The sequence below is a fragment of the Xanthobacter sp. YC-JY1 genome, from assembly GCF_021730305.1.
Lineage (GTDB): Bacteria > Pseudomonadota > Alphaproteobacteria > Rhizobiales > Xanthobacteraceae > Xanthobacter > Xanthobacter flavus.
The window spans coordinates 5,261,684-5,376,506 of the sequence record NZ_CP032674.1; the positions used below are offsets into that span (position 1 = coordinate 5,261,684).

The window sequence follows — 114,823 nt, forward strand, 5'->3', positions numbered from 1 at the left end:
CTCCGCCGCCGGGGCGCCGAGGGTAACGGCCACATAGGTCTTCCCCACCGCCCCGCTGGCGAAGAGTTTCCCAAGCTGTGCCAGTGCCTTGCCGTGGCGGCCGAGCACGAGGCAACCGGACGTGTCCTTGTCCAGCCGGTGCGCCAGCTCCGGCGCGCGGGGCAGGCCGAAGCGCAAAGCGTCGAGATGATCGGCCAGCGTCTCCCCGCCCTTCGGCCCGGCATGGACGGGCAGGCCACAGGGCTTGTCGATGATGAGCATCAGCCCGTCGCGGTGGAGGAGGGGGAGATCCCGCCCGGTTTCAGGGGCGGGGTTCGATGCCGTGGGCGCGGAGGGCGTCATGATGGAGGTCGGCGGAGCCTTGCGAGAAGCAGCAAAAGACCACGCGGGTCACGCTGCCGGGGCCTCCAAGATGGGCGAGGACGGCGCCGACCGCCAGTGGGGCGGCCCGCTCGGGCGGAAATCCATAGATGCCCGTGGAGATGGCGGGAAAGGCAATGGAGGTGAGGCCGGCTTGGTCGGCCAGCCGCAGGCTTTCCCGGTAGCACGAGACGAGCAGGGCATCCTCGTCTGCGCCGCCGCCGCGCCAGACGGGGCCAACGGTGTGGATGACATGGCGGGCCGAGAGCCGGAAGCCGGGGGTGAGGCGCGCCTCGCCGGTGGGACAGCCGCCCAGCGTGCGGCAATGGGCGACGAGCTCCGGCCCGGCGGCCCGATGGATGGCGCCGTCCACGCCGCCGCCCCCGAGCAGGGAGGCGTTGGCGGCGTTCACGATGGTGTCAGTGGCGAGGCCAGGGGTCAAGGAGGGGTGTTCGGGTCATGGCTGGCAATCCTGCGGCAGTCTCACAATCCACATAATCGGCGGCGTAGCCATAAGTGTCAGAAAACAAGAAGGAGATCCGCCCCATGCCCATGGCCCATCCCCGCAAGACGGAACGCCGCCTTCTCACGGATTCGGAAATGGAGCTGGTGGAGAAGTCTCGCCAGTCCGTGGTGACCGCGCTCGGCGACGGCGAGGTGAATGACCTCGTGGCCCAGCTGCGCGAGCGCCGGGACCGCGCCCTCACCATCGCCAACAACCAGCGGCGGGCCCTGCGCGGCAAGGGTGGACGCGGCGAGGTGACGTTCGAGAAGGCCGATTCCGGCAACCGCCAGAAGGCCTCCGTGCTCACCGATGCGCTCACCCGCGCGCGCCGCGAGCAGACCCGCCGCCGCATCCAGGAGGCCCGGGCCGAGCTGGTGGAGAATGCGCACAAGGCATTGGAGCTGAAGCGCGATTCGAAGCGCGCCAAGCGCCCGGCGAACCTGCCGCGCCCGAATACCGGAATGACGGTCAAGGAGCGCACGCGCCTGCAGCGCATCGGCTCCGCATCCGGCGAGGCCGGCCGCGTCACCAAGTTCGTGGCGGTGGCGCAGGCCAAGAAGGATTCGCGCGGCTGAGGATGACTTCGGCAGGCCCGCTCCGGCGGGCCTGTCTCAATCCGCCAGTTCCAGCCTGAGATCCAGCGTCGAGCGGCGGCCGAGGTCGTCGAAATGCTCGGACAGGAAGCTCTCCGCCGCCGCCCGGCCGAGGTCGCGCAGGTGCTGGAGGAAGGACCATTCCGCATTGAGCTTGGAGGTGGCGTCGAGCGCCGCCAGCTGGTGCTCGCCGCCGATGCGGTGCAGCCGCACTCTCCGGAAGGGCGAGCCGCCCAAGGTCCAGCGGCTGATGAGCCCCTGCTCGATCAGCTTGGCCGCATTGTCGATGGCGCGTAGCTGGGCGAGCAGCGAGGCGTTGAAGGTGATCTCGTTGATGCGGTTCTGGATTTCGCTGGCGGTGCGGGGCGTCGTGTCGCGCACCACGGGATTGATCTGGACCAGCAGGATGTCGTCGGCGTCCGCCATCTCGTAAAGCGGGAAGAGCGGCGGGTTGCCCATGTAGCCGCCGTCCCAATAGGGCACGCCTTCGATCTCCACCGCCTGGAACAGGAAGGGCAGGCAGGCAGAGGCCATCACCGCGTCCGCGGTCATCTCCTCATGCCCGAAGATGCGGGCGCGGCCGGTATGGACGTTGGTGGCGGAGATGAACACCTTCACCTGCGCCTGGCGGATGGCCTCGAAGTCCACATGGGCCTCGAGAATCTCGCGCAGCGGGTTGATGTTCAGCGGATTGAAGTCGTAGGGCGACAGGAACCGCGAGGCCACCTCGAAGGCGAGATAGACCGGGTTCTTGGCGAGCGACCAGTTGCCCATGAGCCGGTCGAAGGCCGAGCGCTGGATGGGCGACATGCGCCCGTCCCGGGACACGTCCTTCCAGAACTGCGCGAGGGCGTGGCGCGCCTCCTCCGGGTCGCCCTTGGCGAGGCCGGCGGCGAGCACCACCGCGTTCATGGCGCCTGCGCTGGTTCCGGTGATGCCGGCGATGGCGATGCGCTCGTCCTGCAGCAGACGATCCAGCACACCCCAGGTGAAGGCGCCGTGGGCGCCTCCCCCCTGGAGCGCGAGGCTGATCGGCTTCACGCCGTCGCGTCGCGTCATGGCCGGAGCCCCGGCGTCACTCCGCCACCCAGCCGCCGTCGATCTGCTGCATGGAGCCGGTGATCGAGCGGGCGTTGTCGGAGGCGAGGAACACGGCCAGCGCCGCCACTTCCTCCACCGTCACGAACTCCTTGGTGGGCTGGGCGGCGAGAAGCACGTTCTTCTTCACCTCTTCCTCGGTCATGCCGCGCGCCTTGGCGGTGTCCGGGATCTGCTTCTCCACGAGGGGGGTCCAGACGTAGCCGGGGCAGATGGCGTTCACGGTGATGCCGAAGGTCGCGGTCTCGAGTGCGGCGGTCTTGGTGAGGCCGGCGATGCCGTGCTTGGCCGAGACGTAGGCCGACTTGAAGGGCGAGGCGACCAGCGCGTGGGCCGAGGCGGTGTTGATGATGCGGCCCCATTTGCGCGCCTTCATGCCGGGGATGGCCGCGCGCATGGCGAAGAAGGCCGCCGACAGGTTGATGGCGATGATGGTATTCCAGGTGTCGATCGGGAATTCCTCGATCGGCGCCACGTGCTGGATGCCGGCATTGTTCACGAGGATGTCGCAGGCGCCGAGCTCGGTCTCGGCGAGCTTCACCATGTCCGCGATCTCGTCCGCCTTCAGCATGTTGGCCGGCGAATAGAGCGCCTTCACGCCGAACTCGCTCTCGATGGCGGACCGCTCCTTCTCGATGGCGGCGGCGTCGCCGAGGCCGTTGATGACGACGTTCACACCTTCCTTGGCGAAGGCCCGGGCATAGGCGAGCCCGATTCCGCTGGTGGACCCGGTGACGACGGCGACCTTCCCCTTGAGCATGGCTATTCCCCGAAAAGGCGGCACGGCCCCTGCGGAGCCGGCGGCACGGTGTAGCGGAACGGTGTGACGCTGGCGTCACGCGCAGGCGTCCCCGAGGGCGCCTGCCGGCGGCAGATTGCAACGCCGTCCGGTGCGGTGCAATGCGGCTGCCCGGTCTTCCCCTTCCCTTCGCGCGCCGGACCCGTGGCGAAACCGGGTGACATCCACTAGATTTGCAGGGTGACCCGCACCGACGCCCATACCAAGGACCACGACCACGGCCAATGCGTGGCAGGCGCCATGTCGCGCGTGGAGGAATGCTGCGCGCGCAAGGGCCTGCGCATGACGCCGTTGCGCCGCAACGTCATGAAGGCGCTGGCGGAGAGCCACGTTCCGCTCGGTGCCTACGAGATCGTGCAGAAGCTCTCCGAAGCGGGTGATCCGGCTCCGCCCATGTCCGTTTACCGCGTGCTCGATTTCCTGGTGGCGGAAGGGCTCGCCCACCGCATCGAAAGCCGCAACGCCTACCTCGTCTGCGCCCACACCCACGATGATACCGACGTGGTGGTCTTCCTCATCTGCGAGCGCTGCGGCCTGACGCGGGAGGTGGGCTCCCATGCCATCGGTCGCGATCTCGCCTGGGCGGCGCGGGCCGCAGGGTTTGAGCCGCGCCAGCGGGTGCTGGAAGTGGCAGGCACCTGCGCCCATTGCCGCGAGGCGGCATCCGCTGCCCCTGCGCCCGTGACCAAGGGCGCGGCCAAGGAAACCGCTGGCGGTTGATTCTTTCCCGCCCCCGGCCTACTCGAAACCCGGCCGCATCGACGTCTGTAATGCGGTCCACGCCTGCCCCGGCGCCGTACACCTGCGGATCGCCCGTCGTTCGAGGACCAGACCCATGACCAGCGCCGAAACCCTCACCAGCGCCGCGCCCGTGGTTCCCGTCGAGCTGCTCGAGGCCGGGCCTGTCCGACGGCACGCCACGGTGGGCGTTCCGGTCGGCCGGGTGATGGTCGGCGGCGGTGCGCCGGTGGTGGTCCAGTCCATGACCAACACCGATACGGCCGACATCGCCGGCACCGTGCGTCAGGTCGCGGCGCTCGCCCGCGCCGGTTCCGAGATCGTGCGTATCACGGTGGACCGCGACGAGGCGGCGGCCGCCGTGCCGCACATCTACGAGAAGCTGCTGGCGCAGGGCATCGACGTGCCCCTCGTGGGCGATTTCCACTACATCGGCCACAAGCTCCTGGCCGATCATCCCGCCTGCGCGGAAGCTCTGGCCAAATACCGCATCAATCCCGGCAATGTGGGCTTCGGCGACAAGAAGGACCGGCAGTTCGCCGCCATCGTCGAAACCGCCATCAGGCATGACAAGCCGGTGCGCATCGGCGCCAACTGGGGTTCGCTCGACGGCGAGTTGCTGACCCGTCTGATGGACGAGAATGCCCGCCTGCCCCGGCCCGCCGAGGCGCGGGCGGTGACGCGCGAGGCGCTGGTGCGTTCGGCGCTGCTCTCGGCGGCGCTGGCGGAAGAGATCGGCCTCGGCCGCAACCGCATCATCCTCTCCGCCAAGGTGTCGGCGGTGCAGGACCTGATCGCGGTATATTCCGAGCTGGCGCGCCGCTCGGACTATGCGCTGCACCTTGGCCTCACCGAGGCGGGCATGGGATCGAAGGGCATCGTCGCCTCCACGGCGGCCATGGGCGTGGTGCTCCAGCAGGGCATCGGCGACACCATCCGCGTGTCGCTGACCCCCGAGCCCAATGGCGACCGCACCCGCGAGGTGCAGGTGGCGCAGGAAATCCTGCAAACCATGGGCCTGCGCACCTTCGTGCCGCTTGTGGCCGCCTGCCCCGGCTGCGGCCGCACCACCTCCACGGTCTTCCAGGAGCTGGCCCAGTCGGTGCAGGACATGATCCGCACCCGGATGCCGGTGTGGAAGGCGCAATATCCGGGCGTCGAGACGCTGAATGTGGCGGTCATGGGCTGCATCGTGAACGGGCCGGGCGAATCCAAGCACGCCGATATCGGCATCTCGCTGCCCGGCACCGGCGAGACGCCCTCCGCCCCCGTCTTCATCGACGGCAAGAAGGTCGCGACCCTGCGCGGCGCCAACATCCAGGAGGAGTTCCGCCAGATGGTGGAGGCCTATGTGGCGAAGCGCTTCGGCATCGGCGGCGGGGCCGACGTGGTCGAGAGCGGCACCCCGGCAGACGCGGCGGAGTGACCCTGCTCCGCTACCGCGGCGTTACAAAAATTTCATGCGGGGAGCCCTTCCCCGGCCATGCTCGTCTGCTCATATCCCTGCCATCCACTCACCGGAGGCGGAAATGACCCCCGAGGAACGTGCCCTGATCGACGGCCTGTTCGATCGCATGCGCAGTGTTGCCAGCCAGCCGCGCGATGCGGAGGCCGAGGCGCTGATCGCGCGCCGCGTCGCCGAGGCACCCCACGCCACCTATGCCCTCGCCCAGAGCGTTCTGGTGCAGGAGCATGCCCTGCAGCAGGCCTATGGCCGCGTGCAGGATCTGGAGGCCCAGCTCGCCGATGCCGAGGCCCGCGCGGCCGAAGCGCAGCAGCGTTCGTCCGGCTCGTCCGGCGGCTTCCTGGGCGGCCTGTTCGGTGGCGGGCGCTCCTCCGTTCCATCCGCTGGCGCGCGGGAGGGTGGCCAGTATTCGGGCCAGCCTTCTTCGGGCCAGCCTTCCTCCGGCCAGCCCTGGGGCCAGTCTGCGACCCAGCAGCAGCCGGGCCAGCCCATGGGCCTGCCGGCCGGCTACGGCCAGCAGGGTTACGCTCAGCAGGGCGGATATCCGCAACAGGGCTACCCCCAGCAGGGTGGTTACGGCCAACAGGGCGGACCGTGGGCCCAGCAGGCCGCGCCCCAGCCGCAGCGTAGCGGCGGCGGCTTCCTGCAGGGTGCGCTCGCCACAGCGGCGGGTGTCGCCGGCGGCGCGCTGCTCTATGACGGCATCAAGAACATGATGACCGGCGGCGGTGGCGCGGTGGCCCACGCGGCGGCGGCCGATCTCGGCAAGCCCGAAACCCCCGGCACCGGCAATCTCGGCCAGGACGCCCAGGCGGCTTTGGGCGGGCAGAACGCCGGCACCGACAATTTCTGGAACGGCTCGAGCCAGCAAGAAGCGGGCTATGAGGAGGCCGGCCCCGAAGACACCGGCTATGACGATGCCGGTGACGAAGCCGGGTGGGACGACGGCGGCGGCGACGACAGCAGCTGGACCTGACATCCCCACAGGATTGATGTGTGAACGAACGGCGGCGCTCTGCGCCGCCGGTTTCGTTTGCCGGCAGGCTTTCCCCCAAGCTTGCCCATGGACTTGCCGCTTGGGATGGGGCTATCCGGTTTGATGTGCGGGGCGCGGCCTTCCGGCTCGCCGCCGCACCACGAAAATGGGTGGAACCACAAGGACCCCGGCATGACGCCCTTCGGACGCCGGGTGCGCGACCTGCGCGCCCAACGCGGCGTGACCCTCACCGAGATGGCGCGGGCCATCGGCGTGACGCCCACCTATCTGTCCGCCCTGGAGACGGGCAAGCGCGGCAAGCCCACCTGGGCGCTCACCCAGCGCATCATCGCCTATTTCAACGTGATCTGGGACGAGGCGGAAGATCTCCAGCGCCTCGCCGAGCTGTCGCAGCCGCGGGTGGTGGTGGATACCGCCGATCTGTCGCCGCAGGCCACCGAGCTGGCCAATCTTCTCGCCCGCGAGATCGGCCACCTGCCGCAGGAGGCGGTGGCCGAGCTGCTGGGGCGCCTCAAGATTCTCCGGCGCCGGGGCTGAGCGGGCGGCGGCCCGCCCTCACGGCTTGAGGCAGACCGCCACCACCTGCTTCACCGGATGAAGGCATTCCACCTCGGTCTTGTCGCCGCGCGCCGAGAAGACGGCGATGTGCTGCATGCCGCGGTCCACGTTCACGCAATAGCCGCCGATCACGCTCTCGCCGGTCTCGCAGGAGGCGAGGCAGCCGGCCTCGGGACACGACGAAGCGCGCAGCGTGATGTTGGCCGCGCCCGCGGCACCGGCGGCACCGGCCGGGCCGACCGGACCTTGCGCGCCCTGCGGACCGGCCGGACCTGCGGGGCCAGCCGGACCAGGCGCCCCCGCCGGGCCAGCGGGACCGGCAACGCCGGCGGGCCCCTGCGCGCCCGCAGCTCCAGCGGGGCCGGCCGGGCCCGGCTTGCCCTCGAAGCAGGCGGCGAGGCTGAGGGCCAGCGCGAGACCCACCACGGCTTTCACCATTCTCATATGTGTACCCCCCATGGACCTTCTGATTGGGTGTTCCATGGTGGCGTCTTACCTTGCGGTACGCAAGGGATGAGAGCGTCGGCGGGACGGGCAAAAATTGATCCGGCTCAGGGGTTTGCGAGACGCCGCCGGGGCGCGGCGGTCAGCCCCGCGCCTTCACCAGCGCCCGCGTCGTCTCCTGAAGGCGCAGTGCCAGGTCGCGCAGCACGGAGCGGGCGAGGGAAGGCGTCTTGTCCAGCAGCGCGAGGAACAGGTCCGAGTCCATGCGCAGCACGCTCATGGGCGCGCCGGCACGCACCGTGGCACTGCGCGCCTCGCCCGTGAGCACGCCCATCTCGCCCACCACCGTATCCTTGGTGAGGCGGGTGATCTCATGGGTGGTGCCGCCGGCCGTCACCTCGATGACGGCGGTGCCGTCGAGGATGACATAGGCGGCGTCGGGCGCCTCGCCCTGATGGAACAGCACGTCCCCCGGCGCCACGTCGAGCCGCGTCGCGGAGAAGGCGAGCAGCCTCAGCTGGCTCGGCTCCAGATCGCGGAACATGGGGATGCGGGAGAGGACGCGGGCCTCGTCTTCAATGCTCATGACCTGATCCTTGTGGCCCCCTCATATCCCGTTGGCGGACAGCTCGGCCGCCCCCTCGATGCGCTCCACCTGCCCGTGGGCGAGCACAATGACCTGCGCGAACAGTTCGAGCGGCTCGGCGGAATCGAGCACCACCAGCGTCGTGCGCCCTTCGCGGCGGGCGAGCACCGTCTCGATCAGCCGGCTCTGCTCGGACGGCGCCAGCGGGGCCAGGGCGTCGTCGATGATGAGCAGATCGGGCTCCGCCACGAGGCAGCGGGCGAGGGTCAGCTTGCCCCGCTCGGCGGCCGAGAGGGGCAGGCCGCCCTCGCCCAGCGCCACGTCGAGGCTCAGGCGCTCCACCTGGGCGATGAAGCCGTCCCGTTTCAGGCATTCGCGCACCAGATCGTCCACCGTGGCGGCGGCGCCGGCGCGGTCGGCAGCGATGCGGCCGAACAGCAGGTTGTCGCGCACGGTCAGCGCCCGGCAGTAGCTGTCCGGCTGGTAGCGGGCGAGGGGTGTGCCGGACACCTCCTTCAGGTGGGCGAGCTGCGCGCGGGTGCCGAGCGCCCGCTGCTGCCAATCTTCATCGATAAGGCCGAAGCGGTGGCGCGGCTCGCAGTAGCGTCCGGCGACGCGCAGCAGCAGGGCACGCTCGTCCGGCGCCAACCCGACGCCGGTGCCGGCATGGGCGAGGAGGGTGCGCGCGGCGGTCATCTCCTCCCCGCGCAGCAGGCCCTTGGTGTCGATGTCCGCGATGGCGTCCTGCCCGCCGGCGAGCTCGGCGAGGGTGCGCAGGGCGCTGAGGCCGAGGGCGGTGAGATCGTCGGCGACGCCGAGCCGTTCCAGCTCGGGCATCAGGCCGGGGTCGGAGAGGAGCGAGGCGGCACCGCGTGTGTCGTTCAGCGGCGCGGCGAACAGGATGTTTTCCGCCAGCGTCATGAAGCGGTTGAAGGCGGCGAAGCGGAACGGCTCGATCAGCACCCGCCCCGTTTCCTGCTGGCGGCGGGAGATGGCATCGGTGACGGCGGCGCGGGCGGTCACGATGCGCTCCGCCAGCGCCGGGCTGGCCTCGGGATCGAGACGGCGTTCGAGGCCGAGCCGCACCACGAGATCGCCGAGCCCGGCAAGGCCCAAGGCGCCGAGGATCGCCCGGTCGAGCTGGGCCGCGTCGTCGAGGCCGGCGGGCTCGGGCTCGGTGGCGCCGGGGGCGGGCCGGCCGGGGCGGCGCTCCAGCGCACACAGCATGTTGTCGCGCAGGGACGCGTTGAGCACGATGGGATCGCCGCCGGCATAGGCGACGTGCCGGCCGATGACGGATTCGGGCACGCTTGAAAGGTCGTGCCCGCCGATGCGCACCGATCCGCTGTAAAGCGAGATGGCACGGCCGCAGACCCGCGCCACCGCATGCTTGCCGCCGGCATCCGGCCCCTTGAGCGCTACCGCCGTGCCGGGCGGCACCTCAAGACTCACGCCATCGAGGAGCAGGCTGCCGGCGGGGTCCACCACGCCGAGGTCGGCGATCTTCAACCCGCCGTCGAAGGGGAGGCCCTCCCAGCCCGTGTCGTCCTGCGAGCCCTTGGGCCAGACTTCCTGCGTTTCTAGGTAATAGCGGGCGAAGTCGTAGCGCACCTGGGCGACGACGCGCTTTTCGTCCCACTCGATCAGCTCTTTCAGCGGTTCGGGGATCTGGCCGTAGGCCGCGACCACGGCCACCAGCTGGCCGATATTGATGGCCCCGGTCAGTGCCAGCCAGCCGCCGACGAAATAGAACACCAGCGTCGGCACGTCCGACATCAGGAGGTTCAACACCCGGTCGGTGAAGTTCTGCCGCTTGAGGTCGAGGCTCGCCTCGGACACCACGGCCAGCCGCCCGTCCACCGCCGCGCGTTCCCAGGGGCTGGTGGCGAAGCCATGGACCAGCGGCAGCCGGTCGATGCCCGCCATCACCCTTTTGCCCAGAGCCACCGCCTCGCGCTGGTAGATTTGCAGCTTGGTGGCGTTGTCGCGCCGCTGGATGCCGAGCAGCACGTAGTTGAGGGCGAGGATGCCGATGGCGCAGCCGCCCAGGGTCGCGTTCTGGGTGAAGATGAGCAAAGTCGCCGAGCCGATGAGGCCGGCGGACTTCAGCGGCTGGGCGAAGGCCATGCCGGCGAAGGGGGAGATGGGTCCGACCTCGAACCGCAGCATGTTGCCCACTTCCATCGCCTTGCTCTTCATCGGCGCCTCGGGGCGCAGGCGCTGGATGATGTCGAACAGCTGGCGGCGCAGCCCGACGAGGATGCGCTCGCCGAGCCGGGCCTTCGCCATCTCGATCAGGCGGGTGATGTGCTGCTGGATCAGTTGCAGCGCAAACAGCAGCGCCGCGAGCCCGGCGAGAAGACCGAAGGCCGAGACCTCGAAGCCGGTGAGATCGAGGATCACCCCACCGCCGAGGAAGTCCGGCCAGGTGAGGTCGAAGTCGAACAGCTTGGGCACCGTCCCGCCGATGGAGTCGGTGACGCCGTTGACGATGAGCCGTGGCAGTTCCAGCGACGCATAGTTGAACGGCAGCAGCAGGAGGACGAGGGCGAACAGCTTGATGTGGGACAGCGGCTCGGCGCGCCAGAGATAGGTGAGCACGTCGCGCGGGAGCGTCTCCCGCGTCGCCGGGATCGTTCCACCCTTGGGGGAATCCGCGCCGCTCATCGCGACTTTTCTGCAGGCCCCATAGCGTGTTGGCAAGGGGCAAGGCTGTCGGGCCGGGCTCTTCAGGCGGAGGCGGCGTGGGTGTCCGTGGGGTTCGCCGCACCCCGGCACCTCTCCGCATAGAGGCCGTAGAAGCGGGCCAGCCGCGCCGGCGCGCTCGCCGCCAGCGCTTCGGCGAGGGCCGCCGCCTCTCCGAAGCTTCCGGCACCGTAGGCGGCCATCAGCGCGCCGTGCCGCTCTTCCAGTCGGGAGAAGGCGTCGGACCGCGAGAAATCCGGGTCGCCGGCAAGGAGATAGAGCTGGCTCGCCTTGGATTTGCCCTTGAGCATGAGGAGGTCGGCCTCGAGGAAGGCGAGGTCGCCCGCCGCCTCGCGCGTTGCCTCGGAGACGAGGATGTCCACCCGCATGGACTTGGTGGCACCCTCGATGCGGGAGGCGAGGTTCACGTCGTCGCCAAGGCAGGAATATTCGAGACGCTGCGCCGAGCCGAGATTGCCGACGCAGCAGGGCCCGGTGGCGAGGCCGACGCCACAGCGCACGGGGTGCCACGGCCGCCCCTCCGCCTCCGCCGCGCGGCGCCACTCCTCGTTCAGCGCTTCCAGCCGGGCGGACATGGCGAGAGCGCAGAGCGCGGCGTTGCGGGCGTGGGCGGCGTCGTCCACCGGCGCATTCCAGAAGGCCATGATGGCGTCGCCGATATATTTGTCGATGGTGCCGCCATGGGCGAGCACCACCTCCGTCATGGGCGTGAGATAGGCGTTCATGAAGCGGGTGAGGGCCTGCGCGTCCATGGTCTCGGACAAGGAGGTGAAGTCGCGCAGGTCGCAGAACAGGATGGTGATCTCGCGCGTCTCGCCGCCCAGCACGAGGCGTTCCGGGTTTTCTGCCAGACGCTCCACCACCTTGGGCGAGACGAAGCGGCCGAACACCGAGCGCACCCATTTCTTCTGCCGCTGCTCGTCGCGATAGAGGGCGAGCACGCCCATGCCGTAGACGGCGAGCACCGCCGCCCCCGGCCCCATGGGGTCGAGCAGCAGGTCGAAGCGGGTGAAGGCCAGCCAGGCGCCTGCGCCAAGCGCCGCCACGACGGCGAGGCCAAGCATTCCGGCAATGGGCGCGGACACGCGGGGCAATGCGAGCGCCAGCACGAGCCCGAGCAGGCCGGTGAGCACGATCTCGGCCCCGCGCGCCCAGTCCGGCCGCACGAGGCGGGCACCGGCGACGATGTGCTCGATGAGCTGCGCCTGGATCTCCACGCCGGGCACCGCCGCATCGAGCGGCGTCGCGCGCGTGTCCATCAGCCCCGGCGCGCTGGAGCCGACGAGGATGATGCGCCCCTCCACCTCGGCGGGCGGAACCTTGCCGTCCAGCACGTCGGCGGCGGAGAGAAAGCGTCGGGGGTCAGTGGCGGTGAAGCGCACCCGCACCTCGCCCGCGGCATCGGTCGCCACATCCAGAGCGCCGATCTTCACCGCCGTGATGCCGGACTTGGTGCCGAAGGCCTGATCGCCGCTGGCGTTGGAGGCCCGCACCACATAGGTGGACGCGCCCTGCGCCACGCGCAGCGCTTCCGCCGACAGGCTCGGCACCAGCTTGCCGTCGAGGCCGAGGAGGATGGGGACCCGCCGCACCACCTGATCGCGGTCAGGCAGCCAGTTCAGCGCGCCGATGCCGCGGGCGGCGGCGCCCAGCTCCGGCAAGGGCGCGACCGCGCCGGAGAAGCGCGGCACGAAGGCGCGCGGATCGTCGCCCGCGCTGGCCATGCCCCATTTCTCCGCATAGGCGCCGCCTCTGCCGTGGGTGAGGATGGCGCCGAGGACCGAGGGGCTGGCGGCCAGCGTGGTGGCGAGCTGATGGTCGGAGCTGTCCCGGCCGGCAAGGGCGGCCTCGGCCGGGGCACGGGCCTCGGCGGGCAACAGCTTCACCACGGCGGCAGGATCGAGCCGGTCTGGCTCGGAAAATACCATGTCGAAGGCGATGGCTGCTGCGCCGAGGTCGGCCAGCTTTTGCGTCAGTTCGGCGATGGTGGTGCGGGGCCAGGGCCACTGGCCCACGCGGGCGAGGGAGGCGTCGTCCACGTCCACCACCCGCACCGGCAGATCAGGGTCGTAGGGGCGAGGGGCGGCGCGCTGGTAGAGGTCGAACAGGCCGTTGCGCAGGTCCTGCAAGGGCGCGGGATCGGCCCCCATCACCAGAAGGCCGGCAGCAAGGGGGCCGCCGACGGCGAGCCAATAGAGGCGGGACCACATGCGGCAGGCGATTTCCGTTGCGACGACGGGAGCCTAGCGCGGCAAAAGGCGAGCGGGAAGGCGGGGTGAAAGGCGGGGCCATCCGCGTCCCGGGAGGCTGGCTTGCAGGAGGCCTGCGCCGGGAGGCGGCGCAGCGCGCCTTCCGTCCGCAGCCTGACCGGGACGGACGCTCAGCTCGCCAGCCGCCGCTCGGCGATATAGGCGCGCAGAGCTTCTTCCGTCATGGGACGGCCGAGATAGAAGCCCTGCACCTCGTCGCAGGAATCGGCCTTGAGGACGGCGAGCTGGCTTTCCGTCTCCACGCCTTCTGCCACCACCTGCATCCCGAGCGCCCGGCCGAGGCCGAGAATGGCCTGGACGATGGCGAGCGCCCCCTTGCTCTGGTCGAGGTCGCCGACGAAGCGGCGGTCGATCTTGAGCGCGTCGAACGGGAAGGTGCGCAGATAGCCGAGCGAGGAATAGCCGGTGCCGAAATCGTCCATGGACAGGCGGACGCCGAGCTTCTTCAGCCCTTCGAGGATGTCGAGGGCCTTGTCGGTGTTCTCGATCAGTACGCTCTCGGTGATCTCCAGCTCCAGCCGGTGGGCCGGCAGGCTGGTGGCCCGGAGCGCGGATTCCACCGTGCCGACGAGTTCGCCGTTGCGGAACTGGACCACCGAGACGTTCACCGAGACATTCAGCTCGGGCAGGCGGGAAATGGTGTCGCAGGCCTTGCGCAGCACCCATTCGCCGAGCGGGATCACCAGCCCGCTCTTCTCGGCGATGGGCACGAACTCGTCAGGCGCGAGGCGGCCGAGCTGGGGGTGGTCCCAGCGGATCAACGCCTCGACGCCGAGCAGTTCCAGCGTGCGCGCGTCGCAGCGCGGCTGGAACAGCAGCACGAATTCATCGGATACGATGGCGCGTCTCAGGTCGCCTTCCAGCGTCCGGCGCCCGGCCATCTCGTCGTTCATGTCGGCCGCGAAATAGCAGCAGGCGCCCGGCCCCTCCTCTTTCGCGCGGTTGAGGGCGAGTTCGGCGCAATGAATCAGGCTGTCGGGCTCGTGGGCATCCAGAGGCGCGAGCGCGATGCCCATGTCGGCCTGCGGATAGGCGACGGCGCCGGAGGGCAGCGCCACCGGCACGCTCAGCGCCGCCTGCAACCGGCGGTGGAGCCCGTCCACGGCCTTCGAATCGGCGAGGCCGGTGGCGACCAGAATGAACTCGTCGGCGCCGACGCGGGCGACGAGATCGTTGTCGCGCACACAGCGGCGCAACCGCCGCGCGGTCTCGGCGAGGATCAGGTCGCCGGAGGCGAGCCCGTACATCTCGTTGAGCTGGCGGAAATTATCGATGTCGAGCGCAAACACCGCAAGCGTGCGCCGGCCTTCCTGCGGCGAGCTGAGCGCGCCGGCGAGGAACTCCATCATCAGTAGGCGGTTCGGCAGGCTGGTTACGGGATCATGCAGCGCAAGATATTCCGATTGCCAGGGGCCTCGCGCTACTTCATTGGCATCGCTCACGATTCACTCTTGCCGCTCATGGCGACGGCGTTCCCGTTCCCTGCCACCACGAGGGTGGCCGGGCGGCCTCCGGCGCATCTTTTCCTCCCCCGAACCCCTCCAGCGCTCTGTGTCGCCGGTTGTCCGAGCTCGGAAACCGTCGGCATCGTGGGGCCTCCCCCGAGCGGTGGCAATAGGGATATCGCCGTAAGGTTCACAGTCGTCAAGCTTCCTCTGGTATTTGAACACCTGCGGCCGATGGCACGTCAAGGTTGAGCACGACCCGCATCACCGAGGGATCGTCGCTGCCCGGCGTCGCCTTGAAGCCGAGATCCTCGGCGAGGCGCAGCATGGGGCCGTTCTCGCGCATGACGTCTCCAAATACCTGCCGCAGTCCCCGCTTCCTGGCGTGGGCGAGAATCTCGCTCATCAGCTGGAAGCCGAGGCCTTTGCCCTTGAAATCCGACCGAACCATGATCGCGTATTCGGCGGCGTCGTTGTCGGGGTCCGCGATGATGCGCACCACGCCGCAAATGTCGCCATTGTCCTCCTGCGCCACGAAGGCCATCTCGCGGTCGTAGTCGATCTGCGACAGGCGGGCCGCCATCAGGTGCGGGAAGTCCTTCACCGAGCCGAGGAAGCGCATCCGCACATCCTGCGGGTCGGAGCGGTGCACCACATCCACGAGGCCGGGCTCGTCCTCCGGCCGGATCGGCCGCAGCGCCACGGTCGAGCCGTCGGTCAGCTCCAGCGTCTTCGACAGGTCGGACGGGAAGGGCTTGATGGCGAAGCGGTCGGTGCCTTCCACCCGCGTCGGATGCACCACGATGCGGGCATCGAGGGCGAGGACGCCGTGCTCGTCGGCGAGCAGGGGGTTGATGTCCAGCTCGGCGATCTGCGGCAGGTCGGCGAGCAGCTCCGCCACCTTCACCAGCGTGCCGGCCACCGCATTCATGTCGGCGGGCGGATGGTCGCGATAGCCGGCCAGCAGCTTCGCCACCCGCGTGCGCTCGATCATCTCGCGGGCCAGCACCCCATTGAGCGGCGGCAGCGCCACCGCCCGGTCGCCGATGACCTCCACCGCCGTGCCGCCCTGTCCGAACAGCACCACCGGGCCGAAGGTCTTGTCGTAGCCGATGCCGGCGATCAGCTCCTGGGCATTGGGGCGGCGGATCATAGCCTGCACCGTGAAGCCCTCGACGCGGGCGCCGGGGCGCTTCTCCGCGACGGAGGCGATGATGGCCCGGCAGGCATCCTCGACGGCCGCGGAGGTGCGCAAATCGAGCCGCACGCCGCCCACGTCCGACTTGTGGGTGAGATCGTGGGACAGCACCTTCACCACCACCGGGAAGCCGATGTCCTGCGCGAGGCGCCCGGCCTCCTCGGGGCTGGTGGCGATGCGGGTATCCACCACCGGGATGTCATAGGCGGCGAGCACCGCCTTCGCCTCCACCTCGGTCAAGGCCGAGCGGCCGGCGGCGAGAACCCCTTCCACCAGCCGCCGGGCGGCGGGGCGGTCGGGCTCGTCGAAGGAGCGCGCGGGCGGGGTCTCCATCAGGAGCGTCTGGTTGCGCTGGTAGGCGACCAGATGGCCGAAGGCGCGGACCGCCTCGTCCGGCGTGTCGTAGGTGGGAATGCGGCGTCCGGCGAAACGGCGGCGGGCACTGGCGGCGGCGCTCTCGCCCAGCCAGCAGGTGAGCACGGGGGCGCGCGGGCGCGTCTCCAGCACGGCCATCACCCCGTCGGCGGCGGCGCTGCTGTCGGAGAGGGCGTTGGGCGCGTGCAGCACCAGCACGGCGTCGGAGCCCTTGTCCGCCAGAAGCGCCTTCAAGGCGGCGCCGTAGCGCGCGCCGTCCGCATCCGCCTGGATATCCACGGGATTGGAGCGCGACCAAGTGCGGGGCAGGGCCTTGTCGAGGGCTTCCACCGTCGCCGGCAGGAGGGTGCCGAGCCGGCCGGCGCTGCCCTCCAGCGCGTCCACCGCCACCACGCCGGCGCCGCCGCCATTGGTGAGGATGGCGAGCCGCTCGCCGGCGAGGCGGATGCCGGCGGAGAGCGTCGTCACCGCCTCGAACAGTTCACGCATCTCGTGGACGCGCAGCATGCCGGCGCGCCGCAGCGCGGCGTCGAACACGAGATCGCTGCCGGCGAGGACGCCGGTGTGGGACAAGGCGGCCTGAGCCCCCGCCACGCTGCGCCCGGCCTTGATGACGATGACCGGCTTGGCGCGCGCCGCGATCCGCCCGGCCGACATGAACTTGCGGGCGTCGGCGATGCTCTCGACATAGAGCAGGATGGCGCGGGTGGTGTTGTCGAGGGCGAGATAGTCGAGCAGGTCGCCGAAATCCACGTCGGCCTTCTCGCCCAGCGCCGCCACGTGGGAAAAGCCGAAGCCGCGGGCATGGGCCCAGTCGAGCACCGCCGCGGTCATGGTGTCGGACTGGCTGACGAAGGCCACGTCGCCCTTGGCCGGCATCAGATGGGCGATGCTGGCATTGACGTGGGCGCGGGTGGAGATGAAGCCGAGGCCGTTGGGTCCGATGATGCGCAGGAGGTGCGGTCGCGCCGCATCCAGCAGAGCCTGACGCTGCTCCGCGCCCTCGAACTGCTCGCCCGGGCCATAACCGGCCGGCAGCACCACGGCGGCGCGGCAGCCCTTCTCGCCGAGTTGGGAGATGACGCGCGGCACCTCGTCGGGCGGCGCGGCGACGACGGCGAGGTCCACCGGGATCGGCAGGTCCGCCACCGAGGCGTAGTTGAGCGAGGAGCGGATGGCCCGCTCCTTCGGGTTGACGGAGAGGATGGGCCCCTCGAACCCCGCCTCGAACAGGTTGCGCGCGGCCAGCGCGCCGACCGTGCCGGTGCGGTTGCTGGCGCCCACCAGGGCAATGGCACGGGGATGGAAGAGGGCGTCGAGATTGCGCGTGGTCATGGCGGCCTCGATGCTTCGGATCCCGGCCTCAGGTGCGGCGCGGCGGTCCGTCGGTAACGCTAGGGAAAATGGGGCAAGTGGGAAAGAACGAATCGTTTCAGCAGGGGAAGGAGCGCGCAAAGCTATCGCGCACCGCCTCGGCCAGCTGGTTGCCGAGGAGCGGCTTCTCGATGATCGCGACCCCCTGGTCGGTGGCGCGCCGACGCACATGCAGGGCCGGGTTGCTGGTGATGAGGAAGGCCGGCAGATGCACGTGGCGCCGGTCGAGTTCCCGGAGCAGGTCGAGGCCGTTGATCCCCGGCAGATTGTAGTCCACAATCATACAACCATCGCAGGATAGGTCGGCCGCGAGGATATCCTCGGAACGTGCATAGGTCTGCACGTTGAAGCCATCCACCTCCAGGGCGAATTTCAGTGAGCTGCAGACCGCCGGGTCATCGTCGACGATATGGACGACGAACGCGGGCGGCTCTTCCAACGCCATCATCCCAACGGTTCTCCCACGACCCGTTCGCGGGTCCGCGTGGTCGGTGCGTCATAACCTACTTTGGGAGGGGGCTCCGGGGCCTTGCGTTAGATCAAGCGCGCCAAGGAGCGGGGTCGATACCGAAAGGGCGGTACCTTGGTCAGGTCGGACGCGGCGCGATGCCGGCGAGCAGCGCCATGCGCACCAGTTCCGACAGGCTCTGCGCCTTCATCTTGGTCATCACATTGGCCCGGTAGACCTCCACCGTGCGGGGGCTGATGCCGAGCTCATAGGCGATGGTCTTGTTGGCCTGTCCGGCCACCAGACACTCGAGCACCTGCCGCTCGCGCTGGGACAGGCCGCCGATGCGGTCCACCACCTGCTCGCGCATGGCATCGTGCTGGCTGGTCTTCTGGCGGCGGTCGAGCGCGGACTTCACGGTGTCGAGGATCGCCACGTCGTCGAACGGCTTTTCCAGGAAATCGGCGGCGCCGAGCTTCATGGCCTCCACCGCCAGCGGCACGTCGCCGTGGCCGGTCATGACGATGACCGGGACGCTGGAGCCCTTGTCCTTCAGATGCTGGAGCAGATCGATGCCGGTCATGCCTGGCATCCGAACGTCGGTGATGATGCAGCTCGTGGCCGGGTCGGCGGCGGGCAGCCCCGCCTCCACGAACAGGCGGGCGGATGCGTGCTCGTGCACCACGTGGCCGGCGGTCGAGAGCAGGAAGGCGAGGGATTCGCGCACCGCATCGTCGTCGTCGATGACGTGGATCACCGCTGTCTCCTGCTCAATCATGCACCGCCTCCGCATCGCCCACGGCGCGGAGGGTGAAACGGAATACGGCGCCGCCGCCGGGATTGGGCTCGGCCCAGATGCGGCCCCCATGTGCCTCGATGATGGTGCGCGAGATGGAAAGCCCCACGCCCATGCCGTGCCGCTTGGTCGTGACGAAGGGCGTGAACAGCTGCGCGCCCATCTCCGCTGAGATGCCGTGCCCGGTATCCGAGACGCTGATCATCACCATGTCGTCCTCTACCGCCTCCGTCCGGACCAGAAGCTGGCGACGCGGTGTCTCCATCATTGCCTCCAGGGCGTTGCGCATCAAGTTCAGCAGGACCTGCTGGACCTGAACCTTGTCGGCCAGAACGAGGTCGCATTTGGGATCATAGAGGAAGCGCACCTGGATGCCGTGCTCCTTCGCCCCCACCAAAGCAAGGGCGCTCGCCTCCTCCACCAGCTTGGCGAGGCTCTCCACCCGCCGCTCGCTCTCGCCGCGGGAGACGAAATCCCTGAGGCGGCGGATGATCTGGCCCGCGCGCAGGGCCTGCTCGCCCGCCTTTTCCAGCGCCCCCTGCAACAGCTCCACCCGCACCGCGCCGCCGTCGAGAAGACGGCGCGAGCCCTTGATGTAGTTGGCGATTGCGGACAAGGGCTGATTGAGTTCGTGGGCCAGCGTCGAGGCCATCTCGCCCATGGCGGTGAGGCGGGAGATGTGGACCAGCTCGGCCTGCAGTTCCTGAAGGCGCGCCTCGGTCTGCTGCCGTTCGGTGAGGTCGCGGATGAAGCCGGTGAAGAACCGCTCCGAGGTGGAGCGCATCTCGCCCACCGCCAGCTCCATGGGAAAAGTGCTGCCGTCCTTGCGCTCGCCCACCACCACGCGGCCGATGCCGATGATCCGCCGCTCGCCTGTGGCAAGATAGCGCGCGATGTAGCCGTCATGCCCCTCGCGATGGGGCGAGGGCATGAGCACCGAGACATTCTGCCCCACCGCCTCGGCCGCGGTGTAGCCGAACAGGCGCTCCGCCGCGGTGGAGAAGGAGCGCATGAGGCCACGCTCGTCGATCACCACCATCGCATCCGGGACGGTGTCGAGAATGGAAGAGAGGTGCGCCTCGCGGGCCAGCAAATCGCGATCGCGCGCCGCCGCGTCGAGGCGGGTGCGGCGCAGGCGCTCGCCGAGCACCGCGATGCCGAGCCCCACGGCGAGGAACAGCGCCGGCGCTGCCAGATCGAGCCGTGCATCGATGCTGGAAAGGCCGCGCAGCGCGACGCCACCGGCAAAGGCGACGGCGACCGCCGCACCGCCGGCCACGAGGCCGCGTCCGGACACCAGAATGATGACCGCGAGCTGCAGCAGCAGCGCTTCGCCGCTCAGCGGCTGAAGCCCGGCGAGACGGCAAAGCAGAAGGGCGACGAGCGCCGCGGCAGCGCCGCGCGCGGCATCGCCGAGCATCTGCTTGTTCCCGTGCGCCACAGGCCCCTCCGCCGCCGCCAATGCCATACCGCCCGCCACTTTATGCGACGTCCCGCCGCTACGTAATAGTACCTAAGGGGACCGACTTAAGTGTTCGATCCGAATTTTTCCCGTGCCTTCCGCCGGTTATCCCTTTCTCAACTCCGATGGAAGGGTCAACCGATGCCGAGCCCCGCAGCAGCGATCGCCCACAAGACCTACGCCCAGCCCCGGGCTTACGACAGCAAGTCTTTCGCCGAGCCCCTGTCTTCTGCACGGCCCGCCCATCGCTGGACCGAGGAGGCTGACACGCGAACCCCCACTGAAGTGGTCGCGCGCCTCGGAGTGGTTGCGAGCTACGCCCGCAACGCCGAAATCTTCGGCGAGGATCAGCCGGCCGAAAATCTCTACATCGTTCTGTCCGGTGCCGTGCGCATCTGCAAGCTGCTCGGCGACGGCCGGCGCCAGATCGAGACCTTCTGCCTCCCCGGCGACGTGTTCGGCTGGGAGATGACCGGACGTCATCGCTTCTCCGCCGAGGCGGTGAGCGAATGCAAGATCGTGCGGGTGAAGCGCTCGATCCTGTTCTCCCGCGCCTCCGACGACGCGGAACTCGCCCATGCCTTGTGGGCGCTGACCGCGGCCGAGCTTGGCCGCGCCCAGGACCACCTCCTCGTCCTCGGCCGCAAGACCGCTCAGGAGCGGGTCGCCACCTTCCTCCTCGACATGGCCGAGCGCGCTGGCGCGGGCCAGGGTCCGAACGGGGTCGAGGTGACGCTGCCCATGTCGCGGCAGGACATCGCGGACTTTCTCGGCCTCACCATCGAGACCGTGTCGCGCACCCTGACCCATCTCGAAGAGATTTCCGCCATCGCCCTGCCGTCCTCGCGCCGCGTGGTGCTTCGTGACGGTGCGACGCTGAAGCGCCTGAATTCCTGACTCTTCCCCCGGCACGCTGCGCTCTCTCCGATTAGCAGCGTTCCCCCTTAGGCCCGCTCCGGCCCCTGGCCTCGGCGGGCCTTTTCTTTTGTGCCCGTGCGTTTCGGTGTGTTGGCCTTTGGTGTCCCGGCCGAGCTGTCCCGGCCGGGGAGCTCAGCCTAGACGGCGGCCGCGTGCCGCTTCTTTTCCGGCGCAGCCGCCCGGCTGGCCACGAGGCGCGCGTCGAACACGGCGCACACCACCCGGGTGAACGGGCGCGCCGCCTCCGGCACTTCCACCACGGCGCCGCGCCGCATCGCCAACCCGTCGGCGATCAGGGGCTCCAGCGCTTCGATCTCGTCCGCGAACGTCTCCGGCGGGAAGCCGAAGCTCTGGCAGGCGGCATCGAGATTGACCGCGAGATCGCACATGAGGCGCTCGATGACATGGCGCCGCAGCCGGTCCTCGTCGCTCACCGCGATGCCGCGGGCGATGGGGAGCGCGCCGGCCTCCACCGCCTTGTGCCACTGAGGCGTGGCGGCGAGATTCTGCACATAGCCCTGGGGCAGCGCCCCGATGGCCGAGGCGCCGAAGCCGATCAGCACTGGCGCGTCGTCGGTGGTGTAGCCCTGGAAATTGCGCTTGAGCGAGCCGTCCGCCGCGCGCTGGGCCATGGGGTCGCCGGCCTTGGCGAAATGGTCCAGCCCAACCGCCCGATAACCGTGGCCCGCGAGGATACCGGCCACCAGTTCCGCCTGGGCGAGCCGCTCGGCGGGGCCGGGCAAGGCGTGCTCGGGGATGAGCGCCTGATGCTTCTTCATCCACGGCACATGGGCATAGCCAAACACGGCGATGCGGTCGGCATCGAGCGCCAGCGCCGCTTCCACCGTGCGCCGCACGGAGGCCTGATCCTGATGCGGCAGGCCGTACATGAGATCGAGGTTCAGCGCGTCGATGCCCGCCGCCCGGAGCGCGTCGGCGACCGCCTGCGTCTCCTCCAGCGACTGGTGGCGGCCGATGGCCTCCTGCACCTGCGGGTCGAAATCCTGCACGCCGAGGCTGGCGCGGTTGAAGCCCTCGCGGGCCAGCACCGCCACCTTGTCGGCATCCATCACCCGCGGATCGATCTCGATGGCGATCTCGGCATCGTCGGCGAAGGCGAAGACATCGCGCAGCGCCAGCATGATCGCGGCGAAGTCCTCATCCGCCAGCATGGTGGGCGTGCCGCCGCCGAAATGCAGATGGCTCAGCTTCATCCGCCCCGGCAGATGGCGGGCGACGAGGCCTATCTCGTCCACGAGTCGGTCGGCATAGGCCTTCACCGGGGTGCGGCTGCGCGCCACGGCGGTCTGGCAGCCGCAATAGAGGCAAAGCTCGGCGCAGAACGGAACGTGGATGTAGACCGAGACCGTGCCGTCCGGCCGCAGCTCCTTGAGCCAGCGGGCGTAGGTCGTGGCATCGACCTCGGGGGAGAAGTGCGGCGCGGTGGGGTAGCTGGTGTAGCGCGGCACTGGCTGCCCGTAGCGGGCGAGAAGGGTGTTCGTATCGGGGCGGGTGATATCGGGGCAGGTCATGCCGGCGACCATGCCGCCGGCCGCCGGCCTGCGCCTTGATGTGGCGCAAGCCCTTGTTCCCTCACGCGCTTGTTCCGCCGTCCCCGCTCAGTAGGAGAGGAAGGCGCCGGCGAAGATGCCCTGGGCCCGGTCGTCGCCCGCAAGCTTCCAGCGATACTGGAGCGTGAAGTCGAGGTAGGAGCGCGGAGCGGTGTATTCGTCCTCGTTGAACCAGTAGCGGGCGGTGATGCCCGGACCGATGCCCATGGCGAACGGCGTCGCATAGGCGGTGTCGTAGCCGCCGCCGATGGCGATGTAGGGCCACAGCACCAGATGGTCGGAGATGGCGTCCATCCGGAAGGCCTGGCCGTAGCGGCCTTCGAAGGTGGCGACCGTCTCCGGCAGGCTCACGAAGTAATTATAGTCGGCATAGATCTGCCAGGCCCGCCAATTGTCCACGTCCACCCGAAGATCCGTACCCTCCGCCTTGGAATAGGCGGCGCGCAGCAGAAGATCGTTGCGGGAGAACTGGCCGACGGGGAAGAGGTAGGAGATTTCGAACACCAGGTTCTCGGTCGAGAACGGCTTCCAGCGTGCGCCGACAGAGCCCTGGATGGTGTCGAAGCCTGTGGCCCCGCCATTGTCCGCATAGACCGTGCCGAAGCCGCGCACGAACAGCTCGAAGATCGAGCCGTCGCGATAGCCGATTCCGGGCGGGCGCCAGTAGATTTCGCCGCCCGTGCCCACCGTGTGGTTGGCGCCGTTCGATGTCTGCGGGACGAGGTAGGACCCGGGCGCCACGCCCACCGGGCCGTAGCTCACCGAGGCATAGGCGCCCCAGGTGCGCGTCAGCTCGGCCACCTCGCGCCTGAGGCCGAAGAGATATTGCGGGTCGAGCTGAAGCTTGCCTTCGCGCGCCTCGTCGATGGCCGACTTGAAGTAATCGACCGCCTCCGCATTGTGATAGGTGCGGCGGGCATTGTAGGCGGCGTTGATGAGGTTGGTGCCGCGCAGCCGCCAGCGGCTGTTCGCCTCAGAGAAATACTCGTAGGCGAGTTCGTCGTCGCCCGCCTGGCTCGCCAGAACCGCGAGGTCCACCGCCTTCATGCCGCGCAGGGCGCCGCTGTTGTAGGCGTTCTGGAACAGCGCCCGCGCCTCGTCCTTGCGGCCGAGCTGGGAGAGCACGCCGATGCGGGCGGAGAGCATCGCCATCCGCTCCTGCGAAGTGCGCGCCCGGGCCGCAGCGCGGGTGAAGGCGGCAAGGGCGCCTTCCTTGTCGTCGAGGGCGAGGGAGGCGAAGCCGAGCCGCGCCTGAACCTCGTAGCTGTCCTCGTTGGCGTAGGGCTGGAGCGCCCAGATGGCGACTTCCGGCTGTTTGGCAGACAGCGCCGCGTCGGCGAGGCCGAGGCGCACGATGCGCACCTGGGCCGGCGGCAGGTTGGGCGAGCCGAGCGCCGCCTTGTAGTCGGCGACGGCGCCGGAGAAGTCCTTGGCCTGCATGCGCAGGTTGGCCCGCTGCACCAGAAGGGTGGCATCGCGCGGGCTGGCCGCGAGCAGCCGGTTGGCCACCGCCTCGGCCTCGCTGTAGCGGCCGGCGGAGCTCAAGGCATTCAGGAGAAGCGTCTGGTAATTGCGGTTGCCGGGCTCGGCATCCACCGCGCGGCGGGCCTCGGTGACGGCGGTCGCATAGTCCTTGCGGCCGAATGCGGCATAGGCGGCGCTGGCCGCGGCATAGCCGGGGGAGCCGGGATTGAGGCCGGCGACGCCCGGCGCCTGCATCTGCGGATTGGCGAACACCGAGCAGATGACGCCATAGCTCGTTGGCTGGCACAGCACGGCCGGCTGCTGGAGGGACGGCTTGGCGGCGTTCGGCGCCTTCACCTGCGCCTCCGCCTGCTTGCGCAGGACGCCGACCTCCTTGTTCTTGCCCGCGTCCAGCGGCTCCAGCGTCTTCAGCGCCTGCTCGGGCTGTCCGGCCGCCATGGCCGCATTGGCCGCGATCAGCCGGTAGTTCAGTTCCTCGAGGTCGGTCAGGAGGTTGCTGTTGAGGACGGTGTCGAACTCTTGCACGGCCTCCGCGCGCTGCCCGGTCTTCTGCAGCAGCCAGGCGCGCAGGATGTGCGGCAACGGCTCGTTCGGATTGTCCGCCACGGCGCCCGAGGCCGCCGTCTCGGCGTCCTTGAACTGGCCGGCGGCCATCAGCGCGTCGATGAGGACGATGCGGAAGATGAGCGCATCGGGCGCCCGCTCCACCGCCTGCCGGGCCGAGGTGACGGCATTCGTCGCCTTGCCGCGGCCGATGTCCTTGATGGCCTGCACGGCCATCGGCTCGGCGAGGCGTTTGTCATTGGCCGCGCGCAGGGCGATCAAAGAGGGGTCGTTGTCACCCTGGCTGATGGCATCGCGGATGGCGACGTCCAGCTCCTTGTACTTCTTGGAGCGATCAAGCGAATCGATCAGCAGGCGCCGCCACTGGGCATTGCCGGGATTTTCCTTCAGCGCTTCCCGGATGCGGGCTTCGGAGAGGTTGTCATTACCCTCGCGATAGGCCCCGAAGGCCTCGAGCGCAGCATCGTAGCCGGGGGTGTCGCTGACGCCCCCGCCGGGCGGCGTGGTGGCCGGGATGAGGCTGCAGGACGGGCCATAGGGCGTGTCGATGCACTTCTGGAACGGCACCGGCAACGTCTGGGCGGCATTGGCCGGGACGACTTTCGAATTGCGCTCCTGCGCGCGGGCGACACGCAAGCGCGCCTGCACCGCCGCATCGGGCTCCACCGGTTCCAGAAGCTTGATCGCCCGCTGGGGGTGGCCGGCGGCAATGGCGGCATCCGCCATCACGAGGCGCGCATCGTGGGCGGTGGGCCCGGTGAGCACTTCGTCCTTCAGCGCCGTATCGAAATCCTGCTCCGCCTCAGCCACCTTGCCGAGGCGCATGCGGACATAGCCGCGCAGAGTGCGCGGCAGGAAGGACTGCGGATCCACCTGGATGGCTTCGCTCGCCGCCTTGTCGGCCGCCTCCAGCTGGCCGTCGGCCAGCAGCGTGTAGACGAGGAGCACGCGATAGCTGAGGTCGTCGGGCACCAGCGCGACGGCCTTGCGGGCCTGCTCGATGGCGGCCTTCGGATTGGATGCCTCCAGCGCCTTGTTCGCGGCGACCGAGGGCTCCTGCGCCAGCACGCGGCTCTGGGAGCGAACCCGGGCCGTGAGCGCCTGATCGGTGATGCCGGCGGCGATGGCTGCGTTGCCGGCGACGACCGCTTCGGCGGTCTTGCCCTGGGCATCCAGCGCATCCATCAGCAGTAGCCAGAGCCGCGCCACGTCGGGGCGCAGCTTGAGCGCCTCGCGGGCGTAGGTCACCGCATCCGCATATCTCTTCTCGCGCTGGGCTGCGTAGGCGCGGTCGGCCGCCACCCACGCCGCTCCGGTCAGTTCCGGCGGCTGCGGGGCCGGGGTCACCTGCGGAGACTGCGGTGCCTGCTGAGCCTGCGGCGCTTGCGACGGCTGGGGCGACTGCGCCCATGCCGGCCCCGCCGCGAGCGTCAGCGCCGCGATCGATGTCGCCAGCAGGTGGCCGAGAGCGATGTCGCGCAGCAGCCTCTTCCGATCCCGGTCGAGGGCAGGCGCAGGGCAGGTGCGGAAGTGAATCGCGGTGGTCATGTGGCTACCATCGCAGCGATTACTTAAACCGCAGTTAACCTTAACGGGTAGAGTTAATAATCACGCACCGTAAACGGATCGTTTACTTTGTCGGCCCTTTCGTTGCCAAAGCGTAAACAGAAACGGCGCGCGAGGGGGCTTTCCTCGCGCGCCGTTAACACTTTGGCAGGAGACCTTAACGGAAATCCTATCGCCGCACCGCCGCCAGCATGCGGTCGCGCCAGATCTGGGGCGGCATGATGGAGGGCACGTCCCACTGGTCGGTCGCCTGCGGCCCGCTATGGAACGGCCCCTCGTTGAACTGCCAGAGCAGCACCTGGGGCGGGCTCTTCGCGAAGTCGGGCGAGCTCACATATTGCAGGAAGGTCGCCCACGGGCCGACATTGCCCGGGTTCCAGGTAAGCGACACCGGCCGGTCGAGGGCGTTGGAGAGCTTCTGCGGGAAGCCGAGATAGGGCTGCACGAAGCTGTTGCCGATGATGTGCACCGGCGCGGGAGCCGAATCCAACAGCGATGTCTTGGCCGGTGCCGGCGTGCGCACAGTATAGAGGTCCGGCCCGATCTGCTTCTGCTGGTCCGGCGTGAGGAAACGCTGTGCCAGATCGCCGAGATGGCGCTGCGTGACCCATTCGCCGAGCTTGTCGCCGGGCGGGCTGCCGGCGAGCTTGCCAACCTTGGCCTTGATGGCCTGCGCCACCGCATCCGCCGCCGCCTCCGAGGCCCAGGCGGTCCAGTGGTAGTCGGCGCGGTAGAAGCTGGTCTGCTTGCCCGTCTGCACCGACTTCAGGGCCGAGCGCAGGTCCACGGTGTCGATGCCGGCCTTCCGGAGCTGGTCGACGATGAAGTCGTACTGGCCGGCGACATCGGCGGAGACCGTCGTCCCGTCCGGAAGCTTCTCCTTGTAGAAGGGCGCTTTCATGGGCACGACCATGACCATCAGGGTCACGTTGCGCGTCGCAAGGGCCGCCTTCGTTTCCTGCAGAAGGGCGACGTTGGCGGTGATGCCCGCCCGGTCGAGAACGGAGATGCTCTCCCAGCCCGGGAACAGCCAGCCATCCTTGCCGGTGATGACGCCGCTGTTCTGCGCTGCGGCCGGCAGTGGTGCACCGACAATGCCCGCCGCCATCAGGCCGCCCGCCAGCATGCTCCCGGCCAGGAAGCGGCGGCGGGTGAAGGCGCGTCCAGCGCCGGCAAACGTCGTCATTTCGCATCTCCCAGAAAGCGGCGCTCGACATCCGTCAGCGGCCGGGTGAGCGCCCGCATGGGGAATTCCCACACCACGAGACGGGTTTCAGCCAGAATCTGCGGCTCGTCCATCAGAAGTTCGAGAAGCTGGCCGGCAAATCCGGAGCCGTCGCGGCTCTTCTGCGCCACCTCATAACCTGAGGCGGCCTGGAGAAATTCGAGGAAGCCGGAATTGCGCGAGAAGGAGGAGCCGGCGAGCACCACCTGCGGTCCCGGTACGTCATCCAGAAGGCCGCCGCTGCGGGCGATGGTGGCCGACACCTCCGGTTCCTGGTCCGGCTGGGGGCCGGACCAGCGCCAGGTGCGCTCCAGCCCGGCGAGCCGCATGAGGTCGCCGACGCGCGTTTGGGGCGGGCTCTCCGCAAGGGTGATCTTCTGCGTGCCCGGACCGATGCGCTTGCGCATCGCCTCCGCCACCCGGACGGCGGCCAGCTTCGCGCCGGCGACGTTCCAATGGGTGTCGGTGCGCAGGAAACCGTCTGCGCCGGGGAATCCCGGGGCAATCTCCACCTGATCGAGCCCGAGCGCACGGCTCTGCGCCCACCACGCATCCGATCGCCAGCGCGCTTCGCCGGAGACAGAGGTGCCGCACAGATGCTCCGCCGCCAGAAGGGCCTTGTCTGGAGCGGGGAGCACCACCAGCGCGAGATTTCGCGCCGCGAACTGGTCGCGGATCTTCGCCGCGATCTTCAGCCGGGTCTCGAAATTGGCCCGCCCCTGTGGCGTCTCGATCAGCTCCTCACGGTAGAACAGCCAGCCGGGGCAGCCGGCGCGCACGAGATCGCCGGCATCGCCCAGCACCTTGTAGGCGAGGCCGGAGACCATATCCTCCAGCCCCGTCAGCTTGGGCAGCGCTGCCGTGATCTGCTTGTCGAGCACCGCGGTGAAGCGGCCGTCGAGGACATTCTCGCGGGTTGCCGCCGCCGCGAGCGCGGTGCGTGCCTCCTCCCCCCTGAGATGCACGGCGACGAAGCCGAGGCCGGTTAGCATCAGCGCGAGAAAGGCGAGGGTCGCGAGGGCGCGGGCGAGATGCGGCATCGTCCCCCCTCAGAACTGGAAATAGAGGAAGGGCACCACCATGCGCCCCTGCAGCACCAGCACGGCGAACAGGAACAAGGGCAGTGCCGCCCAAGCGCGCAGCCAATGGCCGGGATTGGGCGCGGAGGGGTCGATGCGCATGACCTTCGGCAGATAGACGAGACCGATGCCGAGCACGATGGTGGCGATCTCCACCGGCCGGATGGCCGCGCCCATGGCCGGGCTCAGCGCCACGCCGTTGGTGCCGGCGAGGCCGGAGAAGATCACCCCCGCCTCGGCCCAGCTCTGCGCCCGGAACAGGGCCCAGCCGACCATGACGAAGGCCAGCGTGAGGATATGGCCGGCGAACGCCCCGGTTCCCGGCAGGCCGAGATTCTTCCACACCCGCCCCACCATCAGCCCGAAGCCGTGCCACAGGCCCCAGATCAGAAACGTCCAGCTCGCCCCGTGCCACAGGCCGCCGAGACCCATGGTGATGAGGAGGTTGGTGGAGACACGGGTGGTGGAGCCGCGGTTGCCGCCCAGCGAAATGTAGAGATAGTCCCGCAGCCAGCTCGACAGCGAAATGTGCCAGCGCCGCCAGAACTCCGAGAGCGAGGTGGAGAGATACGGGTTGTCGAAATTCTCCGGGAATTTGAGGCCCACCATGAGGCCGAGGCCGATGGCCATGGCGCTGTAGCCGGAGAAGTCGAAATAGAGCTGGAGCGTGTAGCCGGTGACCGCGAGCACCACATCCGCCGTGCTGGGATGGGCGATGGCGTAGCCGGCATCCACCAGGGGGGCCAGCGTATCGGCGATCAGCACCTTCTGGGCGAAGCCGAGCATGAAACGCTCGACGCCGAACATGAATTCGGCCCGGTGGAAGGTGCGCTCCTTCAGGCGCTGCGCCACCCATTCGTAGCGCACCACCGGGCCGGCCACGAGATGGCCGAACATGGACTGGTAGGTGGCATAGTTCACGAACGAGGGTTCGGCCTTCACCGTCCCGCGGAACACGTCGGTGGAATAGGAGATGGCGCCGAACACGAAGAACGAAAGCCCGATGGGCAGGAGCACGTCCGGCCAGCCCCAGACCGAGGCGGTGAGCACCTCGGTCGAATGCACCAGCATGTTGGCGTATTTGAACCAGACGAGGGATGCGAGCGGCCAGACGATGCCGACGAACAGCGCCCAGCCCCGTGCCCGCCCTTCGGCGCGGGAGATCCACAGGCCCGTCGCCCACGACCAGATGGCGATGGAGACGATGAGCGGCAGGAAGTCCGCCCGCCACCACGCATAGAACAGCCAGGAAAAGGCGAGGATGGCGAGGTTGCGCGCCATGCCGGGCGTCAGCGCATAGACGATGAGGAAGACCGGCAGGAACAGGAAGAGGAAGCTGTCGGAAGCGAAAACCATGGGGCCGGATCAGTTGCCCGGACCGCGATAGGGCTCGGTCTCGTCGCGCTGGCCGGCCAGCTTCGGCCCGTTGGCGCCGGGCAGCAGGAACAGGCTGTAATGGTCGCCGGCCTTCAGCGGCGGCAGCTTCAGCGGCTGCGACACCGCCGTTCCGCAGCTTGCCGCCAGCACCGCCTCGATGGGGTTGATGGCGCGCTGGCGGGTGTCGTTGGTGGCGACCCCCTCGAACACGACCGGGCCACCATCCGCCACCACCACGCTCGCCGCGCAGCCGGGGACCAGATTGTAGACGCGCAGCTGCGCCTTGAGGTCGTTGCGGCCCTCGGTGGGGTCGGCGATCACCACCGCCGGCCCGGAGGCCGGGACGATGACGGTGGAGAAGGCATCGGCGGGCGGCACGATGCTGCCCTCGGCGGGCTTTCCCGCGAGGCTGACGGCGAGGGGGGCGCCGCCCTTCACGATGCGGTAGATGGTGGCGGTGTCGCCAGCCGGGACGGGTGCCGCCGGCGCGCTGCCGATGCCGACGGGCGCGCCGCTGGCGGCAAGATCCACCACGCGGACATAGGCCGAGCCGGTGGGCGGCTTCGGCGCATAGAGGCGCGTCAGCTCCTGAGCATCGGCCGTGCCCGCGAAAACGGCGAGCGTGGCGGCTGCCAGAGCGAACCGCCGCACAGTACGGCCCGAAACGGTCAAAGCGGCATTGGATGCGGGCATGAGCGCGATCCCGGACTGACCGGCAGACCCTGCGCCGGTTTCACCTGCGACAGTTAGGGGTTGCATCCCGTCAAGGCAACGGAGCGACCCCTTCAACCGCCGTTAAGGTTACGGGATAAGGTCACCATGCGCCACCGGCCCCGGCTCACGCACATTTGGCGGCCAGCGCCTGCGCCACCTTGGAGGCCGGCGTGCGGCCGAGCGCCGCGGTGATGGCCCGTCCGGCAGCCGCGAGGCGATCGAGGTCCACGCCCGTCTCGATGCCGAGGCCATTGAGCATGTAGACGAGATCCTCGGTGGCGAGATTGCCGGACGCGCCCTTGGCATAGGGACAGCCGCCGAGCCCCGCCACGGCCGAATCCACCGACGCGACGCCGATATCGAGGCAGGCCAGCACGTTGGCCAGCGCCTGCCCGTAGGTGTCGTGGAAATGGATCGCGGTGCGCTCAAGGCCGATGCGCTCGGCCACGGCGCCGGTCACCGCCTGCGCTTTGTCCGGCGTGCCGACGCCGATGGTGTCGCTCACCGAGACCTCGTAGCAGCCCATGGCGGTGAGGGCTTCCGACACCTCTACCACCTTCGCCACCGGCACCTCGCCTTGATAGGGACAGCCGAGCGCGCAGCTCACATAGCCGCGCACCGCCACGCCGCGCGCGCGGGCGAGATCGATGAGCGGGGTGAAGCGCTCCAGGCTCTCGGCGATGGTGCAGTTGATGTTCTTACTTGTGAAGGCCTCCGAGGCTGCGGTGAACACCGCCACCTCCTCGATGCCACAGGCGAGCGCCAGCTCCAGCCCTTTCAGGTTGGGCGCCAGCACGGTGTAGCGCACGCCTGCCCGGCGGTTGATGGCGCCCAGTACCTCGGCGGTGTCGGCCATCTGCGGCACCCACTTGGGCGAGACGAAGGAGCCGGCCTCGATCATCTTCAGCCCAGCATCGGCGAGGGCATCGATGAGCGCCACCTTGGCGTCGAGGGGCACGATGCCGGGTTCGTTCTGCAGCCCGTCGCGAGGACCGACCTCGACGATACGAACGGAAGCGGGGCGGGCCATCAGGCGTCCTCCAGAACCAGAAGCTCGGCGCCCTCGTCCACGAGGTCGCCCACGGCGAATTTCAGCGCCTTGACCTTTCCGTCGCGGGGCGCGGCGACGGTGTGCTCCATCTTCATCGCCTCCACAACCACGAGGGCGGCGCCCTTCGTCACCTCCTGCCCTTCCTCCACCGCGATGCGGATGATGGTGCCGGGCATGGGCGCGACGAGCCGGCCGGCGGTGCCGGTGGCCGCCTGCGAGGCGAGGCGCGGGTCGATGAAGTCCACCGCATGTTCCCCGCCGCGCACGAACACGGTGAGGCGATTGCCGGTGCGGATCACCCGCGCCGACAGGGCCACCCCGTCGAGGCGGGCACGCAGGCTGCCGTCCGCCTCCGCCTCGCCCTCCACCGCCACGTCGCCGCCGGGCAGGGCCAGGATGAAGCCGTGGGGGCGGAAATGGGCGCGGATGGCGATGCGCTCATCGCGGTCGGCGAAGGTGAGGTCCACATGGGCGTCGCGGTTGAGCCGCCAGCCGGGCGCGAGGCCCCAGGGCGACCACGGATCGGCCGCATCCACCGTCTCGGCGGACTGGCGGGCCTCCTCCTTCAGGACGAAGAGGGCGGCGAGTGCCAGCACCGTGTCATCCACCGGCGTCGGTGCGGGCAGCAGTACGTCCTGATGGCGGGCGATGAAATTGGTGTCGAGCTCGGCCGCCGCAAACGCCGGATGCGCGGCGATGGCCTTGAGGAACACCCGGTTGGTGGCGAGCCCCACCACCTCGGTCGCGGCGAGCGCCGCCTCCAGTCGCCGCACCGCCTCCAGACGGTCGGCGCCGGAGACGATGATCTTGGCGATCATCGGATCGTAATGGATGGAGACCGTATCCCCGGCCCGCACGCCGGTATCCACCCGAGTGTGATCGAGGTGGGACGGCAGCACGAGATGATCGAGCCGGCCCACCTGGGGCAGGAAGTCCCGCGCGGGATCCTCCGCATAGAGCCGCACCTCGATGGCGTGGCCCTGAAGGGGGATCTCCTCCTGCGTCAGCGGCAGGGTCTCGCCCTGCGCAACGCGGAGCTGCCATTGCACGAGGTCCTGCCCGGTGATGGCCTCCGTCACCGGATGCTCCACCTGGAGGCGGGTGTTCATCTCCATGAAGTAGAAATGCTCGCCCTCGGCGATGAACTCCACCGTGCCGGCGCCGCGATAGCCCACGGCCTTGGCGGCATCCACCGCCGCCTTGCCCATGGCCGCGCGACGCTCCGGCGTCATGCCGGGGGCGGGGGCCTCCTCCACCACCTTCTGATGGCGCCGTTGGATGGAGCAGTCCCGCTCGTGGAGATAGACGCAATTGCCGTGGCTGTCGGCGAAGACCTGCACCTCGATATGGCGCGGCGTTGTGAGATATTTCTCAACCAGCACCTTGTCGTCGCCGAACGCGCTCTTCGCCTCGCGCTGGGCGGAGGCGAGGGCCTCGGGAAACTCGTCCGCCGAGCGCACCACCTTCATGCCCTTGCCGCCACCGCCGGCCGAGGCCTTGATGAGCACCGGGAAGCCGATGCGCTCCGCCTCGCGGGCGAGCAGCGCGGGATCCTGATCCTCACCGTGATAGCCGGGCACCAGCGGCACGCCCGCTTTCTCCATCAGCGCCTTGGCGGCGCTCTTGGAGCCCATGGCGCGGATGGCCGAGGCCGGCGGGCCGACGAAGACGATGCCGGCCTGTTCGCAGGCGTCGGCGAAGGCGGCATTTTCCGAGAGGAAGCCGTAGCCGGGATGGATGGCATCCGCCCCGCTCTTCTTCGCCGCTTCGAGAATGGCGTCGATCCTGAGATAGCTTTCGCGCGCCGGCGCCGGGCCGATGGGATAGGCCTCGTCCGCCACCGCCACGTGCATCGCGTCGGCATCGGCCTGCGAATAGACCGCGACGGCACGCAGGCCGAGGGCCTTGGCGGTGCGCATCACGCGCACGGCGATCTCGCCGCGATTGGCGACGAGCAAAGTGCGGATGGGACGGATCATGCGGCCCCCCAATTGGGTTTTCTTTTTTCGAGGAAGGCGGTGACGCCCTCGCGGCCGTCGGCGCTGGCGCGCTGGTCGGCGATGCGGTGGGCAGTGTCGGCGATGACGGCATCGTCGAGCGGCCTGTCTACGGCGGCGACGAGCGCTTTGGTGGCGCCGAGCGCGGCGGGGCTCGCCGCCTTCAGCGCCTTGAGATGGCGGGCGATGGCCGCGTCCAGTTCCCCGGCGGGCACCACCTCATGGACGAGGCCCAGCTCCAGCGCCGTTGCGGCGGAAAACCGCTCGGCGGTGAGGAAATAACGCCGCGCCTGCCGCGCCCCCATGGCCCGAACCAGATACGGGCTGATGACCGCCGGGATGAGGCCGATGCGCACCTCGGTGACGGCGAATTCCGCCTCCGGCACCGCCACCGCGATGTCGCTGCACGCGATGAGCCCGGTCGCCCCGGCGAAGGCCGAACCGTGGATGCGCACGAGGGTGGGCTTGGGCGAGAGATCGATGGTGCGCATGAGCGCGCCCAGCCGCTCCGCGTCCGCGAGGTTCTCCTCCCGCGAATAGGCCGCCATGCGGCGCATCCAGTTGAGATCGCCGCCGGAGCAGAACACCGGGCCATTGGCGCGCAGCAGGATGGCGACGGCGGCAGGGTCTGCGATGGCCGTCTCGTAGGCCGCGGCGAGCGCGGCAATCAGCGCATCATCGAAGGCATTGCGCACTTCGGGCCGGTCGAGGGTGAGGATGGCGACGCCATCTTCGACGGTCGTGGTGAGGCCGGGCGTAGGCGTCGCCATCACATGCGGAACACGCCGAAGCGTGTCTCCTGCTCGGGGGCGTTGAGGGCGGCGGACAAAGCGAGGGCCAGCACCATGCGGGTGTCGGCGGGGTCGATCACGCCGTCGTCCCACAGCCGGGCCGAGGAATAATAGGGATGGCCTTGCACCTCGTACTGATGGCGGATGGGGGCCTTGAAGGCCTCCTCCTCCTCTGCCGGCCAGTTGCCGCCACGGCCCTCGATGCCGTCGCGCTTCACCTGCGCCAGCACATTGGCCGCCTGCTCGCCGCCCATCACCGAGATGCGGGCATTGGGCCACATCCACAGGAAGCGCGGATCGAAGGCGCGGCCGCACATGCCGTAGTTTCCGGCGCCGAAGGAATTGCCGATCACCACCGTGAACTTTGGCACCGACGCGCAGGAGACGGCGGTGACGAATTTCGCCCCGTCCTTGGCGATGCCGCCCGCCTCATACTTCCGCCCCACCATGAAGCCGGTGATGTTCTGCAGGAAGACGAGGGGAATATTGCGCTGGCAGCACAATTCCACGAAGTGCGCGCCCTTCAGCGCGCTCTCGGAGAAGAGGATGCCGTTGTTGGCGATGATGCCCACGGGATAGCCGAAGATGCGGGCGAAGCCCGTCACCAGCGTCGGCCCGTAGAGCGGCTTGAACTCGTCGAACTCGGAGGCATCGACGATGCGGGCGATGATCTGGCGGACATCGAACGGCTGCTTCGGGTCGGCCGAGACGATGCCGTAGATCTCCTTCGCATCGTAGAGCGGCGCGCGAGGCTCGCGGATGTCGAGAGAGTGGGCCTTGGTGGTGTTGAGGTCGGCGACGATGGAGCGGGCGATGCCGAGCGCATGGGCGTCGTTCTCCGCCATGTGGTCTGCGACGCCGGAGGTGCGGGTGTGGACGTCCGCCCCGCCCAGCTCCTCGGCGGTGACGACCTCGCCAGTGGCCGCCTTCACCAGCGGCGGGCCGCCGAGGAAGATGGTCGCTTGGTTCTTGACCATGATGGACTGGTCGGCCATGGCCGGCACATAGGCGCCGCCGGCGGTGCAGGAGCCCATCACCACCGCGATCTGCGGGATGCCCTGCGCCGACATGTTGGCCTGATTGAAGAAGATACGGCCGAAATGCTCGCGATCGGGGAAGACCTCGTCCTGGTTCGGCAGGTTGGCGCCGCCGGAATCCACGAGGTAGATGCACGGCAGGTGGTTTTCCTGCGCCACGCGCTGGGCGCGCAGGTGCTTCTTCACCGTCATGGGGAAATAGGTGCCGCCCTTCACCGTCGCGTCGTTGGCGACGATGACGCATTCGCGGCCCGAGACGCGGCCGATGCCGGTGATGATGCCGGCGGCGGGCACCTCGTCGTCATACATGCCGTAGCCCGCGAGCTGGCTGAACTCCAGGAAGGGCGAGCCGGTGTCGAGCAGCGTGCGGATGCGGTCCCGCGGCAGGAGCTTGCCGCGCTTCAGGTGCCGCTCGCGGGCGACGGCGCCGCCACCCTCCGCCACCTTCTCCACGACGGACCGCAGATCCGCGACGGAGGCTTCCAGCGCCTCGCGGTTGCGGCGGAATGCGTCGGAGCGGCGGTCGACCGCGTCCTCGATGATCGCCATGAGCGCTCTCGCCCCCAAATGCCCGGGCGCGCGGCCGACCGGCCCGATGATCGGCCGGATGCGCACGCCCTCTCGCCTCAAGAGAAACGATTTCCACAAGGACCGACGATCCTCGAGGAGCCCGGCTCTCGCGAACCGGCAGCGGGGCAGCCGGAGGCAAAGCGCGCCGATGCCCGCGCAGCTGGGCGCAAGGCGGCTCGGGCGTCTCCCTCGGCGCCGGTCGATGCCGGCTTGGAAACGATCGTACGTTTTTTTATTGGAGGCGCAAGGGCTTTCGCGCGGTCATTTCCGACGGACGACGCGCCGTCCCATCACGTCCGCGCGGCCTTGGTGACCTGGGCGGGCCGGCGCGCGGGCTTCTCGCGCTCCGGCAGCTCCGCGGGGGCTGCGAGGGGCTGAAGAGGGGCTCCTCCGGTGACGCCGCCGATGACGAGCGCCGTGTAGGTGTCCACGATTTCGTCCTGGCTCAATCGGCCGCCCGGCAGGTACCACATGCAGATGCCGGTGAGCATGGAGATGATGGCGTAGGTGGCGACCTTGGGCTCGCGCACCTCGAACACGCCTTGCGCCGCACCCTGGCGCAGGATTGCCTCCAGCAGCCCCTCATAGCGCCGGCGCAGGCCGACCACGACGGCGCGATGCGCCTCGTCGAGGCTGCGGATTTCCATGTTGGCGATGAAGACGTGGGCGAGCCGCGTCATGTGGTAACGCAGGTGGAAGGCGCAGAAGACCCTGAGGCGCGCCAGCGGGTCTTCGATGCCGGCGAGGTCCGCCTCGGCCTTGCCCAGCAGATCCTCCATGTGGTCGCGCACGATGTCGAACAGCAGGGTCTGCTTGTTGTCGAAATATTTGTAGAGCGAGCCGGACTGCAGGCCCACCTCGGCTGCCAGCTGACGCAGGCTCATGGCCTCGTAGCCGTGCCTGTAGATGAGCTTCACGCCCGCCTGCCGGATGGCTTCGGCGGTGCGTGCGCCGTTGGAACCGATGGTGCGCGCCATTGCCTTTTTAACGTTCGATGTCCCGGCCTTTCAAAGGTCAGGCCCGGGTGCCTCAATTGCGCGAGCGGACTGCGCGAACGCGCGATCCGGCTGCGATCCGCGTGGCAGAGTGCGAGCCCCGCCCCCGCGATGCAAGATCATCTTGCGACACCGAATGCCGCTTGACCACAATAAAAAAGAACGCTTGATTGTTTAACGAACCCGGCGAAACGATCGGGCCGAGAAATCGGACAAGGCGCCCAGTCCGCCGCACGGCGCGGGGCGCCGGATAGGGAGATGATGACATGGCCACCCTGCAGGCGTGACCTCTCAATCCTTGTGCATCGAAATGGCGTGGGACGCTTCTCCAGCGTAGTGGACGCAGCCGTCCGCATCCACGTGGCCGGTATCTCCGGTGATGTAATAGTCGCGGCCGAACCGAAATCTGGCTTCCGTCGCCATTTCGTCCTGGCTGTAGGCGCGAAACCAGAAGAGCGGCGAGCGTGGAACGTGGATCGCCAGTATTCCCTCCGCGCCCACGCCCAGCTCAGTGCCCGCCTCGTCGAGGACGACGAGGGAGAAGCCGGGTGCCACCCGGCCGACGGACACGCGATTGAGGGAGTGGGGATCATGCGGGTCATGCTTCATGCCGACGATCATGCCCGCTTCGCGATGGCCGTACTGGTTCACCAGCGGCACGCCGAGCTTCTGCGTGACCCAGGAGATGATGTCCTGGGGCAGGGGCTCGCCGCCAACGGTGACGATCCGCAGCGCGAGGCGGTGCGAGGCCGCGGCGGGGTCGCCCCGTCGCCAGGCCTTGATCTGTGATGGCGCGGCGGTGAGGTTGGTGACGCGGAATTTCGATAGGACGCGATAGCCCTGCGAGACGTCGTACGGCCCATCGCAGAACAGGATGGATTTGCCGATCAGGAGCGGGCCGACGAGACCGTAGAAGACGCCATATTCCCAGCCTTGGTCGGTCATGTTCCAGAACACATCCTCGTCGCGGACGTCGAGCCCGTGGCGCATGTATTGCTCGATTTCGGCCAGGGCGCGGACAGGGGTGAGGAGGCCGTATCTCGGTTCCACCACCTTCGCCGAATAGGTCATGATGAACGGGTCGTTCTCGCCATAGGTCGTGGCCTCCGTCAGCGGTTCGGCTTCGTAGATCGACGACCAGAACTGGGTGACGCGGCCTTCTATGCGGTTGATGTGGTCTCCTTCCACGAGAAAGACCGGAGTTGATGGCGTGATGTACTTTCGGGCGCGCTCGACCAGTACACGATCGGCGACGATCGCCTTCGCGCCGCCGGCCTCGAGCCGGGCGTTCACCGCCGATGCGGAATAGGTGGAAAAGAGCGGCATGTAGACCGCGCCGACACGCCAGATTGCGAGGGCCGCAATGATCAGCTCGACGCCCTTGGGCAGCATGACGGCGACGCGGTCGCCCTTCCGGATCCCGACAGATGTGAGGACACGGGCAAAGCGCGATGAATAGTCCGAAAGCCTGCCAAAGCTCAGTTCCGAGGTCTGGCCCGACACCGACTCGTGGATCATGGCCGGATGCGCGCGCTTGCCCGGCAGGTGGCGGTCGCAGAGCAGGTGGGCGAGGGATATGGCGTTTCCGCAGTATTCGGGCCTCTGGTACAGGCTCGGATTGGGCGTGGCATCCGCCGGCAGCGCGCCGGAGCCCTGGGGCGGGTCGGCCCGCTGCCCGATCTCCTTCAGGAATGCGCCGAAGGTATAGAAGCGGCTCGCCGCATCGTAGGACAGCAGGCCCTCGTGAACGAGCGCCGCAGCGAGCCGATGGGTCGTTGCCTTGGATAGGCCTGTGCCCCCCATCAGATCAGCAAGGCGCGCGCCATGGGGCGGCGCATCCGCGACGGCCCGCAGGACGGAGATGGCCCGGGACAAGCTTTGGGCGCCCTTTGGCCCCTGATCCGGATCGGAAGACGCTGTCATGTCTTATTATGTGAGACGAAATCGGACCGGCGGCAATATTTTTCTCCTCATCGAAAGTGGTGCTTGAAAGATTCAATCGGTCGTTCGATAATGAAGTCAATCAGCGTCTCATAATATGAGATAGCGGCTCATAGAAGCCAAACCCGCGATGCGGGATAGGGAGGGGACCATGTCGCTACCTGCCGCTTCGGCCGGGGCTGCAACGGGCGTGTCTGCCCTGCTTGATGTGCAGAACATCTCGCTCCGCTTCGGGGGCCTCAAGGCGCTGTCCGACGTGAGCTTCCATGTGCGGCCCGGCGAGCTGTTCTCCATCATCGGCCCCAACGGCGCCGGCAAGACGTCCATGCTGAACTGCATCTCCGGCCGCTACACGCCGAGCGATGGGCGCGTTGTGTTCGACGGCCGGGACGTGACCAAGCTGAAGCCCAACCGGCGCGCGGAGATCGGCATCGGCCGCACCTTCCAGAACCTGGCGCTGTTCAGTCACATGAGCGTGCTCGACAACATCATGGTCGGCCGCCATCACCTGTTGAAGAACAACTTCTTCACGGGTGCGCTCTACTGGATTGGCGGCGCGCAGAAGGAAGAGCTGGAGCATCGCCGCAAGGTGGAGGAAGTGATCGACTTCCTCGATATCCAGCATGTGCGCAAGGCCACCGCCGGCACCCTCTCCTACGGGCTTCGCAAGCGCGTGGAACTCGCTCGCGCTGTGGCGCTGGAGCCCAAGCTCATTCTCCTCGACGAGCCCATGGCGGGCATGAATCTCGAGGAGAAGGAGGACATGGCTCGCTACATCGTCGATCTCAACGAGGAATGGGGCATGACGATCATCATGATCGAGCATGACATGGGCGTGGTGATGGACATCTCCCACCGGGTGATGGTGCTCGATTTCGGTCGCAAGCTGGTGGAGGGAGAGCCCGCCGCCGTGTTGGCCGATCCCCATGTTCGCAAGGCCTACCTCGGCGAGGAGGATCTTGAGATCGAAGAGGCGGCGCCCGCCGCCGTGTCCGCGTGATGCGACAAAGCTGAGGCGCGCCATGGCTCCCATTCCCGCCTATCCGGACGTCACGGTCCACGACACCCTGCCGAAGCTGCTGCGGCTGAACGCGAAAGCCCATGCCGGCGAGACGTGGCTGCGCGAGAAGGATCTCGGCATCTGGATTTCCTACACCTGGGGCGATGTCGCCACCCGCGTGCGGGACATGACCCTCGGGCTCACCACGCTGGGCGTCTCCCGCGGTGACGTGATCGGCCTCATCGGCGACAACCGGCCGGAATGGCTGATGGGCGAGATCGCCGCCCATGCCATCGGCGGCATGAGCCTCGGCATCTATCGCGATGCGCTGGGCGACGAGGTGGCCTATCTCGTCACTTATGCGGACGTCGCGGTGGTCTTCGCCGAGGATGAGGAGCAGGTCGACAAGCTTCTCTCGCTTGACGAGAAGATCCCAACCGTCCGGCACATCGTCTATTCCGACCCGCGCGGCATCCGCAAATACGACGATCCGCGCCTCATTTCGCTGAAGGAGCTGGAGAAAAGGGGCGCGGAGGTGGCCGCCCGCGATGCCGGCGCCTATGACCGCCTCGTGGATGCCGGCAAGGGCGACGACGTCGCCATCCTCTGCACCACCTCGGGCACCACCTCGCACCCCAAGCTCGCCATGCTCACCGGCGGCGCGCTGCTGAGGCATTGCCGGGCCTATCTGGACATGGATCCGCGCCTGCCCACCGACGAATATGTCAGCGTTCTGCAGATGCCGTGGATCATGGAGCAGATCTACGCCTTCGGTCAGGCGCTCATCTCCCGCATGAAGGTGAACTTCGTGGAGGAGCAGGAGACGCTGATGGCCGACATGCGGGAGATCGGCCCTTCCTTCGTGCTGTTCGCCCCCCGCGTGTGGGAGCAGATCGCCGCCGACGTGCGCTCGCGCATGATGGACTCGTCGGCCCTCAAGCGCGGCATGTTCGACCTCGGCATGAAGCTCGGCCTGAAGGCGCTGGACGAGGGCCGGCGCTCGCCGCTTGCCGATTTCATCCTGTTCCGCGCGCTGCGGGATCGCCTCGGCTTCTCCAACCTCAAGTCCGCCGCCACCGGCGGCGCGGCGCTGGGGCCGGACACCTTCCGCTTCTTCCTTGCGCTGGGCGTGCCCATGCGCCAGCTCTACGGCCAAACCGAGCTCCTGGGCGCCTATACGCTGCACAAGGAGAAGGACGTCGACTTCGACACGGTGGGCGTGCCCTTCGAGGGCGTCGAAATCCGCATCGATGATCCCGATCCCAACGGCCTCGGCGAGGTGGTCACCCGCCACGCCAACATGTTCACCGGCTATTTCCGCAACGAGGACGAGACGCGGAAGTCCTTCGCCGAGGAGGGCTGGATGCGCACGGGCGATGCCGGCTTCTTCAACGGCAAGGGCCATCTCGTCGTCATCGACCGCATCCGCGACATGGCCAAGACCTCGCACAATGATCGCTTCTCGCCGCAATATATCGAGAACAAGCTGAAGTTCTCGCCCTACGTGGCCGAGGCGGTGGTGCTGGGCGACGGGCGCGACAGCTTGGCGGCGCTCATCTGCATCCGCTTCTCCATCGTCTCCAAATGGGCGGAGAAGAACCGCATCTCGTTCACCACCTATACGGACCTCTCAGCGCGGCCCGAAGTCATCGCGCTTCTGAAGAAGGAAGTGGAGGGGGTGAACCGGACGCTCGCCGAGAAGCAGCGCATCGGCCGCTTCCTCCTCCTCTACAAGGAGCTGGATGCGGATGACGGCGAGCTGACCCGCACCCGCAAGGTGCGCCGCGGTGTCATCAACGAGCGCTACGGCACCATCATCGATGCCATGTACGAAGGGCAGAAGGTGATCGACGTGGACACCACCATCACCTTCCAGGACGGCACCCGCCAGCGCATCAAGACCAAGCTCGACGTCATCGACCTCGGCGCCCCGCCGCCGGTGAAAGACGACGGCAAGAGGAGGGCTGCGTGATGGCTCGACGGCACGACAGCCGGCCTGCCCCCTCTCCCCTCGCGGGAGAGGGATGGGGTGAGGGGGTGTTGGCGCTAAGTGCGCCGCCTGTTCTCTTCCCGGCAGCCTCACCCCTCACCCCCGACCCCTCTCCCGCAAGGGGAGAGGGGAGGCGTCCTGTACCCGTCATGGGGAGCCTCTGATGCAATCCCAGCTCCTGCTTCAGCTCATCATCAACGGGCTCATCATCGGCACGCTCTATGGCGTCGTCGGCATGTGCTTCGTGCTCATCTACAAGGCCTCGCAGGTGGTGAACTTCGCCCAGGGCGAGTTCCTGCTCATCGGCGCCTGGACCTGCTGGTGGCTGCTCACCGCATGGAACATCCCCTTCTTCTGGGGCTTCCTCATCGCCGTCTGCTTCATGATGGTGTTCGGCATCGCCGTGCAGATGATCGTGCTGCGACCGCTCATCGGCGAGCCGATCATCTCGGTCATCATGGTGACGATCGGCCTCTCCATCTTCTTCCAGGCGCTGATGAAGTGGATGTTCGGCACCTTCGCCCAGCCGTTCCCGCCCATCTTCCCGGTGGCGCAGGTGAATATCCTCGGGCTGCAGGTGCAGACGGCCTATCTCATGTCCACGGGCGTCAGCCTCGCGATCATGGCCGGCTTCGCCTGGTTCTTTAAGTATTCGCGGCTCGGCCTTGCCATGCGCGCCACCGCCTTCTCCCAGCAGGTGGCGCAGTCCCTCGGCATCTCGGTGCGCCAGGTGTTCGCGCTCTCCTGGGGCATCTCGGCGGCGGTCTCGGCGGTGGCCGGTGTGGTGGTGGGCATCGTCAACGGCGTGTCGTCGGCGCTGTCCTACTTCGGCATCAAGGTGTTCCCGGCCGTGATCCTCGGCGGCCTCGACAGCGTGTTCGGCGCGGTTGTGGGCGGCCTCATCGTGGGCTTGCTGGAAAACCTCGGCCAATACGTGGACAGCCAGTATCTGAAGTGGGGCAACCTCTACGAGATCATCCCCTTCTACGCCCTGATCATCATCCTGATGATCAAGCCCTACGGGCTGTTCGGCACCCGCGACATCGAGAGGGTCTGAGGTCATGGCGCTCACCTCCCTGCGGCCGTGCGGCGATTATCGCACCAGCTACAAGGCCGACCAGACCATCTTCCAGACGCGGCTGACGCTGGTCTTCGTCATCCTCGCCATCGCGGCCCTGTGCTGCACGCCGCTGTTCGCCTCGCGCTACGTGCTGAGCCTGATGATCCAGATCGGCTATCTCGGCATCGCCGCGCTGGGTCTGAACATCCTCGTCGGATTTTCCGGCCAGATCTCCATCGGCCACGCGGTGTTCTTCGGCTTCGGCGGCTTCGCCTCGGCCTTCCTCGCCGACAAGGGCGTGCCGGTGCCGCTCGCCATCGTGCTGGCCGGACTGTGGACCACGGTGGTGGGCCTCATTTTCGGCCTGCCGGCGGCGCGGGTGAAGGGGCTCTACCTCGCCATCGCCACGCTTGCCGCGCAGTTCATCCTGCAGGACTTCTTCGTGCGCGCCGAATGGTTCACCGGCGGCACCCACGGCGCCATCGCCGCGCCCTTCACCCTGTTCGGCTACGATCTCTCGGGCGATGCGCGCTACTTTTACGTGGTGCTGTTCTTCGTGGTCGTCGGCTATATCGGCGCCACCAACCTGATGCGCAGCCGCGACGGGCGGGCGCTGATCGCGGTGCGCGACCATTATCTCTCCGCCGAGATGATGGGTGTGAACCTCACCAAGTATCGCACCATGGCGTTCGGCATCTCGTCCTTCTACGCCGGCATCGGCGGGGCGCTCTACGCGCACTATGTGGGCTTCATGTCGGTGGAGGGGCTCGACATCCTCTTCTCCATCCAGTTCCTCGGCATGATCATCATCGGCGGGCTCGGGTCCATCATGGGCTCGCTGATGGGCACCGTGTTCATGGTGCTGCTGCCGGAGGCGACCGGCTGGCTTGCATCGGCACTCTCCGGCAGCGTCATCGACCAGGTGCTGCACCTCAAGGACGGCATCACCTATATGCGTGAGATGCTGATCGGCCTCACCATCATTCTCTTCCTGATCTTCGAGCCGGACGGCCTCGCCCACCGCTGGCGCCTTATCAAGGCCTACTGGAAGCTCTATCCCTTCTCCTATTGACGCGTTCAGGTCCCGACGAAACCCGAGCCGAGGCGGCGCAGACCGCCCGGCGCAAGAGGAAACCCAAGGAGCCACAGATGAAGCGACTGACCCTTTCCCTCGTCTCTGCGCTGGCGCTCGCCGCAGCGACGCCCGCGCTCGCGCAGTCGATCAACATCGGCCACCTCGCCGATTATTCCGGCGGCACCTCGGACGTGGGACAGCCCTACGGACAGGGCATCCAGGACACCATCGCCTGGATCAACGCCAATGGCGGCGTGAACGGCAAGAAGATCAATTCCGACTTCAACGAATACGGCTACCAGGTGCCGCGCGCGCTGGCCGCCTTCAAGAAGTGGGTGGGCACCGACAAGGTGGTCGCCATCCAGGGCTGGGGCACCGCCGACACCGAAGCCCTCGTGGGCATGGTGACGAAGGAGGAGATTCCCTATTACTCCGGCTCCTACTCCGCCTCCCTCACCGATCCCGTGGGCAAGGTGAACGCCAAGAGCGAGCGCGCCGCGCCGTTCAATTTCTTCTATGGACCGTCCTATTCGGACGCCGCCCGCGCCATGGTGCAGTGGGCCGCCGACGACTGGAAGAAGAAGGGCAAGCCCGGCAAGCCCAAGTGGGTGCACATGGGCGCCAATCACCCCTATCCGAACTCGCCCAAGGAAGCGGCGGCGGAATATGCCAAGTCGCTGGGTTTCGAGGTGCTCGATCCCATCACCTTCGCCCTCACGCCGGGTGACTACACGCCCCAGTGCCTGACGCTGAAGCAGTCCGGCGCCAACTACGCCTATCTCGGCAACACCGCCGGCTCCAACATCTCGGTGCTGAAGGCGTGCAAGACCGCGGGCGTGGACGTGCAGTTCCTCGGCAACGTGTGGGGCATGGACGAGAACGCCATGAAGGCCGCGGGCGAAGCCGCCAACGGCGTCGTCTTCCCGGTGCGCACCGCCGTGACCTGGAACGGCTCGGCGCCCGGCCTTGCCACCGCCAAGGAGATTTCCAAGATCTCCGACCCGTCGGGCAATGCCTATCGCCCGGTGCACTATCTCTCCGCCATCTGCACAGCCCTCTACATGAAGGAAGCCATGGAGTGGGCGGACAAGAACGGCGGCGTGACCGGCGTGAAGATCCGCGACGGCATGTACCAGAAGAAGGACTGGGTGCCGAAGGGCATGGACGGCGTGTGCAATCCCTCCACCTGGACCGCCACCGACCATCGCCCCACCACCCGCGTGGACCTCTACCGCTCCGTCGTGACCGGCCCCACCGACGCCTCGGTCGCCGACCTGGTGAAGAGCGGCGCCATCAAGCTGGAAAAGGTCGCCACCATCGACCTGCCGCGCAAGACGGAATTGCAGGGCTGGTGAGGTCACGGAGGCAGGCTCGCCTGCCTCCCGTTTGATCGACGTCATGCCCCGGCGCGTCCGGGGCATCCACCCATCCGCCGCAGCGGTCAACGTCCTTCAGGGACAGCCCTGCCTCAGAGGATGGGTGGATCCCCCGGCCAAGCCGGGGGATGACGGTCTGGCAAGGAATCGGAGACCGCCATGGCCGAGGCCGCACTGAAGTTCGAACCCGCCGCCGAGACCGCGCCCCCGCTCCTGTCGGTGGACAATATCGAGGTGGTCTATAACGACGTCATCCTCGTCCTGCGCGGGCTTTCCCTGAAGGTGCCGAAGGGCCAGATCGTCGCTTTGCTCGGCTCCAACGGCGCCGGCAAGTCCACCACGCTGAAAGCCATCTCCGGCCTGCTCCGCACGGAGGACGGCGAGATCACACGCGGCGACGTCACCTTCATGGGCGAGCGCATCAACGGCATCGAGCCGGACAGGATCGTCCGCCGTGGCATCTTCCAGGTGATGGAGGGGCGCCGCATCATCGCCGACATGACCTGCCTCGAGAACCTCCGCCTTGGCGCCTATACGCGGCGCGACAACGAGGTGAAGAGCGACATCGAGCGCGTCTACGAATACTTCCCCCGCCTCAAGGAGCGCACCGGCCTCGCCGGCTATCTCTCCGGCGGCGAGCAGCAGATGCTGGCCATCGGCCGGGCCATCATGTCCCGCCCCAAGCTCATCCTCATGGACGAGCCCTCCATGGGCCTGTCGCCGCTTCTGGTGAAGGAGGTGTTCTCCATCATCAAGAAGCTGAACCAGGATCTCGGCGTCACCATCCTGCTGGTGGAGCAGAACGCGCGCGTGGCGCTCTCCGTGGCGGACTACGGCTATATCATGGAGCAGGGCAAGATCGTGCTCGATGGCAGCGCCGAGATGCTGGCGACCAACGAGGACGTGAAGGAATTCTACCTCGGCCAGGGTGGCGGCGAGGAGCGCAAGAGCTTCAAGAACCTGAAGAGCTTCAAGCGCCGCAAGAGGTGGCTCTGAGGCCTGCGGGGGGGCGCCGCGATCTGAATAGCACTGCGTCATGGCCGGGCTTGTCCCGGCCATCCACGTGGAGCGGCTGGGAACACTACGAACCATTTCTCCGGCGGTCCGACGTGGATGGCCGGGACAAGCCCGGCCATGACGGCACCAAAAGGGACAGGGCGCGGGACAGGAAGACACCATGACCGATCCGAACCGCCACTACGACGCCAGCGAGACCCGCGACCCTCAAGCGCGCGAGCAGGCGCTGCTGCAGGCGCTGTCCGCGCAGGTCGCCCACGCCAAGGCCAAGGCGCCCTATTTCGCCGCGCTGTTCAAGGATGTGGACCCGGCCGCCATCACCTCGCGGGCGGCGCTGGCGCAGCTGCCCGTCACCCGCAAGTCGGACCTTCTGGAGATCCAGCCGAGGAGCTACCCCTTCGGCGGGCTGAACGCGACGCCGCCCGGCAGGTTGGCGCGCATCTTCATGTCGCCCGGCCCCATCTATGACGTGGAGGGCCACGGCCCCGATTTCTGGCGTTTCGCCCGCGGCCTGTTCGCGGCCGGCTTCCGTGCCGGGGACATCGTGCACAATTCCTTCTCCTATCACCTGACCCCTGCCGGCTCGATGATCGAGAGCGGCGCCCATGCGCTGGGCTGCGCCGTGGTGCCCGCCGGCGTCGGCCAGACCGACCTGCAACTGCGCGCCATCGCCGACATCCGCCCGCAGGGCTACGGCGGCACGCCCTCCTTCCTGAAGATCCTCGTGGACAAGGCGCGGGAGACCGGCACCGACATCTCCTCCCTTACCAAGGCACTGGTGTCCGGCGAGGCGTTCCTGCCAGCCCACCGGGCCGAGCTGAAGGCCGCCGGCATCACCGCCCGCCAATGCTACGGCACGGCCGATCTCGGCCTCGTCGCCTATGAGAGCGAGGCCGAGGACGGCATGATCGTGGATGAGGGCTGCCTCGTGGAAATCCTGCGCCCCGGCACCGGCGATCCGGTGGAGGCCGAGGGCGAGGTGGGCGAGGTGGTCGTCACCCTGTTCGAGCCGGACTATCCCCTTGTGCGCTTCGCGACCGGCGACCTCTCCGCCGTGATGCCGGGCACGAGCCCCTGCGGGCGCACCAACATCCGCCTTCGGGGCTGGATGGGCCGCGCCGATCAGACCACGAAGATCCGCGGCATGTTCGTGCATCCCGTGCAGGTTCAGGCGGCAGTGAAGAAGCATCCGGCCGTGGCGAAGGCCCGCCTCGTGGTGGATCGCGCCGGCGACCAGGACGACATGGCGCTGGAGATCGAGGTGGCCGACGCCGCCGCGCTCTCGCAGGATGCCCTGCTGGAAGACATCCGCTCCGCCACCAAGCTGCGCGGCCGGCTCGTGGTGCTTTCGCCGGGCACGCTGCCCGCCGACGCCAAGACCATCGAGGACCGCCGCCCGGTGTGAGACGGGAACTCTTTCCCGCTCGACTTCTTAAATTCCTCTCAGAAAAGCCTTTTGTTTCAGATCGTTATGGACACTTCTTCCCGGCGCCGCCACAGTGGCGGCGCATCGGACGGGGTCGCAGGCGCGGCGCCGGCTGGAGGATTTCGGGAGGAAGGCCATGCTCACGCGCCGCCGCCTGCTGGCGCTCTCGGGTGCCGCGCTGTCCGGCGCTGCCGTGGCGCTTGCCGGCGGGCCGCTCTCTCCCGCGCGCGCCGCGCCGCCGCCCATCCGCCTCGGCATCCTGCAATTCGGCTCGGCCGCCTGGGAAGTCGCCGCCATGGGCGCGCTGGGGCTCGATGCCGCCAACGGCGTGACGCTCGATGTCACCCGCTATGCCAATAATGACGCCGGCCGCGTCGCCTTCATGGCGGGGGCGGCGGACGCCATCGTCAGCGATCTGCTCTGGGCGGCACGGGTGAAGGCGGACGGGCGCGATCTCGTCTACATCCCCTTCTCCTCCTCGGAAGGGGCGGTGATGGTGCCCAAGGGCTCCCCCATCCGCTCCGTCGCCGACCTCGCGGGTAAAAGGCTGGGCGTCGCCGGCGGCCCGCTGGACAAGAGCTGGCTCATGCTGAAGGCGACCGCGCAGGAAAAGGCGGGGCTCGATCTCCAGACCGCCGCTCAGCCGGTGTTCGCTGCCCCGCCTCTGCTCGCCGCCGAACTCGAGGCCGGCAATCTTGATGCCGCGCTGATCTACTGGACTTTCGCCGCGCGGCTCGAACCCAAAGGCTTCCGGCAGATGCTCACCGTGGAGGAGATGGTGAAGGGCTTCGGCCTCGCCCATGAGCCGACGCTGGTGGGCTACGTGTTCGACGGCGCCTTCGCCCGCGCGAACCCCGTTACGGTCGCCGCCTTTGCCGCCGCCTCCCGCGCCACCAAGATGGCGCTGGCCGATCCCGCCCGCTCCGGGCCCGGCTGGACGGCAGCGCGGGCGCAGATGCAGGCGGGCGACGAAGCCACCTTCGAGGCCCTGCGGCGCGGCTTCCTCGCCGGCATTCCCCGGCTGTCGCTCGCCGAGGAGCAGACGCTGGCAGAGCAGCTCTATGCCGTTCTGGTGAAGCTCGGCGGCGCGAAGCTGGTGGGCAGTGCCACGCGCCTGCCGGCGGACCTCTATTTCAAGGCGCCGGCGGCGCGATGAAGCTCTTGTCCTCGGGCACCGCGGCGCGGGCGGCCTCGCTCGTCCTGCTGCTGCTGGCGTGGGAGATCACGGCGACCCTGGCGCACAGCCGGGCCCTTCCGGCGCCGCATGCGGTGTTCGCTTTCATCGCGCGGGAGGCGAGCGGTGGCGATCTTGTCTCCAATATTGCCATCACGCTGGCGCGGGTCGTCGTCTCCTTCGTGGTGGCCATGGCGCTCGGCTGCGCCATCGGCGTCGCGCTCGGCCGCTCGCGCAGGCTCGACACCGCCTTCGACACCTGGGTGATCGTGCTCCTCAACACGCCCGCCCTCGTCATCACCGTGCTCTGCTACATCTGGCTCGGCCTCACTGAGGCGGCGGCGGTGCTCGCCGTGGCGCTCAACAAGATTCCCACTGTGGCGGTGCTGATGCGCGAGGGCACCCGCGCGCTCTCCCCGGAACTCGACGAGATGGCGAGCGCCTTCCGCCTGTCGCCCATGGACCGGCTGCGCCACGTGCTGATCCCGCAGTTGCAGCCGCACATTGCGGGGGCGGCTCGCTCTGGGCTCGCGCTGGTGTGGAAGATCGTGCTCGTGGTGGAGTTGCTGGGGCGCCCCAACGGCGTCGGCTACGCCATCTCGGTCTATTTCCAGCTGTTCGACGTGACCGCCGTGCTTGGCTATTCGCTGGCCTTCATGTCGGTCATGCTGGCCATCGAATACGGCGTGTTGCAGCCCTATGAAGCCCATGTCCGACGCTGGCGCCTCGCCGCTCATTGAGGCGGTCATCCGCGCCAAGACATACCGGCGGCCCGACGGCGCCGAGATGGAGGCCGTGCGCGGGATCACGCTGGCCATCGCACGCGGCGAATTCGTCTGCCTCATCGGTCCCTCCGGCTGTGGCAAGACGACGACGCTGCGCATCCTCGCCGGGCTCGACCGCGCTTTCGAGGGCGAGGTGACGCCCGATCCCGCGACCCTTTCCATCGGCGTCGCCTTCCAGGAGCCGCGTCTTCTGCCGTGGCGCACGGTGGAGGAGAACATCCGCCTCGTGCTGCCGAAGGCGCGCCGGGCCATGGACCTTGCGCCGCTGATCGCGCGCTTCGGCCTCTCGGCCCATGCGGCGCGCTATCCCGGCGAGCTGTCGCTCGGCCTTGCCCGGCGGGTATCGCTGGCGCGCGCCATGGCGCTGGAGCCGGACCTGCTGGTGCTTGACGAGCCCTTCGTCTCCCTCGATGCCCTGGCCGCCGCAGACCTGCGCCGCTACGTGGCGCTGGCGGCGGACGGCGGAACGAGCGTGCTCATGGTGACGCACAATGTGCGCGAGGCGCTGGAGCTGGCGGACCGCGTGGTGCTGCTGGCGCCTCGGCCCACCCATGTCGTCGAGGAGGTGTGTCTCGCCTTGCCGCGGGCCATGCGCGATGGTCCATGGATCGAGGCCGAGCGCGCGGCACTGGCTGCGCGTTTTCCTCTGCTGCGGGAGGGGTGAGATGGAGCGTTCCGGAGCCCATGGCTGCGAACCCCGGATGGTGCAGCGCGTCACCGCAGGTCTGGCTCTCGCGGTACTGCTGGCCGGCGCGATTCCGGCTGCAGCGCAAGCGCAGCCGGAGCCGCTCGCCGTGAGCGAGGTCGCTCCCGGGGTGTTCGTCCATCAGGCGCCCTATGCCCTTGCATTGCCGAAGAATCTCGGCTTCGTCGGCAATGCCGGTTTCGTCATCGGCAAGGATGCCGTGGCGGTGATTGACACCGGCGGCAGCAAGGCGGCGGGGGAGGCGCTGAAGGCGGCCATCCGCGCGCGCACGGCGCTGCCGATCCGCTACGTGATCAACACCCACATGCACCCGGATCACGTGCTCGGCGATGCCGCGTTCGTGGGGCCGGGCGTGACCTTCATCGGCCATCACAACCTGCCGGAGGCGCTCTCCGCCCGCGCCGCCTCCTACCTTTCCGCCACCGAGCGCCTGATCGGGCCGGCGGCGGCCGAGGGCACGCGTGTGATCCTACCCGACGAGACGGTGGACACGGTGCGGACCATCGATCTCGGGGAGCGCCCGCTGCGCCTCGAAGCGTGGCGGACGGCGCACACCGCCACCGACCTGACCGTGTTCGACGAAAAGACGAGCACGTGGTTCCTCGGCGATCTCCTCTTCCTCGGGCATGTCCCCGCCCTCGACGGCAAGGCCCTGGGCTGGATCTCCATCCTGGAGGAGATGAAGCGCCGGCCTGTGGCTCGGGTGGTGCCGGGCCACGGCCCCGCCTCCGCCCCCTGGCCGGACGCTGCGGCACCCACCGAGCGCTATCTCAAACGCCTCATCGCCGACGTGCGCGCCACGGTCAAGGCCGGCGGCACCATGGCCGAGGCGGCCCGCGCGGCCGGCCGCGAGGAAGCGCCCGACTGGAAGCTGTTCGACGACTTCAACGCCCGCAACGCGACGTCCGCCTACCACGAACTCGAGTGGGAATAAGCGGGAGGGTTCGCCGAGTGCGAATATTGCTGCGCCGCAATATTACCCAACGCAACTTCGCGCATGCAGTACAAATCGCCTCGTCAACCGGACATTTGGCGTATTGCTTTGGGCGAAAACATTGCTTACGTTCCTCACAGCTTCGGCTTCAACAGCTCCGTGCGGGGAACGCGGGGTTGGTTCGCAGGCCTGCGGGACGCACTTGTCACCGCAAGGCTTCAGGGCATCACGCCGGTCGTGACACGCTGCCGAAGTAGATGGAGTCCCCCAAGGCGAAAACAAACGCTCAGTGCGTTTCCCGCTCCACATGCGCGTGGAGGCGGACCCGCATCCATCGGAGGAAGCCCGGATGAGACGTCTTTTGGTTTTGACCGCCACGGCGGCGGCAACCGCATTTTTCGGCGCGCCCGCCAGCGCGAATGACAGTGTTCTCAAGCTTACCCAGGACCCCAACCAGTGGGTTCTCCAGACCGGCGACTACGCCAACACCCGCCATTCCAAGCTCAAGCAGATCACGACGGACAACGTGAACAAGCTCCAGGTCTCCTGGACGTTCTCGACCGGCGTGCTGCGCGGCCATGAGGGTTCTCCGCTGGTCGTGGGCGACATCATGTATGTCCACACGCCCTTCCCGAACATCGTCTATGCCCTCGACCTCAACAACGAAGGCAAGATCATCTGGAAGTACGAGCCGAAGCAGGATCCCACCGTCATTCCGGTGATGTGCTGCGATACGGTGAACCGCGGTCTCGCTTATGCCGACGGCAAGGTGTTCCTGCATCAGGCCGACACCAAGGTCGTGGCGCTCGACGCCAAGACCGGCAAGGTGGCCTGGTCGGTGGTGAACGGCGATCCCAAGAAGGGCGAGACCAACACCGCCACCGTGATGCCGGTGAAGGACAAGGTTCTCGTGGGCATCTCCGGCGGCGAGTTCGGCGTGCAGTGCCACGTCACCGCCTACGACATCAACACCGGCAAGCAGGCGTGGCGCGCCTATTCCGTCGGCCCGGACAGCCAGATCCTGTTCGACGAGAAGACCACTGCGCTCGGCAAGCCCGTGGGCAAGGATTCGTCCCTCGCGACCTGGCAGGGCGACCAGTGGAAGACCGGCGGCGGCTGCACCTGGGGCTGGTATTCGTACGACCCGCAGCTGAACCTGATCTATTACGGCTCGGGCAACCCCTCGACCTGGAACCCGAAGCAGCGCCCGGGCGACAACAAGTGGTCCATGACCATCTTCGCCCGTGACGCCGACACCGGTGTCGCCAAGTGGGTCTATCAGATGACGCCCCACGACCAGTGGGACTTCGACGGCATCAACGAGATGATCCTCGCCGACCAGCAGATCGGCGGACAGACCCGCCCGACTCTGGTGCATTTCGACCGTAACGGCTTCGGCTACACGCTCGATCGCAAGACCGGCGAACTGCTCGTGGCCGAGAAGTTCGACCCGGCGGTGAACTGGGCAACCAAGGTGGACATGGACAAGAACAGCCCGACCTATGGTCGTCCGCTGGTCGTGGACAAGTATTCCACCGAGAAGAACGGCGAGGATGTGAACACCACCGGCATCTGCCCGGCGGCGCTCGGCACCAAGGACCAGCAGCCTGCGGCCTTCTCGCCTGACACCGGCCTGTTCTACGTGCCCACCAACCATGTGTGCATGGACTACGAGCCGTTCCGTGTCAGCTACACCCCCGGCCAGCCCTATGTGGGTGCCACGCTCTCCATGTTCCCGGCTCCCGGCAGCCATGGCGGCATGGGCAACTTCATCGCGTGGGACGCCAAGCAGGGCAAGATCGTGTGGTCCAACCCGGAGCAGTTCTCCGTGTGGTCCGGCGCTCTCTCCACTGCCGGCGGCGTGGTGTTCTACGGCACCCTCGAAGGCTACCTGAAGGCGGTCGACGCCAAGACGGGCAAGGAACTCTACAAGTTCAAGACCCCGTCCGGCATCATCGGCAACGTCATGACCTACACCCACAAGGGCAAGCAGTACGTGGCTGTGCTCTCGGGTGTCGGCGGCTGGGCTGGCATCGGCCTCGCGGCCGGTCTGACCGACCCGAACGCCGGCCTCGGCGCGGTGGGCGGTTATGCGGCCCTCAGCAACTACACCGCCCTCGGCGGTCAGCTGACGGTCTTCGCCATCCCGCAATGATCGGGCGCCGTTAAGGCCAGGCGCATCCAGCATGCGCATTCGGGCCGGCCTGGGGAGACCCCCGCCGGCCCGATCCTTTTCCAGGGGCAGGGCGCTTTGCCGGTGAACGCCGGAACGGCTCCCTGTGCCCGCAGCCCATCGCCGTCGTCTGCCGCCAAGGCCGTTGGCCTGGCCGGAGCACGGCCCCAAGGCTCTTCCCGCGAAACCGGAGACGGACCCGCTTAACCCCCCGAGCGCCGTCTTCGCCCTTCGTCTGTCGTTTTGGAGAGATCGTGTGGTTTCATCAGTCCCCCTGACCCGTGCCGGCGCATTCTTCCTCGCCGCATTCTCGCTCGCCCTCGGCAGCGCAGCCTCGCGCGCCGAGACCACCAAGCCGGCAGATCCGAAGCCGGTGAAGGAGGAGGGCGGCCGCTATTACGACGTCGACGGCGCGCCCACCTACAACATCAAGCCCGATGGCCAGGTGGATTGGCTGACCTATTCCGGCTACCGCCGCTATCACGCCGAGTGCCACGTCTGCCACGGCCCCGACGGCATGGGCTCCACCTACGCGCCGGCGCTGGCGGAATCGCTCAAGACCATGAATTTCGACCAGTTCAGCGAGGTCGTCGTCGGCGGACGCCAGAATCTCGGCGCCGGCAATGACCGGGTGATGCCGTCGTTCGGCCTGAACAAGAACGTCATGTGCTACCTGGACGACCTCTACGTCTATCTGCGCGCCCGCTCCGACGACGCGCTCGGCCGCGTCCGCCCCGCCAAGCGCGACGACAAGTCGAAGGAAATCACCGATGCCGAGAAGGCCTGCCTCGGCGAGTAGGGAACGGTTCGCGCCCCTGCTGGCGTCGATCGCGACTGCAGCCCTCGCCGCCATCCTGCTGCTCAGCCCCTCGGGGGCGGGTGGGCAGCAGATTCCAGACCAGGTCTCGGCGGATGCCCTCAGGGTGTGCGCCGATCCCGCCAACATGCCGTTCTCGAACGCCGCCGGTGAAGGGTTCGAGAACAAGATCGCGGCCATCGTCGCCGACGAGCTCAAGCTGCCCCTGCGCTATTACCTGATGCCGCAGGGACCCGGCTTCGTGCGCAACTCGCTGGGCCGCCGCCTGTGCGACGTCATCATCGGCTATGTGGCCGGTGCCGACCTCGTGCTGCACACCAATCCCTATTACGAATCGGTGTTTGTGCTGGTGGTGAAGGCCGGCGGTCCGCTCGACGGCGTGACCCAGCTCTCCGATCCGAAGCTGAAGAATGCGAAGCTCGGCGTCATCGCCGCGACACCGCCTGCCGACCACCTCCTTGAACTCGGGCTCATCGGCAACGCCCACACCTATTCGCTGCTGGTGGACCGGCGCTATGCCTCCCCGGCCGAGGAGATGCTCGCGAGCCTCAATGCCGGCGAGATTGACGGCGGCCTGCTCTGGGGGCCCTCGGCCGGCTATTTCGCGGCGCAGTTAACGACGCCGCTCAAGGTGATCCCGCTGGTGAAGGAAGCTCCGCGCCCGGCGCTGGCCTACCGAATCACCATGGGCGTCCGTCCCACCGACCACATCTGGAAGCAGACGCTGAACACCGTCCTGCGCAAGCGCGCTGATGACATCGAGAAGGTGCTCGTCGCCTATCACGTCCCGCTTCTGGACGAGGACGGTCAGCCCATCGTGCCGACCTCCGGGACGCCAGGCCAGTGAGCCGGAGCGCGCAGCGCGCGGGCGGGAGGCGCCGTTTCGCGCTGGCCATCCTCGGCGCGTTCGCGCTGCTCGCGCCGCCCGCCCTCGCCCAGCCCGCGGCGTCTCCCGCCGCCTCTCCCGCCGCGGCCGCTGCTGCACCCGCCGAACCCGAGGGCTACCGGCTCGAAGCCTATCGTGCGCCGGTGCCGGCGACGCTCAGCGGCGCCCGCGTGCTTGATGCCGCCGCGGCGGCGGAGCTTTGGCGCAAGGGCGGGGTCGCCTTCGTGGATGTGCTGCCACGCCCGCCCAAACCCGCCGGCCTCCCGGCGGGAACCGTGTGGCGCGACCAGCCCCATTCCACCATTCCCGGCGCCGTCTGGCTGCCCAATGTGGGCTTCGGCGCGCTCAATGCGGAAACCGACGGCTATTTCCGCGCCGGCCTTTCCGCCGTCACGCGCGGCGATGTGAATGCGCCGCTCGTGATTTTCTGCCAGCGTGATTGCTGGATGTCGTGGAACGCCGCCAAGCGCGCCCTCGCCTATGGCTACACGAACGTGTCCTGGTTTCCGACCGGCGTGGACGGCTGGGGCGAGGCCGGGCTGCCGCTGGAATCGGTGGAGCCACGCCCCTAGGGCAGTTTCGAGCGAAGCGGATACCGGTTCGCGAGACGAAAATGCGCTTGAGGGCGAACCAGTGAGCCCGCGCCACCGACAGACGCGGCGCGGACGAGAAGGCCGAAACGGCCATGAAGGACTTTTGGGAGGCAACGCCATGAAGCGCTCATACCTGCGCTCTTCCGCCGGCACCGCGGGCGCCGTGCTCGCAGCCCTGTTCGCGGCAACGCCGCTGGCCGGGATGCTGGCCAGCCCCGCCGCCGCCCAGTCCGCGCAGGCCGACCCGGACCGGCCGGAAGCGACCTGGTCGTCCATTCGCGGCGACATCTTCCCTTCGGCGAAGATCACCGATGCGGGCAATGCGGTGCGGATCGACGCGCCGGGCCGGGCAGAGGACGCCGCTTTGGTGCCCCTCACCCTCGCCCTCGAGCTGCCCAAGGACGATCCGCGCACGCTGAAGGCGGTGACGCTCATCATCGACGAAAATCCGGCCCCGGTGGCCGGCCGGTTCGCTTTCGGCGACGGCATCCGCAATTTCTCCCTCTCCGTGCGGGTGCGGGTGAACTCCTACAGCTGGGTGCGCGCGGTGGCCGAGACCAGCGACGGCGCCCTCATCATGACGAAGGCCTATGTGAAGGCGGCGGGCGGCTGCTCGGCCCCGGCCACCAAGGACACGGCGGAGAGCATCGCCAAGCTCGGCGAAATCCGCTTCCGCTCCTTTGCCGATTCCGGCCGGCCGGAGGCGCAGGTGCAGATCCGCCACCCCAACTTCTCCGGCCTGCAGATGGACGAGGCGACGCGCGGCTACACGCCGGCCTGGTTCGTGCGCGAGGTTCAGGTGAAGCAGGGCGCCAAGCTCATCTTCGCCATGGAAGGCGGCATCTCCATCAGCGAGGACCCTACCTTCCGCTTCAGCTTCACCCCCTCCGCCGATCCGGTCTCGGTCCGCGCCGAGGATACCGAGGGCAAGATCTTCGCGCGGACCTTCCCGGGCAACGGGAGCTGAGCCCCGACGTTTTAGGGCCTCCATCGCCTTCTCATTCCCTCCCACGCCTTGCCGGCGCCGCATCACTGCTCTAGCTCCGCCGCAACGGATGCGGAGGATCAGGTGGCTTACGGTCTCATCGGCGGGGCGGGTGTGGGATTTGCGCTGGGGGGGCCGCTCGGCGCCCTGCTCGGGGCATTGGCGGGTCATGTGATCGACCGCGTTCTGCTCGCCCCCGCGCCCAAGCCTGCCGCCTTCTCCATCGCCCTCATTGCCCTGTCCGCCAAGATGGCCAAAGCCGACGGCGTGGTGGTGCCGGCGGAGGTGGAGGCCTTCCGCGAGGTGTTCGACATCCCGCCCGAGGACCTCGATGCGGTGGCGCGGCTCTACAATCTCGCCAAGCAGGACACCGCCGGCTTCGAGGCCTACGCCCGCCAGGTCGCGGACATGTTCGCCGATGCGCCGGACACGCGGGAAGACCTCATGGACGCCCTGTTCCACGTGGCCAAGGCGGACCATGCTTTGCACGAGAAGGAGCTCGTCTTCCTCGCCGAGGTCGGCCGCATCCTCGGCTTCGAGGGGCTGGCCTATGAGCGCATCGAGGCGCGGCATGTGCGCCGGCCGGGCGATCCCTATGCCGTGCTCGACCTCGACCCCGGCGCCAGCGACGATGACGTGAAGGCGCACTGGCGCGCTCTGGTCTCGACCCACCATCCCGACCGGCTCGCCGGCCGCGGCCTGCCGCCCGCCGCCATCAAGCTCGCCAACGACCGGGTTGCGGCGCTCAATGCCGCTTATTCGACCATCGCCCGACAGAGGGGCCTGTGATGGACGCGCCTGCCCTTTCCGCCCCCGATTCGGCGCTGGTGGATACGCTTGTGCCCTCCCCGAACTTCGGCGCGCGACGCTCAAGCGTCGACATGCTGGTACTGCACTACACGGGCATGGGGAGCGCCGATGCGGCCATCGAGCTGCTGCGCACGCCGGCAGCCGAGGTCTCCTGCCACTATGTCATCCGGGAGGATGGCAGCATCGTGCAGATGGTGGCGGAAGGCGCGCGGGCGTGGCACGCGGGGCTGTCCTCGTGGGAAGGCATCACCGATACCAATTCCCGCTCCATCGGCATCGAGATCGTCAATGGCGGGCACGATTTCGGCCTGCCGCCTTTCCCGGACGTGCAGATCGCGCGGGTGATCGCCCTGTCGCAGGACATCATCGCCCGCCACGCCATCCGCGCCGACCGGGTGCTCGCCCATTCCGACATCGCCCCGGCGCGCAAGCGCGATCCCGGCGAGCGGTTTCCGTGGCAGGCCTTGCACGCGGCCGGTGTCGGCCATCTGGTGCCGGAAGCGCACATCACCGGGGGGCGGTTCTTTATGCCGGGCGATTACGGGGAGCCGGTGGCGGCGCTGAAGGCCATGCTGGCCTGGTACGGCTACGGCATCGCCCTCGACGACGCCTATGACGCCGCGACCGCCGAGGTGGTGGCCGCCTTCCAGCGCCATTTCCGTCCCTCGCAGGTGGACGGGGTGGCGGATGCCTCGACCCTGCTCACCCTTCGCAACCTGATCGCCACCCGACCAGACCGAGCGATCCCGGTGGCCTGAGCGAGGCGGCTATTGCTTCGCTCAAGCGCCGCGCAGGCTTGAACGGGCGGGCGCGCCCGTTGGTCAGGCGATGCCGGTGAGCAGCAGATCGTGGATGTGCAGCACGCCTACGGGCGCCCTGTCCTCCACCACCAGCAGTGCGGTGATCTTGCGCGCGTTCAGGATGTTCAGCGCCTCGGAGGCGAGCTGGTCCGGCCGCACCGTGCGGGGCGCGGGGGTCATGATCTCGTCCACCGTGCGGGCGGCGAGATCGTTGGCCATGTGACGGCGCAGGTCGCCATCGGTGACGATACCGGCGAGTGAGCCGTCCTCGCTCAACACGCCGACGCAGCCGAGGCCCTTGGCGCTCATCTCCACAAGCGCCGCGCCCATCTTGGTCCCGCTCTGCACCAGCGGCACGGCATCGCCCGCGCGCATCACGTCGCGCACGAACTTCAGGCTGGCGCCCAGCTTGCCGCCCGGGTGGAGCTGGCGGAAATCCAGCGCGGTGAAGCCGCGGCTCTGCAGCAGCGCCACCGCCAGCGCATCGCCCAGCGCCAGCTGCATGAGGGTAGAGGTGGTGGGCGCGAGCCCGTGCGGGCAGGCCTCCTGCGCCACCGGCAGGTTCAGCACCACGCTCGCCGAGGAGGCGAGGGCGCTGGTGGGATTGGAGGTGAAGGCGATGAGCGGCACGTCGAAGCGGCGCGAATATTCCACGAGGTCGCGCAGTTCCACCGTCTCGCCGGACCACGAGAGAGCGACGATCACGTCGTCAGTGGTGATCATTCCGAGGTCGCCGTGGCTGGCCTCGGCCGGGTGGACATAGTGGGCCGGCGTGCCGGTGGAAGCGAGCGTCGCGGCGATCTTGCGCGCCACGTGCCCACTCTTGCCCATGCCGGTGATGATGACCCGGCCGTGGGAATTCTGGATGGTCGCCACCGCCACGTCGAAGGCAGCGCCGAGCGGGCCGGCCATCGCCTTGGCCAGCGCTTCAAGCCCGGCCTTTTCGGCATCGAGCGTTGCCAGCGCCGAGACCACGGACGCGGGATGGACATGGGGGACGGACGGCAGGCCGGAACCGTCGGGACCCTCGGGATCACCGTCGGTGGGAGCCTTGTTCACCGGAGAACGCATCATCGGCGATGATTAGCACCGTTCCGCGTCGAAGGGGAGCGGCGGGTGCAGGCGGTATCCGGACGCCCGAAGGCGCCGCCCTCAGCCCTCGTACTTTTCCAGGAACGCCTCGATGGGGAGGCTGCGGAAATCCGGCAGGGCAGCGCGCAACTGCGCGTGGGTCCAGTCCCACCAGCCGAGCGCCTGGAGACGAGCCGCGATATCCTCGGGAAACCGCCACTTCACGATGCGCGCGGGCACGCCGGCGACGATGGCGTAGGCCGGCACGTCCTTCGACACCACCGCGCCCGCCGCCACCACGGCCCCGGTGCCGATGCTGCGGCTAGCCAGCACGACCGCGCCGTGGCCGATCCAAACGTCATGGCCCATGGTGAGCTGCTGGTCGCGCCGCCACTGGAAGAAATCCGCCTCGTCTTCCTCCCCGGGGAAATAGGCGGAGGCGCGATAGAGGAAATGGGATTGGGAGGCCCGCCACGTCGGGTGATTGCCGGGATTGAGGCGGGTCATGGCGGCGATGGAGCAGAACTTGCCGATGCGCGCATAGGCGATGTCGGAATCGTTCACCACGTAGGAATAGTCGCCCATCTCCACTTCGAGCAGCTTGGTGCGCGGACCAACCTCGGTGTAGCGGCCGAGGGTGGAGGCCCGCACCTGCGCTGTGGGATCGATGAGCGGTTTTTCGCCGAGCTGCTTCACTGGGCGGCCCTCATCGGAAACCGCCGCACCAGACGGAACTGGCGCGCGCCCGGCTCCTCCACATAGAGCGCCATGTCGGTGACGGTGGCCGGGACATCCGCGCCGCTGGCGGCGAAGGCGGAGGTGAGCGCATTCAGTGCCTGAACCCGCTCCGGCTCCGGCAGCGGACCGGTCAGCGTCATGTGGAAGCGGAATTCGTCGAGGACGTAAGGATAGCCGTAGGCTTCCAGATAGCCGAGCTGGCGGGCCGAGAGCCGCTCGGGCTTGCGTCGGGCGATCTCTGATTCCGAGAGGGGCGCGCGCAGGCCGTCCAGCTCCAGCACCGCCGAGCGCGCGAGGTCTTCGAGCTTGGGAGAGGGAACGGCGGGCACCAGCGCCACGAACGACCCGATGGCGCGGACCTCCAGCGGCGGCATCTCGAAGGCATGATGGCCGGCGGCGCTCAGGGCCATGAGCTGCGCCAGATCGTCCTCGCTCGCCCCATCGGCGAGCCGGAAGGGCGCCTTCAACGTGCCGTGGAAGCCGTAACGACGGGGCTCGGCGGTCGCCGCGTGCCAGGCCTCGGCGTCGAAGCCGGCGATGTCCGGGGCGGCCGGCGCATCTCCCGTCTCCGCGTCATAGCCGAGCACCGCGGAGCCGAAGCGCCAGAGGGCGCCGTCGGCGGGCGGGGCGAGGTAGACGGCGTAGCGCCGGGCGGCAGTCACGGGCGGCGGTCTCCTGAAGGGTGGGCGGTGAGATGGTCAGCGCAGGAAGGGATTGTGCGCTTTCTCGTCGCCGATGCTCGTGACAGGACCATGACCGGGCAGGCAGACCATGTTGTCGCCGAGCGGCAGCAGCTTTTCCTTGATGCCCTTGATGAGGAGGTCGGGGTCGCCATAGGGGAAGTCCGTGCGCCCCACCGAGCCCCGGAACAGCGTATCGCCGACGATGGCGAGGCCCACCGGGCGATGGACGAACACGAGATGCCCCGGCGTGTGCCCCGGCACGTGCAGCACGTCGAGGGAGACGTCGCCCACGCTCACCGTGTCCCCCTCGTTCAGATAGAGGTCCGGCGTCACCGGGCGGGCGCCCTCGATGCCGTATTTCGCGGCCATGTGGGGGATGTCGTCGATGATGAACTGGTCCGCAGCGGCCGGGCCTTCCACCTTCACGCCGAGGCTCTCCGCCAGTTCCGCCGCACCGGCGGCGTGGTCCACATGTCCGTGGGTGAGCAGGATCTTCTCGATGGTCACGCCGGTCTCGGCGATGGCGGCGCGGATGCGGTCGAGATCACCGCCGGGGTCGATCACCGCGCCCTTCATGGTCTTGGTGCACCACAGGATGGAGCAGTTCTGCTCGAACGGCGTGACCGGCACGATGGCGATCTGGATGGGCTGCATGAAGGGTCCGTTCTGGCGTGTCGTGTGCCGGTCACTGGGAGATGGCGCGGGCCATCTCCACCAGCCGGCGCACCATGTGCGAGGAGGGATCGGCGAGCGTATCGACCACGGAGAAATGGTTGGCGCCCGGCACGTCGAAGGCCTGCGCGGCGATGCCCTTGGCGCGCCAGCTGGCGGCGAGGTCATGGGCCTGCCGCAGGAATTCCGCGCTCTCGGCGCCGCCGACGAAGGCATCGAAGCTGCGTCCCGCCGGCACCGGCCAGTAGGCCGGGGACAGGCGCCGCGCCTCCTCCGGGTCAAGGCGGAGCGCCTTGTTCATGGAGGTGGGGATCAGCGGCTCCAGCTCGTAGACCCCGGAAATGCCGAGCCCGGCGGGGATGAGATTGTCCGGCGTGTCCACGTCGATCTCCCGCCAGGATGTGGCGGCGAGAGCCGCGGCGAGGTGCCCGCCGGCGGAATGGCCGCACACCACCAGCGGCCGGCCGACCAGGCGGTAGAGCGTGATGGCCGCCGCACGCGTCTGGGCGAGGATGGTGCCCACCGGTACCAGCGGCGCGAGGTCGTAGCCGGCGAACGCCATCGCCACCCCATGGGCGAGGCAGCCGGCGGCGGCAAAGGTGAAGTCGCGCGGATGCAGGGACTGGAAGTAGCCGCCGTGGATGAACAGCACCACCGGCGCCTGACGGTCGGTGCCCGGCCAGATGATGTCGAGGATCTGCCGCGGGCCGGAGCCGTAGGGCACGCCGAGATCGGCCGCCACCGCCGCGCCGCGCATGGCGGCGGAGCTGTGGGCCCAGCGCTCGAAAATGGCGGGGTGGTCCGGCACGCGGGCGCGGTTGTTGTATTCGACCTCGTGGTCCATCGGCCCTCCCCCTAACCCTTTCTCGATTTTACCGCTCACTCCCCGTCGCCGTGGGCGCTGCGGATGCGCCGCACCACGGACCAGACACCCAGCAGCGCGAGCGGCACGGCGGCGGCCGTCACCAGCCCGACGTCGAGATGGATGCCGAGTGTCGTGGCGTCGATGCCGCTCTCGTGGATGCCCTGGGCGAGGTGATGCACAAGGCTGACGACATAATAGGAAATCGCCGCGACGGACAGGCCTTCGACGGTCCGCTGCAGGCGCAGCTGCAGGCGGGTGCGGTCGTTCATGGAGGTGAGCAGGTCGCGGTTCTGCTGCTCCAGCTCCACGTCCACGCGGGTGCGCAGCAGGTCGGCGGCGTTGGCGAGCTTCTGGGCGATCTTTTCCTGCCGTTCCTCCAGCGTGAAACAGGTGCGCATGGCCGGTGCCATGCGGCGGTCGAGGAATTGCTGCCAGGTGGGAAAGCCCGGCACCGACATCTCGCGGATGGTGGCGAGGCGCAGCCGCACGATATCCATGTAGGCCCGGCTGGCCCCGAACCGGAACAGCGAGGCAGTCGCCCCCGCCTCAAGCTCGGCGGCGAGCGCCACCAGTTCGTCCAGCAGGCGGTTGTTGTCGGTGAGCCCCTTGGCCGTCATCATCTCGGTGGCCGAGCCGGCCAGTCGCTGCTCGATGCGCGCCACCTGGGGGGCGAGGCGCTGGGCCTCCGGCAGGCCGAGAAGGGCGAGGGTGCGGTAGGTCTCGATCTCCAGCACCCGCTGCACCAGCGCGCCGCACGCATCGGCGCCGAGGCCGCGGTCGCGCACCAGGATGCGCACGAAGCCGGACGGGTCGGCCATGAAGTCGGTGGCGATCTCGGCGAAGCCGTCGCTCACGTCGGAGCGGGCGAGGCTGGAGCGATCGAACACCTTCTCGAGGAAGAAGTCCTCGGCGGTGTCGCGCAACAGGTGCAGATCCACAGCCACCAGCAGCGGTCCGGGCTGCGGCACCTCGCCGAAGGGGCTGGCGAGGGTCGTTGCCGGCGGCTGGAACGGCAGGCCGCCCGCCGCGAGGTCCAGGGAGGGCAGGTCCCAGGTGTAGGTGCAGAATTCCGCGTGGCTTTCCCAGCGCAGCTCGGCGCCGCCGAAGGAGACGTGGTGATATTTCGCCCCCGGCGCCGGGGCCGGCAGACCACGGGCATTGCACAGGGCGGCAAGCGCCGCGCGGTCGGCCTGGGCGCCTGCGGCATCCAGCAGGAATGCGGCGTGAAGCATGCGGCGCGGCGCCGAGACCGGCACGAACGGGCGCGCGTGCAGTTCCCTCAGGACAGCCGCCCTGAGCGGGTGGGCGGCGAGCGCCCGCCCTTCGCCGATGACGAGATCCGCCTCGCCCCTGGTCATGATGGCGCTCCCCTGCCGTTTTTTCCGTGCTTGCACGGCGGCGCCGTCCGATCAAGCGTTCGGCAGCCGCCCTGTGGTCGCACCGGGCGGTAAGAGGTGCGCCTGCACCAAGGTGAGGAGCTGGCCTGCCTCAGCGGCAGACGCGCACGGGGCCCCACGGGCCGGGACGCCACCAGCAATAGCGCGCCGGCCCCCAATAGGGCCGCCAGTAGTTGGGACGACAGCCGCCCCAGGGGCCACGGTGCCAGCCGATGCCGCAGCCGCCGGCGACTGTCTGCACCGTCGCGAGCCGGTCGAGCGGCTGGGCCGCCGGGAAGGCGGCGGCAACGCCGGTGCCGAGCCCGAAAAGGCCCGCAGCGGCAGCGGCGATCAGGATCTGTTTGCGCATGGATGTCTCTCCTGTTGCCGAGAGCGAGGCGGCGTGCCCGCCGCCGTTTTACGACGCGATAAACAGGGCGGCGGTCCAGCCGCCGCCCTGGGGTAACGCTTCAGCGGTGCCTCAATTGCAGACGCGGACCGAGCCGTAGGGGCCGGCACGCCACCAGCAGTGACGCACGGGCGCCACCACCACCGGGCCGGGCGCGACCACGACCGGACGGGGCGCCACGACGACCGCGTGCGGGGCCACATAGACCGCGCCATTGCCGCGACAGCCGCCCCATGGGCCGCGATGGAAGCCGACGCCGCAGCCACCGGCCACGGTCTGGACGGTCGCGACCTGAGGCGCCTGCGGCAGAGGGAAGGCGGCGGCCGGAGCGGCGAGGGCGCCGAGCGCGGGCACAGCGAGGGCGAGAAGGGTCAGCGCGCGCATCACTCTTCCTCCTCGAAGATCCACAGCTCGGACGTGTTGGGCTGCTGGCCGTTGTCATGCACCCCGAGGAAGGTGGGGATGCGGTTGCGCTGGGCCGGGGTCAGCGAAGCGACGAAGGGCTTGGCCGCCTCGACGAAATTGGCCAGCGCCTTGCCGCGCGCCTGCTCGGCGGCCGCCACGTTGCCGAGCACGTCCAGCACGGTGGCCGGGGGCGGGGCGGAAAGGCGCTTCTCGCGGCGCTCGATGGCGCCCTTCACCGCGTCGCGGATGGAGGCTTCCACCGGCGGCCAGAGCTTCTCCTGGTCGGGGGTCAGGCGCAGCACGGTCTTCAGCGCGGCGAGGCGGGCGTCGAGCACGGCCGCAGCATCCTCGGCGGTGTAGGGCGCGGCGTCGGTGGGAGCGGCGGGTGCCGGCTGGGCGGAAGCGATGCCGCCCGCGAAGACCGTGCCGAGGGCCACGGCCATCGCCGAGGCGAGGGCGAACTGACGGAAAGAGCGCATGTTCTTTTGCTCCCTGTACGGTCCGGCGAAGTGCCGGCCGGTCTGTCCGGGATCGCGCCGGAGCGGCGCGCATCCGGGGCCGCGCCGATTCGCAGAAGGCGTCGGCGCGGTGCAGTTTCGTATCATTCCTGCCCCGGCGCTGGTAAAGTTTTCGTGGAGCCGGCGAAGAATACGTTAGGTCAAATACTTCCCTAGAGGTGCCTCAGCACCCGGGCCGGCGGCGCAGAGAGGGCCCGCAACGTGCCGAGGAGCCCGACCACCAGCGTCACGGCGAGCGCCGCCGCCACCGCGCCGAAGGCGGGAAGCGGTGCGAAGGTGAAGGGGATATCCATCACCTGCGTCACCACCCCCCACGCCGCCGCCGTGCCCGCCGCCGTAGCGACGATGGCAGTGGCGAGCCCAAGGCCCGCATATTCGAGAGCATAGGCAAGGGTCAGGCGGCCACGGGTGGCGCCCAGCGTCTTGAGGATCACCGCGTCGTAGATGCGCCGCTCGCGCCCGGCGGCGAGCGCCCCCGCCAGCACCAGGACTGAGGTGATGAGGGTGACGAGGCTGGCCGCGCGAATGCCGAGGGAGAGGTTGTCCAGCATGCGCTGCGCCTCCTCCAGCGTCTCCTTCACCCGCACCGTGGTGATGGCGGGGAAGCGCGCCGCCATGGCTTTGAGCAGCGCGATCTCTCGCGCCGTGTCGCCGCCATCGGGGAAGGCGAGGGTCGCGAGCACCGTATAGGGCGCGCCGGCGAAGGTCGCGGGCGAGAACACCATGACGAAATTGATGCCGAGCCGCTCCCACTTCACCTGCCGGAGATTGGCGATGCGGGCGCTGACGCTGCGGCCCAGTACGCTCACCGTCACCGTGTCGCCGAGCTTGAGGCCGAGGCCGGCGGCGAGTTCACTGTCGAAGGACACGAGCGGTTCGGTCTCGTCTCCCGTCCACCATGTCCCGGCGACCACGGTGGAGCCCTCGGGCACGGTGGCGGAGGAAGAGATGCCGCGGTCGCTCTGCAGCACCCAGGCCGCATCGGGGCGGGGCTTCACCTCCTCGGCGGGGATGTCTTTCACATGGGTGATCCGCCCGCGCAGCATGGGCACGGACTTCACCACCGCCCCCGGCGCCTGCTCCGCGAGGAAGGCGCGGAATTCGGCCTCCTCGCTGTTCGGCACGTCCACGAAGAAGAAGCTCGGCGCACTCTCGCGCACGGGGCCGTTGAGCTCGCGATTGAGGCTCGCGTCCACCAGCGAGATGCCCACCAGCAGGGACAGGCCCAGCCCCAGCGAGAGCACGACCGACGGCGTGAGCGCACCGGGCCGGTGGATGTTGCCGAGTGCGAGTCGCGCCGCCGCGCCGCGCGGGCGCGGCGCCCGCCGGGCGAGGGCCATGAGGCCGGAGGCGACCAGCCGCAGCAGCACGAACACGGCGGCGGCCGCGGCGAGGAAGATGGCGGCGGCCCGCTTGTCGTCGGAGGTGAAAAGGGCGAGCACCACCAGCGCCGCCCCGAGGCCGCCGACGAGCAGCAGATAGGGCAGCGAAATGCGCCGCCGCATCTCGCCGATGCCATCCCGGAACAGCGCCGAAACCCGCGCCTCCTGCGCCCGCGCCAGCGGGATCACCGAGAACACGGCGGCGACCACCAGCCCGTAAAGCGCCGCCCGCGCCAGCGCCGCCCCGTCGATCTTCGGATCGAGCGGGAAGGGCACCAGCGCCCCGATGGCGGCGGTGGCGGCGAAGGGGAGCGCCGCGCCCAGCATCAGGCCGAGCACGATGCCGAAGGCGGCGATCAGGCCGATCTCCGCGCCATAGGTGAGGAACACGTCGCGGCGGGTGGCGCCCACCGCCTTCAGGGTGGCGATGACCTCCAGCTTGCCGGCGAGATGGCTCGACACCGCATTGGCGACGCCCACCCCGCCCACCAGCAGCGCGGTGAGGGCCACAAGGGTGAGGAACTGGCTGATGCGCCCCACATTGCGCGCGAGCTGGGGCGTCGCACCGTCGCGGGTGCGGACCTCGAAGCCGGCGCGGCCCATGGGCTCGCGCACCTCCTCCATCACCGCCTTCAGGTTCTCCGGGGCGGGATTGTCCAGCAGCAGCCGATAGCTCCAGCGCACGAGACTGCCGGGCTGGATAAGGCCGGTGGCCGGCAGCGCTGCCTGGGAGATGAGGAGGCGGGCGCCGAGGCCGACGCCGGAGGACAGCTTGTCCGGCTCGCTCGTGAGCGCGGCGCGGATCTCAAGCGTGGCATCGCCCACCCGGATGCGGTCCCCGGCCTTCACGCCGAGCCGGCCGAGCAGCACCGGATCGGCGGCGGCGCCGAACACGCCGTTCCTCTCCTTCAGCGCATCGGCGACGGGCATGGGCGGATCGAGGCCGACCGTGCCGACGAGGGGATAGGTGCCGTCCACCGCCTTCAGCTCGGCGAGGGAGGCGTCGCCCGCTTCGGTCCGGGCCATGGCTCGCAGCAGGGCGACGGAACCGAGCGTGCCGTGGCGGTCGAGGCTGGCGCGCTCTTCGGCGGTCATCTCCCGCTGCACGACGCTGAAGCCGGCGTCGCCGCCGAGAATGGCGCGCCCTTCCCGCTCCAGACCCTGGGTGAGCGCCCCGGCGAACGAGCCGATGCCGGCGATGGCGGCGACGCCCAGCACCAAGCAGCCGAGGAAGATGCCGAAGCCCCGCCGCGCGCCGCGCAGTTCACGCAGGGCGAGGCGCAGCGGCACGGGAAGCCGCGAGGTGGCGAGGCTCATCGGGCGGCCACCTCGAGGCCGGACTTGCTGTCCTCCTCGATCACCCCCGAGCGCAGGCGCAGCACCCGGCTGCACCGGCGGGCGAGCGCCGCATCGTGGGTGACGAGCACCAACGTCGTGCCGCGCGCCCGGTGGACGGAGAAGATGAGGTCCATGACCTGCCGGCCGGTGGCCTCGTCCAGATTGCCGGTGGGCTCGTCGGCGACAAGGATGGGCGGTTCGGGGGCGAGGGCACGGGCCAGGGCCACGCGCTGCTGCTCGCCGCCGGAAAGCTGGCCCGGATAATGCTGTGCCCGTTCGGCAAGACCCACATTGGCGAGTTCTTGCCGGGCGCGGTCGAAGGCGTCGGTGCGGCCGGCGAGTTCCAGCGGCACCGCGACGTTTTCCAGCGCCGTCATGGTCGGGATGAGGTGGAAGGACTGGAAGACGATGCCCACATGCCGGCCACGGAAGCGCGCCAGCCGGTCCTCGCCGAGGCGGGTGATGTCCGTGCCGGCGACGTTCACCTGCCCCGAATCCACCCGCTCCAGCCCCGCCATAACCATGAGCAGCGTCGATTTGCCGGACCCCGACGGACCGACGAGGCCCACGGCCTCGCCTGCCCCGATCTCGACAGAGATGTCCTTCAGGACATGAACCCGGGCCGCCCCCGTGCCGAGGGAAAGGTCCACATGCTTCAGCTCGATGGTGCGAAGCGGAGAGGAAATATCGTCCATGCCAGGGTTTGCCGTGCGTCCGGTGCTGCGTTGGATTGGGCAGGGACGAAAGAGGGACCTGCCGGTTGCCCCATGGGACCTATCATTTAAGGCGGTGACGGGGCTGATCGCCGCTTTCCTCGTCTTCACGTTCGCGTCAGGGGCGGAGGCGGCGACGCTGCGCATCGTCGCCCTCGGCGACAGCCTGACCGCCGGCTACGGCATTCCGCGCACCGCCGCCTTCCCGGCCCGGCTGGAAGCCGCGCTCAGGGCGAAGGGGCTGGACGTGAAGGTGGAGAATGCCGGCGTTTCCGGCGAGACGGCGAGCCAGGGCCTCGCCCGCCTCGACTGGTCGGTGCCGCAGGGCACGGACGCGGTGATCGTGGAGCTGGGCGCCAACGACATGCTGCGCGGGCTCGATCCCGCCGTGACGCGCAAGGCGCTCACCGAGATCGTCCAGCGGCTGCGCAAGCGCGGCATCACCGTGCTGCTCGCCGGCATGAAGGCGGCGCCCAACATGGGCCGGCCGTACCGCGAGGCGTTCGACAAGATCTTCCCGGACATCGCCGAAGCCGAGGGCGTGCTGCTCTATCCCTTCTTTCTAGAAGGCATAGCGGGCGACCGGGCCCTGAACCTGCCGGACGGGCTCCATCCCACGCCGGAAGGCGTGGACCGCATCGTCTCCGGCATCCTGCCCATGGCGGAGCAACTGGTGGTGCGTGCCCGCGAAACGGCGGCGCGATAACGGGCACCGGTCTGTTGCTCAATATTTGATCAGTTTGACCTAGGCCGATCAGGCCTTGACCAATCCATAGTCACGATTCTAGATTTCGCCGTTTTTTGGGGTCTCCCCGCCAGTACCGTTGCGTCCCAGCGTATTTTTCAATGACAGCAGTGAGAATGAACAATGGTCCGGGAATTTGAGTATCAGGGAGAAACGTTCCGCGTCACCGCCCACGGCATCCACGGCCACGAAGAGATCTTCATCGTCCACATCGAGGACGACGGCGTGGAAGGCGGCGAGATCTCCATCGATCGCATGACCGAGGAGAACGACACCACCGCCCCGATCGAGGACATCCTGGTGATGCTCTGCGACAAGCTCATTCCCCAGAGCGAGATCAAGGTGCAGGACCCCGGCGCCCCGTTCGCCTGGCGGCAGGGCAACGTGGTGTTCGAGGTCCACGACGGCCTTCAGAGCCACGACTGACGCCCCCGAGGGCGCCGCCCTCAGCGATTTTCCGGCACAAAAGCAAACGGCCGCCCCGATTTCCGGAGCGGCCGTTTCACATGAAACAGGGTTAACGGACCCTGAAGCATCGCCCTGCGCTTCAGTCCGGCAGCACGCCGGAGACGGCGGGCGAGTAAGGCCCCGGACACGCCGGGGCCTCGCCTCACTTCTTCTTGGCAGGCGTAGCCGGCGTCGCGGCCGGGGCAGCTTCCACCACCGTCTTGCGCGGGGGCAGCAGCTGGAGCGTCTGCACCGCCTGGCCGGCGAACTGGTTGAGCAGCGCGTTCTGCTCCGCCACCGAGGTCTTCACTCCCGTCACGATCCGGCAATAGGAGGCGATGAGGGCGTTGGCGACGTCCGACGGCCGGGCCTTCGGGTTCTGCTGGTAGAGCGTGGTCGCCGCCGAGGCGATGGCCGCGCCCTGCATGGGGGGCTTCACGCCGGTGAGCAGCTTGGCCGCCCCCGCCGAGAGGTCGGTCGGCACCGCCTTGCCGTCATCGGCCGGGCAGGCGAGCTTGTCGGCGAGGCTGGCAGGCTCCTTCAGCACGAGGCCAGGACCCACCGGCAGCGCCCAGGCGATGGGCTGGCTGTCCACGGGCCCGGAGATCGTGCGGCGCGAGACCTCCATGGCCGCCTGCAGCGTGAAGCGGCGCAGCTCGGCGGTCTTCTGCCAGTCCGGCGCATTGCTCTTGGCCACCACCGGGCAATAGGCGGCGGTGAGCGCATCCACGATCGTGCCGGAACCGGCCGAGCCGGAGGCGGCCTTGTAGGCATCCACCATCATGGGAATGGAGCGCTGGCCGCCGGCCATCATGGACGAGAGCGCGGCCACGGCCTTCGCATCCGGACCATCGGAGCCGGGCGCGCCGCCCACGTCCGGGCAGGTGAAGGCGGACGCCGCCTGCGTGCCGTAGTCCGGGACGTGCGCCGTGGCGCGCCATGCGGCGACCATGGAGGAGGTCACGTTGGGCGCTGCGGTGTTGCCCCAGGAGGTGCGGACATAATTGGCGAGGTCGGCGATCTGCTGGTCGTCGAGCCGCCCGGCGAAGGACGGCATGGCGCCGTAGGTGCCACCCGCGGGCAGTCCGCCGAGCACCGCCATGATGACGTTGTAGGGCTCGGCCGCGATCACGGCCGGGTTGCCGGCGAGCGCGGGAATGGTGTCGGTGCGGCCGGCGCCCTTGTCCATGTGGCAGACGGCGCAATTGTCGATGTAGAGCTTGGACGCCCGCGCATAGACGTCGGCGGACAGCGGGGACGCCTTCTGCACTGCCGGCTTGTCCGCCGGGGGCGGCGCATCGAACAGGTAGGTGACGAGCGCGGTGCGGTCGTCGGCGGTCAGCTTGCTCAGGGAATCGTGGATCACCTCGGCCATGGGGCCGAACACCGAGGTCTTGCCCGGCGCGGAGCCGGTGGCGAAGAAGTTGGCCAGGGTCTCGGGCGTCCAGGTCTTCTTGAGCGAGGCGGTGTCGATGTCCGGCGCCCAGAAGCCGTCGATGTCGGCGCCGAGGAAGGCGGCCTTGGCCTTGGTCGCGCCCATCAGGTTGCGCGGGGTGTGGCAGTCGCCGCAATGGCCGAGGGCGTTGACGAGGTAGGCGCCCCGGTTCCACGCATCGCTCTTGCCCGCGGTCGGGTGGAAGCGGCCCTGGTCGAAGAACAGCTCACGCCACGCCAGCATGCCGAGGCGGATGTTGAAGGGGAATTCCAGCTGGTTGGCGGGCGGCGTGTTGGGGATCGGCGGAATGGCGCGCGCATAGGCCCACAGGGCCTTCATGTCGTCGTCGGAAATCTCGGTGTAGGCGTCGAACGGCATGGCCGGGTAGAGATAGGCACCGTCCTTGCGAATGCCGTTGCGCACCGCGTTCACGAACTGGTCGTAGGTCCACTGGCCGATGCCGGTGGTGCGGTCGGACGTGATGTTGGGCGAGTAGATGGCGCCGAAGGGCGTGTTCAGCGCGAGGCCGCCGGCGAAGGGCTTGGACTTGTCCCCGGTATGGCAGGGCATGCAATCCGCCGCCTTGGCGATGTACTCACCCCGCGCCACGAGGGCCGGATCGGCTGACGGGTCAGGGGCGAACTGCGCCAGGGCTGGCGTTGCGGCGCCGAGAAAAGTGGCGGCGGCAAGCGCCGCAAGCCGGCGCGTGTATCGGGACACCCTGACCATTTCATCCCCCATGAGATTCGCGTCGGCGTACCTTAGACATTTTTCAGGAAGGCGACATTGATCGAAAATCACCCGGTGAGATTGAATGAAGAGCACCCGGAGTGGATATAGGCGCTGCCCCCGCCCGCAACGGCGGACGCCTGCCGGGAACCGCCGACGATGACCAAGCCCGCTTTGCCCCTGCGCTCCCTCAGCGTGGAGGACCTCTCGCCCTCCGACGCCGCCGCTGAGCACGCGGCGCTCGCCGATGAGATCAAGGGCCACGACGCGGCCTATTATCGCGAGGACGCGCCGGTCGTCTCCGATGCCGAATACGACGCCCTGCGCCGCCGCTACGAGGCCATCGAGGCGCGCTTTCCCGGCCTCGTGGGCGAGGACAGCCTTTCCGCCAAGGTGGGCGCGGCGCCGTCCGAGAAGTTCGGCAAGGTGGTGCATGGCGTGCCCATGCTGTCGCTGCAGAACGCCTTTTCCGACGATGAGGTCGAGGAGTTCGTGGCGCGGGTGAAGCGCTTCCTCGGTCTCGGCGCGGAGGAGGTGGTGGCCTTCACCTCCGAGCCGAAGATCGACGGGCTCTCCTGCTCGCTGCGCTACGTGGCGGGGCGCCTCGAAGTCGCCGCCACCCGCGGCGACGGCGCCGAGGGCGAGGATGTCACCGCCAATGTGCGCACCATCGCCGACATTCCCGAGCGCCTCCATGGCCACGGCGTGCCCGACGTCATCGACGTGCGCGGCGAGATCTACATGGCGAAGGCCGATTTCGAGGCGCTGAACGCCCGGCAGGCAGCAGCGGAAGAGAAGGTGTTCGCCAATCCGCGCAACGCGGCGGCCGGCTCGCTGCGCCAGCTCGATCCCGCCATCACCGCGTCACGGCCGCTGAAATTCTTCGCCTATGCCTGGGGCGAGGCGACGCCGCTGCCGGCCGAGACCCAGCACGGCATGGTGGAGGCCTTCGCCCGCTGGGGCTTTTCCACCAACCCGCTCATGGTGCGCGTGACCAGTGCGGCGGAGCTGATCGCCCATTACCGCTCCATCGAGGCGCAGCGGGCGAGCCTGCCCTATGACATCGACGGCGTGGTCTACAAGGTGGACCGGCTCGATCTGCAGCGCCGCCTCGGCTTCGTCTCCCGCTCGCCGCGCTGGGCCATCGCCCACAAATTCCCGGCCGAGCAGGCGACCACCGTGCTGGAGGCCATCGACATCCAAGTGGGCCGCACCGGCGCCCTCACCCCTGTGGCGAAGCTGCTGCCGGTGACGGTGGGCGGCGTGGTGGTGGCCAACGCCACCCTGCACAACGAGGACGAGATCGCCCGCAAGGACATCCGCGTCGGCGACACGGTGGTGGTGCAGCGCGCCGGCGACGTGATCCCGCAGGTGGTGCGCGTCATCACGGAGAAGCGGCCGGCGGGTTCGAAGCCGTATGAGTTCCCCACCCTGTGCCCCGCCTGCGGCTCCCATGCGGTGCGCGAGGTGGACACCAAGACCGGTAAGGTGGACGCGGTGCGCCGCTGCACCGGCGGCCTCATCTGCCCGGCGCAGATGGTGGAGCGGCTGCGCCACTTCGTGTCGCGCAACGCGTTCGACATCGAGGGGCTGGGCGAGAAGCAGGTGCGCGCCTTCTACGACTGGGGGCTGATCGCCTCCCCGGCCGACATCTTCACTCTGGAGGCGCGCAACGCCCGCTCCCTCCAGCGGCTGGAAAACCGCGAGGGCTGGGGCAAGACCTCGGCGGCCAACCTGTTCGTCGCCATCCAGTCCCGCCGCAACGTGGCGGTGGACCGTTTCGTCTTCGCCCTTGGTATTCGCCATGTGGGCGAGACCAACGCCAAGCGCCTCATGCGCCATTACGGAACGGTGGAAGCGCTGGAAGCCGGCGCGCTGGCCGCCGTGATCCCGGGCGAGGAGCACCCAAAGGGCAACGAGGCCTGGCAGGAGATGCTGGCCATCGACGGCGTGGGCGACGTGGTGGCGGAAGCCGTCATCGAATTCTTCCACGAGCCGCGCAACCGCGAGGTGGTCGCGGCCCTGCTCGCGGAAGTGACGCCGGCCCCCATGGAGCGCGTCGCCGCCGAGAGCCCAGTGGCGGGCAAGACGGTGGTCTTCACCGGCTCACTGGAGAAGATGACCCGCGACGAGGCGAAAGCCATGGCCGAGCGGCTGGGCGCGAAGGTGGCGGGCTCCGTCTCCGCCAAGACGGATCTCGTGGTGGCCGGGCCGGGCGCGGGCTCCAAGCTCGAGAAGGCGCAGGCGCTGGGGGTGAAGGTCATCACCGAGGATGAGTGGTTCGAGCTGGTGGGGTAGGGAGGAAGTTCTTGACGCCCCGCCCCTGAACCCCCATTCCTCCCCGACCAGCCGGCCGGGCGGCCGCGGCATTTCGGTGTCGAGGAAAGTCCGGGCTCCACGCAGACACGGTGCCGGATAACGTCCGGCGGGGGCGACCCTAGGGAAAGTGCCACAGAAATCAAACCACCCATGCGTGCATGGGCCAGGGTGAAACGGTGGGGTAAGAGCCCACCGCGCGACCGGCAACGGGAGCGGCACGGCAAACCCCACCGGGAGCAAAGTCGAATAGGGACGGCACGGGAAACCACCCCTGTCTACGGGGCGCCGTCCGGGTTGACTGCTAGAGGCGCCGGGCAACCGGCGTCCCAGAGGAATGGTCGCCACGCGGGCGGAAACGCCCGCCGTACAGAACCCGGCTTACAGGCCGGCTGGTGTTTCCCCTAAGACCTGATGAGAGACGCGGCGCACGGCCGCGCCCCCTCACACGTCCACGCTGGCGCGCAGCGCGTTCTCCTGGATGAACTCGCGGCGGGGTTCCACCGTATCGCCCATCAGGCGGCTGAAGAGGTCGTCGGCGGCGTCGACTTCCTTCACGCGCACCTGGAGGAGAGAGCGGGCGTTGATGTCCAGCGTCGTCTCCCACAGCTGCTCGGGGTTCATCTCGCCGAGGCCTTTGTAGCGCTGGAGCGAGAGGCCCTTGCGGCCGGAATCGGTGACGGCGTCGAACAAGTCCACGGCCCCGAACAGCACCTGCTCGTCGCTGCGCCGCTTGAGGGTCGCGGCGGCGGCGAACACGCCGTCCAGGTCGCGGGCGAGGGTGTCGAGCCGGCGCGCCTCGGGGGAGGCAATGAAGGCGTGGTCGAGCCGCGCCACCTCGGCGACGCCGCGCACGGTGCGGGAGAAGACATAGCCGGTCTCGTCGCAGATGCCGGTCCAGCCGCGCTCGGTCTCGTCAGCCAGCGCATCGAGGCGGCGGGCCACCTCGGCCGCGGCGGCGGAGCCGGTGGCCGCGTCTTCCAGGGCGGCGGGGGCAAAGGCGCCGGCGAGCGCCGCCTGTTCGGCCACCGCGCGGTTGTAGCGGGGATGGAGCGCGGAAAGGGCGCTGCGCAGCTGGCGCGACACATCCACCACGTGGGCGAGGTCGGCGCCGGTGCGCACCTCGCCAGTGGCGAGATGGAGCGAGGCCTCTTCCAGCCCGGTGGTGATGAGGTAGTCCTCCAGCGCCTTCTCGTCCTTGAGATAGGTCTCGGACTTGCCGCGCGCGACCTTGTAGAGCGGCGGCTGGGCGATGAAGAGGTGGCCTGCGTCCACGATCTCCGGCATCTGCCGGAAGAAGAAGGTGAGCAGCAGGGTGCGGATATGGGCGCCGTCGACGTCGGCGTCCGTCATGATGATGATCTTGTGGTAGCGCAGCTTGGCGATGTCGAAATCGTCCCGGCCGATGCCGGTGCCGAGCGCGGTGATGAGCGTGCCGATCTGCTCCGAAGAGAGCATCTTGTCGAAGCGGGCGCGTTCCACGTTCAGGATCTTGCCGCGCAGGGGAAGAACGGCCTGGAAGGCGCGGTCGCGGCCCTGCTTGGCGGAGCCACCGGCCGAGTCACCCTCGACGATGAAGATCTCGGACTTGGCCGGGTCCTTCTCCTGGCAGTCGGCGAGCTTGCCGGGGAGCGAAGCCACGTCCAGCGGGCTCTTGCGGCGGGTGAGGTCGCGCGCCTTGCGGGCGGCTTCGCGGGCGGCTGCGGCCTCCACCACCTTGCCGATCACGTTCTTCGCCTCGACCGGATTCTCCTCGAACCAGTTGGCGAGCGCCTCGCCGACCAGGTTCTCCACCACGGGGCGAACCTCGGAGGAGACGAGCTTGTCCTTGGTCTGGGAGGAGAATTTCGGGTCCGGCACCTTTACCGAGAGCACGGCGGTCAGGCCTTCGCGGCAATCCTCGCCGGTGGGGTCCACCTTCTCCTTCTTGGAGATGCCGGAGGTGTTGGCATAGCCCAGCACCTGCCGGGTCAGCGCGGCGGCGAAGCCGGTGAAGTGGGTGCCGCGGTCACGCTGGGGGATGTTGTTGGTGAAGCACAGCACGTTCTCGTGGTAGCCGTCGTTCCACGAGAGCGCGGCCTCCACCGTGATGCCGTCCTTCTCGGCGCGGATCACCACGGGCTTGGCGATGAGCGCGGTCTTGTTGCGGTCGAGATACTTCACGAAGGCCTCGACGCCGCCCTCATAGTGCAGCTCCTCGCGCTTCGGCTCGGGGCCGCGCGCGTCGGTGAGCACGATGAGCACGCCGGAATTGAGGAAGGCCAGCTCGCGCAGGCGATGCTCCAGCGTGGCGTAGTCGAACTCGATGCGGGTGAACGTCTCGGGGCTCGGCAGGAAGGTCACCTTGGTGCCGCGCTTGCCCGCCGGCGCCGTGCCCACCACCTTGAGCGGAGCTTCGGCGTCGCCATGGCGGAAGCGCATATAGTGCTCCTTGCCGTCGCGCCAGATGGTGAGATCGAGCGTGGTCGACAAAGCGTTCACCACCGAGACGCCCACGCCGTGCAGGCCGCCGGAGACCTTGTAAGAATTCTGGTTGAACTTACCGCCCGCATGCAGCTGGGTCATGATGACCTCGGCGGCAGAAACCCCTTCCTCGGGGTGCAGGTCGGTGGGGATGCCGCGGCCGTCGTCGGTCACGGTCACCGAGCCGTTGGCCTCCAGCGTGACGGTGACTTCCTTCGCCCAGCCGGCCAGCGCCTCGTCGATGGCGTTGTCCACCACCTCGTAGACCATGTGATGGAGGCCCGAGCCATCGTCCGTGTCACCGATGTACATGCCGGGACGCTTGCGGACCGCATCGAGGCCCTTGAGCACCTGGATGGACTGGGCGCCGTAGTCGTCGGGGGACGGGGCAGGCACGGGTTCGACCATGGGGACTTCCGATTCGGTTCTGGTACGTGTTGCAAATCTAACGCAAAGCGGCGGCTATTTGGTGGCGGTCGCGCTTGTTTTCCTGCGTTTTCCAAGGCTCGGCGGCCATTTAGGGGCCATTCAGCCGGCGCTGTAGCGTGCAAACCCATCCGCTCGCAACCTGCAGGCGGGGCATTCGCCGCAGCCATAGCCCCAGGCGTGGCGGTGGCCACGGTCGCCAAGGTAGCAGGTGTGGGTCTCTTCCACGATGAGATCCACCAGCGGCCGGCCGCCCAGATGCTCGGCGAGGCGCCAGGTCTCCGCCTTGTCGATCCACATCAGCGGCGTGTGGAGGACGAAGCGCTTCTCCATGCCGAGGTTCAGCGCCACCTGCATGGCCTTGATGGTGTCGTCCCGGCAGTCGGGATAGCCCGAGAAGTCCGTCTCGCACATGCCGCCGACGATGTGCCGGAGCCCCCGGCGATAGGCGAGGGCGGCGGCGAAGGTGAGGAAGACGAGGTTGCGGCCGGGCACGAAGGTGTTCGGCAGGCCGTTCGCCTCCATGTGGACGGCGACGTCCCGGGTGAGCGCCGTGTCCGAGATCTGGCCGAGCACGGGCAGATCCAGCACGTGGTCGTCGCCGAGCCGCGCGGCCCACACGGGGTTGAGGGCGCGGAAGGCGGCGCGCAGCACCGGGCGGCGCTCTAGCTCAACGGCGTGGCGCTGGCCATAGTCGAAGCCCAGTGTCTCCACCCGGCCGAAGCGCTCCAGCGCATAAGCGAGGCAGGTGGCGGAATCCTGCCCGCCGGAAAAGAGGACGAGCGCGCCCTCCTCCCGGTGCAACGCGGCCTCAGCCATGCGCGGACGGCTCCATGCCCCGGACGCGGTTCGTTCGCTGGGCGTGGCTCATTCGCCGGGCGCCTTGGCCTCGATGGCGAGGGCGTGCAGGCCGCGCGCGATCTCGCCTTCCAGCAGGCCATTGACGATGCGGTGCCGCTCCACCCGGCTCTTGCCGGTAAAACTGGGGGAGACTACCCGCACCCGAAGGTGGGTGATGCCGCCGTCGCCGCGGTTGGCGCCCTTGTGGTCGTGCATCACGCCGGCATGGCCGGCGTGCTTGTGGCTCTCGTCCTCCAGTTCGAGGGCGAGCGGGCTGAGGCCGGCTTCCAGCGTCTGGCGGATGGCGGAAAGGGAAGATTGGGACATGATGAAAAGGCTTCTGTGCAATGGAAGGGACCAAAGGGAGCGGCCGGTTATGGCGCTCCCGCGTGGGCGGCATTATATGGGGCTTGTCGCGGCCTGCCACCCTCGGTCACGATGAGGCCGGCTCAGCCGGTTCCGACCCCGACGTCACATCCCCCCGCTACCCCTGTGGCCCGGCGCTTTCTCTGCGCGCTGCACCGCAATTCCTTGCCGCGTCGCGGAACGGCGGACATAATCGATCGGCCATGAAACTCGACTCCCCCCTTTTCGACCGTATCCGGGTCAAGCCCGCCGACGACCGGCCCCGCAGCCGGATGTCGCTGACGGGCTGCCAGTGGCCGGGCTGCACGGCGGAGGGCACGCACAAGGCGCCCAAGGGTCGGCACAAGGAGGGCCAGTACTGGTCCTACTGCCTGGACCACGTGCGCGCGTACAACCAGTCCTACAACTATTTCTCGGGCATGACCGACGACGCGGTGTATGCCTACCAGAAGGATGCGCTGACCGGCCATCGCCCCACTTGGAAGATGGGGATGAAGGGCGCGGGCGGGCGTCGCGCGGGCGCGGACGCCACCGATGGCATGCGCGACCCCTTCGGCTTCACGGCCGAGATGGGCGCCACCTTCCAAGCCGACCGGCCGGAGCCCAACGGCAAGATCGTGCGCACCGCGGAGCGGCGGGCGCTGGAGGTGATGGGCCTCGAGATGTCGGCCAGCCCGGTCGAGATCAAGGCCCGCTACAAGGAACTGGTGAAGCTGCACCACCCCGACGCGAACGGCGGCGACCGTTCCTCGGAGGATCGCCTGCGCAGCGTCATCCAGGCCTACAACAGCCTCAAGCAGGCAGGTTTCTGCTGAGCGGTCCTCAGGATCGCCGGCGACGCGGAGGCGGCCCACAAGACCGCGCCGTGATGGACTGGGACACGAAAAGGGGCGCGCGGGGCGCGCCGACGGAGGAGTTATGAGCGGTTTGGAGACCACTGCCCCGATGCCGGACATGAAGGTGTCGGTTCGCCAGACGTTCGGCATCGATATCGACATGGAGGTCCCGGCCTACTCCGAAGCCGACTCGCATGTGCCCGAGCTGGACCCGGACTATCTGTTCGATCGGCCGACCACCCTCGCCATCCTCGCCGGCTTCGCCCGCAACCGCCGCGTGATGGTCACCGGCTTCCACGGCACCGGCAAGTCCACGCACATCGAGCAGGTGGCGGCGCGGCTGAACTGGCCGTGCGTGCGCATCAACCTCGACAGCCACATCTCGCGCATCGATCTCATCGGCAAGGATGCGATCGTGGTGAAGGATGGCCTGCAGGTCACCGAATTCCGCGACGGCATCCTGCCCTGGGCCTACCAGAACAACGTCGCCCTCGTGTTCGACGAATATGACGCCGGCCGCCCGGACGTGATGTTCGTGATCCAGCGCGTGCTGGAATCGTCCGGCCGCCTGACCCTGCTCGACCAGAGCCGGGTGATCCGCCCGCACGGTGCCTTCCGGCTGTTCGCCACCGCCAACACCATCGGCCTCGGCGACACCACCGGCCTCTATCACGGCACCCAGCAGATCAACCAGGCGCAGATGGACCGCTGGTCCATCGTGACCACGCTGAACTATCTCGCCCACGACAAGGAAGTGGACATCGTCCTCGCCAAGGCGAAGCACTTCCAGAACGTGGAAGGTCGCGACACGGTGAACCGCATGGTCCGCCTCGCCGACCTCACCCGGCAGGCGTTCATGAACGGCGATCTCTCCACCGTCATGAGCCCGCGCACGGTCATCACCTGGGCCGAGAATGCGGACATCTTCCGCGACATCGCCTTCTCGCTGCGCGTGACGTTCCTCAACAAGTGCGACGAGCTGGAGCGCCCGCTGGTGGCGGAGTTCTTCCAGCGCTGCTTCGGCCAGGAGCTGGCCGAGAGCACGGTGAACGTCGCTCTGTCCTGAACGGGTGCGGCTCAGCCGCGCCCATTGAACAGGCTGCGCCATGGCGCGGCCTGTCGCCCCGCAAGAAGCGCCTCAAACGGCGCAAGAGCCGAAGAAGCACGCGCCATGGCCACCAACCGCACCACCGGCAAGGCCCCCAAGGAAGCTCCGTCCGAGCCGTTCAAGCGCGCCGTCACGGGCTGCTTCAAGGCCATTGCCGGCGTCTCCGAGTTCGAGGTGTCCTTCGCCTCCGAGCGTCCGGCGCTCGGCCCGGACCGGGTGCGCCTGCCCGAGCCGCCGCGCCGCTTCACGCTGCAAGACGCCGCCATCGTGCGCGGCCATGCGGATTCCCTCGCCTTGCGCCGCGCCTGTCATGATCCCGGCGTCCATCGCAAGATGCTGCCCCAGGGCGAAGTCGCCCGCGGCGTGTTCGAGGCGGTGGAGCAGGCGCGCGTGGAAGCCATCGGCGGCAACCGCATGCCCGGCGTGAAGCGCAACCTCGCGGCCATGCTGCAGGACCGCTACCACCGCGCCAATTATGCCGACATCACCGAGCGCTCCGAGGCGCCCATCGCCGATGCGGTGGCCCTCATGGTGCGCGAGCGCCTGACCGGAGAGGCCCCGCCGCCGGATGCCCGGCGCGTGGTGGACCTGTGGCGCCCTTTCATCGAGGAGCGGGCGGCCGGCGACCTCGCGCGGCTCATCGACAGCATCGAGAACCAGAAGAAGTTCGGCGAGATCGCCCGCGACCTCCTCGCCTCCCTCGACATGGGCGAGGAAAGCGGCCTCGACACCGAGCAGGAGCCCGAGGAGAACGAGAACGAGGGCGGCGCCGAGGAGCAGGGCGGCGAGAACGGCGAAAGCCGCGAGGACGACAGCCAGCAGGGCGCCACCGAGATGGAGGCCGAGCTCTCCGAGGAGGAGATGCCCGACAGCGCGGCCCAGAGCGAGGCCGCGCCCCCCGCCGACGTGCCGGATGGCACCGAGATGGGCGACAGCGAGGAGCCGGCCGAGCCGTGGTCCCCCCGTCCGCCGATGACCCACGACAATCGCGGGCCGGAATACCACGCCTTCACCACCAAGTTCGACGAGGAGACCTCGGCCGAGGATCTCTGCGATCCCGAGGAGCTGACGCGCCTCCGCTCCTATCTCGACAAGCAGCTGGCCCATCTCCAGGGCGTGGTGGCGCGCTTGGCCAACCGCCTGCAGCGCAAGCTGCTGGCGCAGCAGAACCGCGCCTGGGAATTCGACCTGGAGGAGGGCGTGCTGGATCCCGCGCGCCTGCCGCGCGTCATCATGGACCCCATGGCGGCGCTGTCCTTCAAGCGCGAGCGCGACACCGACTTCCGCGACACGGTGGTGACGCTGCTCATCGACAATTCCGGCTCCATGCGCGGCCGGCCCATCACGGTGGCCGCCACCTGCGCCGACATCCTCGCCCGCACGCTGGAGCGCTGCGGCGTGAAGGTGGAGGTGCTGGGCTTCACCACGCGCGCCTGGAAGGGCGGCCAGTCCCGCGAGGCCTGGCTCGCCGCCGGCAAGCCCGCCGCCCCCGGCCGCCTCAACGACCTCAGGCACATCGTCTACAAGTCCGCCGACGCCCCCTGGCGTCGGGCACGCCGCAACCTCGGCCTGATGATGCGCGAGGGGCTGCTGAAGGAGAATATCGACGGCGAGGCCCTCGACTGGGCGCACAAGCGCCTGCTCGCCCGCACCGAGGCGCGGCGCATCCTGATGATGATCTCGGACGGCGCGCCGGTGGACGATTCCACGCTTTCGGTGAATGCCGGCAACTATCTGGAACGCCACCTGCGCCACATCATCACCGAGATCGAGACCCGCTCGCCGGTGGAGCTGATCGCCATCGGCATCGGCCATGACGTGACCCGCTACTACCGCCGCGCCGTCACCATCGTGGACGCCGAGGAGCTGGGCGGGGTGATGACCGAGAAGCTCGCCGAGCTGTTCGAGGAAACACCCGGCGCCGCCGGCAAGGGGCCGTCGCGGGGCGGCCGCCTGCATTGAAGCGGGGCCTGCGCGCTGTCGGCATTGTCGCCGCCGGGGTGCTCGGCGGCGCTCTGCTGTTCAATCTCGCCTTCTCCAAGCCGGGCGCGCTGCCGCCCGAGCCGGTGGCCATCACGGTCACGGCGCAGCCCGTCACGACCTTCAAACGGGGGGACGAGCTCACCCAGTTCGGCCCGCTGCGGTTTGTCGGCGGGCTGGTGCTCACCTCACCCTTTCCCGGCTTCGGCGGCATTTCCGGCTTCGCGCTGGAGCAGGACGAGCACTTCCTCGCCATCACCGACGCCGGCCTGTTCCTCTCCGGCCGGCTCGTCACGGAGAATGACCGCCCCACCGGCGTCGCCGATGTGAAGGCGGCAGCACTGCTCGATGCCGAGGGCCGGGTGCAGGCGGACAATGACCGCGAGGACGTGGAATCCCTCGCCCTCGCGCCGGACGCCGCCTATGTGGCGATGGAGACCATCAACGAGATCTGGCGCTACCCGCGCGATCCCCTGGGAAAGCGCGGCACGCTCGTGCCGGCGCCGGCCATCAAGAATCTGAGGCGCAACACCGGCCTCGAGAGCCTCGCTTTCATGCCCTCAGGCCCGCTCAAGGGCGCGCTCATCGCCATCGGCGAGGAAGGGGCGAAGAAGGCGGACGATCTGCCTGGCTTCATCATCGGCGGTCCAGCGCCCGGCGGCTTCACGGTGACCAAGAGCGGCCCGTTCGACGCCACCGACCTCGCGCTGGGGCCGGATGGTAATTTCTACCTTCTGGAGCGCCATTATTCGCCGCTCGAAGGCGTCAACATGCAGCTCCGCCGCTTCCCCGCCAGCGAGGTGAAGCCCGGCGCGCGCATCACCGGCGAGGTGCTGGGCCGCTTCGACATGAGCCATGAGATCGACAACATGGAAGGCCTCGGCGTCACCCGAAGCGCCGCCGGCGAGATCCTGCTCACGCTCATCTCGGATGACAATTTCAGCCCACTTCAGCGCACCATCCTGCTGCGCTTCGCGGTTTCGGGAGACTGAGGCGCGGCAGGTTGAGCGCGCGGGATCAATCCAGCCACGGCGCCGGGCGGTCGAGGGCGATGAGCGCCGCGGGATCGACCCGCGGGCGGACGACCGCGACTTCGGGCCCGCGCACCAGCACCTCGGGCACCAGGGCGCGGGTGTTGTAGGTGCCGGACTGCACGGCGCCATAGGCGCCCGCCGTCATCACCGCCAACAGGTCGCCGGGCTTCACCTCCGGCAGCGGCCGGTCGAGGGCGAGGAAATCGCCCGTCTCGCACACCGGGCCGACCACGTCGGCCACCACCATGGCGGCGCCGGCCGCCGGCTCGGCCACCGGTACGATGTCGTGGTGGGCCTCGTAGAGGGTGGGGCGGATGAGGTCGTTCATGGCGGCGTCCACCACCACGAAGGTCTTGCCCTCGCCCTTCTTCACGTAAATCACGCGGGTGACGAGGATGCCGGCATTGGCCACCAGCATCCGCCCCATCTCGAACACCAGCGGCAGCTTGATGTCGCCCAGCGCCCGGCCCACCACCTCGGCATAGGCGGCGGGGGAGGGCGGCACGGGGTCGGAGGCGGCATAAGGCACGCCGAGGCCGCCGCCGAGGTCCATGTGGTGCAGTCGGTGGCCGGCGGCCATGAGGTCGCGCGCCAGCTCGGCGAGCAGCGTCACCGCATTCTCGAACGGCGCCATGTCGGTGATCTGGCTACCGATGTGCATGTCCACGCCGGAGATGGCGAGGCCGGGCAGGCGGGCGGCGAAATCGTACACGTCCCGCGCGCGGGAAATGGGGATGCCGAACTTGGTGGCCGACTTGCCGGTGGAAATCTTCTTGTGGGTCTTCGCGTCCACGTCCGGATTGACGCGGATGGAGACCGGCGCCTTCACGCCCTTCGAGAGCGCGACCTCGGACAGGGCGTCGAGCTCCGGCTCGCTCTCCACATTGAAGCAGAGGATGCCGGCGTCCAGCGCCTGCGCCATTTCCTCCCGCGTCTTGCCGACGCCGGAGAAGACGATGCGCTCGCCCGGCACGCCCGCGGCGCGGGCGCGCATCAGTTCACCGGCGGAAACGATGTCCGCCCCCGCGCCGAGGCGGGCGAGGGTGGAGATGACCGACTGGTTGGAATTGGCCTTCAGCGCGTAGCACAAAAGCACGTCGCGGCCGGCGAACGCCTCCATGAACACGCGATAATGCCGCTCCAGCGTGGCCGTTGCGTAGCAATAGAAGGGCGTGCCCACCTCGGCGGCGAGGGAGGTGAGGTCGACGTCCTCGGCGTGGAGGCGGCCGTTGCGATAGTCGAAATGGTGCATCGGGGCGGCTTGTCGGAGGCTCGTTCTGCGCGCCCGGCCGGGGTGGCGCCGTCAGGCGGGCGCCGGGGAGCGAGGGAGGGGTTGCTGTGCGGAAGGCCGTTCAGCGCGGCCTTCAGGCCTGCGGATCAGAGCAGGCCGTCGATGAGGAGCGGCTGGTCGGGGCGGTCGATGCCCTTCAGCAGCTTGTCCGAGCTGCTGGTGGAGCCGGAGGTCTTCTTCTTCTCCCAGGAGGCGTGCGGAACGGCGCTCTCGTTGAATTCCGCCGCCGTCTTGGGCGGGGCGTAGGACGTGCTGGAATCCGTCGAAGCCGTGGCCGTGGCGGGCTTCGGCGGCGGGGGCGCCGCGTGGGCGCCGGGCGGGGGCTCCAACGGACCCTTCACGCCGCACGCCGCGAGGGCGAGGGTGCCGCAGAGGGCCATCAGGGTCGCAAGGGTTCGCATCTTCGTCCGTGCCATTGGCATCAAGGTCGGCGCCACTATAGCCCGCGCTGCGGCAAAGGCGAGCCCCCGGGCTGGCCGGGGGCTGGGTCCAGCCGGCATCAGGTCGCGTCCGGGGCCGCCCCGAGGCGCTTCAACCAGCGCCGCGCCTGGGCGCGCACCCGCTGCGGCGCGGTGCCGCCGTAGCTGGTGCGGCTGCGCACCGAGCGCACCACGGACAGCACGGAGAAGACGTCGCCGGTGATGCGCTTGTCCACCGCCTGCATGTCCTCGAGCGGCACCTTGTGCAGCGCAATGCCGCGGTCCGAGGCCAGAGCCACGATGCGGCCGGTAATGTGGTGCGCCTCGCGGAACGGGATGTTGAGCGCCCGGACTAGCCAGTCGGCGAGGTCGGTGGCGGTGGAATAGCCCTGGCCGGCGGCGGCGGCCATGCGCTTCTCGTCCGGCGACAGGTCGCGGACCATGCCGGCGGTGGCGGCGATCACCAGGGACAGGGCCGAGAAGGCGTCGAACGCGCCTTCCTTGTCCTCCTGCATGTCCTTGGCATAGGCCAAAGGTAGGCCCTTCATCACCACGAGGATGCCGGTGAGCGCGCCGATGATGCGCCCGGCCTTGGCGCGCACCAGCTCGGCGGCGTCGGGATTGCGCTTCTGCGGCATGATGGACGAGCCGGTGGTGAAGGCATCCGACAGTTTCACCAGCGCGAAGGACGGTGAGGTCCAGATCACCACCTCCTCGGCGAAGCGCGAGAGGTGGATGGCGCAGATGGAGGCGGCCGAGAGCGTCTCCATCACGAAATCGCGGTCGGAGACGGCATCGAGCGAGTTGGCGGTGGGCCGGTCGAAGCCGAGCGCCGCCGCCGTCGCCTCGCGGTCGATGGGGAAGGAGGTGCCGGCCAGCGCCGCCGAGCCCAGCGGGCACTCGTTGAGGCGCGCCCGCGCGTCGGCGAAGCGGCTGCGGTCGCGCGCCATCATCTCCACATAGGCCATCAGGTGGTGGCCGAAGGTGACCGGCTGGGCGGTCTGCAAATGGGTGAAGCCGGGCATGACGGTGGCGGCGTGGGCCAGCGCCTTCTCCGCCAGCGCCCGCTGGAGATCGGCGAGCTGGGCGTCGAGGGCGTCCACCGTGTCGCGGACGTAGAGGCGGAAGTCGGTGGCCACCTGGTCGTTGCGCGAGCGGGCGGTGTGCAGGCGTCCGGCCGGGGCGCCGATGAGCTCGGCGAGGCGCGATTCCACGTTCATGTGGATGTCCTCCAGCTCGCGCCGGAAGGAGAACTTGCCCGCCTCGATCTCTGACAGGATCGTGTCTAGACCCTTGGTGATCTTCTGGGCATCTTTCGCCGCCACGATGCCCTGGGCGGCCAGCATGGCCGCATGCGCCTTTGAACCGGCGATATCCTGCGCATAAAGACGCTGGTCGAAGCCGATGGAGGCGTTGATCTCCTCCATGATGGCGTCGGGGGCAGTGCTGAAGCGCCCGCCCCACATCTTGTTGCTCATGACGGACCCTCCGGTGATGACCACTGCCGACGACAACCGCGCGACTGACCCTCAGGACACGGCGACCGGCCCCGCGCCGGGCGCGCCGGTGGCGAGGCGCTCTTCCGCGGTGAGGACGATCGGCGTGGTCGCGCTGGCGACGCTGGCGGGCGCCGTGGCCGGCGCGCTCGCCCTATACGGGATGAACCGCCTCCCCGGCAATGCACCGCAGGGCCAGAGCGTGGCGAGCGTGCCGGCCGCAGCCCCCTCCGGGGCGGCCGGCGACCCCGCCTGCGCCGGTACGGTGGAGCGGGTGCGGGCCTTCGCGCCCCTCGCCAAGGGCGAGCTTGCCGCGCTGGCGTTGGCGAGCGAGCCGCGCCGCCTGCCGCCGCTGACCTTCACGGACGCCTCCGGCAAGCCGGTGACCCTGGCTGATTTCAAGGGCCGGGTGGTGCTGCTCAATCTCTGGGCCACCTGGTGCGTGCCCTGCCGCAAGGAAATGCCGGCCCTCGACCATCTGGAGAAGCGGCTGGGCGGGCCGGATTTCGCCGTGGTGGCGGTCAATCTCGATACGCGCGACCCGGACAAGCCGCGTGCCTTCCTCTCCGAGATCGGCGTGAACAGCCTCGCCTTCTATTCCGATCCGGCGACCAAGACCTTCCAGGCCCTGCGCGGCGTGGGGCGCGGCTTCGGCCTGCCCACCACCCTCCTCGTCGATCGAGACGGCTGCGAGATGGCCTATCTCGCCGGCCCGGCCGAATGGGGTGGTGCCGATGCGGAAGCGCTGGTGAAGGCCGCCATCGGCGCCGGCCGGGCGGATGCGGCAGGGTCACGCTGAGCTGAGGCTTGGCGGAAGGCGGTACCTGCCCCAACAGTGGTCGCCACCTCCCAATCTGCAAAAATATCGCCCCGCTTAAAGCTCTTGCAACCTTCAGGCGGCAGAGTTCTCTGCAACCTGGGGGATGGGGAAACGCGGTGCGGCCGGCACGGTCGCGCGGCGCTGACGTTTACCTTTCTTTCACTCCTTTTTCATTTGCGCGAAAAGAGCTGGTATATCTTGCTCTTGACAGCACATCCGCGCGCATTCTTTCGAAGTCGAATCACCGGTGGCGACCATTGAAAATACTGACGATTTTCGGAACGCGCCCTGAGGCGATCAAGATGGCGCCGGTGGTCCAGGCGCTGGCGCGGGAGCCGGCCGTCCAGTCGCTCGTCTGCGTCACCGGCCAGCACCGGGAGATGCTGGACCAGGTTCTCCGCCTCTTCGACCTGACGCCCGACTTCGATCTCGGCCTGATGGCCCACAACCAAGGATTGAATCGTCTTGCCGGCGGAGCGCTCTCCGCGCTCGACAGCGTGCTGGCGGACGTGATGCCGGATCGCGTGCTGGTCCATGGTGACACCACCACCGCCATGGCCGCGGCGCTCGCCGCCTTCCACCGTCGCATTCCGGTGGGGCATGTCGAGGCGGGCCTGCGGACCTACGACCTCGGCCAGCCCTTTCCAGAGGAGATGAACCGCCGCATCGCCGATCTGTGCAGCGACCTCCTGTTCGCGCCCACCGCCGGCGCGCGCGACAATCTCCTGTCGGAGCAGCTGGAGGGGCAGGTCTTCGTGACCGGCAACACGGTGATCGACGCGCTCCAGTCGGTTCAGCGTAGCCTCGACGCCGATCCCGACCTGCGCTCCGCCCTCGACGCCGAACTCCCGCCCCTCGATCCGCGCCGGCCCATCCTTCTGGTGACGGGGCATCGGCGCGAGAATTTCGGCGAGGGGTTCCGCAACATCTGCGAGGCGCTGGACGAGATCGCCGACCGCGGCGACGTGGAGATCGTCTATCCGGTCCACCTCAATCCCAACGTCAAGGGACCGGTGACCGCGGCGCTCGCCGGCCGGCCCAACGTGCATCTCGTGCCGCCGCTCGACTATCTGCCGTTCCAGCGGCTGATGCAGCGCTCGCATCTTGTGCTCACCGATTCCGGCGGCGTGCAGGAAGAGGCGCCCGCGCTGGGCAAGCCCGTCCTCGTCATGCGCGAGGTGACGGAGCGGCCCGAGGCGGTCCATGCCGGCACGGTCCAGCTCGTCGGCACCGGCCGCGCCGCCATCGTCAACGCGGTGTCCCGCCTTCTCGACGATCCGGCGGCCTATGCGGCCTACGCCGGACGCATCAACCCCTACGGCGACGGGCAGGCCTGCCGCCGGATCGTGGACTGCATCTGCGGGCGGCCGGTGCAGGAATTTTCCCCCCTCCAATCCCCGCCTGCCGCGTCCGCTCCTCGGCGTCCCGCCGGCCTAGACGCCATGCTCGTGAGAGACTGACATGCGACACGTTGCCTCTTCCACCGCCCGCGGCGGGGCCGCCCGGGCCCTCACCGCCCGGCGCTTTTCGACACTGGCCGCCGCCCTCGTCCTGCCGGTGAGCCTGCTGGCGGCCTGGCCGGCCGCCGCGCAGTCGCGCAGCCCGGCGCCGCCGGTGGTGGCGCAGGCCCCCGTTGCGCCGCAGCCGGCTTATGTGCCGCCGGCCTATGTTCCGCCGGTGGACCCGATCCTCTCGGCCATCCAGGAGCGGGCGGCGGACACCCGCGTCACGCGGTCCTTCACCCTCGGCGATCTCGGCATCGAGGGGCCGGTGGTGCTGCAGGGCATGGATGCGCGGCGCGACATCTATCTGCCGGTGCCGGCCGGCGTGCCGCTGGAGAATGCCAGCATCGCCGTCGATGGCGAGTATCTGCGCGGCGACGGCGGGCGCACCACCATGGTGCTCTCGGTGGACAGCACCCCGGTATTCTCGCGGCGCCTCGAAGGCGACAACGGCAGCGCCAATGCCACCATTTCGGTGGACAATCGTCCGCGCGAGACCGGCTTCGTGCGCTTCGGCACCGCCTGGTCCTCGGTGATCGGCGAGGCGCTGTGCGCCGACGAGCGCGGCATCGGCAACGTGCTGAAGCTGCGCCCGTCCACCCGCTTCACCTACAGCTATGACGCCGGGCAGGTGCGCAGCCTCGCCACCGCCTGGAGCGGCATGCCTGGTTCGGGCGCGCTGCTGGTGCCCGGCGGCACCCTCTCCAAGGACACCTACGACACCGCCTGGCGCCTCGGCCTCGCGCTCGAGACCGCCGGCAAGCGCCTGGTGGTGAAGACGCTGCCCTCCATCGGCGACGAGGTGGACCTGACCAACATGGACGTGCCGGCCTCGCTGCGCGCGGTCGCCCCCTTCTCGAGCTTCGTCGGCGTGAAGAGCTACCGCATCCGCGACGCGTCCGAGATCGGCGCGCTTCTGGTGATGCCGGGCTCTCCGCTCGGCGCCGACGTGGCGGTGGCGGACGTCTCGCTTCTGTCGGGCATCCGCGGCGCGCTCGACGCCCTCGGCGCGCGCCTCGGCACCGCCTCCGGCGCTTTCACCGAATGGCGGGCCAAGGCGGCGAGCCTCGGCTCTTCCAGCATCGCCCCGGACGAGGTGAGCCTGCAGTTCCTCGCCGGACGCCCGATCATCGCGGTCGGCAGCGCCGCAGGCGGCAAGGCCACCCAGCTGTTCGACAGCTTCTGGCGTACTTCGCTGGCCTCCGGCACGGTGACCATCCGCGCGGTGGACGTGGGGCCGGAGAAGCCCTCGACGGTGCCGCTCTCCAGCCTCGGCCCGACCGACGGCAACCTCGACGTGCTCGCCCGCGGCGACTGGGTGGTGACGTTCGATCTCGCCGCCGCCACCGGTGGCCGCAGCCTGCCGAGCCGGCTGAACCTCGATGTCGCGGCCGCGCCGGGCGCCTCCACCTCCGAACCGGTGGTCGCGGTGTTCCTCAACGACGTGCTGCTGGCCGCCAAGCGCCTCGACGCCACCGGCCATCCCGAGCACGTCACGGCCGCCGTGCCGCCCTATGCGCTCGCGGCGCGCAACGTGCTGCGCGTGACCTTCCAGCGCCAGCCGGTGAGCGACCGCTGCCGCGAGACGCCCCAGGCCTTCCCGGTCTCGGTCCTGCCCACCAGCCATTTCGAGCTGGGCGGCGCGGCGCCGGGCGGCGACTTCCTGGGCGTGATCTCGGCCATGGCCTCGGGCGGCAAGCTGCTGGTTCCCGACAGCTATCTCGCCACCGCAAAGGCCAGCCTGCCGCGCGTGGTGCGCGCTGCCGCCGCCGCCGGAATGCCGGCCGGCACCAGCACCTTCGACGTGTCCTCCGTGGGCACGCCCTTCCGCGCCACCGGCGGCTTCCTCGCCCTCGACGTGCCGGTCCAGGGCGTGGCGGTGAAGGCCAAGGTGGACGGTGACCGTCTCATCGTCGGCACCGACGAGAAGGCCCGCATGCTCGACATCACCGGCCTCAAGAACGTGGCCCTGGTGCAGGCGGTGCGCGGCGACGACGCCCGCGGCATCCTGTGGCAGAGCATCGGGCCGGTGGCCATGACGCCGGCGAAGCCCGTGCGCCTGTCGAAGGGTGATGTGGCTCTGGTGGGCGTCGATGGCACCCTGACCGAGCTCGTCGCCTCCGGCGCCGCCCCGGGCACGGTGCGCGTCGCCGACACCGACGGCCCGGCGGGAACCCTGCAGCGGCTGTGGCAGAATTCGTCGGACTGGGGCCTGCCTCTTGGCATCGGCGCCGCCGCCCTGTTCTTCCTGCTGCTGATCCGCGCGTCGCAAGTGCGTCGCCGCGGCAACTGACCGGATCGAGACCGCCGCCATGGAACTCTATTGGCCCTACCTCCTGGCCGACTACATCCGCGTGGTCGAATACGTGGCGGCCGTGGTGGCGGTCATCATCCTGATCTCCTCGCTCGACGATCTGTTCGTTGATGCGTGGTACTGGGGGCGGCGGATCTACCGCCGCTTCGTCATCGAGCCGTTCATCCGCCCGCTCACCCCGGCCATGCTCTACCAGAAGGACGAGCAGCCGCTGGCCATCATGATTCCCGCCTGGCTCGAATCCCCCGTGATCGCGGCCATGATCGAGAACATGGTGAGCGTGCTGGACTACCGGCGCTACACGATCTTCGTCGGCACCTATCCCAACGACCCCGACACCATCGCCGAGGTCGAGCGCATGCGCCGGCGCTACAAGCAGCTGGTGCGGGTGGAGACGCGCAATCCCGGCCCCACCAACAAGGCCGACTGCCTCAATGCGGTGGTGCGGGCCATCTTCCAGCACGAACAGATGACCGGCGTGGAATTCGCCGGCCTCGTGCTGCATGACGCCGAGGACGTGCTGCATCCGCTCGAGCTGCGCTATTTCAGCTATCTGCTGCCGCGCAAGGACCTGATCCAGGTGCCGGTGCTCTCGCTGGAGCGCCACTGGTCGGAGTTGGTCGCGGGCATCTACATGGACGAGTTCGCCGAATGGCACGCCAAGGACCTCGTGGTCCGCGAGAGCGTCGCCGGCTCGGTGCCATCGGCGGGCGTGGGCACCTGCTTCTCGCGCAAGGCCATGCTGCACCTTCTGTCCGACGGCACGGGCGAGGTGTTCAACACCGCGAGCCTGACCGAGGACTATGACATCAGCGCCCGTCTCTATGCGGCGCACATGCAGTCCATCATCGCCCGCCTGCCGGTGGAATACATCGTCAAGCGTGAAAGCCTGTTCGGCTTCGGCCCGGAGAAGGAAATCCTCCTCTCCATGCCGCTGTGCGTGCGCGAGTTCTTCCCCGACACGTTCCGCACCTCCTACCGCCAGAAGGCGCGCTGGTCGCTGGGCATCGCCTTCCAGGGCTGGCGGCACATGGGCTGGCGCGGCAACTGGGCGACCAAGTACTTCCTGTTCCGCGACCGCAAGGGCATCATCACCTCCCTCGTTGCCGTGCTGGCTTATGTGGTCGCCGCGCACTTCCTCATCTTCATGGGTGCGGAGAAGCTCGGCCTGCTGCCGGCCCGCTACCCATCCATCTTCGCCACCGAGACCTGGCTGCTGGCGGTCCTGACCGGCAACGCCGTCGCCTTCGCGCTGCGGCTGGTGCAACGCTATTATTTCGTCGCCAAGGTCTATGGCTGGGAACAGGGGCTGATGTCCGTTCCCCGCGTGGTCATGTCCAACTTCGTCAACTTCGCCGCCACCGTGCGCGCGTGGAAGCTGTTCCTGGGCCACGTCTTCCTCGGCCGGAAGATCGTCTGGGACAAGACGACCCACGACTTCCCCGACCAGCAGGAGCTTGGCCAGCAGCGCCAGCGCCTGGGCGAGCTGCTGCTTACCTGGCAGGCGGTGCTGCCGGAGCATGTGGAGGAGGCGCTGGCGCTTCAGGCGGAGCGGCAGCAGCCGCTCGGGCGCATCCTCGTCTCCCGCGGATGGCTCGACGAGGAGACGCTGGCGGAGGCCATGGCCTTCCAGTCCAACCTGCCGCGCACCGTCGTCACCGAGCAGATGGTGTGGCAGTTCAACGATCTCCTGCCCATCGACCTGATGGTGCGGCGGCGCGTGCTGCCCATCGGCCGCGATCCGGGCGGCCGCCTCATCGTCGCGGTGCCCTCGCCGCTGGGCGACAAGGCGCTGGAGGAACTGCGCCGCGCGGTCGGCGACGAGCCGCTCCAGCGCATCGCCCGCGAGAGCGAGATCAATGACGGCCTGCGCCTGCTGCGCGGCGTCACCGGCAATGCGGACGGCCAGAAGTCGCCGCCGCTGCTCGGCGACCTGCTGCTGGAGAAGGGGCTCATGCGGCGCGAGGCCTTCGAGGCCGCCATGGAGAACTATCGCCCGGACGAGGACGGCCGCATCGGCGAATATCTCGTGCGCTGCGGCGTGGTGACCGAGGACGCCCTGCGCGCCACGATCCGCGAGCAGGAGCGCCGCGTCGCCGCGTCGCTCGCGCCGGTATGACCCTCGGCAGGTCCGGCTCGGCCGATCCCGGCCGGGCGTTCTCCGCAACAGCGAGATGTGCGTGCCGGCCTTCCCCTCCAGGCACGATATGGCGCGCCTGAGCCGGCGCGCCGCGCTCGGCCTTGGTGCCGCCGCGGCCGGAACGGGCCTCATCGGCCTCGATCTCGCCCTCGGCGCCCGGTCTCGCCCGGCGGGCGCCCTCATCGACGGCATCGTCTGGCAGGTCCATGGCGGCGCGCTCGATCCCCGGGGCGACTGGGACTTCATCGGCGCCCGGAGCCTGCTGGTGCAGTGGCTGGTGGCTGACGGCACCGCCTTTGTGCCGCTGCCCAAGCTCGGCCTCAAGCTCATCCCCGATGCGCCCAACTGGAAGCGCATCGCGCGCGAGCCCTGGGCCAGCCAGATCATCGCCGGGCTCGCTGGCGACTTCTCCGAGCCGAGGGCACGCGCCAATGTGGTGGAGCTGGGCGCCCTGTCGGCCAAGGTGGCGCAGCAGAAGATGCCGTTCCGTCCGGCCGGCTTTTATTTCCCGGTAGAAGCCGACCCCACCTGGAAGGACGTCGCGCGGATGCGCGAGGCGCTCGCGCCCATCCCGCGGCCGCTCTGGGTGAGCTGCTACGACAATTCCAACGTGGGCCCGGAGGCCCTCGCCGACTGGATCGAGCTTTGGCTGCCCCGGGACGTGGGGCTGTTCTTCCAGGACGGCTGCGGCGTCTATACCCGGGCGCCGGGGGCGGCCCGGCGCTATGCGGAGGTGATCTCCCAGCGCCTCGGCGCCCGCCGCTTCAAGATCATCGCCGAGGCCTTCCGGCCGGCCGGCGGCGGCTCATTCCGCGCCGCCACCGCCGCCGAGCTGCTGCCGCAGCTCAAGGCCTATGAGGGGTTCGAGGTGTTCGTCTTCGACGGCCCGCATTATGTGGACCGCCTCATCGTGCAGCAGCTGATGGCGGGCTAGGGCCGCCGCCCCTAGCGCGAGCGATCACTGCGGAAAGTGCTCGACATGGGTCTCCGCCGTCCGCCCGAAATAGACGACCTGGCGGCCGGCAAACGACACGATGTATCCCGCGCAGCCGGCCGCCTTCGCCTTCTGGCTGAAGGCCGCATAGCTGTAATCGGCCGGGTTCGCCTGAGCCCACCGCACCAGCCGCTCGATTTCGGTCGCGTCGAAGGCGGCGGCGACGCCGGCCGGGGAGGGCGCGATGTCCATGGCCACGCTGTCGCCGTCCGGCAGGTAGCAGGTCTGGCTGTTGCGGCGATAATCCACCGTATAGCCCTCGAAACCGGCGTGGATCAGCGTGCCGACGATTTCCGGGAAGCTGAGGCTGCCGTCATGGGCGGCAGCGAGGCACGCTTGGGCAACAGAAATCCGTTCCGCGTCCATGGCGGTTTCCCTTCGTTGAGATGTGAAGCGAGGCCGGAGGTCAGTCGACCGGAGCAGCCCTGAGCCCGCGCCGTTCGGCGAGAACCGTCAGGAGATGGTCGAGCTGGCGATGCTCGGCCGGCGTCAGCACGCCGAAGAATGCGGCGTCGTTTTCGTCGGCAAGCGCAGCGAGGACCGGCACTTTGGCTTTTCCCTCCGCCGACAAGGAGAGGCTGTGCGCGCGCTTGTCGCTTGGACTGTCGGTTCGCTCGATCAGGCCTTTCTCCAGCAGCCTGTCGGCAAGCTTGCTGATCGCCCCCCTGGTCATGCCCATGCTGCCCGCCAGAACCGAGGGCGGCATGGGTGCCGTATTGTAAAGCGCCCGCATGAACACCCATTCCGCCACGGTGACACCTTCGGCCTCGACCTTGCGGGCGAAGGCCTGCGACACGGCATTGGACACCATGCGCATCCGGAAGCCGGTGTGGTCGGTGAGTTCGGACACGGACGTCATCCGGTGCGCCTCCTCTGTTGACTAGGAAACTATCGCGATAAAGTTTCCTAGTCAACTTCGCTTCCATGCACCGAACTTGCGCGCGGCGGGAGCGGTCCGGAAAGAGGACGAGCGCCGCCCCGGCAGCGGCGCCTCTGCGTGTCCCGCTCGGCCCCTGCCGGGGGCCGATGGCATCAGTGCCGGAAGTGGCGCACGCCGGTGAAGACCATGGCGAGGCCGGCCTCGTCGGCGGCGGCGATCACCTCGGCGTCGCGCATGGAGCCGCCCGGCTGGATCACCGCCGTGGCGCCCGCCTCCACCGCCGCCAGCAGGCCGTCGGCGAAGGGGAAGAAGGCGTCCGAGGCGACCACAGAGCCCTTGGTGAGCGGCACCGCAAGGCCCGCCGCCTCGGCCGCGTCGAGCGCCTTGCGGGCGGCGATGCGGGCGCTGTCCACCCGGCTCATCTGCCCGGCGCCGATGCCCACGGTGGCGAGGTCCTTCGCATAGATGATGGTGTTCGACTTCACGTGCTTCGCGACGCGGAAGGCGAAGCGGAGGTCGGTCAGCTCCTGCTCGGTGGGGGCGCGCTTGGTGACGACCTTCAGGTCGAGATCGTCGGCGCTGGCATTGTCGCGGCCCTGCACGAGCAGGCCACCGGCGACGGTCTTCACGGTCAGGCCGGGCGCGCGCGGGTCGGGCAGGCCGCCGGTGAGCAGCAGGCGCAGGTTCTTCTTGGCGGCCACAACGGCAATGGCTTCCTCGGTGGCGTCGGGGGCGACGATCACCTCGGTGAAGATTTCCACCATGGCGCGGGCGGCCTCGGCATCCAGCGTCCGGTTCACGGCGATGATGCCGCCGAAGGCCGAGACGGGATCGCAGGCCAGCGCCTTGCGGTAGGCGGCGGCGAGATCCGCGCCCTCGGCCACGCCGCAGGGATTGGCATGCTTGACGATCACCACCGCCGCGGTGCGGGCGGGGTGGAACTCGGCCACCGCCTCGAAGGCGGCGTCGGTGTCGTTGATGTTGTTGTAGGAGAGCTGCTTGCCCTGCACCTGACGGGCGGTGGCGACGCCGGGACGGATCTCGTCCGAGGTGTAGAAGGCGGCCGACTGGTGCGGGTTCTCGCCGTAGCGCAGCGCCTCGATGAGCTTGCCGCCGAAGGCACGGAAGGCGGGGGCCTCTTCCTTCAGCTCGCGGGCGAACCAGTTGGAGATGGCCGCGTCATAGGCGGCGGTCCGGGCATAGGCCTTCTGTGCCAGCTTGCGGCGCAAGGCGAGGGTGGTGCCGCCGTGCTCGGCGATCTCGGCGAGCACGGCCTCATAGTCCACCGCCTCCACCACCACCGCCACGTCGTTGTGGTTCTTGGCCGCGCCGCGGATCATCGAGGGGCCGCCGATATCGATGTTCTCGATAGTCTCCTCGAAGTCCGCCTTGCGGGCGACGGTCGCCTCGAACGGATAGAGGTTCACCACTACGAGATCGATGGGGGCGATGGCATGCTCGGCGAGCGAGGCCTGATGGCCGGCATCGGCGCGAATGGCAAGGATGCCGCCGTGGACCTTGGGGTGGAGCGTCTTTACCCGCCCGTCCATCATCTCCGGGAAGCCGGTGAGTTCGCTCACGTCCTTCACCGGCAGGCCGGCGTCGGCGATGGCCTTGGCGGTGCCGCCGGTGGAGACCAGCTCCACGCCGTGGGCGACGAGCTTGGTCGCGAACGGCACCAGCCCCGTCTTGTCGGACACCGAGAGGAGGGCGCGGGTCACGGGACGGATGTCGGCGGTCATCGATTGGCTCCGGGAAAAGATTGCCGCTCGCCTAGCAGGAAAGCCGCCCGCTCGCCAGCCGCGCGGCCCGTTGTGCGCGCATGGCCGGTATCGGCGGGGGGCATGAGCGGGGAGAAGGCGTCTCGGACCCGCTTTTCCTGTCGATGCGCGGCTCCGGCGCGCTGACAGGCGCGGCCCCGCCCGATACCGTGCGGCCATGCGCCCGACCGCCACCAAGACCGCCGCTGAAGAGACGCCTCCCGAGGAGACGTCCGCGCCCGCTCCCGCCAGTTCTGCGCCCGCCAAGCCCGCGCCCGCGAAGGCGGACGAGACGCGGGTGACGCCCATGATGGCGCAATACATGGAGATCAAGGCGGCGAACCCGGACAGCCTCCTGTTCTACCGCATGGGGGACTTCTACGAGCTGTTCTTCGCCGATGCGGAGCAGGCCTCGCAGGCGCTGGGCATCGTGCTCACCAAGCGCGGGAAGCACCTCGGCGAGGACATCCCCATGTGCGGGGTACCCATCGACCGGGCCGAGGAATATCTGCACAAGCTCATCGCCCTCGGCTTCCGCGTCGCCGTGTGCGAGCAGCTGGAAGACCCGGCCGAGGCGAAGAAGCGCGGTGGCAAGTCGGTGGTGCGGCGCGACGTCACCCGCCTCGTCACCCCCGGCACCATCACCGAGGACTCGCTGCTCGACGCCCGGCGCGAGAACGTGCTGGCGGCGCTCGCCCGGGTGCGGGCCGGCTCCGGGGCGGACGATTTCGCCTATGCGATCGCCTTCACCGACATGTCCACGGGTGCCTTCCGGGTGGCCGGCACGACGCGCGCCGCGCTTTCGGGCGATCTCGCGCGGGTGGACCCGGCGGAGCTGCTGGTCTCCGACGCGCTCCTGGACGATGCCGAGCTGCGCGCGATGCTGCGCGACCTGCCGGCGGTGACGCCGCTGCCGCGCCAGTCCTTCGACGGGGCGGGGGCGGAGAAAAGGCTGGCGGATTTCTACGGCGTCGCCGCCCTCGACGCCTTCGGCGCCTTCGCCCGCGCCGAGCTGATCGCGGCGGCCGCCGTGGTCGCTTATGTGGACCGCACCCAGCTTGGCGCCAAGCCGCTGCTCGCCCGCCCGGTGCGGGAGGCGGAGGGCGGCATCATGGCCATCGATGCCGGCACCCGCGCCAATCTGGAGCTGGTGCGCACCACCTCCGGCGACCGGCGCGGCTCGCTGCTGGCGGCGGTGGACCGCACGGTGACGGCGGCCGGCGCGCGGCTGCTCGCCCGGCGCATCGCCGAGCCCCTGACCGACCTTGCCGCCATCCGCGCCCGTCACGACGCGGTCGGGCATCTGTGCGAGGACGGCGCCCTGCGGCGCGCCTTGCGGGAGGCGCTCGCCCGCGCCCCCGACATGGCCCGCGCCGTCACCCGCCTCGCCCTGCAGCGCGGCGGCCCGCGCGATCTCGCGGCGGTGCGCGACGGCCTCGACGGGGCGCTGGCCATTGCCAGCCTGATCGGCCCGGATGCGCCCGATGATCTGTCCCGTGCCGCCCGCTCCCTCTCCCGCGCGCCCCATGCGGTGGCGCTCGATCTCGCTTCGGCTTTGGCGGAGAACCTGCCGGTCCACCGCCGCGACGGCGGCTTCGTGCGCGAGGGCTGCGATCCGGAACTCGATGCCACCCGCGCCTTGCGCGACGAGAGCCGCCGCGTCGTCGTCGCGCTGGAGCGGCGCTATGTGGAGGAGACGGGCGTCCGCTCCCTGAAGATCCGGCACAATGCGGTGCTCGGTTATTATGTGGAAGTGACGCAGCAGAATGCGGACCGCCTGCGCGAGCCGCCGCACGATGCGATCTTCGTCCACCGCCAGACCATGGCGGGGGCCATGCGCTTCTCGTCGGTGGAGCTGGGCGACCTGGAAAGCCGCATCGCCAGCGCGGGTGAACGGGCGCTGGCGCTGGAGCAGGCCATCTTCGAGCGCCTGTCCGCCGCGGTCGTGGCCGAGACCGACGCCATCCGTGCCGCCGCCGATGCCCTCGCCGAGCTGGACGTCGCCTCGGGCCTCGCGGAGCTCGCAGCCACCGAGGCCCATGTGCGCCCGCACATGGAAGAGGGCGTCGCCTTCGCCATCGTCGGCGGCCGCCATCCGGTGGTGGAGGAGGCGCTCGCCCGGGACGGCGGCCCGTTCGTGCCCAACGATTGCGACCTCTCCCCGCCGGAGGGGGACAGGGACGGCCGCATCGTCCTCGTCACCGGCCCGAACATGGCGGGTAAATCGACATTCCTGCGGCAGAACGCGCTGATCGCGGTGCTGGCGCAGGCGGGCGCCTTCGTGCCGGCCCGTTCGGCGCGCATCGGCGTGGTGGACCGGCTGTTCTCCCGCGTCGGCGCGGCGGACGATCTGGCGCGCGGGCGCTCCACCTTCATGGTGGAGATGGTGGAGACGGCGGCCATCCTGAACCAGGCGACGCCGCGCTCCCTCGTCATCCTCGATGAGATCGGCCGCGGCACGGCGACCTTCGACGGCATGTCCATCGCCTGGGCGAGCCTTGAGCATCTGCACGAGGTGAACCGCTGCCGCGCTTTGTTCGCCACCCATTTCCACGAGCTGACCGCGCTCTCCCAGCGCTGCCGGCGCCTCTCCAACGCCACCGTGAAGGTGACGGAATGGCATGGCGACGTGATCTTCCTGCACGAGGTGGTGCCGGGCGCGGCGGATCGCTCCTACGGCATCCAGGTGGCGAAGCTCGCCGGCCTGCCGGAGGCCGTGATCGCGCGGGCCAAGGCCGTGCTGGCCGAGCTGGAAGCGGCGGAGCGCGCCTCGCCGGCGCAGAAGCTGATCGATGATTTGCCGCTGTTCGCCGTCCGCCCGAAGCCGTCCGAGAAGACTGCGCAGGCCGATCCCGCCGCCGAGGCGGTGATCGGCGCGCTCGATGATCTCGATCCGGATGCGCTGAGCCCGCGCGAGGCGCTGGATGCGCTCTATCGGCTGAAGGGGCTGCGGCGCGATAGCTGAGGATGGCTGGCGGGACGGGAGGGCGCGCCCTCCCTGCCGTCAGTTGCTGCTGCCGTCCGACTGCGCCGGGGCCTGCGGGCGCTGGAGCAGTTCGCCCCAGGCGGAGAAGGCATCGTTGAACGCCTGTTCGCCGGCCTGACCCTTCTCGAAGGCGATCACGGCCTTCTTGTTGTTGGTGTAGGTCAGGAGCACGTCGAGCCACGGATAGGCCTGCAGCAGGGCGACGTTGCGCTGGCGGTCGGCGGCCTTTTCCGAAAGGCCCACCAGGAACAGGGTCGGGTTCACGCGCACGGCGAGGCCGGCGAGCGGCGTGCCGAGGGCCTGCTGGTTCGGCTTCGCCCGCACCGCATCCACGTTGGCGACGCCGCCGAAGGGGAAGTCTTCCGGCAGCTTGAAGCCGATCTCGATGGTGTGGGACGCCGGCAGCGTCTGGTCGGTGTTGCGCCGGAGCACGAAGCTCATGGCGATCTTACGCTCGGGAATGACGAGGTCGCCGCGCAGGCCGATGTCGGGCGGGAGGCCCGGCCCCGCGTTCACGGTTTCCGTGCGCCAGGTGATCGTGCCCTCGAAGGTCTGCGGCTGGGCGCTACCGGGGGATTCCTCGATCAGCACGGCGCGGGCGCTGCCCGAGGCGGCACCGGTGCGCTGGGCCGGCGCGCGGCGCGCGGCATCGCCGGACGTCTTGGTCATCCGGTCGGCGGACTTCGCCTGATCGGACGGGTTGGCGCTGGAGGCGGCGGGGGCCGCGGTGTTCTGCTCGCTTTCGCTGCTGCCGAAGAGGCGGTCGCGGTTCACCACCGCGAAGGCGATGCCGCCCAGCACCACCAGCGCGAGAAGCGCGAACAGCACGAATTTCTTCCAGGAGGCGCCGCCTTCCGCCGCGCCGCGCCGGCCGCCATTGGCAGCCGCGCCGCGGCTTCTCACCTCGCCCCGCCGCAGCGGGGGGCGGCGGTCGCCCTCGGTCTCGTCCTCGCTGCGCTGGCGCGGCGGCAGACGGCGGTCGGGCCGTGCCGGGGGCTCGGCGGACGCGCGGCTTTCGGCTTCGGCGGGGGACTCGGGCTCCTCGGCCGGGGCGGCTACGGCGGCCTGCGACTTGGGCGGTTCGAACCGGGCCGGGGGCGGCGGGGGAGCTGCCTCCTCCGCCTCGTCCTCGAACACCTCGTCCTCGTCTTCGGGCGGGGGCTCGGGCGTATTGTCCTGCTGGGCGTACTCCGCCTCCACGCGGCGGATCGCCTCCTCGAGGCCCATCCGCTCACGGGTGATCTCGCCTTCCGGCAGCGGCGGGTCCACCCCCCGCAGCTGACGCATCAGGGCGGTGCGGGCACGATCATAGACGGCGCGCCGGCTCTCCCCGGTCTTCTGGGGCAGGCTGGAGATCGCGCGGACCAGGAGGGGATAGTAGTCAGCCATCGGAGCGGTGATGTTCCCCTTGAGCCGTCAGATCGGCATTATGCCTGAAACGGGTTGTGAACAAGGATCGTGTCGTCGCGCTCCGGGCTGGTCGACAGCACCGACACCGGACAACCGATCAGCTCTTCCACGCGCCGCACGTACTTCACGGCCTCGGCCGGCAGGTCGGCCCACGAGCGGGCGCCGGCAGTGGAGTCCTGCCAGCCTTCCATGGTCTCGTAGATGGGCTCGGCCCGGGCCTGCGCCCCGCTTTCCGCCGGCAGATAGTCGATTTCCTTACCGTCAACCTTGTAGCCGACGCAGACTTTCAACTCGTTAAAGCCGTCGAGCACGTCGAGCTTGGTGAGGGCGATGCCGTGGATGCCGCAGGTGCGCACGGTCTGGCGCACCAGCACCGCATCGAACCAGCCGCAGCGGCGGGCGCGTCCGGTGACGACGCCGAATTCGTGGCCCTTGGTGCCCAGCGTCTTGCCCACTTCGTCGAGAAGCTCGGTGGGGAAGGGGCCTTCGCCCACGCGGGTGGTGTAGGCCTTGGTGATGCCCAGCACGTAGTCGAGCGCACCCGGCCCGATGCCGGTGCCGCTCGCCGCCGATCCCGCCACCGTGTTGGACGAGGTGACGTAGGGATACGTGCCGTGGTCGATGTCGAGCAGCGCGCCCTGTGCGCCCTCGAACAGGATCTTCTTGCCGTCGCGGCGCGCCTTGTCCAGCAGCTCCCACACCCGGTCCATGAAGGGCAGGACCCGGGGGGCCAGCGCCATCAGCTCGGCGACCAGCGCCGCACCGTCCACCTCGGCCATGCCGAGGCCGCGGCGGATGAGGTTGTGGTGGGTGAGGAGGCGATCCACCTTGGCCGGCAGGGTCGCCGGGTCGGTCAGGTCCACGAGGCGGATGGCGCGACGGCCAACCTTGTCCTCATAGGCCGGGCCGATGCCGCGCTTGGTGGTGCCGATGCGCGCGCCTTCCGCCGTGGCGCTTTCGCGCAGGGCGTCCAGCTCGCGGTGCAGCGGCAGGATCAGCGGCACGGTCTCCGCGATGCGGAGCCGGTCGGGACCGATCTCGATGCCCTGGGCGGCGAGACGCGCCAGTTCGTCCACCAGCGCCTGCGGGTCGAGCACGACACCGTTGCCGATCACCGACAGCTTGCCGGGACGCACCACGCCGGACGGCAGGAGGGACAGTTTATAGGTGACGCCGCCGACGACCAGCGTATGGCCGGCATTATGGCCCCCCTGGAAGCGGACGACGACGTCCGCCTGCTCGGAGAGCCAATCGACGATCTTGCCCTTGCCTTCGTCGCCCCACTGAGAGCCGACCACGACCACATTGGCCACGCGGTGGTGCCTCCTGAACCCGGCGCGGGTGGTTCTGACCTTCGACCGCGCGCACAAAGGAAAGCCCCGGCTCAGGTCCGGGGCGTTACCAAAGCGTCTTACGGGATCGGGGCTTGAGAGGCAAGGTTTGCGCGGCGGGGCCGGCCGCCGGGCGACGTTCCGTCAACGGTATCGGCGGGAGATGCCGGAGGGGCCGCCCTTTGGGGGCGTTGGCGGGCGGCCCCGGTTCGTGCTCTACCTTCCCCGATGAAGACTCCCCGCAGCGCTCCCGCCTCCTCCCGCCGCCCCGGCGGCAGCCCCAAGCCCGTTGCCGCCACCCCCGGATTGTCCGCGCGCGCCGTCGCGGTCGACGCTCTGGAAGCCGTGCTGCGGCAGGGCGCCGCGCTGGAAGAGGCGCTGGACGGCCCGGCGCTTGAGCCGCGCGACCGGGCGCTCGCCTATCGCATCGTCGCCACCGCCTTGCGGCGGCTCGGGACGCTCCGCACCGTGCTCGGCAAGCTGATGGAGCGCGGCTTTCCGAAATCCGCGCCGCGGCTGGAATCGGTCCTGCTGGCCGGAGCGACGCAGATCCTGTTCATGGACGTGCCCAGCCATGCGGCGGTCGGTCTCAGCGTGGATCTCGCCCGCGCCGACCGTTCCACCGTGGGCTTCGCCGGCCTCGTCAATGCGGTGCTGCGCCGGGTGGCACGGGAGGGCGAGGCGCTGATGGCCGGCGTCGATCCCGATTTCGCCGACACGCCCGACTGGCTGCGCCAGCGCTGGATCAAGGCCTATGGCGCCGAAACCGCGCGCGCCATGGCCACCATGCACCGGGTGGAGCCGCCCCTCGACATCACCGTGAAGACGGACCCCGAAGGCTGGGCAGGCAAGCTCTCGGGCGAGGTTCTGCCCACCGGCACGGTGCGCATCCTCCAGGCCGGGCCGGTGCGGGCGCTGCCCGGTTTCGCGGAAGGCGAATGGTGGGTACAGGACGCCGCCGCCGGCCTTCCCGCCCGGCTGCTCGGCAAAGTGGACGGGCTGAAGGTGGCGGACCTGTGCGCCGCCCCCGGCGGCAAGACGGCGCAACTGGTTGCCGCCGGGGCGCAGGTCACGGCGGTGGATCGCTCCGGCGCGCGCCTCACCCGGCTGCGGGACAATCTGGCGCGGCTCGGCCTCGCCGCGACCGTGGTGGAAGGCGACGCCGCGACCTTCGCCGGCGGTCCGTTCGATGCGGTGCTGCTCGACGCCCCCTGCTCGGCCACCGGCACCCTGCGTCGGCATCCGGACATCGCGGTGTCCAAGCGGCCGTCCGACATCCCGACCCTCGCCACGCTGCAGGCGCGGCTGCTCGACCACGCCATCGACCTGGTGAAGCCCGGCGGCCTCGTCGTCTATTCCACCTGTTCGCTGGAGCCGGAGGAGGGTGAGGCGCAGGTGGAGCGGCTTCTGGCCGCCCGAAAGGACGTGGAACGGGAGCCGCTTCGCGCCGGAGAGGTGGACGGCCTCGATTTGTTCATAACTCCTCAAGGGGATGTGCGCACTCTTCCAAGTCACTGGATGCGGGGGGAGGCGGAGCGGTCGGGACTCGACGGCTTCTTCGCCGCCCGGCTGCGGCGCAAGGGAAGCCCCGGAGGCTGACCCGCGCCCCGGCCTCCCGCAAGGGCTAGAGGCTGGTGAAGACAGGCGCATGGGTATCTGGAATGGATCGGCGGGCCCGCTGCAGGCCGTGGCCAGAAATCTGGTCGGCACGCTGGCCGGAAAGGGCCACGCCCACACGCCGGGAGGCGCCGTGAGCCGAGGCGGGCTGCGAGAGCGCACGCAACTTGCGACCCTCCTGGTGGAGCTTTGGTCGCAGACGGTGCTCGCGCGCATCGGCGGTCGCGCCGTGCCGCTCGGCTATGTGCCTGTACCGGTCCCCGAACGCCTTCTCATCGCGCCCCAGGATCTGAGGACCGGCGACGCCACCGTCGCCAGCGAAATCTATTCCGGCCGCTTCGCCTTCGCCGGCAAGGTGATGGCGCTCGACGGCCGCACCGTCTTCGAGCTGGTGCCGCCCTCCGTGGAATGGGCGGAGGCGCTGCACGGCTTCGGCTGGCTGCGGCACCTCAAGGCCGCCAACACCACCATCGCCCGGGCCAATGCCCGCGCCCTCGTCGGCGACTTCATCCGCGATCCCGGCAAGGCCAAGGCGGTGGCGGCGCGCCCGGACGTGGCGGCGCGGCGCATCATCTCCTGGCTCACCCAGGCGACCTTCCTGCTGCAGGACGCCGACCACGATTTCTACCGCCGCTTCATGCGCTCGCTGGCGAAGCAGGTGCGCCAGCTGCGCCGCATGGCGAGCGATGCGCCGGACGGCTATCCCCGCCTCATCGCGGTGGTGGCGCTGGTGTTCGCCGGGCTGTGCATGTCGGATCAGCCGCGCCTGCTGAAGGCGGCGCAGAAGCGTCTCGCCGAGGAGCTGGATCGGCAGATCCTGCCCGACGGCGGCCCGCTGACCCGCAATCCCGGCATGCTCATCGAGCTGCTGCTGGACCTTCTGCCGCTGCGCCAGGCCTTCACCGCCCGCAACCAGCAGGCCCCGGCTGCGCTGATGAATGCGGTGGACCGCATGATGCCCATGCTGCGCTTCTTCCGGCATGGCGACGGCGCCTTCGCGCATTTCCACGGCATGGGCCACACGGCGGCGGACCAGCTCGCCACCATCCTCGCCTTCGACGATGCGCGCGGCGCGCCGGTGGCGAACGCCCCCTATTCCGGCTACCAGCGGCTCGACGCCCGCTCGCTGATGCTGATCGCCGACACCGGCCCGCCGCCGCCCGCCGTGGCGAGCTGGGAGGCGCATGCGAGCTGCCTCGCCTTTGAATTCTCCTCGGCCCGCCAGCGCATTGTTATCAATTGCGGCGTGCCGGAAGTGCATCGCGAGATGTGGCGGCAGGTGGCCCGCTCCACGGCGGCGCATTCCACGGCGGTGATCGCCGACACCTCCTCCTGCCGCTTCCTGCAGGGCGGCTCCATGACGCGCATCTTCGGCGCGCCCATCGTCGCCGGCCCCAAGCATGTGGAGGTGCAGCGCGGCACGCGGAACAACGCGCTGCTGCTGCGCGCCAGCCATGACGGCTATGCCGAGGCCTTCAACCTCCTGCACCAGCGCTCCTGGCGGCTGGCGCTGGAGGGCAACCGGCTCGACGGCGAGGACATCTTCAAGCCGGTGGAAGAAAGCGGCGCGCTGCCGGCGGAGACCTTCGCCATCCGCTTCCACCTGCACCCGTCTGTGACGGTGGAGCGGCTGGGCGATCCCCATACCGCCTTGCTCAGCCTGCCCAACGGCGAGGCCTGGGCGTTTGCCGCCCCGCATCTGCCCCTCGTGGTGGAAGAGAGCGTTGACCTTGCCGCCAGCGGCGGGCCACGCCGCACCTCGCAGCTGGTGCTCACGGGCGAGGTCGCGCGCACGCCGCGTGTCATCTGGACCTTCGTGCGCACCCGGGAAGCCCAGAGCGTACCGCCGGTGCGGCCGGGCCGGGGCTGAGGCCCCGACCGATCCCTCCCAGCATCATCCCCACGGCCCGCGGCGCGGCTGCGCCGGGGCCGGGCCGGGGGCGGTGAAGCCGCCGCCGCCCATCCGCTGGGATAGGTCGCGCAGGGCCGCGATGCGGTTCTCCACCGCCGGATGGGTGGAGAAGAGATTGTCCATCCGCGCCCCGCAGAGGGGATTGATGATGAACATGTGGGCAGTCGCGGGGTTCGCTTCTGCCTCATAGTTCGGCACCTGATGCGCCTCGCCGGAGATCTTTGCCAGCGCCGAGGCGAGCGCCATGGGCCGCCCCAGTATCTCAGCACCGCCCCGGTCGGCCTCGTATTCGCGGGAGCGGGAGATGGCCATCTGCACCAGCATGGCGGCGAGCGGCGCCAGGAAGACCATCAGGATGGTGCCGATGAAGCCGAAGGGATTGTTGTTGTCCCGATTGCCGCCGCCGAACAGCAGGCCGAAATTCGCCAGCATGGAGATGGCGCCGGCGATGGTCGCCGTGATCGTCATGGTGAGGGTATCGTAGTGCTTGATGTGCGCCAGCTCGTGCGCCATCACGCCCGCCACTTCCTCGGGGGTCAGCGTCTGCAACAGGCCGGTGGTGGCGGCGACCGCGGCGTTCTGCGGATTGCGCCCGGTGGCGAAGGCGTTGGGCTGGGGGTTGTCCATGATGAACACCCGCGGCATGGGCAGATCCGCCCGCCGCGCCAGCTCCCGCACCATGCCGACGAATTCGGGCGCGGTGCGCTCATCCACCTCCCGCGCGCCATACATGCGCAGGACCATCTTGTCCGCATTCCAGTAGCTGAACAGGTTCATGCCTGCCGCCACGACGAATGCGATCATCATTCCGCCGCGTCCGCCGATGGCAAAGCCCACGGCCATGAACAGGGCGGTCATGCCGGCGAGCAAGATCGCCGTCTTCAGGTGATTCATCCATCCCTCCCGGTGCCGCGCACAGGACGCGGACCTTGGACTAGAGGATGGGAAGGCATGGCGCCCCGTTCAAGGGCGGGCATGCCGCAACGGCAGATCGGCGCTGTGCGCCCCGCCGTTCAGATGTCGCGCATGAGGCGGTCGGCGGCCACGCACTTCCAGCGGCCGATCTGCCACTGGGGGTGACTCTCGCTCCACTGCGCGATGGCCTGCTGGGAGGACATCATGCAGGTCATGGGCGCGCTCGCTTCCATGGAGAAGCTGAGCTTCTCCTCCCGGCAGGTGGCCGGAGCACTGATGAGGCAGGCATAAAGAACAATGAACATGACCAGGGTTCCTGAGATCGGCGCTGCGTGCCACTCCCCTGCTTCCGTCCCTCTGCGACAAACCTTCGCTCGCCTTTTACGAAGTACTGACCTGGCAGGCTGCCTTCTCCCGGGCAATCTGTGCAAAAATTAAGAAGCAAGTCAGGTGCCAACAGGAATGTTTGGCAAGCTTGTCCGGAAAGATTGGTATTAAACAACCGCAATACTTCCGGCCGACTTTTGCCGATCACGCCCGTCCCGCGTCCGGCCTCTGCCGCCCCCCAAGGGCAGGTCACGGTCCTTTCCGGGCGCCGCCCGCCGAGCCTTCCACACGCGTTTTGCCGGCCAATTTTTCACGCTGCGCCGCGGCATGGATTCGCGGCCGCGCCGGCTTGCAGGCGAGCCTCCGCGCGGCTAGGCTCCGCGCGCTATCTGGTGAACCGGTTCGGCATTCCGCGCCGAGCGCTGACAACAAGGGTAGGCGGCATAGGACCGCCGTCCGGAACTGTCTTCGGGGGCGGTCATCCCTAGTCGATCTACGAGGGAGGACAGAAGGTGGCTAAGATTAGCAAGGTTCTGGTTGGTGAGGCGCTCGTCGGTGACGGCAACGAGGTGGCCCACATCGACCTCATCATCGGCCCGCGCGGCAGCGCGGCCGAGACGGCGTTCGTCACCAGCCTGACGAACAACAAGGATGGCTTCACGTCCCTCCTCGCGGTGCTCGCGCCGAACCTGCCCTGCAAGCCCAACACCGTGATGTTCAACAAGGTGACCATCAAGGACGCCCGGCAGGCCGTGCAGATGTTCGGCCCCGCCCAGTACGGCGTCGCCAAGGCGGTGCAGGACTCGGTCGCGGAAGGCGTGATCCCGGTCGAGGAAGCCGACGACCTCTTCATCTGCGTGGGTGTGTTCATCCACTGGGAAGCGGCCGACGACGCCAAGATCCAGCAGTACAACTACGAGGCGACCAAGCTCTCGATCGCGCGCGCCGTGGCCGGTACCCCCACCGCCAAGGAAGCGACCGACAAGCGCAACGAAGCCAAGCACCCCTTCGCGGCCTAGAGCGGAAACCACCCTGGACAGAGCGGCAACCCTCCGCCCATGCCGAAGGGTCTGCTCCAGCGGTTGGCCGCAATCTTTCTGCGATAGAGGCCAAAAGAACGACGACCGGCGGGTTCCCCGCCGGTCGTTTTCGTTTGAGGGGTCTGCGGCGGGTTTCCCGCCAGTCGTTTTCGTTTCAGGGGCGCTTGCCGGGGGGCGCGCGTCAGGGCGTCCGGCGCAGGAAGAGGCCGAAGGCGCGCGGGCCGTCGCCCACTTCGAGGGTCGAGACCACCTTCAGGGTCTGCGTGTCGATCACGCTCATGGAATTGTCGAACCAGTTCACCACATAGACCGCGCGCCCATCCTCCGAGGCGGCGATGCCCTCGGGATATTCGCCCACGGAAATGGTGGCGCGGGGCGCGAGGGTCGTGGTGTCGAACACGCTCACCGTCCCCGCATACTGGTTGGTGACGAAGGCGAGCGGGCCGGTCAGCGCCACCGCATAGGGCCTGTTGCCCACCTTCACCGTGCCGACCACCTTGCGCGCGGCGACATCAATGACGCTCACGTCGTCCGAGCCCACATTGGCGGTGTAGGCCGTGCGCCCGTCCTCGGAGAGCGTGATGCCGAACGGGCGGGTGCCCACCTTGACGACGGCGACCCGCTCCAGCGTCGCCGCATCGATGATGGAGACCTGATCGTCGTCCCGATCGGCGCTGAGCACGAGGGCGCTGTCGGGCGTCACCGCTACGCCGGAGGGGGAGGCGCCGGTGTGGGCGATGCGCAGATCGTCGGGCCTGTCGGGATCCACCACGACGAGGCGCGACGCATACCAGTCCGCCACATAGACGGGCTTGCCGGAGGGCGCGACCGCGACGCCCAGCGGGCCGCCGCCGACGGGGATGCGCTTCTCGACCTGCCGCGTGGCCGTGTCGATCACCGACAGGGCCTTGCCCTCGGGGCTGGTGACGAAGGCGCGGCTACCGTCCCGGCTCACGGCGATGCCGGCCGGCTCGCCGGGCACGGGAATGCGCGCGACGAGCTTGGGCGGGGCGGCGGCGCCGTTGAGCGCTACCACCGCCACCTCATTGCCGGGCTGGTTCGTGATGAAGGCCTCCGCCGCGCCCGAAGGCCGGGACGCGACGAGGAGCGCGGCCGCCGTGGCGAAGCCCGCCGCGACCGCCGCGCGCCGCAGCCGGGCCATCAGGAGCCCTTTTCGACCTTGGCCTTCAGGGCGTCGAGCCCGCCGCGATAGACCGCGGTCACGGCGGCGACGGCGGCCTCGTCGCTCAGTTCCGGCGGCGGATCGTTGTTGGGATAGCCGCGATAGAAGGCGCCGCGCCACTCCACCTTGGTATGGGTCGCGTCGACGGGAATGACTGCGATGGTGGAGGAATAGTTGGTCACCGGCAGCACTTTCACGTCCACCGCATTGATGCGGTAGGCATAGCTCTTCTGCTCCGGCTCGTACTTCACCAGCACCTCTTCGATGGTGCCGCCGCCCTTGAGGGTGAGCAGGCGCGTGGCATCCACGGCGTTGCCGCCCTTGCCTTCCTGCTTGTCGACGGCGGGATGCCAGCTCATGTCCTGGAAATTGGAGATCACGGCCCAGACCTTGTCGGCCGGCGCGTTGATCTCGACGCTCTCCGTCACCTTCTTGCGGGTGGGGCCGTGCGCGTCAGCGGCGAGCGGGATCATCGCGACCGCAAGCGCCGCCGCGGCGGCAATCATCTGCCTCATGGAAACGTTCCTCCAACACTGTTTGGTCAATGGTGAACGGGCCGGACGGCCGCGTCATTGGGAAAGCTCGGGCAGGCCCGGGGCAAAAATGCGGTTCTTCACCAGGTAGCGCACGCCGCGCATCCAGGATTCGTCGGTGTTACCGCGGATATCCACCTGCCCGGCGCGCACCACCTTGGCGCTGCCCTCCACGCCCTTGAGGTCCACCTCGCGCACCTGCAGCTCGATGGACAGGATGAGGTTCGACACCTTGCGCACGACCCCTACCGCCTCGAGCCGCGCCCCGGCGTCGGCGGCGATCTCGTTCTCGCAGACATTGCACTTGAAGAAGGGGGAGGCCTCGTCGATGCGTGCGGCGAAGGGCTTGAGATCGACGGGCGTCAGCTGCCCGCTCTCCACGAGGAGGCGCACCAGCTCCGCATTGATGAGCTTGAGCCGTGCGTCCTGTTCCGCTTGGATGCTTTTGCGCTGGTCTGCCGTATCGTCAAATAACTCGAAGCCGAAGATGGCCACAGGAACAGGCGCGGCAAGGCTGCGGCCTGTCACGCCGAAAAATGTTGCGCCTGCGAAAAGAAGGGCAAAGACGAAACGAGCGCCGGACATCATCGGGAACCTTTGGCAGTCCGGAGCGTGTCACAGCCGGCCAGCCGCTGGCAAGGAGAGATCATCTTATTGTTTTCTTATGTCTATTCGGTTGCCGTTTTTGGCTGATGATGGCTACATCTTCCCCTCTCGAGGACCCGGATCGACTGAGCCCCGATTGCCCATGAGCCTTGCCTGGCGTCTCGAATGGCCGCGGCTGCGTCGGCCCCGTTTGCTTCTCACCGCTGCCTGCGCCGTGCTGCTGAGCGCCGCGGGCGGCGTCGGAACGTTGCTCGCGCAGCAGCCGGCAGGCGGTGCCGCCCCGACCGCCGAAGCCGCCCCGGCCGCGGCTCCCGTGGAGCTGCGGCTCGGTCTTCTCACCCGCGAGGTGCCCCCGCCGCCGCTCTATGATCTGCTCGCCGTGCCGGCGGACGATGCGGTGGCCGGTGCCGAGCTCGCCATCAAGGACAACAACACGACCGGCCAGTTCACCGGCCAGAGCTTTGCGCTGGAGCCGGTCACCCTGGCCGAGGACGAGGATGCGGGCGAGGCGGCGCGCAAGCTGGCGGACGGCGGCATCAAGCTCCTGGTCGTCAACCTGCCGGCGGCGGACCTTCTCAAGGTGGACGATGCGGTGAAGGGCAAGGGCGTCACCCTGTTCAACATCGGCGCCACCGACGATGCGCTACGCGCCGAGCAGTGCCGGGCGGACGTCTTCCACGTCGCGCCCAGCCGGGCGATGCTGACGGACGCGCTGATGCAGTTCCTCGCCATGAAGCGCTGGACCAAGCTGTTCCTCATCGTGGGGCCGAACCCCGGCGACCAGCTCTATGCCGACGCGCTGCGCAAATCGGCGAAGAAGTTCGGGCTCAAGATCGTCGCCGACAAGCCGTGGACCTTCGGCCCGCTGGGGCGCGACCGCTCCGACAGCATCACCCGGTCCGATGCCCTCGTCTTCAGCCGGGGCGTCGATGCGGACGTCCTCGTGGTGGCGGACGAGGCCAATGATTTCGGCAATTACATCCCCTTCCGCACCTTCGAGCCCCGCTTGGTGGTGGGCACGCAGGGCCTCACCGCGGGCACCTGGCATCCGGCGCAGGATGCGTGGGGCTCGGCCCAATTGCAGAACCGCTTCCTGCGCGCCACGGGCCGCCCCATGCGCGCGACTGATTATCAAGCGTGGCTCGCTGTGCGCATGGTCGGCGAGGCCGGGACGCGCGCCAAGACGGCGGACCCGGTGGCGCTGGCGAAGTTCATGCGCTCGCCGGACTTCAGCCTCGCTGCCTTCAAGGGGGTGCCGGTGAGCGTGCGTCCCTGGGACCAGCAGGTGCGCCAGCCCCTCCTCATCGCTCAGCCCCTCGGCATCGTCTCGGTGGCGCCGGAGGAGGGCTTTTTGCACCAGAAGACCCCGCTCGACACCCTTGGCGTGGACGAGCGCGAATCCAAATGCCGGCTGAACTGAAATGCCGGGACAAAGCGCGCGACAGGAATCGCGCCACACACGCCCGAATTCTGGAGGAAACCCGATGATCCCGACCGCCCCGCGCCGGCTCGTTGCCCTTCTCGCCGGAGCCGTCGCGCTGACGGCGGCGGATGCGGCCTCGGCCTATACGGTCTACGTCTCCAACGAGCGCGGCAATTCCATCACCGTCATCGATTCCACCACGCTGGAGGCCAAGCAGACGGTGAAGATCGGCCGCCGGCCGCGCGGCATCACCATGAGCCCGGACGGCAAGGTGCTGTTCCTGTGCGCCAGCGACGACCATGCGGTGCTGGCCATTGATCCCACAACGCTCAAGGTCATGCGCAAGCTGAAGTCCGGCGCCGACCCGGAACTCTTCGCGCTGCATCCCTCGGGCAATCCGCTCTACATCGCCAACGAGGACGACAACCAGGTCACGGTCCTCGACGTGGAGCAGAACAAGGTGGTGGCGCAGGTGCCGGTGGGCACCGAGCCGGAAGGCATGGCGGTGAGCCCGGACGGGGCGACGCTGGTGGCCACTTCCGAAACCACCAGCATGGCCCACTTCATCGACACCAAGACCAACAAGATCTTCGCCAATGTGCTGGTGGACGCGCGCCCGCGCTTCGCCGAATTCTCCAAGGACGGCAAGCGCCTGTGGGTGTCGGCCGAGGTCGGCGGCACGGTGTCCGTGATCGATCCCGAGACGCGCAAGATTATCCACAAGGTCACGTTCCAGATCCCCGGCGTGTCCAAGGAGGCGATCCAGCCCGTGGGCGTGCGCCTCACCAAGGATGGCAAGACCGCATTCGTCGCCCTGGGGCCGGCGAACCGCGTGGCGGTGGTGAATGCCGAGACCTTTGAGGTGCAGAAATATCTGCTCGTCGGCCAGCGCGTCTGGCAGCTCGCCTTCACGCCCGACGAGAAGCTGCTCTTCACCACCAACGGCAATTCCAACGACGTGTCGGTGATCGACGTGCAGGACCTCAAGGTGGTGAAGTCCATCAAGGTCGGCGGCGCGCCGTGGGGCGTGGTGGTCTCGCCGCAATGAGCGATGGCGTGCAGGTTCCGGCTTTGGAGATCGAGGCGGTGAGCCACGCCTTCGGCGCGCGCCGCGCGCTGGATGGCGTCTCGCTTACCGTGCCCGACGGCCGCTTCGTCGCGCTGCTGGGACCGAACGGCGCGGGCAAGACCACGCTGTTCTCCCTGGCGACGCGGCTTTATGCGACGCGCGAGGGGCGGGTGCGCATCTTCGGCCACGACCTCTCCCGCGCGCCCTCCGCGGCTTTGGCGGAGCTGGGGGTGGTGTTCCAGAGCCGCACGCTCGATCTCGACCTGTCGGTCCGGCAGAACCTTGCCTATCACGGCGCGCTGCACGGCATGGCGGGACGGGAGGTGAAGGCCCGCATCGCCGAGCTGCTGGCGCTGGTGGGTCTCGCCGACCGCGTCGACGACAAGGTGCGCACCCTCTCGGGCGGCCAGTCGCGGCGGGTGGAGATCGCCCGCGCGCTCATCCACCGCCCCCGCCTGCTGCTGCTGGACGAGGCGACGGTGGGGCTCGATCTGCCATCCCGCTCCGCCATCGTCGAGATCGTCAGGCGGCTTGTGGAGGAGGAAGGGCTCGCGGTGCTGTGGGCCACCCACATCTTCGACGAGGTGCGGGCCGACGATCTCATCTACGTGCTCGACAAGGGCCGCATCATCGCCCATGGCACCGCCCGCGAGGTGACCGGCGCGCATCTGAGGCCGGCGGACGAGCGCGCGCCCGATGGCCCGACGGCGGCTTTGGAGGCTGCCTTCCGGGCCATGACGGCGGCGCGGGCGGAGGACGCGGCATGAGCGAGGCCAGCGTCGCAAAGAGACCCGCCGCGCCGGCGCGCCACCTCGGCCCCGCCGGCTATCTGGTGTGCATGTCCGGCATCGTCGGCCGCGAGCTGCTGCGCTTCGTGCAGCAGAAGGAGCGCTTCCTCTCGGCGCTGGTGCGGCCGCTGGTGTGGCTCTTCATCTTCGCCGCCGGCTTCCGCTCGACGCTCGGCGTCTCGATCATCCCGCCCTACGAGACCTACGTGCTCTACGAGGTCTATGTGACGCCGGGTCTCGCGGTGATGATCCAGCTGTTCAACGGCATGCAGTCGTCGCTTTCCATGGTCTACGACCGGGAGGTGGGCTCCATGCGGGTGCTGCTGACGAGCCCCTTCCCGCGCTGGTATCTGCTGTTGTCCAAGCTGGTGGCGGGGGTCAGCGTGTCGCTGGCGCAGGTCTATGTCTTCCTCGCCATCGCCCGGCTGTGGGAGGTGGACATCCCGCCCATGGGCTATCTCACCGCG

At 68.9% G+C, this 114,823-nt stretch carries 97 protein-coding genes and 1 other RNA gene (2 of these 98 cut by a window edge); 45 read left to right on the forward strand and 53 right to left on the reverse strand.

Features of this window, described 5'->3' with window-relative positions; genetic code table 11:
• Together D7006_RS24710 and D7006_RS24715 are read right to left on the reverse strand one after the other, a co-directional pair.
• Positions 1 to 342 carry the beginning of an RluA family pseudouridine synthase gene (locus D7006_RS24710; protein WP_229645974.1) on the reverse strand. It extends 453 nt beyond the left edge of the window, so only the first 342 of its 795 coding nucleotides appear in the window; it begins with the start codon at positions 340 to 342; the stop codon falls past the left edge of the window.
• Positions 302 to 802: an O-acetyl-ADP-ribose deacetylase gene (locus D7006_RS24715; RefSeq protein WP_237354947.1), complete on the reverse strand. Its 501-nt coding sequence runs from the start codon at positions 800 to 802 to the stop codon at positions 302 to 304. The genes D7006_RS24710 and D7006_RS24715 overlap by 41 nt, the downstream gene beginning before the upstream one ends.
• A 104-nt stretch (positions 803 to 906) precedes the next feature.
• Here D7006_RS24715 and D7006_RS24720 point away from each other — a divergent pair, with 104 nt between their 5' ends.
• A complete protein-coding gene (locus D7006_RS24720) occupies positions 907 to 1,440 on the forward strand; it encodes a hypothetical protein (protein ID WP_237354949.1) in 534 nt (177 codons plus the stop codon).
• 36 nt (positions 1,441 to 1,476) lie between these two features.
• On the opposite strand, the gene D7006_RS24725 is transcribed toward D7006_RS24720, so the two are convergent.
• Both D7006_RS24725 and D7006_RS24730 read right to left on the reverse strand, forming a co-directional pair.
• On the reverse strand, positions 1,477 to 2,517 hold the full coding sequence (locus tag D7006_RS24725; RefSeq protein ID WP_237354951.1) for a patatin-like phospholipase family protein: 1,041 nt from the start codon (positions 2,515 to 2,517) through the stop codon (positions 1,477 to 1,479).
• A 16-nt stretch (positions 2,518 to 2,533) separates the two neighbouring features.
• Entirely contained in the window at positions 2,534 to 3,316 is a 783-nt protein-coding gene (locus tag D7006_RS24730) for a 3-hydroxybutyrate dehydrogenase (protein ID WP_169123435.1), read from the reverse strand.
• A 279-nt stretch (positions 3,317 to 3,595) separates the two neighbouring features.
• Between D7006_RS24730 and D7006_RS24735 the strand changes: the two genes are divergently transcribed.
• From D7006_RS24735 to D7006_RS24750, 4 genes are all read left to right on the forward strand, one after another.
• Positions 3,596 to 4,075, forward strand: a complete 480-nt coding sequence (locus D7006_RS24735; RefSeq protein WP_237356999.1) for a Fur family transcriptional regulator — start codon at positions 3,596 to 3,598, stop codon at positions 4,073 to 4,075.
• 115 nt (positions 4,076 to 4,190) lie between these two features.
• Positions 4,191 to 5,519, forward strand: a complete 1,329-nt coding sequence (gene ispG / locus D7006_RS24740; protein ID WP_237354952.1) for a flavodoxin-dependent (E)-4-hydroxy-3-methylbut-2-enyl-diphosphate synthase — start codon at positions 4,191 to 4,193, stop codon at positions 5,517 to 5,519.
• A 103-nt stretch (positions 5,520 to 5,622) separates the two neighbouring features.
• The gene (locus tag D7006_RS24745) at positions 5,623 to 6,534 is read left to right on the forward strand and encodes a DUF2076 domain-containing protein (protein ID WP_237354953.1); all 912 of its coding nucleotides are present in this window, start codon (positions 5,623 to 5,625) and stop codon (positions 6,532 to 6,534) included.
• Between the two features lie 192 nt (positions 6,535 to 6,726).
• Positions 6,727 to 7,092: a helix-turn-helix domain-containing protein gene (locus D7006_RS24750; RefSeq protein ID WP_024276561.1), complete on the forward strand. Its 366-nt coding sequence runs from the start codon at positions 6,727 to 6,729 to the stop codon at positions 7,090 to 7,092.
• Positions 7,093 to 7,110: 18 nt separating this feature from the next.
• Here the strand turns inward: D7006_RS24750 and D7006_RS24755 are convergent, their stop codons facing one another.
• From D7006_RS24755 to D7006_RS24795, 9 genes are all read right to left on the reverse strand, one after another.
• On the reverse strand, positions 7,111 to 7,557 hold the full coding sequence (locus tag D7006_RS24755; protein ID WP_237354954.1) for a hypothetical protein: 447 nt from the start codon (positions 7,555 to 7,557) through the stop codon (positions 7,111 to 7,113).
• 142 nt (positions 7,558 to 7,699) lie between these two features.
• Positions 7,700 to 8,143, reverse strand: coding sequence for a Crp/Fnr family transcriptional regulator (locus tag D7006_RS24760; RefSeq protein WP_169123432.1), 444 nt, complete (start codon positions 8,141 to 8,143; stop codon positions 7,700 to 7,702).
• Positions 8,144 to 8,164: 21 nt separating this feature from the next.
• Entirely contained in the window at positions 8,165 to 10,810 is a 2,646-nt protein-coding gene (locus tag D7006_RS24765; protein ID WP_237354956.1) for an ABC transporter ATP-binding protein, read from the reverse strand.
• A gap of 62 nt (positions 10,811 to 10,872) precedes the next feature.
• Complete coding sequence (locus D7006_RS24770; protein WP_237354957.1) at positions 10,873 to 13,059, reverse strand: CHASE2 domain-containing protein; 2,187 nt, start codon at positions 13,057 to 13,059, stop codon at positions 10,873 to 10,875.
• Positions 13,060 to 13,229: 170 nt separating this feature from the next.
• Positions 13,230 to 14,561: a bifunctional diguanylate cyclase/phosphodiesterase gene (locus tag D7006_RS24775; protein WP_169123429.1), complete on the reverse strand. Its 1,332-nt coding sequence runs from the start codon at positions 14,559 to 14,561 to the stop codon at positions 13,230 to 13,232.
• Between the two features lie 202 nt (positions 14,562 to 14,763).
• Positions 14,764 to 17,472, reverse strand: a complete 2,709-nt coding sequence (locus D7006_RS24780; protein WP_237354958.1) for a bifunctional acetate--CoA ligase family protein/GNAT family N-acetyltransferase — start codon at positions 17,470 to 17,472, stop codon at positions 14,764 to 14,766.
• A 97-nt stretch (positions 17,473 to 17,569) separates the two neighbouring features.
• On the reverse strand, positions 17,570 to 17,959 hold the full coding sequence (locus D7006_RS24785) for a response regulator transcription factor (RefSeq protein ID WP_237354960.1): 390 nt from the start codon (positions 17,957 to 17,959) through the stop codon (positions 17,570 to 17,572).
• A gap of 139 nt (positions 17,960 to 18,098) precedes the next feature.
• Entirely contained in the window at positions 18,099 to 18,737 is a 639-nt protein-coding gene (fixJ, locus tag D7006_RS24790) for a response regulator FixJ (protein ID WP_169123426.1), read from the reverse strand.
• Positions 18,730 to 20,175 carry a sensor histidine kinase gene (locus D7006_RS24795; protein WP_229646844.1) on the reverse strand — a complete coding sequence of 482 codons (1,446 nt, stop codon included), beginning with the start codon at positions 20,173 to 20,175 and terminating at the stop codon, positions 18,730 to 18,732. Before D7006_RS24795 ends, fixJ begins: the two co-directional genes overlap by 8 nt.
• 183 nt (positions 20,176 to 20,358) lie before the next feature.
• On the opposite strand from D7006_RS24795, the gene D7006_RS24800 reads away from it, so the two are divergent.
• A complete protein-coding gene (locus tag D7006_RS24800) occupies positions 20,359 to 21,114 on the forward strand; it encodes a helix-turn-helix domain-containing protein (RefSeq protein WP_169123425.1) in 756 nt (251 codons plus the stop codon).
• 158 nt (positions 21,115 to 21,272) lie between these two features.
• On the opposite strand, the gene hemN is transcribed toward D7006_RS24800, so the two are convergent.
• The 12 genes from hemN to D7006_RS24860 all read right to left on the reverse strand — a co-directional run bounded on the left by hemN (position 21,273) and on the right by D7006_RS24860 (position 39,032).
• Positions 21,273 to 22,667 (reverse strand): oxygen-independent coproporphyrinogen III oxidase, encoded by a 1,395-nt coding sequence (hemN, locus tag D7006_RS24805; RefSeq protein WP_237354962.1) that lies wholly within the window; start codon positions 22,665 to 22,667, stop codon positions 21,273 to 21,275.
• A gap of 87 nt (positions 22,668 to 22,754) precedes the next feature.
• Entirely contained in the window at positions 22,755 to 26,303 is a 3,549-nt protein-coding gene (locus D7006_RS24810; protein WP_237354963.1) for a bacteriophage N4 adsorption protein A, read from the reverse strand.
• A 187-nt stretch (positions 26,304 to 26,490) separates the two neighbouring features.
• Positions 26,491 to 27,507, reverse strand: a complete 1,017-nt coding sequence (locus tag D7006_RS24815; protein WP_237354964.1) for a twin-arginine translocation pathway signal — start codon at positions 27,505 to 27,507, stop codon at positions 26,491 to 26,493.
• A complete protein-coding gene (locus tag D7006_RS24820; protein ID WP_237354966.1) occupies positions 27,504 to 28,586 on the reverse strand; it encodes a hypothetical protein in 1,083 nt (360 codons plus the stop codon). The genes D7006_RS24815 and D7006_RS24820 overlap by 4 nt, the downstream gene beginning before the upstream one ends.
• 9 nt (positions 28,587 to 28,595) lie before the next feature.
• A complete protein-coding gene (locus D7006_RS24825) occupies positions 28,596 to 29,981 on the reverse strand; it encodes an MBOAT family protein (RefSeq protein WP_237354967.1) in 1,386 nt (461 codons plus the stop codon).
• A 9-nt stretch (positions 29,982 to 29,990) separates the two neighbouring features.
• Entirely contained in the window at positions 29,991 to 30,695 is a 705-nt protein-coding gene (locus tag D7006_RS24830; RefSeq protein WP_237354969.1) for an alginate O-acetyltransferase AlgF, read from the reverse strand.
• Between the two features lie 145 nt (positions 30,696 to 30,840).
• On the reverse strand, positions 30,841 to 31,746 hold the full coding sequence (locus D7006_RS24835) for a hydroxymethylglutaryl-CoA lyase (protein WP_169123419.1): 906 nt from the start codon (positions 31,744 to 31,746) through the stop codon (positions 30,841 to 30,843).
• Positions 31,746 to 33,746: an acetyl/propionyl/methylcrotonyl-CoA carboxylase subunit alpha gene (locus tag D7006_RS24840; RefSeq protein WP_237354971.1), complete on the reverse strand. Its 2,001-nt coding sequence runs from the start codon at positions 33,744 to 33,746 to the stop codon at positions 31,746 to 31,748. Before D7006_RS24840 ends, D7006_RS24835 begins: the two co-directional genes overlap by 1 nt.
• Positions 33,743 to 34,534 (reverse strand): enoyl-CoA hydratase-related protein, encoded by a 792-nt coding sequence (locus D7006_RS24845; RefSeq protein ID WP_237354974.1) that lies wholly within the window; start codon positions 34,532 to 34,534, stop codon positions 33,743 to 33,745. Before D7006_RS24845 ends, D7006_RS24840 begins: the two co-directional genes overlap by 4 nt.
• Complete coding sequence (locus D7006_RS24850) at positions 34,534 to 36,141, reverse strand: carboxyl transferase domain-containing protein (protein WP_237354975.1); 1,608 nt, start codon at positions 36,139 to 36,141, stop codon at positions 34,534 to 34,536. The genes D7006_RS24845 and D7006_RS24850 overlap by 1 nt, the downstream gene beginning before the upstream one ends.
• A gap of 311 nt (positions 36,142 to 36,452) precedes the next feature.
• On the reverse strand, positions 36,453 to 37,139 hold the full coding sequence (locus tag D7006_RS24855; RefSeq protein ID WP_237354976.1) for a TetR/AcrR family transcriptional regulator: 687 nt from the start codon (positions 37,137 to 37,139) through the stop codon (positions 36,453 to 36,455).
• 309 nt (positions 37,140 to 37,448) lie between these two features.
• Positions 37,449 to 39,032 (reverse strand): AMP-binding protein, encoded by a 1,584-nt coding sequence (locus D7006_RS24860; protein ID WP_237354978.1) that lies wholly within the window; start codon positions 39,030 to 39,032, stop codon positions 37,449 to 37,451.
• A gap of 217 nt (positions 39,033 to 39,249) precedes the next feature.
• On the opposite strand from D7006_RS24860, the gene D7006_RS24865 reads away from it, so the two are divergent.
• The 18 genes from D7006_RS24865 to D7006_RS24950 all read left to right on the forward strand — a co-directional run bounded on the left by D7006_RS24865 (position 39,250) and on the right by D7006_RS24950 (position 58,663).
• Entirely contained in the window at positions 39,250 to 40,098 is an 849-nt protein-coding gene (locus D7006_RS24865; RefSeq protein ID WP_210257791.1) for an ABC transporter ATP-binding protein, read from the forward strand.
• A 22-nt stretch (positions 40,099 to 40,120) separates the two neighbouring features.
• A complete protein-coding gene (locus tag D7006_RS24870; protein ID WP_169123413.1) occupies positions 40,121 to 42,070 on the forward strand; it encodes a long-chain fatty acid--CoA ligase in 1,950 nt (649 codons plus the stop codon).
• A 181-nt stretch (positions 42,071 to 42,251) separates the two neighbouring features.
• The gene (locus D7006_RS24875; RefSeq protein WP_024276586.1) at positions 42,252 to 43,145 is read left to right on the forward strand and encodes a branched-chain amino acid ABC transporter permease; all 894 of its coding nucleotides are present in this window, start codon (positions 42,252 to 42,254) and stop codon (positions 43,143 to 43,145) included.
• 4 nt (positions 43,146 to 43,149) lie between these two features.
• On the forward strand, positions 43,150 to 44,220 hold the full coding sequence (locus D7006_RS24880; protein ID WP_169123412.1) for a branched-chain amino acid ABC transporter permease: 1,071 nt from the start codon (positions 43,150 to 43,152) through the stop codon (positions 44,218 to 44,220).
• Positions 44,221 to 44,297: 77 nt separating this feature from the next.
• Positions 44,298 to 45,578, forward strand: coding sequence for an ABC transporter substrate-binding protein (locus tag D7006_RS24885; protein ID WP_229645885.1), 1,281 nt, complete (start codon positions 44,298 to 44,300; stop codon positions 45,576 to 45,578).
• Between the two features lie 180 nt (positions 45,579 to 45,758).
• Positions 45,759 to 46,595 (forward strand): ABC transporter ATP-binding protein, encoded by an 837-nt coding sequence (locus D7006_RS24890; RefSeq protein ID WP_169123410.1) that lies wholly within the window; start codon positions 45,759 to 45,761, stop codon positions 46,593 to 46,595.
• A gap of 181 nt (positions 46,596 to 46,776) precedes the next feature.
• Positions 46,777 to 48,021 carry a phenylacetate--CoA ligase family protein gene (locus tag D7006_RS24895; RefSeq protein WP_237354980.1) on the forward strand — a complete coding sequence of 415 codons (1,245 nt, stop codon included), beginning with the start codon at positions 46,777 to 46,779 and terminating at the stop codon, positions 48,019 to 48,021.
• Positions 48,022 to 48,178: 157 nt separating this feature from the next.
• A complete protein-coding gene (locus D7006_RS24900) occupies positions 48,179 to 49,198 on the forward strand; it encodes an ABC transporter substrate-binding protein (RefSeq protein WP_237354983.1) in 1,020 nt (339 codons plus the stop codon).
• A complete protein-coding gene (locus D7006_RS24905; protein ID WP_237354985.1) occupies positions 49,195 to 49,956 on the forward strand; it encodes an ABC transporter permease in 762 nt (253 codons plus the stop codon). The genes D7006_RS24900 and D7006_RS24905 overlap by 4 nt, the downstream gene beginning before the upstream one ends.
• The gene (locus tag D7006_RS24910) at positions 49,925 to 50,665 is read left to right on the forward strand and encodes an ABC transporter ATP-binding protein (RefSeq protein WP_237354987.1); all 741 of its coding nucleotides are present in this window, start codon (positions 49,925 to 49,927) and stop codon (positions 50,663 to 50,665) included. Before D7006_RS24905 ends, D7006_RS24910 begins: the two co-directional genes overlap by 32 nt.
• A gap of 1 nt (position 50,666) precedes the next feature.
• A complete protein-coding gene (locus D7006_RS24915) occupies positions 50,667 to 51,641 on the forward strand; it encodes a quinoprotein relay system zinc metallohydrolase 2 (RefSeq protein ID WP_237354989.1) in 975 nt (324 codons plus the stop codon).
• Between the two features lie 349 nt (positions 51,642 to 51,990).
• Entirely contained in the window at positions 51,991 to 53,796 is a 1,806-nt protein-coding gene (xoxF5, locus tag D7006_RS24920; RefSeq protein WP_169123404.1) for a lanthanide-dependent methanol dehydrogenase XoxF5, read from the forward strand.
• A 274-nt stretch (positions 53,797 to 54,070) separates the two neighbouring features.
• Entirely contained in the window at positions 54,071 to 54,613 is a 543-nt protein-coding gene (locus D7006_RS24925; RefSeq protein WP_371745008.1) for a c-type cytochrome, methanol metabolism-related, read from the forward strand.
• Positions 54,585 to 55,478 carry a substrate-binding domain-containing protein gene (locus D7006_RS24930; protein ID WP_237354991.1) on the forward strand — a complete coding sequence of 298 codons (894 nt, stop codon included), beginning with the start codon at positions 54,585 to 54,587 and terminating at the stop codon, positions 55,476 to 55,478. Before D7006_RS24925 ends, D7006_RS24930 begins: the two co-directional genes overlap by 29 nt.
• Complete coding sequence (locus tag D7006_RS24935; protein WP_237354993.1) at positions 55,475 to 56,089, forward strand: PQQ-dependent catabolism-associated CXXCW motif protein; 615 nt, start codon at positions 55,475 to 55,477, stop codon at positions 56,087 to 56,089. Before D7006_RS24930 ends, D7006_RS24935 begins: the two co-directional genes overlap by 4 nt.
• 139 nt (positions 56,090 to 56,228) lie before the next feature.
• Entirely contained in the window at positions 56,229 to 57,077 is an 849-nt protein-coding gene (locus tag D7006_RS24940; RefSeq protein WP_237354994.1) for a quinoprotein dehydrogenase-associated SoxYZ-like carrier, read from the forward strand.
• 102 nt (positions 57,078 to 57,179) lie between these two features.
• Positions 57,180 to 57,884, forward strand: coding sequence for a molecular chaperone DjiA (locus D7006_RS24945; RefSeq protein ID WP_229645889.1), 705 nt, complete (start codon positions 57,180 to 57,182; stop codon positions 57,882 to 57,884).
• The gene (locus D7006_RS24950) at positions 57,884 to 58,663 is read left to right on the forward strand and encodes an N-acetylmuramoyl-L-alanine amidase (protein ID WP_237354996.1); all 780 of its coding nucleotides are present in this window, start codon (positions 57,884 to 57,886) and stop codon (positions 58,661 to 58,663) included. Before D7006_RS24945 ends, D7006_RS24950 begins: the two co-directional genes overlap by 1 nt.
• A gap of 63 nt (positions 58,664 to 58,726) precedes the next feature.
• On the opposite strand, the gene D7006_RS24955 is transcribed toward D7006_RS24950, so the two are convergent.
• From D7006_RS24955 to D7006_RS25005, 11 genes are all read right to left on the reverse strand, one after another.
• A complete protein-coding gene (locus D7006_RS24955) occupies positions 58,727 to 59,779 on the reverse strand; it encodes an SIS domain-containing protein (RefSeq protein WP_237354997.1) in 1,053 nt (350 codons plus the stop codon).
• 78 nt (positions 59,780 to 59,857) lie between these two features.
• Positions 59,858 to 60,472, reverse strand: a complete 615-nt coding sequence (locus D7006_RS24960) for a chloramphenicol acetyltransferase (RefSeq protein WP_237354999.1) — start codon at positions 60,470 to 60,472, stop codon at positions 59,858 to 59,860.
• Positions 60,469 to 61,176, reverse strand: a complete 708-nt coding sequence (locus D7006_RS24965) for a DUF1045 domain-containing protein (RefSeq protein WP_237355001.1) — start codon at positions 61,174 to 61,176, stop codon at positions 60,469 to 60,471. The genes D7006_RS24960 and D7006_RS24965 overlap by 4 nt, the downstream gene beginning before the upstream one ends.
• Before the next feature lie 36 nt (positions 61,177 to 61,212).
• On the reverse strand, positions 61,213 to 61,851 hold the full coding sequence (locus D7006_RS24970; RefSeq protein WP_281804949.1) for an MBL fold metallo-hydrolase: 639 nt from the start codon (positions 61,849 to 61,851) through the stop codon (positions 61,213 to 61,215).
• Between the two features lie 31 nt (positions 61,852 to 61,882).
• Positions 61,883 to 62,713 (reverse strand): alpha/beta hydrolase, encoded by an 831-nt coding sequence (locus tag D7006_RS24975; protein ID WP_237355002.1) that lies wholly within the window; start codon positions 62,711 to 62,713, stop codon positions 61,883 to 61,885.
• Positions 62,714 to 62,748: 35 nt separating this feature from the next.
• Positions 62,749 to 64,092 (reverse strand): DUF3422 family protein, encoded by a 1,344-nt coding sequence (locus D7006_RS24980; RefSeq protein ID WP_237355003.1) that lies wholly within the window; start codon positions 64,090 to 64,092, stop codon positions 62,749 to 62,751.
• 130 nt (positions 64,093 to 64,222) lie between these two features.
• Positions 64,223 to 64,480 carry a GCG_CRPN prefix-to-repeats domain-containing protein gene (locus tag D7006_RS24985; protein WP_237355005.1) on the reverse strand — a complete coding sequence of 86 codons (258 nt, stop codon included), beginning with the start codon at positions 64,478 to 64,480 and terminating at the stop codon, positions 64,223 to 64,225.
• Between the two features lie 111 nt (positions 64,481 to 64,591).
• Positions 64,592 to 64,903: a GCG_CRPN prefix-to-repeats domain-containing protein gene (locus D7006_RS24990; protein WP_237355007.1), complete on the reverse strand. Its 312-nt coding sequence runs from the start codon at positions 64,901 to 64,903 to the stop codon at positions 64,592 to 64,594.
• Positions 64,903 to 65,403 carry a Spy/CpxP family protein refolding chaperone gene (locus D7006_RS24995; protein ID WP_169123392.1) on the reverse strand — a complete coding sequence of 167 codons (501 nt, stop codon included), beginning with the start codon at positions 65,401 to 65,403 and terminating at the stop codon, positions 64,903 to 64,905. The genes D7006_RS24990 and D7006_RS24995 overlap by 1 nt, the downstream gene beginning before the upstream one ends.
• A gap of 191 nt (positions 65,404 to 65,594) precedes the next feature.
• Positions 65,595 to 68,141, reverse strand: a complete 2,547-nt coding sequence (locus D7006_RS25000) for an ABC transporter permease (RefSeq protein WP_237355014.1) — start codon at positions 68,139 to 68,141, stop codon at positions 65,595 to 65,597.
• On the reverse strand, positions 68,138 to 68,857 hold the full coding sequence (locus D7006_RS25005; protein WP_169123390.1) for an ABC transporter ATP-binding protein: 720 nt from the start codon (positions 68,855 to 68,857) through the stop codon (positions 68,138 to 68,140). Before D7006_RS25005 ends, D7006_RS25000 begins: the two co-directional genes overlap by 4 nt.
• 94 nt (positions 68,858 to 68,951) lie before the next feature.
• Here D7006_RS25005 and D7006_RS25010 point away from each other — a divergent pair, with 94 nt between their 5' ends.
• On the forward strand, positions 68,952 to 69,581 hold the full coding sequence (locus D7006_RS25010; RefSeq protein WP_237355016.1) for an arylesterase: 630 nt from the start codon (positions 68,952 to 68,954) through the stop codon (positions 69,579 to 69,581).
• 162 nt (positions 69,582 to 69,743) lie between these two features.
• Positions 69,744 to 70,046 (forward strand): hypothetical protein, encoded by a 303-nt coding sequence (locus D7006_RS25015; protein ID WP_169123388.1) that lies wholly within the window; start codon positions 69,744 to 69,746, stop codon positions 70,044 to 70,046.
• 184 nt (positions 70,047 to 70,230) lie between these two features.
• Here D7006_RS25015 and D7006_RS25020 read toward each other — a convergent pair whose 3' ends face one another.
• Positions 70,231 to 72,231 carry a c-type cytochrome gene (locus D7006_RS25020; protein WP_237355018.1) on the reverse strand — a complete coding sequence of 667 codons (2,001 nt, stop codon included), beginning with the start codon at positions 72,229 to 72,231 and terminating at the stop codon, positions 70,231 to 70,233.
• Positions 72,232 to 72,390: 159 nt separating this feature from the next.
• On the opposite strand from D7006_RS25020, the gene ligA reads away from it, so the two are divergent.
• Together ligA and rnpB are read left to right on the forward strand one after the other, a co-directional pair.
• A complete protein-coding gene (gene ligA, locus D7006_RS25025) occupies positions 72,391 to 74,529 on the forward strand; it encodes an NAD-dependent DNA ligase LigA (RefSeq protein ID WP_237355020.1) in 2,139 nt (712 codons plus the stop codon).
• A 47-nt stretch (positions 74,530 to 74,576) separates the two neighbouring features.
• Positions 74,577 to 74,947: RNase P RNA component class A (gene rnpB, locus D7006_RS25030), an RNA gene on the forward strand.
• Positions 74,948 to 74,991: 44 nt separating this feature from the next.
• Here rnpB and gyrB read toward each other — a convergent pair.
• The 3 genes from gyrB to D7006_RS25045 form a co-directional block, all read right to left on the reverse strand.
• Complete coding sequence (gyrB, locus tag D7006_RS25035; protein WP_169123385.1) at positions 74,992 to 77,418, reverse strand: DNA topoisomerase (ATP-hydrolyzing) subunit B; 2,427 nt, start codon at positions 77,416 to 77,418, stop codon at positions 74,992 to 74,994.
• A gap of 120 nt (positions 77,419 to 77,538) precedes the next feature.
• A complete protein-coding gene (queC, locus tag D7006_RS25040; protein WP_237355022.1) occupies positions 77,539 to 78,255 on the reverse strand; it encodes a 7-cyano-7-deazaguanine synthase QueC in 717 nt (238 codons plus the stop codon).
• 48 nt (positions 78,256 to 78,303) lie between these two features.
• Entirely contained in the window at positions 78,304 to 78,603 is a 300-nt protein-coding gene (locus tag D7006_RS25045; protein ID WP_169123383.1) for a BolA family transcriptional regulator, read from the reverse strand.
• 242 nt (positions 78,604 to 78,845) lie between these two features.
• On the opposite strand from D7006_RS25045, the gene D7006_RS25050 reads away from it, so the two are divergent.
• The 4 genes from D7006_RS25050 to D7006_RS25065 all read left to right on the forward strand — a co-directional run bounded on the left by D7006_RS25050 (position 78,846) and on the right by D7006_RS25065 (position 83,558).
• Positions 78,846 to 79,457 (forward strand): J domain-containing protein, encoded by a 612-nt coding sequence (locus D7006_RS25050; protein ID WP_169123382.1) that lies wholly within the window; start codon positions 78,846 to 78,848, stop codon positions 79,455 to 79,457.
• Positions 79,458 to 79,560: 103 nt separating this feature from the next.
• Positions 79,561 to 80,544, forward strand: coding sequence for a cobaltochelatase subunit CobS (gene cobS / locus D7006_RS25055; protein WP_210257788.1), 984 nt, complete (start codon positions 79,561 to 79,563; stop codon positions 80,542 to 80,544).
• A gap of 105 nt (positions 80,545 to 80,649) precedes the next feature.
• Positions 80,650 to 82,548 carry a cobaltochelatase subunit CobT gene (gene cobT / locus D7006_RS25060; RefSeq protein WP_237355024.1) on the forward strand — a complete coding sequence of 633 codons (1,899 nt, stop codon included), beginning with the start codon at positions 80,650 to 80,652 and terminating at the stop codon, positions 82,546 to 82,548.
• Positions 82,545 to 83,558, forward strand: coding sequence for an esterase-like activity of phytase family protein (locus D7006_RS25065; protein ID WP_237355027.1), 1,014 nt, complete (start codon positions 82,545 to 82,547; stop codon positions 83,556 to 83,558). The genes cobT and D7006_RS25065 overlap by 4 nt, the downstream gene beginning before the upstream one ends.
• Positions 83,559 to 83,583: 25 nt before the next feature.
• Here the strand turns inward: D7006_RS25065 and lysA are convergent, their stop codons facing one another.
• From lysA to argH, 3 genes are all read right to left on the reverse strand, one after another.
• A complete protein-coding gene (lysA, locus tag D7006_RS25070) occupies positions 83,584 to 84,852 on the reverse strand; it encodes a diaminopimelate decarboxylase (protein WP_169123379.1) in 1,269 nt (422 codons plus the stop codon).
• A 125-nt stretch (positions 84,853 to 84,977) separates the two neighbouring features.
• On the reverse strand, positions 84,978 to 85,292 hold the full coding sequence (locus D7006_RS25075) for a lipoprotein (protein WP_229645907.1): 315 nt from the start codon (positions 85,290 to 85,292) through the stop codon (positions 84,978 to 84,980).
• Positions 85,293 to 85,390: 98 nt separating this feature from the next.
• Positions 85,391 to 86,788 (reverse strand): argininosuccinate lyase, encoded by a 1,398-nt coding sequence (argH, locus tag D7006_RS25080; RefSeq protein ID WP_237355029.1) that lies wholly within the window; start codon positions 86,786 to 86,788, stop codon positions 85,391 to 85,393.
• 16 nt (positions 86,789 to 86,804) lie between these two features.
• Here argH and D7006_RS25085 point away from each other — a divergent pair, with 16 nt between their 5' ends.
• The 5 genes from D7006_RS25085 (at position 86,805) to D7006_RS25105 (ending at position 94,516) form a co-directional block, all read left to right on the forward strand.
• A complete protein-coding gene (locus D7006_RS25085) occupies positions 86,805 to 87,605 on the forward strand; it encodes a TlpA family protein disulfide reductase (RefSeq protein WP_371745009.1) in 801 nt (266 codons plus the stop codon).
• 323 nt (positions 87,606 to 87,928) lie between these two features.
• Positions 87,929 to 89,086: a non-hydrolyzing UDP-N-acetylglucosamine 2-epimerase gene (gene wecB / locus D7006_RS25090; RefSeq protein WP_371745010.1), complete on the forward strand. Its 1,158-nt coding sequence runs from the start codon at positions 87,929 to 87,931 to the stop codon at positions 89,084 to 89,086.
• Position 89,087: 1 nt separating this feature from the next.
• Positions 89,088 to 91,421 carry a cellulose biosynthesis cyclic di-GMP-binding regulatory protein BcsB gene (locus tag D7006_RS25360; RefSeq protein WP_305852698.1) on the forward strand — a complete coding sequence of 778 codons (2,334 nt, stop codon included), beginning with the start codon at positions 89,088 to 89,090 and terminating at the stop codon, positions 91,419 to 91,421.
• 19 nt (positions 91,422 to 91,440) lie between these two features.
• Positions 91,441 to 93,561, forward strand: coding sequence for a glycosyl transferase family protein (locus D7006_RS25100; RefSeq protein WP_237355032.1), 2,121 nt, complete (start codon positions 91,441 to 91,443; stop codon positions 93,559 to 93,561).
• Between the two features lie 88 nt (positions 93,562 to 93,649).
• On the forward strand, positions 93,650 to 94,516 hold the full coding sequence (locus D7006_RS25105; RefSeq protein WP_237355034.1) for a hypothetical protein: 867 nt from the start codon (positions 93,650 to 93,652) through the stop codon (positions 94,514 to 94,516).
• Positions 94,517 to 94,540: 24 nt separating this feature from the next.
• On the opposite strand, the gene D7006_RS25110 is transcribed toward D7006_RS25105, so the two are convergent.
• The 3 genes from D7006_RS25110 to purH all read right to left on the reverse strand — a co-directional run bounded on the left by D7006_RS25110 (position 94,541) and on the right by purH (position 97,198).
• Complete coding sequence (locus tag D7006_RS25110; RefSeq protein WP_229645862.1) at positions 94,541 to 94,942, reverse strand: DUF1398 domain-containing protein; 402 nt, start codon at positions 94,940 to 94,942, stop codon at positions 94,541 to 94,543.
• A 40-nt stretch (positions 94,943 to 94,982) separates the two neighbouring features.
• The gene (locus D7006_RS25115) at positions 94,983 to 95,435 is read right to left on the reverse strand and encodes a MarR family winged helix-turn-helix transcriptional regulator (RefSeq protein ID WP_237355036.1); all 453 of its coding nucleotides are present in this window, start codon (positions 95,433 to 95,435) and stop codon (positions 94,983 to 94,985) included.
• A gap of 173 nt (positions 95,436 to 95,608) precedes the next feature.
• Entirely contained in the window at positions 95,609 to 97,198 is a 1,590-nt protein-coding gene (purH, locus tag D7006_RS25120) for a bifunctional phosphoribosylaminoimidazolecarboxamide formyltransferase/IMP cyclohydrolase (protein WP_237355038.1), read from the reverse strand.
• A gap of 196 nt (positions 97,199 to 97,394) precedes the next feature.
• Here purH and mutS point away from each other — a divergent pair, with 196 nt between their 5' ends.
• Positions 97,395 to 100,181: a DNA mismatch repair protein MutS gene (mutS, locus tag D7006_RS25125; RefSeq protein ID WP_237355040.1), complete on the forward strand. Its 2,787-nt coding sequence runs from the start codon at positions 97,395 to 97,397 to the stop codon at positions 100,179 to 100,181.
• A 39-nt stretch (positions 100,182 to 100,220) separates the two neighbouring features.
• On the opposite strand, the gene D7006_RS25130 is transcribed toward mutS, so the two are convergent.
• Together D7006_RS25130 and D7006_RS25135 are read right to left on the reverse strand one after the other, a co-directional pair.
• Entirely contained in the window at positions 100,221 to 101,591 is a 1,371-nt protein-coding gene (locus tag D7006_RS25130) for a hypothetical protein (protein ID WP_237355042.1), read from the reverse strand.
• 38 nt (positions 101,592 to 101,629) lie between these two features.
• The gene (locus D7006_RS25135) at positions 101,630 to 102,925 is read right to left on the reverse strand and encodes an adenylosuccinate synthase (protein WP_237355044.1); all 1,296 of its coding nucleotides are present in this window, start codon (positions 102,923 to 102,925) and stop codon (positions 101,630 to 101,632) included.
• A 246-nt stretch (positions 102,926 to 103,171) separates the two neighbouring features.
• Between D7006_RS25135 and D7006_RS25140 the strand changes: the two genes are divergently transcribed.
• Positions 103,172 to 104,542, forward strand: coding sequence for an RsmB/NOP family class I SAM-dependent RNA methyltransferase (locus tag D7006_RS25140; protein ID WP_237355046.1), 1,371 nt, complete (start codon positions 103,172 to 103,174; stop codon positions 104,540 to 104,542).
• 49 nt (positions 104,543 to 104,591) lie between these two features.
• Positions 104,592 to 106,430 carry a heparinase II/III family protein gene (locus tag D7006_RS25145; protein ID WP_237355048.1) on the forward strand — a complete coding sequence of 613 codons (1,839 nt, stop codon included), beginning with the start codon at positions 104,592 to 104,594 and terminating at the stop codon, positions 106,428 to 106,430.
• A gap of 24 nt (positions 106,431 to 106,454) precedes the next feature.
• On the opposite strand, the gene htpX is transcribed toward D7006_RS25145, so the two are convergent.
• On the reverse strand, positions 106,455 to 107,366 hold the full coding sequence (gene htpX, locus D7006_RS25150; protein ID WP_237355049.1) for a zinc metalloprotease HtpX: 912 nt from the start codon (positions 107,364 to 107,366) through the stop codon (positions 106,455 to 106,457).
• A 119-nt stretch (positions 107,367 to 107,485) separates the two neighbouring features.
• The gene (locus tag D7006_RS25155) at positions 107,486 to 107,692 is read right to left on the reverse strand and encodes a hypothetical protein (RefSeq protein WP_024276641.1); all 207 of its coding nucleotides are present in this window, start codon (positions 107,690 to 107,692) and stop codon (positions 107,486 to 107,488) included.
• 534 nt (positions 107,693 to 108,226) lie between these two features.
• Between D7006_RS25155 and fae the strand changes: the two genes are divergently transcribed.
• Positions 108,227 to 108,733 carry a formaldehyde-activating enzyme gene (fae, locus tag D7006_RS25160; protein ID WP_169123362.1) on the forward strand — a complete coding sequence of 169 codons (507 nt, stop codon included), beginning with the start codon at positions 108,227 to 108,229 and terminating at the stop codon, positions 108,731 to 108,733.
• A gap of 202 nt (positions 108,734 to 108,935) precedes the next feature.
• Here fae and D7006_RS25165 read toward each other — a convergent pair whose 3' ends face one another.
• From D7006_RS25165 to D7006_RS25175, 3 genes are read right to left on the reverse strand one after another with little or no spacing between them, the layout of a single operon-like run.
• The gene (locus D7006_RS25165; protein WP_237355050.1) at positions 108,936 to 109,916 is read right to left on the reverse strand and encodes a cytochrome D1 domain-containing protein; all 981 of its coding nucleotides are present in this window, start codon (positions 109,914 to 109,916) and stop codon (positions 108,936 to 108,938) included.
• Complete coding sequence (locus D7006_RS25170; protein WP_169123360.1) at positions 109,916 to 110,452, reverse strand: SRPBCC family protein; 537 nt, start codon at positions 110,450 to 110,452, stop codon at positions 109,916 to 109,918. Before D7006_RS25170 ends, D7006_RS25165 begins: the two co-directional genes overlap by 1 nt.
• A gap of 54 nt (positions 110,453 to 110,506) precedes the next feature.
• Positions 110,507 to 110,998, reverse strand: a complete 492-nt coding sequence (locus tag D7006_RS25175) for a DUF3280 domain-containing protein (protein ID WP_229644963.1) — start codon at positions 110,996 to 110,998, stop codon at positions 110,507 to 110,509.
• A gap of 220 nt (positions 110,999 to 111,218) precedes the next feature.
• On the opposite strand from D7006_RS25175, the gene D7006_RS25180 reads away from it, so the two are divergent.
• The 4 genes from D7006_RS25180 to D7006_RS25195 form a co-directional block, all read left to right on the forward strand.
• Entirely contained in the window at positions 111,219 to 112,496 is a 1,278-nt protein-coding gene (locus D7006_RS25180) for an ABC transporter substrate-binding protein (protein ID WP_237355051.1), read from the forward strand.
• A gap of 64 nt (positions 112,497 to 112,560) precedes the next feature.
• Entirely contained in the window at positions 112,561 to 113,547 is a 987-nt protein-coding gene (locus tag D7006_RS25185) for a YVTN family beta-propeller repeat protein (protein ID WP_237355052.1), read from the forward strand.
• A complete protein-coding gene (locus tag D7006_RS25190) occupies positions 113,544 to 114,335 on the forward strand; it encodes an ABC transporter ATP-binding protein (protein ID WP_237355053.1) in 792 nt (263 codons plus the stop codon). The genes D7006_RS25185 and D7006_RS25190 overlap by 4 nt, the downstream gene beginning before the upstream one ends.
• Positions 114,332 to 114,823, forward strand: the 5' portion of a protein-coding gene (locus tag D7006_RS25195; RefSeq protein WP_237355054.1) for an ABC transporter permease. The gene runs 375 nt beyond the window's last position; the window shows 492 of its 867 coding nt (coding positions 1–492); the start codon lies at positions 114,332 to 114,334; its stop codon lies off the right edge, out of view. Before D7006_RS25190 ends, D7006_RS25195 begins: the two co-directional genes overlap by 4 nt.

Bases quoted from the DNA above. Each gene is read 5' to 3' on its own strand.
- lysA (WP_169123379.1), bottom strand. From the start codon at position 84,852: ATGCACCATTTCGACTATCGCAACGGCCGCCTCCACGCCGAGGACGTC.
- D7006_RS25170 (WP_169123360.1), bottom strand. From the start codon at position 110,452: ATGAGGCAGATGATTGCCGCCGCGGCGGCGCTTGCGGTCGCGATGATC.
- D7006_RS25100 (WP_237355032.1), top strand. From the start codon at position 91,441: ATGGAACTCTATTGGCCCTACCTCCTGGCCGACTACATCCGCGTGGTC.
- D7006_RS24770 (WP_237354957.1), bottom strand. From the start codon at position 13,059: ATGTGGTCCCGCCTCTATTGGCTCGCCGTCGGCGGCCCCCTTGCTGCC.
- D7006_RS24985 (WP_237355005.1), bottom strand. From the start codon at position 64,480: ATGCGCAAACAGATCCTGATCGCCGCTGCCGCTGCGGGCCTTTTCGGG.
- D7006_RS25050 (WP_169123382.1), top strand. From the start codon at position 78,846: ATGAAACTCGACTCCCCCCTTTTCGACCGTATCCGGGTCAAGCCCGCC.
- queC (WP_237355022.1), bottom strand. From the start codon at position 78,255: ATGGCTGAGGCCGCGTTGCACCGGGAGGAGGGCGCGCTCGTCCTCTTT.
- D7006_RS24840 (WP_237354971.1), bottom strand. From the start codon at position 33,746: ATGATCCGTCCCATCCGCACTTTGCTCGTCGCCAATCGCGGCGAGATC.
- D7006_RS25145 (WP_237355048.1), top strand. From the start codon at position 104,592: ATGGGTATCTGGAATGGATCGGCGGGCCCGCTGCAGGCCGTGGCCAGA.
- D7006_RS24800 (WP_169123425.1), top strand. From the start codon at position 20,359: ATGCCGAGCCCCGCAGCAGCGATCGCCCACAAGACCTACGCCCAGCCC.
- D7006_RS24880 (WP_169123412.1), top strand. From the start codon at position 43,150: ATGGCGCTCACCTCCCTGCGGCCGTGCGGCGATTATCGCACCAGCTAC.
- D7006_RS24820 (WP_237354966.1), bottom strand. From the start codon at position 28,586: ATGCCGCATCTCGCCCGCGCCCTCGCGACCCTCGCCTTTCTCGCGCTG.
- D7006_RS25020 (WP_237355018.1), bottom strand. From the start codon at position 72,231: ATGGTCAGGGTGTCCCGATACACGCGCCGGCTTGCGGCGCTTGCCGCC.
- argH (WP_237355029.1), bottom strand. From the start codon at position 86,788: ATGAGCAACAAGATGTGGGGCGGGCGCTTCAGCACTGCCCCCGACGCC.
- D7006_RS25130 (WP_237355042.1), bottom strand. From the start codon at position 101,591: ATGGCTGACTACTATCCCCTCCTGGTCCGCGCGATCTCCAGCCTGCCC.
- D7006_RS24785 (WP_237354960.1), bottom strand. From the start codon at position 17,959: ATGATGGCGTTGGAAGAGCCGCCCGCGTTCGTCGTCCATATCGTCGAC.
- D7006_RS24815 (WP_237354964.1), bottom strand. From the start codon at position 27,507: ATGACGACGTTTGCCGGCGCTGGACGCGCCTTCACCCGCCGCCGCTTC.
- D7006_RS25005 (WP_169123390.1), bottom strand. From the start codon at position 68,857: ATGGACGATATTTCCTCTCCGCTTCGCACCATCGAGCTGAAGCATGTG.
- D7006_RS25085 (WP_371745009.1), top strand. From the start codon at position 86,805: ATGACCACTGCCGACGACAACCGCGCGACTGACCCTCAGGACACGGCG.
- fixJ (WP_169123426.1), bottom strand. From the start codon at position 18,737: ATGATTGAGCAGGAGACAGCGGTGATCCACGTCATCGACGACGACGAT.
- hemN (WP_237354962.1), bottom strand. From the start codon at position 22,667: ATGACCTGCCCCGATATCACCCGCCCCGATACGAACACCCTTCTCGCC.
- ispG (WP_237354952.1), top strand. From the start codon at position 4,191: ATGACCAGCGCCGAAACCCTCACCAGCGCCGCGCCCGTGGTTCCCGTC.
- D7006_RS24795 (WP_229646844.1), bottom strand. From the start codon at position 20,175: ATGCTCGGCGATGCCGCGCGCGGCGCTGCCGCGGCGCTCGTCGCCCTT.
- cobT (WP_237355024.1), top strand. From the start codon at position 80,650: ATGGCCACCAACCGCACCACCGGCAAGGCCCCCAAGGAAGCTCCGTCC.
- D7006_RS25045 (WP_169123383.1), bottom strand. From the start codon at position 78,603: ATGTCCCAATCTTCCCTTTCCGCCATCCGCCAGACGCTGGAAGCCGGC.
- D7006_RS25140 (WP_237355046.1), top strand. From the start codon at position 103,172: ATGAAGACTCCCCGCAGCGCTCCCGCCTCCTCCCGCCGCCCCGGCGGC.
- D7006_RS24990 (WP_237355007.1), bottom strand. From the start codon at position 64,903: ATGCGCGCGCTGACCCTTCTCGCCCTCGCTGTGCCCGCGCTCGGCGCC.
- D7006_RS25115 (WP_237355036.1), bottom strand. From the start codon at position 95,435: ATGACGTCCGTGTCCGAACTCACCGACCACACCGGCTTCCGGATGCGC.
- D7006_RS24745 (WP_237354953.1), top strand. From the start codon at position 5,623: ATGACCCCCGAGGAACGTGCCCTGATCGACGGCCTGTTCGATCGCATG.
- D7006_RS24735 (WP_237356999.1), top strand. From the start codon at position 3,596: ATGTCGCGCGTGGAGGAATGCTGCGCGCGCAAGGGCCTGCGCATGACG.
- D7006_RS24725 (WP_237354951.1), bottom strand. From the start codon at position 2,517: ATGACGCGACGCGACGGCGTGAAGCCGATCAGCCTCGCGCTCCAGGGG.
- D7006_RS24980 (WP_237355003.1), bottom strand. From the start codon at position 64,092: ATGACCAGGGGCGAGGCGGATCTCGTCATCGGCGAAGGGCGGGCGCTC.
- gyrB (WP_169123385.1), bottom strand. From the start codon at position 77,418: ATGGTCGAACCCGTGCCTGCCCCGTCCCCCGACGACTACGGCGCCCAG.
- D7006_RS25185 (WP_237355052.1), top strand. From the start codon at position 112,561: ATGATCCCGACCGCCCCGCGCCGGCTCGTTGCCCTTCTCGCCGGAGCC.
- ligA (WP_237355020.1), top strand. From the start codon at position 72,391: ATGACCAAGCCCGCTTTGCCCCTGCGCTCCCTCAGCGTGGAGGACCTC.
- D7006_RS24850 (WP_237354975.1), bottom strand. From the start codon at position 36,141: ATGGCGATCATCGAGGACGCGGTCGACCGCCGCTCCGACGCATTCCGC.
- cobS (WP_210257788.1), top strand. From the start codon at position 79,561: ATGAGCGGTTTGGAGACCACTGCCCCGATGCCGGACATGAAGGTGTCG.
- D7006_RS24885 (WP_229645885.1), top strand. From the start codon at position 44,298: ATGAAGCGACTGACCCTTTCCCTCGTCTCTGCGCTGGCGCTCGCCGCA.
- D7006_RS24825 (WP_237354967.1), bottom strand. From the start codon at position 29,981: ATGGTTTTCGCTTCCGACAGCTTCCTCTTCCTGTTCCTGCCGGTCTTC.
- D7006_RS24915 (WP_237354989.1), top strand. From the start codon at position 50,667: ATGGAGCGTTCCGGAGCCCATGGCTGCGAACCCCGGATGGTGCAGCGC.
- D7006_RS24835 (WP_169123419.1), bottom strand. From the start codon at position 31,746: ATGGCCCGCCCCGCTTCCGTTCGTATCGTCGAGGTCGGTCCTCGCGAC.
- D7006_RS25000 (WP_237355014.1), bottom strand. From the start codon at position 68,141: ATGAGCCTCGCCACCTCGCGGCTTCCCGTGCCGCTGCGCCTCGCCCTG.
- D7006_RS24890 (WP_169123410.1), top strand. From the start codon at position 45,759: ATGGCCGAGGCCGCACTGAAGTTCGAACCCGCCGCCGAGACCGCGCCC.
- D7006_RS24955 (WP_237354997.1), bottom strand. From the start codon at position 59,779: ATGATGCGTTCTCCGGTGAACAAGGCTCCCACCGACGGTGATCCCGAG.
- D7006_RS24765 (WP_237354956.1), bottom strand. From the start codon at position 10,810: ATGAGCGGCGCGGATTCCCCCAAGGGTGGAACGATCCCGGCGACGCGG.
- mutS (WP_237355040.1), top strand. From the start codon at position 97,395: ATGCGCCCGACCGCCACCAAGACCGCCGCTGAAGAGACGCCTCCCGAG.
- D7006_RS24905 (WP_237354985.1), top strand. From the start codon at position 49,195: ATGAAGCTCTTGTCCTCGGGCACCGCGGCGCGGGCGGCCTCGCTCGTC.
- D7006_RS24950 (WP_237354996.1), top strand. From the start codon at position 57,884: ATGGACGCGCCTGCCCTTTCCGCCCCCGATTCGGCGCTGGTGGATACG.
- D7006_RS24930 (WP_237354991.1), top strand. From the start codon at position 54,585: ATGCCGAGAAGGCCTGCCTCGGCGAGTAGGGAACGGTTCGCGCCCCTG.
- D7006_RS24730 (WP_169123435.1), bottom strand. From the start codon at position 3,316: ATGCTCAAGGGGAAGGTCGCCGTCGTCACCGGGTCCACCAGCGGAATC.
- wecB (WP_371745010.1), top strand. From the start codon at position 87,929: ATGGCGCCGGTGGTCCAGGCGCTGGCGCGGGAGCCGGCCGTCCAGTCG.
- D7006_RS25105 (WP_237355034.1), top strand. From the start codon at position 93,650: ATGGCGCGCCTGAGCCGGCGCGCCGCGCTCGGCCTTGGTGCCGCCGCG.
- D7006_RS25180 (WP_237355051.1), top strand. From the start codon at position 111,219: ATGAGCCTTGCCTGGCGTCTCGAATGGCCGCGGCTGCGTCGGCCCCGT.
- D7006_RS25015 (WP_169123388.1), top strand. From the start codon at position 69,744: ATGGTCCGGGAATTTGAGTATCAGGGAGAAACGTTCCGCGTCACCGCC.
- D7006_RS24750 (WP_024276561.1), top strand. From the start codon at position 6,727: ATGACGCCCTTCGGACGCCGGGTGCGCGACCTGCGCGCCCAACGCGGC.
- D7006_RS25165 (WP_237355050.1), bottom strand. From the start codon at position 109,916: ATGGCCCGGCTGCGGCGCGCGGCGGTCGCGGCGGGCTTCGCCACGGCG.
- D7006_RS25155 (WP_024276641.1), bottom strand. From the start codon at position 107,692: ATGTTCATTGTTCTTTATGCCTGCCTCATCAGTGCTCCGGCCACCTGC.
- D7006_RS24845 (WP_237354974.1), bottom strand. From the start codon at position 34,534: ATGGCGACGCCTACGCCCGGCCTCACCACGACCGTCGAAGATGGCGTC.
- D7006_RS24865 (WP_210257791.1), top strand. From the start codon at position 39,250: ATGTCGCTACCTGCCGCTTCGGCCGGGGCTGCAACGGGCGTGTCTGCC.
- D7006_RS24830 (WP_237354969.1), bottom strand. From the start codon at position 30,695: ATGCCCGCATCCAATGCCGCTTTGACCGTTTCGGGCCGTACTGTGCGG.
- D7006_RS24970 (WP_281804949.1), bottom strand. From the start codon at position 61,851: ATGCAGCCCATCCAGATCGCCATCGTGCCGGTCACGCCGTTCGAGCAG.
- D7006_RS24875 (WP_024276586.1), top strand. From the start codon at position 42,252: ATGCAATCCCAGCTCCTGCTTCAGCTCATCATCAACGGGCTCATCATC.
- D7006_RS24810 (WP_237354963.1), bottom strand. From the start codon at position 26,303: ATGACCACCGCGATTCACTTCCGCACCTGCCCTGCGCCTGCCCTCGAC.
- D7006_RS24855 (WP_237354976.1), bottom strand. From the start codon at position 37,139: ATGGCGCGCACCATCGGTTCCAACGGCGCACGCACCGCCGAAGCCATC.
- D7006_RS25190 (WP_237355053.1), top strand. From the start codon at position 113,544: ATGAGCGATGGCGTGCAGGTTCCGGCTTTGGAGATCGAGGCGGTGAGC.
- xoxF5 (WP_169123404.1), top strand. From the start codon at position 51,991: ATGAGACGTCTTTTGGTTTTGACCGCCACGGCGGCGGCAACCGCATTT.
- D7006_RS24995 (WP_169123392.1), bottom strand. From the start codon at position 65,403: ATGCGCTCTTTCCGTCAGTTCGCCCTCGCCTCGGCGATGGCCGTGGCC.
- purH (WP_237355038.1), bottom strand. From the start codon at position 97,198: ATGACCGCCGACATCCGTCCCGTGACCCGCGCCCTCCTCTCGGTGTCC.
- D7006_RS24975 (WP_237355002.1), bottom strand. From the start codon at position 62,713: ATGGACCACGAGGTCGAATACAACAACCGCGCCCGCGTGCCGGACCAC.
- D7006_RS24760 (WP_169123432.1), bottom strand. From the start codon at position 8,143: ATGAGCATTGAAGACGAGGCCCGCGTCCTCTCCCGCATCCCCATGTTC.
- D7006_RS24720 (WP_237354949.1), top strand. From the start codon at position 907: ATGCCCATGGCCCATCCCCGCAAGACGGAACGCCGCCTTCTCACGGAT.
- D7006_RS24900 (WP_237354983.1), top strand. From the start codon at position 48,179: ATGCTCACGCGCCGCCGCCTGCTGGCGCTCTCGGGTGCCGCGCTGTCC.
- D7006_RS24895 (WP_237354980.1), top strand. From the start codon at position 46,777: ATGACCGATCCGAACCGCCACTACGACGCCAGCGAGACCCGCGACCCT.
- D7006_RS25110 (WP_229645862.1), bottom strand. From the start codon at position 94,942: ATGGACGCGGAACGGATTTCTGTTGCCCAAGCGTGCCTCGCTGCCGCC.
- D7006_RS25075 (WP_229645907.1), bottom strand. From the start codon at position 85,292: ATGCGAACCCTTGCGACCCTGATGGCCCTCTGCGGCACCCTCGCCCTC.
- D7006_RS24870 (WP_169123413.1), top strand. From the start codon at position 40,121: ATGGCTCCCATTCCCGCCTATCCGGACGTCACGGTCCACGACACCCTG.
- htpX (WP_237355049.1), bottom strand. From the start codon at position 107,366: ATGAATCACCTGAAGACGGCGATCTTGCTCGCCGGCATGACCGCCCTG.
- D7006_RS24780 (WP_237354958.1), bottom strand. From the start codon at position 17,472: ATGACCACGCGCAATCTCGACGCCCTCTTCCATCCCCGTGCCATTGCC.
- D7006_RS24940 (WP_237354994.1), top strand. From the start codon at position 56,229: ATGAAGCGCTCATACCTGCGCTCTTCCGCCGGCACCGCGGGCGCCGTG.
- D7006_RS25360 (WP_305852698.1), top strand. From the start codon at position 89,088: ATGCGACACGTTGCCTCTTCCACCGCCCGCGGCGGGGCCGCCCGGGCC.
- D7006_RS24755 (WP_237354954.1), bottom strand. From the start codon at position 7,557: ATGAGAATGGTGAAAGCCGTGGTGGGTCTCGCGCTGGCCCTCAGCCTC.
- D7006_RS24910 (WP_237354987.1), top strand. From the start codon at position 49,925: ATGTCCGACGCTGGCGCCTCGCCGCTCATTGAGGCGGTCATCCGCGCC.